The following is a 106,884-nucleotide window of genomic DNA, read 5'->3' as shown; positions in this document are numbered from 1 at the left end:
CGCCCGGGCGCCGCACCACCCCGGGGCTGCGGTACGGGTCAGGCGATCGAGAAGGTCACGACCGACTGGTAGGTGTCGGCGAACATGAACGGCGGCAGCTGGAGCATCGCCGCGCCGCCCACGGCGAACTCGCCGCCGGTCAGCTCGTCACCGCCGGCCGCCTGTGAGGCGACCTTCATCGGGGTCTCCGTGATGGCGCCCGGCGCGCCCGCGGTGCAGGTGCTGGGGCTGTCCGGGTTGGTCACGGTGCAGGACGGCTGGATGCCGATCTGCGCCTTGGCCATGGAGTGGCCCGTCGTCTGGTTCAGGAACGGCGTACGGGTGGCCGTCACGTCCCAGCCGAGGGTGCCGCCGCGGAAGTCCTGGACGGTCGCCGCGTTGAACGCGCCGAACACCGACTGCGCCTTGCCGTTGATGGTCACCGAGCCGAAGCTGACGGCGGGCTGGCCGTCCTTCGGGCCGAGGGCCAGCGGCCCGGGCAGCACCTCGACGTCCACCGGGTTCTTCACGCCCGCCTGCTCCTCGACGAACACGAAGGGCTTGGCCGGCGGGACCGAACCGTCGATCTTGATGGCGTCGGCCTTCTTCGTGACGGTGATGTTGCAGGTGGCGGCGCCGGAGGCGTCCGCCGAGCCGGTGCCGGTGTCACCGGTGGCCGCGCCCGCGAGGAGGGCGGAACAGGTGACCGGTCCGGCCGCGAAGTTGGCGCCGGTGGCGACGACGGCGGTGCCCGCCTTGCCGCTGTTGGGCGTCAGCTTCGTGGTGACCGGGTCCTTCGGGAGGGCCTCGACGGCGATCTGCGCGACGGAGGCGCTGGGGCGCGGGTCCGGGGTGCAGGTCGTGGTGTAGACCGTGCCGCCCAGGTCGGCGTCCGTGACCACCTGGTCGATGGTGATCTGGACGGTGGTGCCCTCGCTGCCGTCCGGGATCTTGACCGTGCCGGAGAAGGCGGGCGGGTCGGACTTCTTGTTGGCTTCCTGGTGGCTGGGGACGGCGGGGCTGGTGACGGTCTGGGCGACCCCTCCGACGAGCAGCTTCGCCTTGATGGTGTTGACCGTGTCGATCGTGAACATCGGGATGACCGGGGTCTCGCCCGGGTCGATGGTGATCGGTACGGTGTCACCCGCCTTGGCGGTGTCCGGGACCGTGATCGTGTAGTCCTGGTTGCCGTTGGCGCCCGGCTGAGGGGCGGGGGCGACGCACTTCACCGGGACGGAAGTGGTCTTGGTCGCGGCCTGCGCCGGCCCCGTCAGGGCCACGAGGCCGCCCGTCAGGGCCAGGGACAGGGCGCCCGCCCCGGCCAGCACTCTTCGTCGATACGTTCTCGTACTCACAGGGTCGCGACTCCTTCGTCATGACGAACACCTCCCCCCACCCGCTGTGCGGGGAGGCCGAGCCGGTGCGGATGGCCGTCATTGACGCGTCGCGGTGCCGAGAAGTCAATGGATTGCCCGGGTGCGAAGCACACAGACATTGATGTCCCATCAGACCCGGTCTGATGGGACATCGGATACCGACCGGTCGGTGACCGGTGGCGGAGCACCCGCCGGTGCTCAGGCTCCCTTCGGCACCTGGAGGAGCAGGTTCGGGGTGCCGGCGGGCAGGTCCGTGATCAGGTCCGGGGCGGCGTCGCGGAGCAGGGCGGCGCGGACCTGGTCGGGGCTGTGCGCCGTGCCGCCCGCCAGGAGCAGCGCGGCGGCGCCCGCGACGTGCGGGGCGGCCATGGAGGTGCCGGTGGCCCGGGCGAGCGCGGTCGTCGAGCCCTTCCAGGCGGAGACGACGGCCACGCCCGGCGCGGAGAGGTCCACGCAGCGGCCGTGGTTGGAGAAGGAGGGGTGGCGGTCGGCGGCGTCGGTGGCGGCGACGGTGAGGGCCTGCGGGACCCCGGAGGGGGAGCCCGTGCAGGCGTCCCGGCCCTCGTTGCCGGCGGCCACGGTGACGGTGATGCCGTAGGCGACGGCGCGGATGACCGCCGCGTCCATGGAGGGGCTGCGGGAGCCGCCCAGGCTCATGTTGGCGACGGCGGGGCGCAGCGGGAGGCCGCCCCGGGTGGCGTCCTTCACCATCCAGTCGAGGCCGCGCAGGATGTGCGAGAGCCGGGCGTCGCCGCGGCAGTCGGCCACCTTCACCCCGACGAGGGAGACCCCCTTCGCGACCCCGTACGAGGCGCCGCCGACGGTCGCCGCGACGTGCGTGCCGTGGCCGTTGCAGTCGGCGGAGCCCTCCATCCAGAGGGCGTTGTAGCCGGCGCGGGCGCGGCCGCCGAACTCCTGGTGAAGGGTGTTGACCCCGGTGTCGACGACGTACACGGTCACCCCCTCGCCGGTGGCGGGGTAGGCGTACGCCCCGTCGAGCGGCAGCGCCCGCTGATCGAGCCGATCCAGATGCCAGGGCGCCTGCGCCTGACTCCCGGGGGCGTCGCCGGGCCGCCAGACGGCCCGGTCGGCGGCGGCCGGCTGGGCGGCCGGGCCGGTGGCCGGTTGGGCCGGGCCGGTCGCGAGGTGGCCGCCGGGGTGGCCCGTGGCCGGGTCCGCGGGGCGGTCTGGGAGGCGGACGTCCTGGCGGTTCGTGGTCGATTCGGCGGGACCGCCCAGGGCCGGGCTGGAGGCGGGTCCGGCGGGCCGGGTCGCGGGGCGCTCGGCCGGGCGGTCGCCGGCCGGGTCGGCTGCCGGGTCGGCGGGGCGGTTCGTGAGGTGGCCGTCCGGGTGGCCGGGGGCCGGGGTGACGGGGTCGGAGATCCGGTAGACGGTGTCCGGTTCGACCGAGGCCACCCGGGGGTCGGCGGCGAGCGCTGCGGCGCGGGCCGCGGTGGTGCGGACCGCGAAGCCGTTGAGGGCGGTGTCGTAGACCGCGTCGACCCGGTCACCGGCCTCCGCCGCCTCCGCGGCCAGCGCACGGGCCGGGGCGCGGGTGGTCGCGTCCTTGAGGACGACGACGTACGGGGCGGTGGCCACGTCGACGCCGTCGGCGTGCGCGGCGGTCGGGGTCGGAAGGACGGTGGCCGCCGCCAGCAGGGCGGCGGCCGGGAGCAAGGCGGTCATCGCGGTCATGGCCCCGATGCTCGGCCCGCCCGGCCGGACCCGCGCGGAGGGTGCGCCGACTGGCCGCACGACACGCCGCCCACCCGGGCGCGCCGCCGCGGCGAGGCCCGGCGGGGGCTGTTCCGCCCAGGCGCGGTGCGGCGAGGCGAGGTCGGGGTCCGCCCGTGCGGCCCTGCCGCCCGGCCGCCGGGCTGTCGGGCCGTCAGGGGGTGTCGGGTGGCGGGTGGGTGGGGGGCGTCAGGGTGTGCGGAGGGCCAGGGCGGCGGCGTGGTCCGGTGGGGCCGGGAGGTCGGTCAGGGACCAGCCCGGGACCCGGGCGGGGACGGCCGCCGAGCCCACGTACGGCTCGGCCAGCCCCTCGGCCAGGCCCGTGCCGATGCCCTTGAGGCAGGCCTCCTTGCGGGACCACACCCGGGCCAGCGCCGCCCGCCGGCCGTCCTCCGGCAGGGCTGCGATCTCGGCCGCCTCCGCAGGGTGCAGACTGCTCAGCACGTCGGCCACGGCCTCCGCGCTCGGCAGCCCCTCCACGTCCACGCCCACCGGCACCCCCGCGAAGGCGAAGTACGCCAGGTCCCCGCTGTGGGACAGGGAGAAGTGCACCCCGCCCCCGGCCACCGCCGGCCGCCCGTGCGGACCGCCGCAGCTCGGGCAGTCCTCCCGGACCAGCCGGACCTCCCCGGGCGCCACCCCCAGGTACCCGCCGAGCAGCACCCGCAGCCCCAGGTGCGAGGCCAGGTAGGTGCGCCGGTCGCCGGGGCGCAGCAGGCGGGACGCCCGCCTGCGCTCGTCGTCGTCCAGCAGCGCCTCGGCCCCGCCGGCCTCGTGCCCGCCGATCACCCCGCGCGTGGTGTCCAGCGCCCACACCGCCGAGCCGGAGCCCGTAGGCAGTACCCCCGTCCGGGGCTCCGCGCCGTCGAGTTGGTTCAGTTCCGCGATCACCTCTCGAGAGTAGTCGGGCCGGTCGCCGCCGCGGTTAACCTCGTGCTCGGCCGACCGTGGACGACTCAGGGGGGAACACACCGTGCGCAGTGCCGCAGTGACACCGGAGGGCGACCGGATCCGCTGGGCCGAACTCCCGGGGGAGGAGCCGGCCCGGCTCTACCTGCACGGGCTCGGATCCACCGCGCCCGCCTACTTCGCGGCGAGCGCGGTACACCCCCGGCTGGCCGGGCGGCGCTCGCTGCTGCTCGACCTCCTCGGGCACGGGCACAGCGACCGCCCCGAGGCCTTCCCGTACACGCTGGAGGCACACGCGGACACCGTCGCCCGGGCGCTCACCGCCGCCGGCTCGGGCGCGGCCGAGGTGATCGCCCACAGCATGGGCGGGGCGGTGGCCATCGTGCTGGCCGCCCGGCACCCGCACCTGGTCTCCCGCCTGGTCCTGGTCGACGCCAACCTCGACCCCCTGCCGCCCGCCCCGGGCACCGCCGGCAGCAGCGGGATCGCCTCCTACACGGAGGAGGAGTTCCTGGCCGGCGGCTGGGCCGAGGTCCGCGACCGGGCCGGCGCCCACTGGTGGTCGACCATGCGGCTGGCCGGCCGCACCGGCCTGTACCGCAGCGCCGTGCACCTCGCCGCGGGCACGACGCCCACCATGCGGGAGCTGCTGCTGGAGCTGAAGGTCCCGCGCGGCTTCCTCCACCCGGAGGCGGACGGGGCCCCCGCCGGGGCCGAGGCCCTGGAGGCCGCCGGGGTCGCCGTCGTCCCCGTGCCGGAGTGCGGGCACAACATCATGCTGGACAACCCCGAGGGCTTCGCCCGGGCCACCGCCGAGCTGCTCGCCCGGGACTGACCCGTCAGCGGCGGACGGCCGGGACGGCCCCCGGCTGGGGGACGGCCGGTACGCCCTCCGGTATTCGCGCCCCCGGGGAGGGCGTCCCGTCGGTCCAGGCGTAGACCTTCTTCCCGCGCACCGACACCTGGTACTGGTAGCGGTCCCGGCACTCGGGACGCTCCTCGGCCCGGATGTCGCGCGGCCACCAGCGGGCGCCCAGCCGGGGGCCGCCCGCCTTCCTCGGGGCCTCCGCCGCGCACTGCGGGCCGTCGAGGGGCGTCTTGCCGAGGGTGAACCTGATGAGCCGGGCCTTGCCGTCGGTGCGGGCCTGGATGCGTATGTCCGTGGCGTCCCTCGGCATCCAGCTGGGCAGCGCGAGGTTGCGGTCCCCGCGCGTGTGCGCCTCGGCGGCGCGGGCGGTGGCGAAGTGCCGGCCCTTCTCCTTGAAGAACCGGTCGTTGAGGGCGTTCGTGACCGGGTTGGGCGGGAGGTTGGGCAGCGCGAAGGCGGCCGTGGTGAGGGCTCCCACGATGGCGGCGGCGATGACGAGCGGACGGCGGTTCATACCGACAAGTGTTCGCGCCGGGGGCCGTTCACGCGTCCCTCCCGGGTACGAACTTCGAATCTGCCGCAAGTCGCATACGGAGTCATACCTGAGAGTGGTCCGCCCCGCCGTCAACCCGTCGTGTGGCGAAACGCCCGGGCCGGGGCCGCGTTATAGGGAAGTCCCCGTCAACTCCCGGCGCGGCGGCGGTCTCCGGCTCCCGGGGCGGCCCTCCGTCCGCCGCCCCGCGCCCCGCAGGAACGCCATGCGCCGCAGCCTCCTCCCCCTCCTCGCGCAGGTCGCCGCCCTGCTCGCCCTCGCCGCGCCGGCGTCGGCGGCCCCGGCGGTACCGGCGGACAAACCGCAGGTGCTGAGCCGTTGGACGCGCACCGACGGGGCCAGCCAGCAAGCCTGGCTCGCCGCGCGGGCGCACCGGGCCGACTGGGCCGCGTACGGCTTCGACTGGTCGACGGACTACTGCACGTCCTCCCCGGACAACCCCTTCGGCTTCCCCTTCAAGGAGGCGTGCGCCCGGCACGACTTCGGATACCGCAACTACCGGGCGGCGGGCGCCTTCCAGGCCAACAAATCGCGGCTCGACGAGGCCTTCCACGCGGACCTGGAGCGGGTCTGCGCGCGGTACGCGGGAGGCAGGAAGGCCTCCTGCGAGGGCACGGCCTGGACGTACTACCAGGCGGTCAGGGCCTTCGGCGCCTCCGCGGAACCCGTCCCGGCGCAGCCGCCCGCGCCGTGAACCGCCCGTCCGGGCGACGGCGCTTTTGCGGCTGCAAGGATCCGGTCGGGTGATTTTCCGCCACCGGTGGACGGCGTCCCGAGGGACGCCCGTGCAGGGCTCCTCGGTCAGGAGGAGGAGAAGTGCCCCCGGCAGGACTCGAACCTGCGGCCAAGCGCTTAGAAGGCGCCTGCTCTATCCACTGAGCTACGGGGGCCGGTGGTGACCGTGGTGGCCTGGAGCCCCTTGGTGGGGGTGGGACTGCGGTCCGTGCCGGGTCAAGGATAGGGCTCCGGTTGCCTTGTCCCGGTTGCTTCGCTCGCGTGCCACCTTGTGGAGGTTCGGTGAAGCGGTCCCGATAATCGCAGGCAGGTGCGATTCTCGCACCGCTTTTGCGCCGCGGCGGCCTGGGTGTTGTGCACTCGTTATGCCTGCGTCCCACTCGTCCTCGGTGTCCATGATGTCCCACCGGAGTCGCGGTCGGCGCGCAGAGGGCGTATAAGCTTCAAAAATGGTCTCAAATTGGGCATTCTTCGCATGTGGTGACCTTGGATGTTCGGCCTCAGCTGCTCGATGCCCTGTCCGCCCTGCGCGACCGGGTCGCGTCCGTGCGTCTGCCGCTGCCCCTGCCCGGCGCGCCGCGCGCCCGCCAGACCAGAGCCGAGCTGCTCGCGCAGCTCGACGACTACCTCGTACCCCGGCTCAAGGCGCCCGAGGCGCCGATGCTCGCCGTCGTCGGCGGGTCCACCGGAGCCGGTAAGTCCACCCTCGTCAACTCCCTCGTCGGCCGCCAGGTCAGCGAAGCCGGAGTGCTCCGCCCCACCACCCGCACCCCGGTGCTCGTCTGCCACCCGGACGACCACCACTGGTTCGCCGGAATGCGGGTCCTCCCCGACCTCATGCGCCTCTGGACGCCCCAGGACGACGACGAGCTGCTCCCCGCCTCCCGCAAGGGCCGCCGGCCCGGAGCGCACCACGGCCCCACGACCCGCGAACTGCGGATCGAGACCGTCTCCACCCTCCCGCGCGGCCTCGCCCTCCTCGACGCCCCGGACATCGACTCCCTCGTCGTCGAGAACCGGACCCTCGCCGCCCAGCTGATCTGCGCCGCCGACGTCTGGGTCATGGTCACCACCGCCTCGCGGTACGCCGACGCCATCCCCTGGCACCTGCTGCGCACCGCCAAGCAGTACAACGCCACCCTGATCACCGTCCTCGACCGGGTCCCGCACCAGGTGCTCGCCGAGGTCTCGCGCCAGTACGGGGCCCTGCTCACCCGGGCCGGGCTGGGCGACGTACCGCGGTTCACGGTGCCGGAACTGCCGGAGTCGGCCGGCGGCGGCGGACTGCTGCCGGCCAGCGCCGTCGCACCGCTGCTCGCCTGGCTCAGCCACCACGTCCAGGACCCGGCCGCCCGCCAGTACGCCGTCGGCCGCACCGCCCTCGGCGCGCTCGACTCCCTCGGACGCCGCATGCCGGAACTCGCCTCCGCCGTCGCCGCCCAGCACGCCGCCGCCGTCCGGCTGACCTCGGCCGTCGAGGACGCGTACAAGAGGGAGGGCAAACGGGTGCAGGGCCGCCTCGACAGCGGCGCCGTCCTCGCCGGCGACGCCCTCACCCGCTGGCGCGGCTACCCCCTCGACACCAGCGCCGACGAACTGCTCGACTCCCTCGCCGAATCCCTCGCCGCGCTGCTCCAGTGCGCCGTCGCCGCCGCCGACGAGCGCATCGCCGCCGCGTGGCGCGGTGAGCCCGCCGCCGGTGCGGTGCCGCTGCCCGGGCCCGACCGGGAGGCGGCGGAACGTATCGGCATGGCCGTACGGCGCTGGCGGCGCGTGCTGGAGGAGCTCGCGGAGGAGGAGGTCGCCAAGCTCGACCGGCAGCCCGCTCCCGACCCCGACGGCATCGCGGCCCTCCTCGTCGCCGCCCTCCTCGGCGGCAAACGGGCCCGCCCGGCGGGGGAGAAGCTCGCCGAACGGATCGGCGTACAGGCCGCCGTACGCCTGCGCGACCGGGGCGGGGAGGTCGTCAGCGACCACCTCGACCAGGTCCTGCGCGCCGAACGGGACCGCCGGCTCGCCCCGCTCCAGGCGCTCGAAGTGACCCCGGAACCACAGGCCGAGCTGATCGCGGCGCTGTCCGTACTGCAGAAGGAGAGGTGAGGGGGTGACCGCCTTGACCGACCGCGACCGTGATCACGCCGGGGACCGCGACCACGTCGGCGACCCGGCCGGGGACGGGACGCGCCCGCGCGCCCGGGCCGGCGAACGCGCCCGGGACCGGTCCGCCGGCCGGAGCGCCGACCCGGGCCCGGAGCGCCCGGACGGCCGTGCGGACGTCCGCGCCGCCGACCGGGCGGCCGACCGCTGGGACGACGGCTTCATCGCACGCTCACGCCACCGGACCGCCCGGAAAGGGGGGTTCGGCAGGTCCCGGCCGCGCGGCGCCGACGAGGGGCCCACGGTCGAGGAGCTCGACGAGCAACCGGGCGCGGACACGGACATCGACGTGGACGTGGACGCGGACGAAGGCGACGAGGCCCTCGTCCGGGCCGTCTCCGGCGCCGGGAGCGACGGCGGCAAGGCCCCCGCGCCACCCCTCAGCCCCGAGGCCCAGGCCCTGCGCACCCGCCTCGACGCCCTCCGCCAGCTGGTCGGACTCTCCCGCACCCGCCTCGACGGCAAGACCCTCGCCGAAGCCGGCCGGGTCCTCGACGAGGCCGCCGCCCGCCGGGGCCTGTCCGCCCAGCACACGGTCGTCGCCGTCGCCGGAGCCACCGGAAGCGGCAAGTCCACGCTCTTCAACTCACTCGCCGGAGTGCAGATCTCCGAAACCGGACTGCGCCGGCCGACCACCGCCGCGCCGATCGCCTGCAGCTGGTCGGACGGGGCCGCCGGACTGCTGGACCGGCTGGAGATCCCGGGCCGGCTGCGCCGCCGCCCCCGCGAGACCACCGAGGCCGAGGCACTGCGCGGGATGGTCCTCGTCGACCTGCCCGACCTGGACTCGGCACTCGGCGTCCACCGCGAACACGTCGACCGGGTCCTGGCGCTGGTCGACGCCGTCATCTGGGTCGTCGACCCGGAGAAGTACGCGGACGCCGTCCTGCACGAGCGGTACCTGCGGCCCCTGGCCGGGCACGCCGAGGTGACCTTCGTCGTGCTGAACCAGGTGGACCGGCTGCCCGGCGAGGCCGCCGACCTGGTCCTGGACGACCTGCGCCGGCTCCTCGACGAGGACGGCATCGCGCTCGGCGAGCACGGCGAACCCGGCGCCACCGTCCTCGGACTGTCCGCCCTGACGGGTGAAGGGGTCGGGGAACTGCGCGAGCTCCTCGGGCAGTTCACCCAGGAGAAGGGCGCCGCGACCCGGCGGATCGCCGCCGACGTCGACCGGGCCGCCGCCCGCCTGCGCCCGCTGTACGTCGCCGACGGGCGGGGCGCGTCCTTCGGTCCCGAGATCGGCGAGACGGCGCGCGCCGAGTTCGAGGACCGCCTCGCCGAGGCCGTCGGGGCGTACGCCGCCGGGCTCGCCGCCGAACGGGCCTGGCGGCGCAACGCCGGCAAGGCCTGCGGGACGCCCTGGCTGCGGCTGTGGCGCTGGTACGAGAGCCGGCGCGCCCCGCGTACGCTCGCCGGGCTGTCCGCCCTCGCCGTGATCGGCCGCTCCACGGCGGCCGCCCCCGCGCCGGTCGAGCAGGAGGTGACCGCCCGGCAGCGGGTGGAGCAGGCCGTGCGGACCGTCGCCGACGAGGCGGTCGTCGGGCTGCCCGAACCCTGGGCGCAGGCCGTACGGGAGACGGCGGTGCGCGGCGCCGCCCGGCTGCCGGAGGCGCTGGACGAGCTGGCGGTGACCCTCGGCCCGGCCGTCCCGGCCCCCGGCACGAAGCCGCCCCGGCCCGCCTGGTGGCCGGCGGCGGTGCTGGCGCAGGCCGCGATGACGCTGGTGCAGGTCTTCGGCGGGCTGTGGCTGGTCGGGCAGATCGCGGGGGTCCTGGAACCGAGGCTGCTGCCGCCCGTGCTGTTCATGGTGGCGGGCATCGTCGGCGGTCCGCTGGTCGAGTGGGCCTGCTCGATCGCGGCCCGGGGGCCCGCCCGCAGGTACGGGCAGGACGCCGAGCGGCGGCTGCGGCAGGCGGCGGCGGGCTGCGGCCGGGCCCGGGTGCTGGAGCCGGTGGCGGCCGAGCTGCTGCGCTACCGGGAGGTCCGGGAGCAGTACGCGACGGTCTCCGCCGGGGGGACGAGGTTGTCCACAACCCGCCAGTAGTCCACAGGCGGGAGCGGCCGGTCGGGGGGCCGGGCCAGCATGGTCCGTACCTCGTGCGGAGGGTCCGCACGAGCCGTACGGAACGCGGGGAGGCGACCGGGATGAACGACACCCTGGTGACGCTGGTGGGGCACGTGGCGACGCGGATCGACTTCAAGGAGACGGCCACCGGACCGTCGGCGAGGTTCCGCTTCGCGGTGACCCCGCGGTACTTCGACCGGCGGGCCGAGGCCTGGACGGACGGCACCACCAGCTTCTACACCGTGTGGGCGCGGCGGGTGCTGGCGGTGAACCTGGCCAGCTCCGTCTCGGTGGGGGAACCGCTGGTGGTGCACGGCCGGTTGAGGGTCAGGGAGGGGCCGCCCGACGGCGAAGGGGGCCGCTGGTTCTCGGCGGACATCGACGCGATCGCCGTCGGACACGACCTGAACCGCGGAACTGCGGCCTTCCGCAGGGTGGTCAAGACGGAGACCCCGCTGATGGGCCCTCAGAAGGCGGCGGTGGTCTGAGTGTTCGATGGGGCTAGGATTCCCCGGTATTCACGGGCACCTGGGTCTTTGGCCCGAAGGGGAAGACTGTGTCGATTGCTGTTCCCGCGTCCTGCGCGTCCTTCGAGTCCCACGCCGCGTCCACGGGCGGACCGGCCCCCGCTCCGGCGGCCGCGGAGGGGGCCCCACCGGTGGTTCCGCTTCCGGGCGCGCCCGCCGTGCCCGCCGGCCCGGCGGTCCCCGATCCCCGTACCGGACCCGATCCCCGTCCAGGTCCCGAACCCCGTTCCGGTGAGGGTGCCGACCTGGGACCTTCCGCCGCCGGGTCCGTTCCCGCCGGGTCCGCTCCCGCCGGCGCGGGGGGCGCGGTGCGGGGCTCCGCGCGGCGGCCGCTGGCGGCGGCCCTGCTGGCCGCGGCCCTCACCGCCGCCCCCGGCGCCCGGGCCTGGGCCGACGCCGACCCGGCGGCCTCGGCCGGTGCGTCGGCCGGCGGCGCGCGCGCCGTGCTCGACGGTCTGAAGACCTACGGCCAGGCGGTCCTGCACGCCCGGGACGGCTCGGTCCGGCAGATCCCGGCCGGACTGTTCGAGATGCGGGTCGACGGCGGCGGCATGCTCCAGACGTACGGGGTCGGCGTCGAGGGCAACGCACAGCCCCAGGCCCGCTACACCGAGAGCGGCTGGGGCGGCAGCCCCCTCGCCGGGAGCAGCGAGGCGGGCGGCCGCATCCGCTGGGTCCTCGAACACTCCTATCCGCAGCACAACGACCTGGCCGGGCTGGCGAAGGCGGCCGGGGCCGGGGCGCTGACCGCGGAGAGCGCCGCCGCCGGAACCCAGGTGGCGATCTGGAGGCTGGCGGACGGGGCGCAGGTGGAGGCGGCGGACCAGGCGGCCGAGAAGCTGGCCGGCTACCTCCAGCGGGAGGCGGGCCGACTGCCGGAACCGCCCGCCTCGCTGGGGCTCGACCCCGGCCGGGTCACCGGCCCGGTGACGGGACCGACCGGAACCCGGCTCGGCCCGGTCACCGTCCGCACGGGGGCGCAGAGCGTCACCGTCACCCCCGACGCGGCGGCCCTGGCCATGGGGGTGCGGGTGGTCGACGAGGACGGGCGGCAGGTGAGCACCGCGGCCAACGGCAGCCGGCTGTTCTTCGAGGTGCCCGCCGGCACCCCCGACGGGACCGCCTCGGTGACGGTGCAGGGCTCGACGAAGGTGCCGGTCGGGCGGGTCTTCAGCAGCGGGATCCCGGCCGAGGCGCAGGTCGTGGCCGGCTCCAGCGAGTCGGCCGCGGCCGCCACCGCCACGGCGGTCTGGCCGCAGCCGCCGGCGGGCCCGGCGGGGAAGGTGGGCACGCTCGCCGGCAGCGCCGAGGTGGCCCCGGCCCCCGACGCCGGGCCGACGGCGCAGTCACCCGAGGAGGAGCGGCTGGCCGTCAGCGGCAGCTCCGCGGCCACCCCGGTGATCGCCTCGCTCGCCGTGGGCCTGGTGGTGCTGGGCGGCATGGTGGTCCTGCTGCTGCGCAAGCGGCCGCTGGAAGGAGAGGAAGGGGAGGGAGAGGGCTGAACGGGGGTGGAAGACGGGCGGGGTGCTTCACGGGCCGACGGCCCGGGTAAGCGCGGGAAATGGCAGACCGGGAGCAGCGACTGACCTGGCGGGGCACCGCCGCGCAATGGGACCGGCGGTTGTTCGACGCCGTGGCCCGACGGCACTGGCCGGCGGCCGAGCGGGCGCTGCCCGCGCTCGGCCGGGCGGCCGACCACGGGGTGCTGTGGGGCGGGATCGCGGCGGGGCTCACCGTCCTCGGCTCGGCGCGCACCCGCAAGGCCGCGCTGCGGGCGGCGGCCTCGCTCGCGCTGGCCTCGGCGACCGTCAACACCGTCGGCAAGTGGTCCGTCCGCCGGCCGCGGCCCCTGCTGGAGGGGGTGCCGCTGGTGCGGCGGCCGGCCGTGCAGCCGTGGACCACCTCCTTCCCGTCCGGGCACTCCGCCTCGGCGTTCGCCTTCGCGGCCGGGCTGGCGCTGGAGTCCCCGGCGTGGGGGGCCGTGGTGGCACCCGTGGCCGCGTCGGTGGCGTTCTCCCGCGTCTACACCGGTGTGCACTACCCGTCCGATGTGGCGGCGGGCGCCCTGCTCGGGGTGGCGGCGGGGCTCACCGTGCGCGAGCTCGCGCGGGGGGCGCGGCGGGCGCGGGCCGTCCCGGGCGACGAGCGGCCGGCCGCCGGGGTGCCCGCCCTGCCGGACGGCGCCGGGCTGACGGTGGTGGTGAACAGCGGCGCGGGCACGGCCGGGGACGCGGTGCTCGGCGTCCTGCGGGACCGGCTGCCGCGGGCGGAGGTGGTCGAGTGCGGGGGCGAGGAGCTGGAGGCGGAGCTGACGGCCGCCGCGGCCCGGGCGGAGGTCCTCGGGGTGTGCGGGGGCGACGGCACGGTCAACGCCGCCGCGACCGCCGCCCTGCGCGCCGGGGTTCCGCTGGCGGTGTTCCCCGGCGGCACCCTGAACCACTTCGCCCTCGACCTCGGCCTCACCGGCGCGGAGGACACCTGCCGGGCGGTCACCGAGGGCCAGGCGGTCCGCGTCGCGGTGGGCCGCTTCACCCCGGCGGGCGCCTCGGGGGCCACCGAGGGGGACGGCGGCGACGGCGGGGAAGGGAGCGGGGGCGGGGGCGGGTACTTCCTCAACACCTTCAGTTTCGGGGTCTACCCCCAGCTGCTGCGCCACCGGCTGCGCTGGGCGCCGCGGATCGGCGGCGGGCCGGCCGCGCTCGCCGCCGCCTGGCGGGTGCTGCGCGCCGAGCGCCCCGTACGGCTGACGCTGGCCGGGCGGCCCCGCAGCGCCTGGCTGCTCTTCGCCGGCAACGGCACCTACCACGGCACCGGCCCCACCCCCCGCCGCCGCGACGGCCTCGGCGAGGGCCTCCTCGACCTGCGGCTGGTCCACGGAGGCGGCCGCCCCGGCCCCCGCCTCCTCGCCGCGGCCCTGGCCGGACCGCTGACCCGGTCCCCGGCGCACACGGCCGTCCGCCTGCGCCGCCTAAGGATCGAGGACATCCCGCCCGGCACCCCCTTCGCCTACGACGGCGAATACGCCAAGGCCCCGCCCGCCCTCGTCCTCGACGCCCTCCCCGACGCCCTGTCCGTCTACCGCCCCAGCTGAGCTCACGGGCCGGCCCGCCCCGGCACGCCCAGGTCGGCCCGCATCACCCCCCGCATCCCTACCCACTGGTCGTTGGCGCGCAGCAGCGACACCCGTATCTCCTCGAAAGCACCCTCCGGCGCGTCATCGCCCTCCTCCAGCCGCATCACCCGGTCGTACGCCCGGGCGAGGGTCTGCGCCATGGCGTCCAGCTCCGCCAGGACCGGGTCGGAGGCGGCCATCTGGGCCTCGGCGAAGGCGGCGTGCATCGTGTGCCGGGCGTCGTCCAGACCCTCCCGGGCCTCGGGGGTGACCTCCCCCTTGTGGACCCGCCACAGGTAGTTCATCAGCTCGACCCGGTACCGCCGGTAGCCGGAGTTCGCCGCCACGTAGCACTCGCGCCGCTTGTCCAGCTCGGCCACCCGCTGCTCACGCGCCCACTGGGCGTCGGCCGCCCGCTCCTGCCGCTCGAACTGGTCCGACTGCGCCCGTGACAGCAGGCGCTGCGACAGGACGGGGGCCAGGAGCGTTCCCACCACGGCGATCGTCGTACCGGCGAGCGCGATCAGGGTGCTTTCCATTGTTGCTGCGTCCTCCGGGGGATGCGGCCCGGACCAGGACCGGGACTGGCGCCGGAACCGGGATCGGCCGCCATCCTGCCGCCCGCCCGCGGTCCCCGCCGGGCTTTTCCCGCACCGCCCGCGCGGGCGCGACGGCCGTGCGCGCCACTCCGGCGGATCGCCGCCGTCCCACGGTGTGGATCCCGCAGATCAGGGCCCTGACCATACGCGTTTCCCCCCGGGGATGGACGTACGGCAGTATGGGGTGTATCTGCCCACCATCGATCTGCCGGACGGTTTCTCTTGGCTGAGTTCATCTACACCATGCGCAAGACGCGCAAGGCGCACGGCGACAAGGTGATCCTCGACGACGTGTTCCTGAACTTCCTGCCGGGGGCGAAGATCGGCGTGGTCGGCCCGAACGGCGCCGGCAAGTCGACCGTCCTGAAGATCATGGCGGGCATCGAGCAGCCGTCCAACGGCGACGCCTACCTGTCGCCCGGCTACTCCGTCGGCATCCTCATGCAGGAGCCCAAGCTCGACGAGTCCAAGACGGTCCTCGAGAACGTCGAGGACGGCGTCGGCGAGATCAAGACCAAGCTCAACCGGTTCAACGCGATCGCCGAGGAAATGGCGACGAACTACACCGACGAGCTCATGGAGGAGATGGGCAAGCTCCAGGACGACCTGGACCACGCCAACGCGTGGGACCTCGACGCCCAGCTGGAGCAGGCCATGGACGCCCTGGGCTGCCCGCCCGGCGACTGGCCCGTCACCAACCTCTCCGGCGGTGAGAAGCGCCGCGTGGCCCTCTGCAAGCTGCTGCTGGAGGCCCCCGACCTGCTGCTCCTCGACGAGCCCACCAACCACCTCGACGCCGAGTCCGTGAACTGGCTGGAGCAGCACCTGGCCCAGTACAAGGGCGCCGTCGTGGCCGTCACCCACGACCGCTACTTCCTCGACAACGTCGCCGAGTGGATCCTCGAACTCGACCGCGGCCGCGCGCACCCCTACGAGGGCAACTACTCCACCTACCTGGAGAAGAAGGCCGAGCGCCTCAAGGTCGAGGGCAAGAAGGACGAGAAGCGCGCCAAGCGCCTCAAGGAAGAGCTGGAGTGGGTCCGCTCCAACGCCAAGGGCCGCCAGGCCAAGTCCAAGGCCCGTCTCGCCCGCTACGAGGAGATGGCGGCCGAGGCCGACAAGATGCGGAAGCTGGACTTCGAGGAGATCCAGATCCCGCCGGGCCCGCGTCTGGGCTCGATCGTGGTCGAGGTCAACAACCTCTCCAAGGCGTTCGGTGACAAGGTCCTCATCGACGACCTGTCCTTCACGCTGCCGCGCAACGGCATCGTCGGCATCATCGGCCCCAACGGCGCCGGCAAGACCACGCTCTTCAAGATGATCCAGGGCCTGGAGACGCCGGACTCCGGCGAGATCAAGGTCGGCGAGACCGTCAAGATCTCGTACGTGGACCAGGGCCGCGCCAACATCGACCCCAAGAAGACCCTCTGGGCGGTCGTGTCGGACGAGCTGGACTACATCAACGTCGGCAACGTCGAGATGCCGTCCCGCGCCTACGTCAGCGCCTTCGGCTTCAAGGGCCCGGACCAGCAGAAGCCGGCCGGCGTGCTCTCCGGCGGTGAGCGCAACCGCCTGAACCTCGCGCTCACCCTCAAGCAGGGCGGCAACCTGCTGCTCCTCGACGAGCCCACCAACGACCTCGACGTCGAGACCCTGGGCTCCCTGGAGAACGCGCTGCTGGAGTTCCCCGGTGCGGCCGTGGTCGTCTCCCACGACCGCTGGTTCCTGGACCGGGTCGCCACGCACATCCTCGCGTACGAGGGTGACTCGAAGTGGTTCTGGTTCGAGGGCAACTTCGAGTCCTACGAGAAGAACAAGATCGAGCGGCTCGGCCCGGACGCGACCCGTCCGCACCGCGCCACCTACAAGAAGCTCACCCGGGGCTAGGTCGAGCACATGGCCAGACACCACTACCGGTGCCCGCTGCGCTGGGCGGACATGGATGCCTTCGGGCACGTCAACAACGTGGTCTTCCTCCGCTACCTGGAGGAGGCGCGCATCGACTTCATGTTCCGCCTGGCACCCGGTGAGGGCAGCGAGTCCTTCACGGGCGGCTCCGTCGTGGCCCGTCACGAGATCGACTACAAGCTGCCCCTCGTGCACCGGCACGAGCCGGTGCTCATCGAGTCCTGGGTCACCCGGATAGGCGCCGCGTCCCTGACCATCCGCTACGAGGTCAAGGACGAGGCGACCGAGGACGCGCCCGAGACGGTCTACGTCCGGGCCGAGACGGTCGTCGTGCCCTACAACCTCGCCGAGGGGCGGCCCCGCCGCATCACCGACGAGGAGCGGGTCTTCCTCCAGGAGTACCTGGAGGAGCCCGCGGGCCGTGTCGCCGACCGCCGCAAGGGCGCGGAAGGGCGCATCGCGGCATGACCGACCAGCTGTACTTCGCCGACTCCGGGGAGGCGGCGGACCTCGCCGCCTTCCTGGGCCGGCTGGTGCACTACGACCGCGCCGCCGCGGTCCGCCTGCAGGCGCGGGCGGGCGGCGGCGCGCTCGCCGTCTTCGGACGGCCGCCCTCCTTCGAGGTGCTCGCCGTCCGCGCGGTGCGGCTCGCCGCACCCCTCGCGACACCGCTGGACGTGACCGTCTCCGCCGGCGAGCTGCTGGAGTCGGTCGACGAGACCGGCGCCGGGGCCCGGGTGCCGGGCGCCGTCACCGGCCCGCCCTGGACCGGTGTCCTGCCGCCCCGGGGAGGCTGGACGCCCGTTCCCGGACTGCCCGCCCCCGAAGCGGTACGGGCGGCCCTGGCCGCGGCCGTCGCCGAGTTCCGGGCCCGGGACGAGGCCCTGCCCCCGCAGCACCGGACCCGCTCCGAACGCGACCGCATCGGCCGCGAGATCTGGTCGCGGACCGTCGGCGACACCGCACTCCCGCTGCGCGCCGCGCACGCCGCGCAGTCCCTGGGCTTCCTGCGGCCCGTACGCGTACCGGCGCCCGCCTCCGGCGGAGCCGCTGCGCCCGGCGCGGCCGCCCCCCTGGCCCTGTTCGCCTCCGGCGGCTGGCTGCGGCTGAGCACCCCGTACGGGTCCGTCGCGACCCGCCCGCCCGGACCGGGCGGCGGGCTCGGCGCCCTCCAGGTACGGCCGGTCTGACCCTGTCCGCAGCCCCGCCCGGGGCCGCGCACAGTCTCGTTTTCTAGCCCGCCGTGTTGATCATCGAGGCGGCCGCATAGGTCAGGTACCGCCACAGCTGCGCCTCGTGCTCCGGTGCCAGGCCCAGCTCGTCCAGCGCCTCCCGCATGTGCTTCAGCCACGCGTCGTGGGCGGCGGAGTCCACCTGGAACGGGGCGTGCCGCATGCGCAGGCGCGGGTGCCCGCGGTTCTCGCTGTACGTGCCCGGACCGCCCCAGTACTGCATCAGGAACAGCGCGAACCGCTCCTCGGCGGGCCCGAGGTCCCCCTCCGGGTACATCGGACGCAGCAGCGGGTCCTCCGCGACACCCTGGTAGAAGCGGTGGACCAGACGGCGGAAGGTCGCCTCGCCGCCCACCTGCTCGAAGAAGGTCGTCTCCTGGACGTTGCTCTGCGGATCGTCATTCACCCGACCATCGTCTCAGACACCCGGACGGAGGACCCGGGTCCTAGGACCACTCTCCGGCCGGGATCCGGGATGGCTCGCACGTGGAGCCCTCCCGCCGCACAGTGGAGACATGGGCACGGGCGGCAGGAACGCACACGCGGCACACACCCCGCGGGGACCGGAGGAACCGGCCCGCGACCTGCGGGAGATCGCGCACGCCGCCCAGGTGCGGGAGCTCAGCGCCGCCGGGGCGCTGGAGGACCCGGCCTGGCGGGCCGCCTTCGCGGCCGTGCCCCGGCACGTCTTCGTGCCGTACTTCTGGACCGGCCGCGGCGCCGGCCACGAGCGGCTGTGGGCCGAGGACCCCGACCCCGAGCGGCGGGCCCGCTGGCTGCGCGGGGTCTACACCGACGCCCCGCTCGCCACGCGGCTCCGTGACGGCGAGCTGCTCTCCTCCAGCAGCCAGCCCTCCCTGATGGCGCGGATGCTGGACGCCCTCGACGTCCGCGACGGGGACTGCGTGCTGGAGATCGGCGCGGGCACCGGCTACAACGCTGCCCTGCTCTGCCACCGGCTCGGCGAGGACCGCGTCACCACGGTCGACCTGGACGAGGAGATCACCGAGTCGGCGCGGGCGCACCTGGCGCTCCTCGGCTACCGACCCGCCGTCGTCACCGGGGACGGGGCGCGCGGCTGCCCCTCCCGCGCCCCCTTCGACCGGATCATGGTGACCTGCACCCTGCCGCTGATCCCGCACGCCTGGCTCGGCCAGTGCCGGCCAGGGGCGCGGATCCTGGCCCCGCTGTCGACCGGGCTGATCGCGCTCACCGTCCGCGACCCCGACTTCGCGGAGGGCCGCTTCCTCCACACCTCCGCCTACTTCGTCCCGCTGCGCGGGGCCACGGCCGGCCCGCCGCCGCCCGGCACCGGCGGACCGCTGCACGGGGTCCCGTACGAACTGGTGGAGAACGAGCGCTTCCAGTTCCTGCTGATCCTCACCGCGGGCGTGCTGCGCCCCCGGGAGGCGCTCGACCTGTGGCGCGGCGAGGGCCGCCCGGCGCGCGAGCGGTTCGGGGTCACGGTCACCGCCGAGGGACAGTGGGCCTGGCTCGACGACCCCCAGGGGCCCTACGTGTGGCCCTTGGGGGAGACCGCCGGCGCGGCCGGGGGCTGAGCGGCTCAGCCGCGCCGGATGGTGATGGTGGTCCAGGCGCCGAGGTGGACCCGGTCGCCGTCGGCGAGGGGCACCGGGACGTAGGGCTGGATCGGCTCCTCGCCCATGTTGACGGTGGTGCCGTTGGTGGAGTTCTGGTCCACCACCGCCCAGGTGAGGTCCGGCTGCTGCACGAGCACCGCGTGGCTGTGCGAGACGCCCGGGTCCTCCGGCGGCACCGACAGGTCGACGTCCGGGGACTCGCCCGTGGAGGCGCGGCGCCGGCCGATGGTGATCTGGCCGCCGGACAGCGGCAGGTGCAGCTCGGGCGAGTACGCGGGCAGGTTCAGCCCGGCCGCCTCGGGGCCGCTGCGCTGCATCATCGCCATGAAGTACGAGCGGTCGGGGCCGATCGTCGCCGTCCAGGTGGCGGCGGGCTGCTGCTCCGGGACGGGCACCGGCGGGTACTCGGGGCGCTGGTACTCCGGCTGCCGGTACTCCGGCTGCTGGTACTCGGACGGTACGGGCGGCAGCGCCGACGGCGGCACCGGCGGAGCCGCGGGCGGCTCAACCGGCGGGGCGACGGGCGCCTGCGCCACCGGCGGAGCGGGCGGCTCCGGGGCGGCCGGCGGGGGCAGCAGCCAGTCGTCGTCGGCCTGGAGCGGCTCGGCCGGGCGGTTGACCCGCGAGGGCCGCGAGCCCTGGTACTCGAAGTGGTCCTGCGAGTACACCGGCTGCGGCGGGAGCGGCGGCGGGGGCGGCGGGGCCGGAGCACCGGCCGGGGCCGCCGGGGGCTGCGCGCCGCCGACGGGAACGGGCGGGGCCGCGTCCGGGAGCGGCGGGGCCGGCGGCTGGGTGTACGGGGCCGGCGGCGGGGTGTGCGGGGTCGCCGTCCGCGTCAGGAAGTTGTACCGGCACTCCTCGCAGAACGGGGCCATGGCCTCGCGCGGGGTCCGGCACTGCGGGCACAGCTCCGCCTGGGCGGTCGGCTCACCGGTGGTGGGCGGGTAGCCGTAGCCGTAGGAGGGGGCCGCAGGGGGGCTCGGCGGGGCGGCCATACGGTGGCCGCAGACCTCGCACCAGTCGTCGGAGGCGGACTGGTGCCCGTTCGGGCAGGTCGGCATCGCGGAGCTTCCCCCTTCATCTCCCTGCGCCATCGCGGCAGGCTTCTTCTCAGGTCTTCTTCACTCGGACGGTCTGTGTCGAACGGGTCTCAAGGGTCATCTCGTCGGCATCGGCGACCTTCGCTTTCAGCCGCACAGTACCCGCCGCCGCGTCGACGACATCCACCACCTTGGCGAGCAGTTTGGCGGTGTCGGCGTTCCCGGAGGCGCTCGCCAACTGCACGGCACGGCCCAGCTTCGCCGTGGCGCCGTCGACATCGCCCATTTTGCGGGCTTCCAGGCCCTGTTGGATAGCCTGCGCGAGCTCCGCCTGCCCCGTGTAGTGGGCCACCTGGGGGCTGATCGCGGTCGAGGCGGCGAGATCGTTCGTCCACACCGCCCTGACCAGCCCCTGAGCGATCGGCGGCCGCGGCTCGCCCGCCGGGCCCGGCAGCACGAGCGAGGCGCGCGCGGCCAGCATCTCCTGGCCCACGGAGGCCTGCGGCACCCGCACGCACACGTGGTAGTCGCGGGACTCGTCCCCCCAGGACCCCGTCGGGTAGTCCCCGGCGCGCGGGCCCGCCTCGGCGCGGCGGCCCGTGAGGTCCCGGACGGACGGCGAGACCTGCTTGACGTACCGGATCTCCGCCCCGACCGGCGTCCACACGCGCAGCGCGACGTCCGCGACCTCCTTGCCCATCACCTTCTCCATCATGAGCGTGAAGTCCTCGGCCAGGCGGGCCGGATCGGCCACGATGTCGGCGGAGCCGAGCAGGGCGTTCGCGATCCCCGTCACCTCCTTGACCTCCCAGTCGGTCCCCACCCCGCGCGCGTCGCAGGTGAAGCGGCCGGCGCAGGCGTCGAGGGTGGCGCGCAGCACGGCCGGGTCCTCGTGCTCGTTGCGGCCGTCGGTGAGCAGGATGCCGTGCCGGATGGCGGCCGGGGAGCGGCGCAGCAGACCGTCGGCCAGCCGCAGCCAGGTGCCGATGGCGGTGCCGCCGCCCGCGCTCAGGCCCCGCAGGGCCTCCTTGGCGCGGGCGCGGGTGTCCGGGCCGGCGGTGGCGAGGAGGCCCTGGCCGGGGTAGACCTCGCGGGCCTCGTGCGTACCGGCGATCACGGCGAAGGCCGTGCCGTCGCGCAGGGTGTCGATCGCGGCGGCGGTGGCCTCGCGGGCGCCGCGCATCTTCTCCGGGGGGTACTCCATCGAGCCCGAGCAGTCGACCATGATCACGACGGCCGCGTCCTGGCCGAGCGCCCGCGTGGTGGTGGCGGTGGCGCCGCCGGTGGAGGTGACCGTCACGATGGCGTGCACGTCCCGCCCGCCCTCGGGGAGGAACTCGTTCTGGTACACCTCCACGCTGAAGCGCGGGGCGCGCGGCTTGGCGAAGTTCGCCATCGGGATGACTCCTCGGGGGCTGTCGGGGCGGGCGGTTCGGGATCAGGCCGCGGGGTGCGGCCGCTCGGCTGCCGGGCCCGCTGCGGCTTCCGCTTCCGCTTCCGGTTCCGCTTCCGTCTCCTCCTGCGGCGGCCCGGCCGCGAACGGCACGACGGCGACGGTGATGTTGTCGTGCCCGCCCCCGTCGAGGGCGTGCCCGACCAGCACCTGGGCGCAGTGCAGGGGCCGTTCGGCGGCGTCCGGCGGCAGGATCCGGGCCATGTCGGCCGCGGACTCGGCGTAGTTCCACAGTCCGTCGGTGCAGACGACGACCACACCGGGGTGGTCCGGTCTGAAGCTCGCGGTGTGCGGGTCGAGGTCGTACGCGTCGGCCCCGAGCCAGCCGGTGATGGCGTGCGCCCGGACGTCGGCGTAGGCCTCGGCCTCGCCCATCAGCCCCGCCGCGACCATCTGCGCGGCCCACGAGTCGTCCTCCGTGAGCCGGCGGGGGAGGACGGCGCGGTCGTCGGGGACCCAGTAGGCGCGGCTGTCGCCGACCCAGCCGATGGTCAGCTGGCCGCCGCTGACCACGGCGCCGACCAGGGTGCAGGCGGGGGCGTTCTGCGCGCCGGGCGGCTGCGGGGCGAGGGCGCTCACGGCCGCGCCGGCCGCGAGGATCGCCTCGTGCATGGCCTCCGCCGGCTGGGCGCCCCGGGGCAGGGCGTCGAGCAGCACCTCGCTGGCGGCACCCGCTGCGGCCGCCGACGCGTCGTCGGGGCGGCTGGCGGAGGAGACGCCGTCGCAGACGATGGCGACCGTGGCGGCGGAGCCGTCGGGCAGGGCGGTGGCCGCCACCGAGAAGGAGTCCTCGTTGCGGTGGTGGCGCAGCCCCCGGTCACTGACGGCGGCGACGCTGCAGAGCTCCTCCTCCTGGTGGTCCCGCTCGCGCGGCTGGGCGTGCCCGCAGTGCTCGCAGTAGCCGTCGGTGTCCACGTACCCGGCCCGGCAGGCGACACAGGTCCGCCCGCCACCGCTCCCCTGCGGGGCGCTGTACGGGTCCTCGTGCGGGGTCCCCTGCGTGGTCCCCTGCGGGGTCGCGGACGGGGCTTCGTGCGGGGTCCCCTGCGGGGTGGCGGTCGGGGAGCCGTGAGGGCTCTCCGGCTGGGCGCCGGACGCGCCGTTGTGCGCGGTCTCGTACGGGCCCGGCCGGGGGTTCCCCTGCGGGGTGCTGCCGTGCGGGTCCGGCTGCGGGGCGCCGCCGGGCGGGTTCTGGTGCGGGGCCATGTGGGGTGCGCCGGACGGGCCTTCGTGTGCGGCCTCGTACGGGCCCGGCTGCGGGGTGCTGCCGTAGGGGGCCTCGTGCGGGGTTCCCTGCGGGGTGGCGTCGTACCGGGCCGCCGGGGTGTCGTAGCCGGCCGTTCGCGTGGGCGGGTAGGGGTCCGTTTGTGGGTCCGGATGCCGGGCGCCGCCGTACGGGGTCTCCTGCGGGGCCGCGGCGTACGGGGCTCCGGGGTGGGTGGTCTCCGGGCTGCCGTACGGGGATTCGCCGTCGGGCGCGGCGGGGTTCCGGGGGGTGGCGGCGGGGGCCGTCGCCGGGCCCGGGGTCGCGGGAGTGCCCTCCCAGCCGGGTGCGGGTACCCCGGCGGAGGGGGTGAAGCCGCGGTCCTCCTGCCGTGCGGGCGCGCCGGAGTACCCGCCCGCCGGGACGCCGTAGCCGGGGCCGCCCGTCGGGGCCGGGACGCGGGCCGGCCGCGCGGGGCTGCCGTAGCCGGGGGTGGGGTCCGGGCCGGCGGTCTCCGCGGGTGCCGGGACCCGGGCCGCGTACGCGGGACCTCCCGCTCCGCCCCCGGACGGGTCGGGCACGGTCGGCGTGCGGTCCGGGGGAGGGGGCGGGGAGGAGAGGGCGTAACCGCACACGCCGCAGAAACGGTCACCCTCCTCCAGGGGCTCCGCGCAGCTGGGGCAGCCCGACGGCCGATGCATCGACATCACTCACACCCACGTCCGGGGACGGAAACGGTTGGCCCGCTCCACCAGTTCGATCCTCTCCTCGCCCCGCTGCGCCAGCCGGGCGAGGACGCGGTAGGAGCGCTCCAGGCCGAAGCGCAGCCCCCGCTCGTCCAGTTGACTGCCGAGCAACGAGCTCCGGCCGGGGTCGGCACCCCGGCTACCCGACAGTACCCAGTCCAGGGCCGAGCCCAGAACCTCCGTCGCCAGCCGCTCCTGCCGTTCCGGGTCCAGCCCGAACCGCCGCAGCGCCTCGACCTGGTCCGACGCCGCCCCCAGGTCGGCCAGCAGCTCCTCCTGCGGGGACCTGTCGCGCAGGCGTGCCCGTACGGCCGCCACCCGGGCGGCGGTGTAGTGGATGGAGGATTCCGGTACGGACTCCAGGGTGCGGACGGCCGCCGCCCGGTCGCCGGACGCCAGTTGGACCCGGGCCAGCCCGAAGGCCGCGCTCACGAATCCGGGGTCGGTGATCCAGACGAGCCCGTAGTACTCGGCGGCGTTGTCCAGCTGGCCCAGGATCTCCGCGCACAGCGCGAGCGCCAGCTTCGGCGCGGGCTCGCCCGGGAAGGCGTCGTAGATGGCGTCGAAGGACAGGGCCGCTATCTCGTCGTCACCGGTGGCCAGCGAGGCGATGCCGCGCGCCCACACCACCCGCCAGTCGTCGGGGTACTTGGCCTCCAGCTCGGCCAGGGCCCGCGCGGCCGGGGCGAGTTCACCCAGTTCGAGCCGGGCGCGCAGCTCCCGCAGCCGCAGCTCCGCCGAGTCGGCGGGGGCCGCGCCCAGGGCGCCGAGCAGGTCGGCGGGGGCGGAGGCGAGGAGCGCCGCGAGGAACCCGGCGTTCGGATCGGCCGCGTCGACCAGCGGTACGGGCAGCGCCAGCGCGGTGTCGCGCACGTCGAGGGGGCCCGGCGCCCCCGCCGCCGTGCGGAGGGGGACGGGGGAGGCGGTGGCCGGCGCCGCCGGGACCACCGGAGCCTGCCGGGGCCCGGGCACGCCGAGGGCCCCCACGTGCGTGGCGGTCGTCCCGAGCACCGAGACCCCGCCGCCGCCCGGTCCGCCCGCACCGCCCCCGGCAGCCGGCACTCCGGGCCCGAACCCCGCGACCCCGCCCCCGGCCGCCCAGGCACCCGAAGCCCCGGCCCCGGCCGACGTCCCGGCCCCGGGTGTGCCCGGCCCCTCCGGCCCGGGCACCGGTGCCACGGCGCCCGCTTCCGCGAGGGCCTGCGCCGCGGCCTTGCGGCGGCCCAGGGCGAAGCCCCGGCGGGGGAGGGGGCGGGGGCCCAGGCGGGAGACCTCCGCGTCCGGGGTGTCCTCGTACAGCCGGGTGTCCGGCACGCGCGTCTCCGGGCCGAACAGGGTCGACAGCTGCGGCCGCGGCCGCCCCGTCTGCAGCGCGACCACCTCCCGCAGCACGCCCGTCAGCTGGTCCGCCATCTCCTGCGCGGACGCGAACCGCTGCCCCGGATCCGGATCGGTGGCCCGGACCAGCAGCCGGTAGAAGGACTCGTACCGGTGGAACACCTCGATGTGCTCCGGATTCGGCAGCGAGTCCACGAACACGTTCGTGTAGCCCTGGAAGTCGAACGTCAGCACCGCCAGCGTCCGCGCCACCGTGTACAGGTCCGAGGCCACCGAGGGCCCCAGCTCCGCCACCTCCGGCGCCTGGTAGCCCACCGTGCCGTAGATGGCCGACTCCTCGTCGTCCATCCGCCGCACCGCGCCCATGTCGATCAGCTTCAGCTGGTCCTGCTGCTGGATCGCGTTGTCCACCTTGAAGTCGCAGTACAGCAGGTTGCGGCTGTGCAGGTGCCCCAGCGCCTCCAGGGCCTCGATGCCGTACGCGCACGCCTGCTCCACCGGCAGCGGATCGCGCCGCCCGTCCGGCCGGCGCCGCTCGTTCGCGATCTCCTTCAGCGACTTGCCGCCCACGTACTCCATGACGATGTACCCGTCCAGCGAACCCGTCCGCTGGTCGAGGTGCTCCACGAAGTTGTAGATGCGCACGATGTTGGAGTGCTCGATCTCCGCCAGGAACCGCCGCTCGGAGATCGCCGCCTCCATCGCGTCCTGGTCCCCGGTGTCCAGCAGGCCCTTGAGCACCACCCACCGGTCCGAGACCGCCCGGTCCACCGCCAGGTACACCCAGCCCAGACCGCCGTGCGCCAGACAGCCCGCCACCTCGTACTGGCCGTGCACCACGTCCCCGGCGCGCAGCTTCGGGACGAAGGAGTACGGATGCCCGCACTTGGTGCAGAACCCCTCCGTCCGCCCGGGCCGGTCCCCCCGCGCGCGCCCCACCGGGGCCCCGCAGTCCGCACGCGAGCAGAACCGCTTGCGCTCCGGCACCTCCGGGTTCTCCAGCACCGCCGCCGAAGGATCCGGACGCGGCACCTCCGGCACGCTGACCAGCCCCGCGCCCAGCCTGCTGCGCCCCGAGGGCCCCGTCCCCGCACCCGAACTGCGCACCGACACCGACCTGCTGGACCGCGCGCCCGCCAGGGCGCGCGACAGCCGGCCCGACACCGAGCGGCGCGAGGACGAGGACCGGGAGGACGCCGAACGCGCCGACGCCGACGACCGGCCGGAGCCGCGCGAGCCCGCCGCCCCCCGGGAGTCCCCGTGCCGCGCCGCGCTCGTCATCCCCGTCGGCGGGGACACCAGCTCCTCGGCACCCGCCGCGACCGCCCCCACCGGGGCCAGCCCGCAGGTGTCGCAGTACACCTCGCCGCCGCCCATGTCCTCGTACGCGCCCGGGCAGCCGGAGCGCAGACAGGCCGTTCCGATCGGGCTCATGCCTCCTCCTCCCCCGGCCCCCCGGGCCGGTGGTCCTCCGGCGGGGCCAGGGCCTCGGCCGCCGCCCGCTGGTAGCGCAGCACCGCCCCCTCCGCCACCCGCAGGTCGCACGGCGCGCTCCACAGCATCCGCCGGGCCGCGTCGTACCGCTCGACCAGCACGGGATCCTCCGCCATCCCGAGCCGGGCGACCTTCGCCTTGTACGCGTCGAGCCGCCCGCGCAGCTCGGCCCGCACCGCCAGGGGAGCCGTCACAGCCGTCAACGATTCGCGGGCCCGCCGAAGTTCCTCGTCCGCCCGGTCCTCCAGGGAGTCCAGCAGCGGCGACAGCCGGTGCCACTGCGACCGCCGCCGGTACTCGGCCGCCGCCGCCAGCTGCTCCTGCAGCGCCGTCGGCGGACCGCTCACCGCCGGGACCTCCGACGCCGCGATCTTCGCCAGCACCTCCCCGCGCGCCGTCCGCGCCTCCGCCAGGGTCCGGTCGGCCCGCGACAGCACGTCCCGCAGGGCGATCAGCCGCGCCTCCGCGTCCTGCCGCACGGTCAGGACCGCCTCCACCTCACGGCGTACGTCGTCCAGCGCGCGGGCCGACCGGTCGTAGCGGGCGGTGTCGGGACGGCCGCCGCCCGGGGCGGAACTCCCCGAAGCGGGCACCCAGAAGGCCAGCGGATCCTCGATCACCTCCGCGCGCAGCAGCGCCAGCTCGGCCGTGATCTCCTCCAGCTCGTCCCCCGACGGGTGCTCACCCGGCCGGACCCCCACCGAACGCGCCAGCGAACGCGTCCGGTGCAGCTCGGCGGCGAGCAGGTCGATCCGCGCCGGCAGCGCCGACCACACGGCGTCGGCGGCGACCACCACGTCCAGCGAGGCGGCGTACAGCTCGTTCATCCGGGCCACCAGCTCGGCCAGCGAGAACCGCTCCGCCAGCGCGGCGCCCTCCGCCCCGGCCCCCGCGATCGTCACGCCCGGCCCGCGCAGCCGCTCCGTCAGCTCGGCCAGGTCCTCACGGCTCGGCCACCGCCGCCGCTCGCGGATCTCCCGCGCGGCGGCCAGCGCCCCGCTGTAGGCGTCGAAGTACGTCCACAGCCGGGTCACGGCCGCGTCGGCGACGGCCCAGCGCTCCTTGGTGACCCCGCCCAGCGCCGCACCCTCCAGCAGCCGGCGCCCGGCGTGGTCCTGGAGGGCGAGCAGGGAGGTCTCGACGGCCTCGTGCTCGGCGCCGAGGCGCGTCAGCGCGCGGTCGACGTCGTCCCGGTCCATCAGCCCCGACTGGCTCACGTACGGCTCCGATCCTGTCCCGCGAGCGGGCGGTACCCCCACCACCGGCCTCAGCCCTCCCGGTACTTGGGCGCGGGCGGCACCGCGGCCTTCGGCAGCACGTCCTCGAAGTGCTTGCGGTAGGACGTCGCCCACGGGCTCTGGTCACCGCCCGCGCGGTAGTTCTCCAGCACCTTGTTGACCCGGCGCACCAGGTCCGAGGCGTCCTTGTTCATCGCCACACCGTAGAACTCGCGGGTGAACGGCGCGCCGACCAGCTGCACCGACGGGTCCTGCGCAGCCTGGCCGGCGGCCAGCGCGTTGTCGGTGATGATCCCGTCGACCTCGCCCAGCTGCAGCCGCACCAGGCAGTCCAGCTGGTTCGGCACCGACACCGGGACCGACCCGTACCCCTGGGCCTTGAGGGCGGCCTCCGCCGTGGACCCGGCGGCCGTGCAGATCCGGCGGCCCTTCAGCGAGGCGTCGTACCCCGTGATCGGGGAGCCCTTGGGCGCCAGCACCTGCTGGCCCGCCTCGAAGTAGGCGGTGGAGAAGGCCACGTCCTCCAGCCGCTTGCAGTTGATCGTCATCGTCCGCACGACGATGTCGACGCGGCCCTCCTGGAGCGCCGGGATGCGCTGGCTGGTCGGGATCGCCCGGTAGATGACCGCCTCCTCGTTGCCCAGGATGTCCTTGGCTATGGCCTTCACCAGATCGATGTCGAAGCCGTCGAGGTGCCCGTCAGGATTGCGGTAGCCCCACTTGAAGCTGTTCTGGTCCACCCCCGCGACCAGCTTCCCCGCCCGGCGGATCCGCTCGATCGTCGGCCCGTCCAGCGCGGACGGCCGCAGGCTGGCCTCCGGGTCCGGGCAGGTGTCGGCGAGGGTGAAGGGCGCCGCCGCCATCGACGCGGGCTCCCGCACCACCCCCGGGTGGTGCCCCGGGCCCGGCGAGGACTGCGCCAGCGGCAGCAGTACGGCCGCGGCCGTCATCGCACAGGCGGCGGCCATCGCGCTCACCCCGCCCCAGCCGCGCAGCCGTCCCGCCGCACGCCGCAGCCGGCCGGGCCGCCGCTCCGCCTGTGTCCGCCGTATCCGCACCGCACTCACCTGTACTCCGAAAGCCTGCGACCGATGCCGAGGAGGGCCGCCCCCGCGCCGACGGCGGCCAGCGCCGCCGACCCCGTCACCAGCCCGCCCAGCGCACCGAGCCCGCCCCGGGCGGCCGCGGTGAACTGCTTCTGCTCATGGGCCACGGCCTGCTCCAGGGAGGCGTCCACCGTGTCGAACGAGGCACCGCTGCTGTCCGTCCGCCCCTGGCCGCCGATCACCTGGGGCAGGGCGAGGTCGTAGTCGCCCCGCATGTCGCTCTCCCGGGCCGCGGCGTGCCGCTGCTTCCACTGGGCCACGCCCGCCACGGCCTTCGACACCGGATCCCGGCCGCTCGCGTCGTCGGCCAGCTCCAGCGCCCGCGCCAGCCCCGCGTCGAGCTGCTTCATGTTCTTCGCGTAGTCCACGTCGTACTTGTCGGACTTCTTGTCCTCGGCCAGGACGGCGCCCCGCGCGATCAGCGTCAGGTTCTCGTTCGCCCGCGCCTGGAGGGAGGCGATCCGGGCGTCGTTGAGCACCTTCAGCGACTCCTGCCCGTTCGCCCGGGCCTCGCCCAGCCCCGACCGGGCCAGCGTCTGCCCCAGCGCCAGCCACAGCAGCACCACGGCCGTCGCCGCCGTCGCCGCCAGCAGACCGTGGTTGAGGACCCGGTTGGTCAGCAGGTAGTTGCGCCGCTGCGCCCACGCCAGGGCGGCGAGCGCCAGCACCCCCGCGCCCGTCGCCGCCAGCGGCCAGCCCCGGGCCTCGTCGTAGTCGGTGTACAGCCGCCCGGTCTCCGCCTCGTACAGCCGCTGGGCGGCCGGCAGCAGGACCGTGCTCATCTGCTCGTTGGCGTAGCGCAGGTACGCGCCGCCCAGCGGCAGCCCCTGCCGGTTGTTGGCGCGGGCCTGCTCGATCAGGCCGGTGTAGCGGGGCAGCTGCTCGCCCAGCAGCGCTATCTCCTTGCGGGACTCCCCGCCGGCCCCCGTGTTGGCCGCGGCGCTCACCAGCAGCCGGGAGGCGTTCGCCATGTCCTTCTCGTAGCGCTGGCGGACCTCGCGGGGCTCCTGCGCCCCCGCGAGGAAGCCGCTGGAGGAGGCGGTGTCGGCATCGGCCAGAGAACGGTAGATGCTCGCCGCGTCCGCGCTCAGCGGCTGGCTGCGGCCCACCACGTCCTGCGCGGCGGTGACCCGGCCCGAGACCTCCCAGACCGCCACCGCGCCGAACAGCAGCACCAGCGCCGCCAGTACCGCGCCGATGATCCGCAGCCGGCCCGGCTCGGTCGTCGCCGCGGCGCGCAGCCGCTCCACGCCCTCGGCCCAGGCCGTACCCCGCCCGGCCGGCCCGTCGGGCACCCCGGCGCCGCCGCCCACGGGCGCGGACGGGCGTGTCGTGATGGCCACCCTGACCTCCCCCTCGGTCCCTCTGCTCCGCAGCAGTATGGCCGTAGTGGCGCCGGACCACAGCACCCGGTGCTCGATCTTGGGCGATCCCCTCCCCGGACCGCCCCGATCACCCTCCCCCCGGCCTCCCCCGCCACCCCTTCACCGTGAATACGCCGGACCCGCCCCCACGGTTCCCCGCGGGGGCGCCGCCGGCGCCCGTTCACTCGAAATGGGCACGCAGCCGGTCGTGCGCCTCCGGCGGGGCGGCCGCCGCGTCCAGGCCGAGCAGGGCCGCGCCCAGCACCGGCGGGGCCGTGACCACCGTGGGGCGGGCGTGCGGGGCGCGGGCGGACAGGAGCTCCCGGATCCGGGTGTCGAGCTGCGGGTGGCGGGCCGCGAGGACGCCGCCGCCCAGCAGCACCGGAACCTCCTCCGCCAGCAGCCCCAGCCGCTCCAGCGCCACCGACGCCAGTGCCACCACCTCCTCGGCCTGCCGCTCCACGATCGCCGACGCCACCGGGTCCCCCGCCGCCGCCACCGCGAACAGCACCGGCACCAGCTCGTGCAGCCGCCCCCGGGAGATCCCGCCCAGGTGCAGCGCCTCGATCAGCCCGGCCATCTCCGTCAGCCCGAAGTGCCCCGGCAGGGCCTTCGCCAGCGCGGTGGGCCCGCCGCGCCCGTCCTCGGCCCGCGCCGCCCACCACACGGCCTCCTCCGCCAGGCCGCCCCCGCCGCCCCAGTCCCCGGAGATCCGCCCCAGGGCGGCGAAGCGGGCGGTGCGCCCGTCGGGCAGCATGCCCGCGCAGTTGATGCCCGCCCCGCACACCACGGCGACCCCGCGCGGCCGGTCCGCCCCGGCCCGCAGCACCGCGAAGGTGTCGTTGCGCACCTCGACGGCCCCCGCCCAGCCGCGCGCGGCGATCGCGTCGGCGAGCCGGCGCTCCTCCACCGGCAGGTCGGCGTTGGCCAGGCAGGCCGAGATCCGCACCGCGTACGGCGGCCCGGCCAGCCCGGCGGCCGCCGCGGCCCGCGCCGCGGCCTCCCCGAGGACGTCCACGGCCGCCGCGACCCCCGTCAGGGGCGGCTGGAACCCGCCGGAGCGGCCGGTGCCGAGGACCGTGCCGTCGGCGCCGACCAGGGCCGCGTCCGTCTTGCTGTTCCCCGCGTCCAGCGCGAGCACCGCGGCGGGGGAGGGGCGGCTCACGCCCATGGCAGGTGCTCCTTGTTGTGGGCGAGCAGCCGGTCCGTCAGCCCCTCCGCCAGGTCGAACTGCCCGACCAGCGGGTGCGCGAGCAGGGCCCGGGCGACCCGCTCCCGTCCGCCGCGCAGCGCGGCGTCCAGCGCGAGGTCCTCGTACGCGGTGACGTGCGCGAGGAGCCCCGTGTACAGGGGGTCGGGCCGGGGGACGGCCAGCGGGGCCGGGCCGGAGGCGTCGACGAGGGCCTGGACCTCGATGACGGCGTCGTCGGGGAGGAAGGGCAGGGTGCCGTCGTTGCGGGTGTTGACCACCTGGACGGCCGGGCCGCCGCCGCCCAGCAGGGCCGCCGCGAGGTCCACGGCCGCCTCCGAGTAGAAGGCCCCGCCCCGCTTGGCCAGCAGCGCGGGCTTCTCGTCGAGCGCGGGGTCCCCGTACAGGGCGAGGAGTTCGCGTTCCATGGCGGCGACCTCGGCGGCCCGCGAGGGCTTCTCGCCGAGCTCGCGGACCACTTCGTCGTGGGCGTAGAAGTAGCGCAGGTAGTACGAGGGCACCACGCCGAGCCGTTCCAGCACCGCGCGCGGCATCCGCAGGTCGGCGGAGATCGCCTCCGCGTGCCCGGCGAGCAGCCGGGGCAGCACGTCCTCGCCCCCGGGCCCGCCGAGCCGTACGCCGAACTCCCAGGTCAGGTGGTTGAGGCCGACGTGGTCGAGGTGGACCTCGGCGGGCGCCACGCCCAGCAGCGCGGCGAACTTCCGCTGGAAGCCGATGGCGACGTTGCACAGCCCGACGGCCTTGTGCCCGGCCCGGAGCAGGGCCCGGGTGACGATCCCGACGGGGTTGGTGAAGTCGATGATCCAGGCGTCGGGGGCGGCCCGCCGGACCCGTTCGGCGATGTCCAGCACCACCGGGACGGTGCGCAGGGCCTTGGCCAGCCCGCCCGCGCCGGTGGTCTCCTGGCCGACGCAGCCGCACTCCAGCGGCCAGGTCTCGTCCTGGAGCCGGGCGGCCTGCCCGCCGACCCGCAGCTGGAGCAGGACGGCGTCGGCGCCGGCGACGCCCGCGTCCAGGTCGGAGGTGGTGGTGATCCGGCCGGGGTGCCCCTGCCGGGCGAAGATCCGCCGGGCCAGTCCGCCGACGAGCTCCAGCCGTTCGGCGGCGGGGTCGATCAGGACGAGTTCGGTGACGGGCAGGGTGTCGCGCAGCCGCGCGAACCCGTCGACGAGTTCGGGGGTGTAGGTGGAACCGCCGCCCACCACTGCGAGTTTCATCGGGTTCAGCCTTTCACGCCGGTCAGGGTGACTCCCTCGACGAACGCCTTCTGGGCGAGGAAGAAGAGGAGGATCACGGGGGCCATGACGAGCACGGTCGCCGCCATGGTGAGGTTCCAGTTGGTGTGGTGCGCGCCCTTGAAGGACTCCAGCCCGTAGCTGAGGGTCCAGGCGGCGGGGTTGTCGGAGGCGTAGATCTGCGGGCCGAAGTAGTCGTTCCAGGCGGCGAAGAACTGGAAGAGGGCGACGGCCGCGATGCCGGGCTTCGCCATCGGCAGGACCACGCGCAGCAGGGTGCGCAGTTCGCCGCAGCCGTCGACGCGGGCCGCGTCGAGGTACTCGTCGGGGATGGTCAGCAGGAACTGGCGCAGCAGGAAGATGGAGAAGGCGTCGCCGAAGGCCATGGGGACGATCAGCGGCCACAGGGTGCCCGACAGGTCGAGTTCCCGGGCCCAGAAGAGGTACATGGGGATGACGACCACCTGCGGCGGCAGCATCATCATGGCGATCACGAGCAGCAGGGCGAGCCGGCTGCCCCGGAAGCGGAACTTGGCGAGGGCGTAGGCGACGGGTACCGAGGACACCACGGTCAGCAGGGTGCCCAGGCCCGCGTAGAGCAGGGTGTTGCGCCACCAGGTGAGGAAGCCGGGGGTGTGCCAGACGGCGGCGTAGTTGCCCCATTCCCAGGTGCGCGGCCACAGCTCGCGGGTGAGGGCCTGCTGGTCGCTCATCAGGGAGGTGAGCAGCAGGAAGACGAAGGGCAGGACGAAGAACAGGGCGGCGGCCACGGCCAGGGCGTGCACGCCGATCCAGTGCAGGAGGGCCCGGGGCCGGCGGCGGGCGCTCATCGCCCGGCTCCCGTCAGTCCGCCGCCGCGCCGCATGAGCAGTGCGGTGAAGGCCATGGACAGGGCGAACAGGACGAGCGCGAGCACGCAGGCGGACCCGTAGTCGAAGCGCTGGAAGCCGAGGTTGTAGACCAGCTGGGGCAGGGTGAGCGTGGACTTGTCGGGGTAGCCGGGCTCGAACTGCTGCCCGGAGCCGCCGATGACCCCGGCGGCGGCCTTCCCGGCGACGAGCGGCTGCGTGTAGTACTGCATGGCCTGGATGACCCCGGTGACCACGGCGAACAGGATGATCGGGGAGACGTTCGGCAGGGTGATGTGCCGGAAGCGGGCCCAGGCGCCGGCCCCGTCCAGCTCGGCGGCCTCGTACTGCTCCTTCGGTACGTCGAGCAGCGCGGCCATGAAGATCACCATCAGGTCGCCGACCCCCCACAGCGCGAGGGCGGTCAGCGCGGGCTTGGACCAGGCGGCGTCGGTGAACCAGCCGGGGCCGGGCAGCCCCACCCCGTCGAGGAGGGTGTTGACGGGGCCGGTGCCGGGGTTGAGGAGGAAGACGAAGGCGAGGGTCGCGGCCACCGGCGGGGCCAGGTAGGGCAGGTAGAAGAGGGTGCGGAAGATCCCGGCACCCGTCTTGACCTTGGTGACGAGCAGGCCGACGCCGAGGCCGAAGACCACCCGGCAGCTCACCATGACGACGACCAGCCACAGGGTGTTGCGCAGGGCAGGCCAGAAGAGCGGGTAGTCGGTGAAGACGTAGCTCCAGTTGGCCGCGCCGTTGAAGGCGGGCGGCCGGAAGCCGTCGTAGCGGGTGAAGGAGAAGTAGGCGGTGGACAGCAGCGGGTAGGCGAAGAAGACGGCGAAGCCGATCAGCCAGGGGGAGAGGAAGGCGAGGGTCCGCAGGGCGGACCGGCGGTGTTTGGCCGTGAGGGCGGTCGGGGCCATGGGGCTACTCGGCCTTGGCGATGTCGGTGTCGATCTGCCGGTCGGTGGCGGCGAGCCCGGCCCGCAGGTCGGGGACCTCGCCCTTCTCGGTGCGGTACGCGAAGTTCTGGAAGGTCAGCTGGTAGGTGCCGCCGTCAGCGCGGGGCGGGGTGGTGTTCGACTTCGGGTGCCGGGCGATGTCGAGGAAGGTCTTGAACTCGGGGGTCACCTTCAGCTGCGGGGATTCGAGGGCGGCCAGCGTCGAGGGCACGTTGTGGATGGCGTTGGCGAAGGAGACCACCGCCTCGGTGTCGGTGGTCATGTACCGGACCAGTTCCCAGGCGGCGTTCTGCTTGCGGCTCGCCGCCGATATCCCCATGACGGTGCCGGAGAGGTAGCCCTTGCCGTAGTCGGCGGCCTGGTCGTCCGGTACGGGCAGGGGCGCGGTGCCGATCTCGAAGCCGACCCCGGCCTCCTTGGCCATCGAGGCCCGCCACTCCCCGTCGATCTGCATGGCGACCAGTCCCTTGTGGAAGGGGTGTTCGGCGCTCCACTCGTCGCCGAAGCCGGCCCGGAAACGTTCCAGCCTCTCGTACCCGCCGAGCTGGTCGACGAGTTCCTTCTGCGCGGTGAGCATCTTGGCGAAGGCGGGGTCCCCGGCCAGGTTGGAGCGGCCGTCGGGGGTGAAGTAGGCGGGGCTCCACTGGGCGGCCAGGCGCATGGGGGCGGTCTCGTAGCCGTGGAACGTGGGCATCACGCCGAGCTGTTCGTAGGAGTCCCCGCTGGGTTTGGTCAGCTTGCGGGCGTCCTCGGCGAACTGGCTCCAGGTGCGGGGCGGTTCGGTGATGCCGGCGGCGGCGAAGGCCGTCTTGTTGTAGACGAGCCCGTAGGCGTCGCTGAGCAGGGGCAGCGTGCACTGGTCGCCCTTGAACTGGGTGTACTCCAGCAGGGTGGCGGGGAAGACCTTGGTCTTGTCGACCCCGGACTTCTTCAGGAAGGGGTTGAGGTCGGCGAAGGCGCCGGAGTTGCAGAACTTGCCGACGCTGTCGGTGCTGAAGGAGGAGACCACGTCGGGGGCCTTGTCGCCGCCCGCGCGAAGCGCCTGGTTGATCTTGTCGTCGGTCATGTTGCCGGTGACCTTGACCTTGATGTTCGGGTGGGCCTTCTCGAAGCGGGCGATGTTCTCCTCGATCGCCTTGACCTCGCCGGGCGCGGACCAGCCGTGCCAGAAGGTGAGGGTGGTGTCCGCCTTCGGGTCGTCGGAGGCGGTGGCGGCGCCCTGGCCGGTACAGGCCGTGGCGAGGAGGGACAGGGCGGCCGCGGCGGCGAGCAGGGCTGCCGCGGTGGTGGGACGTCCGGCTGTGGGCATGGCGGTGCTCGCTCTCTGGGGGAGGAACTTCCGAGGGGGGATGCCAGCGGGTCGTGGGGGTCAGCGGGAGGTGTCGAAGACTTCCTCGCGGGTGGCGGCCAGCGCGCTCTCCAGGGCGCCGCGCAGGACGGGCCGTTCGAGGACCTCGCCGGAGACCAGCCGGGGCCGGGAGGGGGCCAGCTCGGCGAGTTCGGTCTCCAGGAGCGCCCGCAGCGGTTCGCCGCCGGCGGCGATCGCGTCCCCGGCCAGGACGACGATCTCCGGGTCGAGTACGGAGACCAGCGAGGCCAGACCGGTCGCGAGGGCGGTGGCGTACGAGCGGAGGAACTCCAGGTGCGCCCCCTCGGGCCCGGCGGCGGCCCGCCGCAGCAGGGCGACGGCGGCGGGCACCTGGGCGTCGTCCGGGAGCCCGGCGGTGTCGATTCCGGCCCGGGCCGCGAGGGCGGGCAGCGCCTGGACGCCGGCCAGCTCCTGGTAGCCGCCGGTGTTGGCCCGGGCGACCTGGCGGACCAGGGGGTGTCCGGGGACGGGCAGGAAGCCGACCTCGCCGGCGCCGCCGGTCCAGCCCCGGTGCAGCCGGCCGCCGAGCACCAGGGCGGCGCCGAGGCCCTCCTCGTTCCACAGCAGGACGAAGTCCTCGTGGCCTCGGGCCGCGCCGAGCCGCTGTTCGGCGACGGCGGCGAGGTTGACGTCGTTCTCGTACTCCACCGGTACGGGCAGGGCCGCGGCCAGTTCGTCGAGGAGGGTGGGGGAGTGCCAGCCGGGGAGGTGGCTGGCGTAGCGCAGCCGGCCCGAGCGGGGGTCGAAGGCGCCGGGGGTGGCGATCACCACGCGGTGCAGGTCGGCCGGGCCCAGGCCGGCGTCCGCGAGGGCTCCGGCCAGGGCGCCGGTGACCTGGCCGACGGCGTCGGAGCCCTCGGCGTAGGGCAGCTCGAAGCGGCCGGTGACGGTGCCGGTGAGGTCGGCGACGGCGGCGAGCACCCGGTCGGGGGTGACGTCGAGGCCGCCGACGTGGGCGGCGCGTGCGTCGAGGGCGTACAGCTGGGCGTTGGGGCCGGGCCGGCCGCCGTCCGTCCCGGTGGCCACGACCAGTCCGGCGGCCTCCAGGCGGGCCAGCAGCTGGGAGGCGGTGGGCTTGGAGAGGCCGGTGAGCTGCCCGATCCGGGTCCGGGACAGGGGGCCGTGCGTCAGCAGCAGCTCCAGGGCGGCGCGGTCGTTCATGGCGCGCAGCAGGCTGGGCGTTCCGGGTGTGGCGGCGGGCATGACGAGGCTCTCCCTCACCGAAGCGAACTGTTAGGTAAGTTTCCTATTGCTCGCCGAGCCCTGTCAATGAAACCGCCCCGCCGGAAGACCGGCGGGGCGGGGGAGCCGTGGGGCGTCGGGGCTACTTGGGGAACACGGGCCCGGCCGGCGGCGGGATCGGGGTGGTGGCCAGGGACTGCGGCGAGGCCGGGTTGGCCAGCGTCGACGGCGCCGCGACCGAGGCCGTCGGGTCGGCGGCCTCCTCCTCTTCGGTCGCCTGGAGGCCGCCGATGATCCGGATGCCGGCGGCGTCGAAGGCCTCCTTGATCCGCCAGCGCAGCTCGCGCTCCACGGCGAACTGCTGGCCCGGCATCGTCTTCGCCGACACCTTCACGGTCATCGAGGCCAGCAGCACCTCGTCCAGGCCCAGCACCTCCACCGGGCCCCACAGGCGCTCGTCCCACGGGGACTCCTTGGCGAAGGTGTCGGCCACCTGCTGGAGGGTCTCGCGCAGCCGCGGCAGGTTCTCCGTGGGCTTGACCTGCACGGCCACGCCGGCCGTCGCCCAGCCCTGGCTGAGGTTGCCGATCCGCTTGATCTCGCCGTTGCGGACGTACCAGATCTCACCGTTGTCGCCGCGCAGCTTCGTCACGCGCAGACCGACCTCGATCACCTCGCCGGAGGCCACTCCCGCGTCGATCTTGTCGCCGACGCCGTACTGGTCCTCCATGATCATGAACACACCGGACAGGAAGTCCGTCACCAGGTTGCGGGCACCGAAACCGATGGCCACACCGGCCACACCGGCACTCGCCAGCAGCGGGGCCAGATCGATCTTCAGCGCGGCCAGCACCATCAGCGCGGCCGTCCCGAGGATCAGGAACGAGGCCACCGAGCGCAGCACCGAGCCGATCGCCTCGGAACGCTGGCGCCGCCGCTCGGCATTGACCAGCAGCCCGCCGAGCGCGGTGCCCTCGACGGCCTCCGCGCTGGTGTTCATCCGGCTTATCAGCTTGGTCAGCGCCTTGCGGACGACCGAGCGCAGCGCGGCCGCGATCACGATGATCAGCAGGATCCGCAGGCCGATGCTCAGCCAGGTGGCCCAGTTCTCCTCGATGAAGCTCGCGGCGTTGGTCACGCTCTCGGCGGCGTCGTCGGTGGTGGTCGCTGCCAACGGGAGCAGGGTGGCGGGCGAGGGCACGGGGGAACCTCCAGGCATGGCGTCCTGCCCGCGGAAACGGAACGGGGTGTACGGGCAGGCCTTCCACACTAACCGGGCACGGCGCCGACCTCGTTGCCGTGTTCGAGGGAGAGACCGCCCTCACCTGGGGATGAAGGGAGTGTGGTTGAAAACACCTCGGGCCCGTTACCGGCGCGTGGTGGCGTTTCGACCAGCCGTAAGGGGAGACTGGAAAACAGATCGTCCCGGCGCGAGCCACGCGCCGCCGGCGTACAAGGAGGCAGTCCGTGCCGCACGTCCTGGTCCTCAACGCGTCGTACGAGCCCCTCGGCGTCGTACCGCTCCGCCGCGCGCTCGTCCTCGTCCTGGAGAACAAGGCCATCTCCCTCGAGGAATCCGGCGCCTTCCTGCACAGCGCGACACAGGCCGTCCCCGCGCCCAGCGTGGTCCGGCTCAAGCGCTTCGTGCGGGTCCCCTACCGGGGGCCCGTTCCACTCACCCGCCGCGCGCTGTTCGCCCGCGACGGCGGCCGCTGCATGTACTGCGGGGCCGTCGCGACGAGCGTGGACCACGTCATCCCGCGCAGCCGGGGAGGGCAGCACGTCTGGGACAACGTGGTCGCCGCCTGCCGGCGCTGCAACCACGTCAAGGCGGACCGCCACCTGCTGGAACTCGGCTGGCGGCTGCGGCACCAGCCGGCTCCGCCGTCGGGGCTGGCCTGGCGGATCATCGGGACGGGGCACCGGGACCCGCGGTGGATGCCCTACCTCCAGCCCTACGGGGCGGACGACGCGCTGGAGCGCATCGGGGTGGGGGTGGGCGCCGTCGCGTCCTGACGGACCGCCGCGCGGGGCGCCACCCCGCGCGGCGCCCCCGCCGGCAGGCCAAGGCGGCAGGGCAAGGCGGCAAGGCCACCGCGGCAGGGCTACGGCGCCACCGCGAAGGCCGTTGCCGACCAGAGGCTGCAGCCGTACGGGGTCGCGCGGCGGTCGCAGGTGACCCGGAGGAAGCGGGTCTCCACGGCCGGGTCCAGGCGGAGCGTGTCCGTGCCGCCCCGGGACGACACCGAGACGGCCGGCCGCCACACGACCCCGTCCGACGAGGTCTCCACCCGGTACTCCGACGCGTACGCGTCCTGCCAGTGCAGGCTCAGCAGCCCGATCCGGGCCGGGGCCGCCAGCTCCGCCCGCCACCACGCCCCGTCCACCGGCTTCGAGGACCACCGGGTCAGCTCCGAGCCGTCCACCGCCGCCGAAGCGGGGAAACGCGCCGACTCGTCCCCCGACGAGGTCACCCGGGCCGTGCGCAGCAGGTCCGGGCCGCCCGTGCGCGGCACCACCCGGACCGTCAGCGTGCGTACCTGGCCGTCGAAGGCGAGCGGGACCGCGTACGTGCCCACAGGGGTCGACGCGGGCACGCGGACCTCCACCGGGAGGGAGAGCCGGCCCCCGCGCGGGAGCGTGACCGGGCCCGGCAGCCGGACCTCGATGCCCGCGGGCGCGGGCCCCGACGCCGACAGCGCGCCCTTGACCTCCCCCGGCCGCACCGCCGACAGCTGAGCCGACACCGTCCGCGCGGCCCCGCCGGCCTCCACGTCCACCCGGCCCTCGTCGGACAGTTCGAACCCCGCCTGCGGGTCGTCCGCGAACCACGGCACCACCTGGTGGACCACCGGGTCCTCACCCGCCCACGTCAGCCGCACCGCGTCCGCCCGTACGCCGCCCACGTCCGCCTGGGTCCAACCGGAACCCGCCGCCTCCCCGATGCGCCGCCAGCCCTCGCCCGGCACCCGCACCTCCACCGACGCGCCCCGCGACCCCGGCCCCAGCGGGTCCGTCATCACCGTGACCGCCGCCAGCGGACGCGCCTCCTCCAGCCGCACGGTCCACGAGCCGGGCTCCCGCCGCACCGCCCCGGCCGGCCGGTTCGCGCCGGTCCAGGCGTCCGACTCCGCCGCCGCCTTCGCCAGGAACGGGTCCAGCACCGAGGCGTCCACCCGGACCCCCTCCTGCTCCGCCAGCGCGCTCCGCGCCGCCGCCAGGTCCCGCGAGGCCTGCCAGGCGGCCGCCCCGTCACCCCGGGCCTCGGCCCGCAGCAGGTCCACCGCCAGCTCGCCCGCCGCCCCGTACCGCGAGAGCCGCTCCAGCCACGGCCCCGCCTCCTCCGAGAGGGAGGGCAGCCGCGCCGGGGCCTCCCGCAGCACGGTGAACGCCGCCCGGAGCCTGTCGCCCGCGGCCTTGTCCCCGGCCGCACGGGCCCGCCAGAACTCGTCCACCAGCGGCTTCAGGTACGCCGACTCCTCCATCTTCAGCCCCGAGGACGCCGTGTTCCCCGCCAGCGCGGCCAGCGCCGCCCGGGTCCGCTGGTCGGGGCCCGACAGGTCGCGCACCGCCGCCGCCCAGGACTCCCCGGGCCGGTACCCGCTCGGGTTCCAGGCGTAGTCGGCGGCCGTGAACAGCGGGATCCGCGACAGGGTGCCCTGCGCCATCGCGTTCGCCAGCACCGCCGCCGACCCGCTCGCCACCGCCGGCTCGCGGCCGGCGTACGGGCCGAGGAAGATGCGGTCCGGGTCCCAGTCGTTGACCGGGTAGTTGTCCATCGTCACCAGCGGATGCCCCAGCGCCGACCGGGCCCCGGCCAGCTCCTTGCCGGTGATGGTCCGCGGCACCACGCCCACCCCCGTCCAGGCCACCTCGACCCGCGCGTCCAGCGCCCCGGCCAGGGCCGTCCGGTAGGCGGTGGCACCCTCCTGGAAGTACTCCGTCGGCAGCAGCGACAGCGGGGCCGCCCCCGGATGCCGCCGGGCCAGGTGCGCCGCCAGCTCGCCCGCCACCTCCGCGTGCGCCTTCGCCGCCGCGACGGGCCCCGTCCCGTACCGCACCCGGTCGGCCCGGCAGCTCCATTCGGCGTAGCTGACGTCCTGGAACTGGAGCTGGAACGCCCGGAACCCCAGGTCCCACATCGCGTCCACCTTGCGCAGCAGCGCCGCCCGGTCGTCCGCCGACGCCAGGCACATGGACTGGCCCGGGGACACCGCCCAGCCCAGCGTCACGTGATCGGCCCGGGCCCGCTCGGCCAGGTCCCGGAACTCCTCGCGGGAGGCCGCCGGGTACTCCTCGCGCCAGGCCGTCGTCCGGTACGGGTCGTCACCCGGCGCCAGCAGCAGCCGGTTCTGCTTGGTACGGGCCAGGAAGTCCAGCTGCGCCAGCCGCTGCTCCCGGCTCCAGGGCTGCCCGTAGAACCCCTCGGTGACCCCGCGCACCGGAGCGATGGGCCAGTCCCGCACCAGCATCCCGGGCACCTTCCCGCCCCCGGCCGCCAGCAGCTGACGGAGGGTCTGCGCGGCGTGGAACAGCCCGTCCGCCCCCACCCCGGCCAGCGCGACCGTGTCCCGCCCGCCGGTCCTGCCCACCGCCAGCCGGTACCCGCCCGCGGGCAGGTCCCCGGCCGGGGCCGCGCCGAGCGCCAGCAGCGCCGCCTCCGCGTCCGCCCCCTGGAGCCGTACGACGAGGGCCCCTTCGGGCAGCACCGCCCCCGGCGGCCGGTCGTGCAGGGTCCGTACACCGGCCGCGCGCAGGGCGGTGCGCACCACGTCCGCGGCGTACGGGTCCACGTCCTCCGGCACCACCAGCACGGCCTCCGCCGCCACCGGCACCTCGCGGGCCGGATCGGCCGAAGCCGACTGCGGCCGGGGCCACACCGCCGGACCCTCGGAGGGGGCTCGCGGAACGTCCGTGGCCGGGTCGAGGAGCGGTCCCGGGCCGCCGGAGGCCACCGCGGCGGATCCGCCGTCGGGGCGCGGCACGGCCGGGGACTTGGGCGAGGCGGCCAGCATCCCCTCCGGGACCGAGGCCACCGCCCCGCCCAGCAGCGAGCCTATGACCGCGACCGCCGCCGCGGTGCTCCGCTTCCTGCCCCTGAGCTGCACGGAGCCTCCCCGTCCCGAGTCGTCCCCCGCCCGTACGAATGAGCCCGAGCCCACCACCCGTGCGGCTGAAGTGTCAATGCGCGCGGGGCGATCTGACCAAGATCGGCCAGGAATGCGGCGTCCCGGACTGGGTATGGCTGCGGTGTCCGGCGCAGGTGTTGCATGGGCGGAGCCGCCGGACCGGCCGGGTCCGGAGCACCGGTCCGCAGCACGTCCGAGGGAGTCCCCGTGAAAGCCCGCACCGCGCCGCCCGCCGCCCGTACCCGAGCCCCGCTCGCCCACCTCCCCGCCCGGTCGGGCCCCGCGGACGTGCCCCCGACGGGCACCTCCCCGTTGTCCGGGTGCGCGGACGCGCCGCTGACCAGCGAGACCCCGCTGCCCGGTGCGGCGTACGCCCCGCTGACCAGCGAGACCCCGCTCGTGCACGAGGCCCCGCTGACGAGCGAGGCGATCTCGTAACCCTTCCAGCCCCAAGGATGCAGATGGACGACCTCGCCCGGCTCGCGGCCCACCACGGCGTCGCCACCTCCTACCAGCCCGCCGAGGACGTCACCGTCCCCGTGCCCGCGGCCACGGTCCGCGCGGTGCTCGGCCTGACCGGCGTCCCCGTCGACACCCCCGAGGACGTACGGGAGGCGGCCGATTCCGCCGAACGGGAGGCGGCCGGGCGGCTGCTCCCGCCGACCCTCGTCCAGTGGCGCGGCGAGCCCGCCCCCGCGGCCCTGGCCGCGCTGCCGGCCGGGACGCGGCTGCGGGTGACCCTGGAGGACGGGGCCGGGGAGGCCGCCTGGGACCCGCGGCTGCCCCTCGGGGTGCACCGGCTGACCGCCGGGACCCCCGACGGCCGCACCGCCGGGGCCACCCTGATCGTGGCCCCGGACCGGGCCCCGGCGGCGCCCGCGCGGGCCCACGGGCTGCTCGTCCAGCTGTACTCCCTGCTCTCGGAGCGCTCCTGGGGCATGGGCGACCTCGCCGACCTCGCGGAACTCGCCCGCTGGGCCGCCTCCGCCCACGGCGCCGGGTTCATCCAGGTCAACCCGCTGCACGCGGCCGTCCCCGGCGCCCCGACCGACCCCTCCCCCTACCGGCCCGCCTCCCGCCGCTTCCCCGACCCGGTGTACCTGCGCGTCGAGGACCTCCCCGAATGGGAGGCCTGCCCGGACCGCGAGGCCCTCGCCGAACTGGCCGCGCAGGGCGGGGAGCTGCGCCGCGAGGTGCTGGAGAAGGGCGCCCTGATCGACCGGGACGCCGTGTGGGCCCTCAAGCGGGCCGCCCTGGAACTGCTGTACGCCGTCCCGCGCACCCCCGCCCGCGAGGCCGCCTACCGGGCCTACCGCGCCGCCCAGGGCCAGGGGCTCGACCTGCACGCCGCCTGGTGCGCGGCCGCCGCCGGGGAGCCCGGGGAGCGGGCCGGGTTCCACGCCTGGCTGGTCTGGCTGACGGACACCCAGCTGACCGCCGCCCAGCGGGCCGCCCGGGAGGCCGGGATGGAGGTCGGCATCGTCCACGACCTGGCCGTCGGCGTGCACCCGGAGGGCTCCGACGCCCGGTTCGGCCCCTTCCACGCCCGGCACGTCTCCGTCGGCGCCCCGCCGGACGCCTTCAACGCGCGCGGCCAGGACTGGGGGCTGCCGCCCTGGCGCCCCGACGCCCTGGAGGCCCACGCCTACGCCCCCTTCCGGGCCCTGCTGCGCGGGGTGTTCCGGTACGCGGGCGCGGTGCGCGTGGACCACGTGATGGGTCTGTTCCGGCTCTGGTGGATCCCGGAGGGCACCGCGCCCGCCGGGGGCACGTACGTCTCCTACGACGGCGAGGCGATGCTCGCCGTCCTGGTCCTGGAGGCCCACCGGGCGGGCGCCGTGGTGGTCGGCGAGGACCTGGGGACGGTCGAGCCCCGGGTGCGGGAGGCGCTGGCCCGGCGCGGGATCCTCGGCACCTCCGTGCTCTGGTTCGAACGGGACTGGTCCGGCGACGGGCTGCCGCTGGCCCCGGAGGCCTGGCGGGCCGACTGCCTGGCCACCGCCACCACCCACGACCTGCCGCCCACCGCCGCCAAACTGGCCGGCGCCCACGTCGAACTCCGCGACCGGCTGGGCCTGCTGACCCGTCCGGTGGAGGAGGAGCGGGCCGAGGACGCCGCCGACACCGCCGAGTGGCTGCGCGTGCTGGACGGGCTGGGCCTGGAGGCCAAGGACGAGGAGGGCGCCGTACGGGCCCTGTACGCCTTCCTGCTGCGCACGCCGGCCCGGCTGGTCGGCGTATGGCTGCCGGACGCGGTGGGGGACCGGCGGCCGCAGAACCTGCCCGGCACCTGGGACCAGTACCCCAACTGGCGGCTCCCGGTGGCCGACGCGGCCGGCCGGCCGCTGACCCTGGAGGCGCTGACGGCCTCCCCGCGGGCGAACGCCCTGCTGAGCGCGGTGCGGGAGGGCGGGGGGACCCGTACGGCACCCCCGGGCGCGCGCCCGCTTTAGGTGTTCGCTACGTTTGCACCGTGGACAAGAAGAACGCTCTGCGCGCCGGCGCCGTCTCGGCCGGAACCGCGCTGATGATGCTGCTGATGACGTCTCCCGCCCTGGCGCTCACCCGCGACGACGGCGATGACCCGGGCAAGGGGCTGAGCATCGGCGAGACGCTCGGCCTGTACGTGGCCGCGCCGATCGTGATCTTCCTGATCATCGCGGGCCTCGTGATGGTCGGCGACAAGTCGCGCAAGCAGCAGAACCAGGGCTGACCCGCCCCCGGGCGGTCCCACAACTCCAGCACTTCCGGGCGCCGGAGGTCCGCGGAGCCGGCATGAGCCGGCCCCGTGCCGACCTCCGGCGCCTCGGCACACCCGGATCCGGGCCGCGGGGGCGCTGAGCGGCCTGCGGGGCGCCGGGGCATGTGGCGCGGGGGCGCTGGGATCCGGGCCGCGGGGCGCCCGGCCGCGCGGCGCCCGGGCCTTCCGGGCTCAGGGCCTTCCGGGCTCAGGGCCCGCCGGGCTCAGGGCATGTCGGCGAGGAGCTTGCGCAGCAGCCCGCCGAGCGCCTCGACCTCCTCGGGGCTGAAGTCCGCGAGACCGGCCCGGTTCACCTCGATGCCGGCGCTGACCGCCTCGTCCACGAGCGCGAGCCCCCGCTCCGTGAGGGTCACCTGGAGCCCGCGCCGGTCGTGCGGATCGGGGCTGCGGGTGAGCAGCCCGGCCTTCTCCAGCTTGTCCAGGCGCCCGGTCATCCCGCCCGTCGTGAGCATCAGGGTGGCCGACAGCTCGCGGGGCGAGAGCGTGTACGGGCTTCCGGATCGCCGCAGCGTGGCGATCACGTCGAACTCCCCGCGGGACACCCCGTGGCGGTTGTACGCCCGTTCCACCGCGTCCCCCATGGCCTTGGAGATCCGGTAGATCCTGCCGAAGACGGCCATCGGCGTGGTGTCCAGGTCGGGGCGCACCTCGTACCACTGGTCGGTGATCGCGTCGACGGCGTCCGGGGCGGTGTCCCTCTTCAGTGCGGTCATGCCCCAAGTATCCGGCTTCCGCTTACTCAGCCACAAGAAAGTAGCTTGCTAAAAAGTAGCTTACTGCTAAGCTACTTATCAGCGACCTACCCGGGGAGGCCGGGACGGGCCCCCGGGTGGGTCGCGGCCAAGATCTCCGCCCGCCGTACCCATCACCTGCCCGAGGAGTGAGTGACCGTGAACCGAGTCACCACCATCGTCCTGACCGCACTCGCCCCCATCTCCTGGGGCTCGACCTACTTCGTCGCCAGTGAGCTGCTGCCGCCGGACCGGCCGCTCTTCACCGGCGCGATGCGGGCCCTGCCCGCCGGTCTCCTGCTGGTCGCCCTCTCCCGGACCCTCCCCAAGGGCGCCTGGTGGTGGAAGTCGGCGGTCCTCGGCACCCTCAACATCGGCGCCTTCTTCCCGCTCCTCTTCCTCGCCGCCTACCGCCTCCCCGGCGGTGTCGCCGCCGTCCTCGGCTCCGCCGGCCCGCTGTTCGTCGTCGGACTGGCCGCCCTGCTGCTGGGCGAGAAGGCCAAGGCCCGCAACGTCCTCGCCGCGATAGTCGCCGCGCTCGGCGTGAGCATGGTGGTGCTGACCTCCCAGGCCCAGCTCGACCTGGTCGGTGTCATCGCCGGCATCGTCTCCTCGGCCTCCATGGGCGCCGGCACCGTGATGACCAAGCGCTGGGGACGCCCCGAGGGCGTCGGCCCGCTGGCCGTGACCGGCTGGCAGCTCACCGCGGGCGGACTGGTCATCATCCCGATCGCCGCCCTGATCGAGGGCGCGCCGCCGGCCCTCGACGGCAAGGCCTTCCTGGGCTACGGCTACATGATGCTGATCAACACCGGCGCCGCGTACTTCCTCTGGTTCCGCGGCATCGGCAGCCTCTCCGCCACCTCGGTCACCCTGCTCGGCCCGCTCTCCCCGCTCACCGCCGCCGTCATCGGCTGGGCCGCCCTCGGCCAGGCCCTGAGCCCCGTCCAGGTCCTGGGCATGGTGATCGCCTTCGGCGCCACCGTCTTCGGACAGCTCCCGGGCCGCGCGGCGAAGCCGAAGGCCGACGGCCCGCAGGAGACCCCGCGCACCGAGAACCCGAAGGTCAAGGTCGCCTGAACCCCCGGCCGCCCCGCCCCCGCCCTCTCGCACCCTCGCCCGCATCCCCGGAAGGTCGCCCCCGACCTCCCGGGGATCTTTCGTTTTTACTGAACCAACCCATCGAAATCTTTCGATGGACCTGGAAGGTCAAGTGATGCGACGGTAATCCCACCACACCCGCACCACCAGAAGGAGAGACCAGAAGTGGCCGTCACGGACCGCGCCCGGACCGCACCTCAAGAGGACCGGCAGCAGACCACGAGCAGCACGGGCAAGAAGGGGGCCGTGGGACTCGGCGTACTCCTCGCCATGCTGGCCACGGTCGTCTGGTCCGGCAGCTTCGTCGCCACCCGCGGCATGTCCGGGACCGTCCCCCCGGTCCAGGCCGTCTTCTGGCGCTGGATCATCGCCGCCGTCGCGGTCACCCCCTTCGCCGCCCGCCAGGCCTGGCAGCAGCGGGCCCTGATCCGCAAGCACATCGGCTACATCAGCCTCGCCACCCTCTTCGGCGTCACCCTCTACAACACCCTGGTCCACCAGGCGGGACTGACCACCTCCGCCTCCAACATGGGCACGATCATGGCGGCTTCGCCGGTCATCATGGCCCTCTACGCCCGCCTCGGCGGCGAACGGCTCGGCGCCCGCCGCGTCTTCGGCATGCTGCTCGCGGCCTTCGGCGTCCTCCTCCTGGTCGGCGGCGGCACCCTGAGCCTCCACTTCGGCGCGGGCGACCTGTGGATGTTCGCCGCGGCCTTCTCCTTCGCCACCTACAGCGCCCTCCTCAAGCGCAAGCCCGCCGAGATCGGCGGACTCGCCTTCCTGATCACCACCTTCGTCCTCGGCGCCCTGATGCTGGCCCCGGCGTACGCGATATCCCTGCACGTCCAGGGCGGCTTCGAGGCCACCGCCGGCACCGTCGGCCCGCTCCTCTACGTGGGCGTCTTCTCCTCCGCCGTCGCCTTCTTCTCCTGGAACAAGGCCGTCTCCCTGATCGGCGCCGCCCGCGCGGGCGTCGTCTACTACCTCCAGCCGGTGTGCGTCGCCGGCCTCGGCCTCCTGCTCCTCGGCGAGCGGACCGGCCCGGCCCAGCTCCTGTGCATGGGCCTGATCCTGGGCGGTGTGGCCCTGGCCAGTGCGGCCCGCCGGTAACTTCACCCAGGTGACCGACTGGGACATCAAGAAGCTGCGCATCCTGCGGACCCTGGCCGACCGGGGCACCGTGACCGCGACGGCCGAGGCGCTCCACATGACGCCCTCGGCCGTCTCGCAGCAACTGACCAACCTCGCCCGACAGCTGGGCGTCGTCCTGCTGGAGGCCCGGGGCCGCGGCGTCCGCCTCACCGACGCCGCCCAGCTGGTCCTGCGCCACACCGACGCCGTCTTCGCCCAGCTGGAACGCGCCGACGCCGAACTGGCCGGCTACCTCGCGGGGGACGTGGGCGAGGTCCGCGTCGGCGCCTTCGCCACCGCCATCCCGGCCCTGGTCGTCCCGGCCGTCGCGGCCCTCGAACGCCACCACCCGGGCGTGGAGGTCCGCATCCGGGAGACCGAGGCGGCGGAGGCGTACGAGCTCCTCTCCACCGGAGCCGTCGACCTGGCCCTCTCCCTGGCCGCCCACACCCCGGCGGACGACGCCCGCTTCACCCGCCTGCCCCTCCTGGAAGACCCCCTGGACGTGGCCCTCCCCCCGAACCACCCCCTGGCGGACGCCCCCGGCGTCCGGCTGGCCGACCTCGCCTCGGACCGGTGGATCTACGGCGGCAGCGGCCCCTGGTCGGAGATCACCCGCAGCGCCTGCGAGGCGGCCGGCTTCCAGCCCCGGCAGGCCCACTCGGCCTCGGGCTGGACGTCGATCCTGGCGATGGTGGAGGCGGGCATGGGCGTGGCCCTGGTCCCCCGCATGGTCTCGGCCCGCGCGGCCGACGTCGTCCTCCGCGTCCTCACCCACGACCGCCCCACCCGCCACGTGGTGGCGGCCCTCCGCAGCGGCGCGGAGTCGTCCCCGGCGGTGGCGCGGGTCCTGACGGCGCTCCGGACGACGGCGGGGTCGAGGGGGTGAGGGGCCTCGGGCCCGCTATCGCCCCCGCGAGGGGTGTGGGCGGGCCGGTGGTTGCCCACCCGCCTCCCCGGGTGCGGGTGGGTGGGCAGGGGACGGTAGGCCGCCGGGCAGCACGGGGACAGCGGGCGGGGCCGGGGGAGGGGCGGGGGGAGGGGCGGGGTCTTCGCGGGGCGGTCTCGGGGAGGGTTGGGGGTTTCCCGCCAGTCTCATCGTCCTTCCGCGTCGGGCCGGCCTGTCAAGGGCGCTCCCTTCGGTCGCGTCGCTTCGCGATGGCCTTCGGCCACCCTTGACAGGCCGTCCCGCTGCGAAACGCCGAAGACTGCCGGGAACCCCCAAAGGAACGGGACGGACGTTCCTTGGACATGCGGCGGGATCAGCGCTGAGCCGGGCGGTCGGGCCACGGCAGACCACACATTCGGCCCGCGACCGGCGAAGCCGGAGCCGGGGGCGGCCCCACGCATCAGATCGCTACGCGCTTCTCATCGCTCAGCGTCCGGCGGCCGTCTGGGGTTGCTACTTGCATGAAATGCCAACTGGACCGGCATTCGGGGCCGGTGGGCGCATCAGATCGCTACGCGCTCCTGTCGTCCCAGCGTCCGACGCTCGTCTGGGCCTGGTCTGGGAGGAATTGGCGACCATCGTGGCTGCGGACGTGAGGGCCGTTTCCGTTGAGGGCGTCCAGGAGGCGGACGGCGTAGACCTCGGCCATCCGGTCGGTGACCTCTTCCCGTGTGAGCCACCGCACTGCCGTGCTTTCACCGGAGAGACGTTCCGAGCCGCCGGAAGGCTTGCAGCGGAAAACCAAGGCGACCACGCCAGCCGTGATGTTCTTGTACACGCCGGTGAGCTGGTCCACCTCGACGTGGATGCCGGTTTCCTCCAGCACCTCCCGCCGTACCCCGTCTTCCGGGGTTTCCACCAGCTCCAGCACTCCGCCGGGCAGCTCCCATGTGCCGTTGTCGGCACGGCGGATGGCCAGCAGCCGACCGTCATCGCGCACCACGACCCCGGCAACCGAAACCGAGTGACGTGGCGTTGACCCGTTCGGCGAGGCGCTGTTACTCATGTACATGAGCATAGGAGGATAGGAAGGACCATGGGAGCAGCTGTAGGAGAGGGCAAGGCCGTACCCCGGTACTTGCAGATCGCCGAGGACATCGTCCAGCAGGTCCGCACCGGCGTCTTGCAGCCCGGGGACCAAGTGCCGAGCGAAGCCGAGATGGTCGAGCGGTACGGCGTCTCGGGCGGGACCGTCCGCAAAGCCATGCTGGAGATCCGCGCCAGCGGTCTCGTCGACACGCGGCACGGCAAGGGTTCGTTCGTGAAGGCCCGACCGCCGGTGCGCCACCGGTCCTCGGACCGGTTCCGTCGCTCGCTCAGGCAGGGCGGCAAGGCCGCATACCTCGCCGAGTCCGAGCAGTCCGGCGCCACAGCCAAGGTCAGTGTCATCCACATCGGGCCGGTCGACGCTCCCGAGGCAATCGCCCAACGCCTCGGCGTAGAAGTCGGTACCAAGGTGCTCGCACGGCGCCGCCTGTACTTCCGCAACGGCACTCCAGTCGAGACCGCGACGTCCTACCTGCCGTGGGACGTGGTGCGTGACATCCCCGAACTCTTCGCCGAGAACCCCGGAGACGGCGGCATCTACGCCCGTCTGGAGGAACACGGCCATGTCTTCAGCGAGTTCGTGGAAACGTTGCAGGCGCGCCCCGCCGCGAAGGCGGAGGCATCGGAGCTCGCGCTGAGCCCCGGCGCCACAGTCGTGCACCTCCTCAGGAACGCCCTCACGGACACGGGCCGCGTCGTGGAGGTCTGCGACACCCTCATGGCCGCCGACCAGTTCGTCTTCGAGTTCCGTATCCCCGCAACCGACTGAGAGCCAGCCGGCTGCAACCCACCGTGAGGGAGTCTTCACGGTGGGTTGACTCATGTACAGGAGTGAGGCACTCTTCTTCCCATCACTCCTATGCATGAGTGATGGAGTTCAGCCTCTATAGAGGAGTGAGCGGATGAGTCAGCTTCCTGTTCAACCGCTGGCCTCAAAGCCGGCACCCCCGCCCTTAGTCGGCCCCAACTCAGACTTGCTCGACCGTGCGCAGGCCGGTTGGGAGCGTTTCCTCGACACCTTCGAGGAACTGCCCGATGAGTGACCAGTACGAGTACGTCCCCCACCGTCTCCTGCGTCGCCGTGTCCGCGACCTTGCCTCCGGCGCCGAGGGTGAGCTGATGGCCGTCATCAACGAGAACGTCTCGGACTGCCACACCTACGAGTGCTGGAAGGAACTCGCCTACATCCGGGGTGCATCCGGCCGAGAATTCACCACCGCCGTCGACAACGTCGTCCCCGCCTATGACCAGCCCCAGACGGCCCGCCGTCGCCGAGACGGGAGAAGCGCGTAGCGATCTGCCGCGCCCGCCGGTCCCGGATGCCGATCTCGTCGGCCTTGGGTGCGGGTAGCGGCCCGGGACGGCCGTCGGACGCTGAGCGATGAGGAGCGCGTAGCGATCTGATGCGTGGGCTGGCATGGATTGCCGATTGCCTATTGCGGGGGCCGGATGTCTGGTCTGCCGGCCCCCGGCCTGCCCGGCTCGTCGCTGATCCCGCCGTATGTCCAAGGAACGTCCGTCCCGTTCCTTTGGGGGGTTCCCGGCAGTCCTTGTCTTTCCGGTTCGGGTCGGTCTGTCAAGGGTGGCCGAAGGCCATCGCGAAGCGACGCGACCGGAGGGAGCGCCCTTGACAGGGCGGCCCGGGCCGGAAGGACAGTGGGACTGGCGGGAAGCCCCCAGCCCTCCTTGAGACCGCCCGCCGTGACACCGCTCCCCGCACCACCGGCCCGCAGACGGGGAGGCGGGTGGGCAGACACCGGCCCGCCCCCGGCCCCTCGCGGGGGAGGTGGCGGGCCCGCGCCGCGAGCCGGGGTGCGGCAAGCGGGCCCCCGCCGCGAGCCGGCGGGCAGGCGGACGGGCCCGCCCCCCAAGGGGACGGGCCCGTCTCGGATCAGCTCGCCGACGCGTCCGCGGCCTGGGCCTTCAGGGCGCGTTCGATGCCCGAGCGGGACTCCGAGACCAGGCGGCGCAGGGCCGCGTTCGGCTCGGCCGAGGCCAGCCAGGCGTCCGTCGCGTCCAGGGTCTCCTGGGAGACCTGGAGCGACGGGTACAGCCCCACCGCGATCTGCTGCGCGATCTCGTGGCTGCGGTTGTCCCAGATGTCCTTGACCACCGCGAAGTACTTCTCCGTGTACGGCGCGAGCAGCTCCCGCTGGTCGGTCTGGACGAAGCCGCCGATCACGGCGCCCTGCACCGCGTTCGGCAGGTCGGCCGACTCCACCACGGCCGCCCAGGCGGCGGCCTTGGCCTCCGCCGTCGGGCGGGCGGCGCGGGCCGTCTCGGCGTGGCGCTCGCCGGCCGCCGTCGCGTCCCGCTCCAGCTCCGCGGCGATCTCCGCCTCGTCGGCGCGCCCGGTCGCGGCCAGCCGCTCCAGGAACGCCCACCGCAGCTCGGTGTCGACGACCAGGCCCTCGACCGTCTCCGCGCCGGACAGCAGCGCACCCAGCAGGTCGAGCTGCTCCCCGGTGCGGGCCGTCGCCGCGAAGGCGCGGGCCCACGCCAGCTGGTGGTCGCTGCCCGGCTCGGCCGCGCGCAGGTGCTCCAGGGAGGCCTCCGTCCAGGCGGCCAGGCCCTGCTCCCGCCACGCCGGGTCGGCGTAGACGTCGATGGCCAGCTTCACCTGGCGGTGCAGGGACTGCACCACGCCGATGTCCGACTCCTTGCCGATGCCGGACAGGACCAGCGCCAGGTAGTCGCGCGTGGCCAGCTCGCCGTCACGCGTCATGTCCCACGCCGACGCCCAGCACAGCGCGCGCGGCAGCGACTCGGTGAAGTCGCCCAGGTGCGCGGTGACGTTGGCCAGCGAGACCGCGTCCAGCCGGACCTTGGCGTACGACAGGTCGTCGTCGTTGAGCAGCACGACGGCCGGACGGGCGCGCCCCACCAGCTCGGGCACCGCCGTCAGCTCGCCGTCGATGTCCAGCTCGATCCGCTCGGTGCGGACCAGCTTGCCGCCGTCGAGGTCGTACAGGCCGACCGCGATGCGGTGCGGGCGCAGCACCGGCTCGCCCTGGGCGCCCGCCGGCAGGGCCGGGGCCTCCTGGCGCACGGCGAACGAGGAGATGACGCCCTGCGCGTCCGTCTCGACCTCCGGCCGCAGCACGTTGATGCCGGCGGTCTCCAGCCACGCCTTCGACCAGGCGGTCAGGTCGCGGCCCGAGGTCTCCTCCAGGGCGCCCAGCAGGTCGGACAGGCGGGTGTTCCCGAAGGCGTGCGCCTTGAAGTACGCCTGCACGCCCTTGAAGAACGCGTCCTGACCGACGTACGCGACGAGCTGCTTGAGCACCGAGGCGCCCTTGGCGTACGTGATGCCGTCGAAGTTGACGAGGACGTCGTCCAGGTCGCGGATGTCGGCCATGATCGGGTGCGTGGAGGGCAGCTGGTCCTGCCGGTACGCCCAGGTCTTCATGGAGTTCGCGAACGTGGTCCACGCGTGCGGCCACTTCGAGCCCTCGGCGTAGGCCTGGCAGGCGATGGAGGTGTAGGTGGCGAACGACTCGTTCAGCCACAGGTCGTTCCACCACTCCATGGTGACCAGGTCGCCGAACCACATGTGCGCGAGCTCGTGCAGGATGGTCTCGGCGCGCACCTCGTACGCCGCGTCCGTCACCTTCGAGCGGAAGACGTACTGGTCGCGGATGGTGACCGCGCCCGCGTTCTCCATCGCGCCCGCGTTGAACTCCGGCACGAAGAGCTGGTCGTACTTCGCGAACGGGTAGTCGTACGCGAACTTCTCCTGGAACCAGTCGAAGCCCTGCCGGGTCACGTCGAAGATCGCGTCCGCGTCGAGGAACTCGGCGAGCGAGGGGCGGCAGTAGATGCCGAGCGGGACGACCTGCCCGTCCTTGCCCTCGTACGTGCTGTGCACCGCGTGGTACGGGCCCACGATCAGGGCGGTGATGTACGAGGAGATGCGCGGGGTCGGCTCGAAGGCCCACACCCGGTCCTTGGGCTCCGGCGTCGGGGAGTTCGAGATGACCGTCCAGCCCTCGGGGGCCGTCACGGTGAACCGGAACGTCGCCTTCAGGTCGGGCTGCTCGAAGCTGGCGAAGACCCGCCGCGCGTCCGGCACCTCGAACTGGGTGTACAGGTAGGCCTGCTGGTCGACCGGGTCGACGAAGCGGTGCAGGCCCTCGCCGGTGTTGGTGTAGGCGCAGTCCGCGACGACGAGGAGCTCGTTGGCGCCGGCGGCGAGGTGGTCCAGGGCGATCCGCGAGTCGCGGAAGACGGCGGCCACGTCGAGGGCCTTGCCGTTCAGCACGACCTCGTGCACGGCCGGCGCGACCAGGTCGATGAAGGTCCCGGCCCCCGCTTCGGCCGACTGGAAGCGCACGGTGGTCGCGGACCGGAAGGTGCCGCCCTCCTGTGCGCCGCTGAGATCGAGCTCGATCTCGTACGAGTCGACGGTGAGCAGCTTCGCCCGCTGCTGAGCTTCTTCACGGGTGAGATTCGTGCCAGGCACGCGTTCATCTCCTTTGATGGTGACGTTGCCCGGCCATCCTTCCATGGAGGGCCCGTCACCGCGCAGGAGTAATCCAGAGGCGAACAGGAGGCCCCTCCGCCCATTCGAAGGGGCGGCGCCGTCGCCGGCACCGCCCCTTGCGCGCCGCGTGCGTCAGCCGCGCAGCTCCTCGGCCACGAGCTCCGCGATCTGCACCGCGTTCAGCGCCGCGCCCTTGCGGAGGTTGTCGTTGGAGAGGAACAGCGCGAGGCCGTTGTCGACCGTCTCGTCCACCCGGATGCGGCCCACGTACGAGGCGTCCTTGCCGGCGGCCTGGAGGGGGGTCGGGATCTCGGACAGCTCGACGCCGGGGGCGTCCGCCAGCAGCTCGTAGGCGCGCTCGACGCTGATCGGGCGCTCGAAGCGGAGGTTGACCTGGAGGGAGTGGCCCGAGAAGACGGGGACGCGCACGCAGGTGCCGGAGACCTTGAGCTCCGGGAGCTCCAGGATCTTGCGGGACTCGTTGCGGAGCTTCTGCTCCTCGTCGGTCTCGAAGGAGCCGTCGTCGACGATGGAGCCGGCCAGCGGCAGCACGTTGAAGGCGATGGAGCGCTTGTAGACGCCCGGCTCGGGGAACTCGACGGCCTCGCCGTCGTGGACCAGCTTGGTCGCCTCGGAGGCCACGGCCTTGACCTGGCCGTCGAGCTCGGCGACGCCCGCCAGGCCGGAGCCGGAGACGGCCTGGTAGGTGGTGGCGATCAGCGCGGTCAGGCCGGCCTCGTCGTGGAGGGGGCGCAGCACGGGCATCGCGGCCATGGTGGTGCAGTTCGGGTTCGCGATGATGCCCTTGGGGCGGTTCTTGATCGCGTGCGGGTTGACCTCGGAGACCACGAGGGGGACCTCGGGGTCCTTGCGCCAGGCGGAGGAGTTGTCGATCACGACGGCGCCCTGGGCGGCGACCTTCTCGGCGAGGGCCTTGGAGGTCGTGCCGCCCGCGGAGAAGAGGACGATGTCCAGGCCGGAGTAGTCGGCCGTGGAGGCGTCCTCGATGGTGATCTCCCGGCCCTGCCACTCCACGGTGGAGCCGGCGGAGCGGGCCGAGGCGAAGAGCCGCAGCTCGTCGACCGGGAACTTCCGCTCGGCGAGGATGGCGCGCATGACTCCGCCGACCTGTCCGGTGGCTCCGACGATTCCGACCCTCACGGTGACTCCTTCAGCTACGTACGACGCGGGCGCGTGAGGCCATCATGCGTTCGACCCCACGAGGCTTGTCCAATCCATTGTCCGAGGTGCGGACAGTGTCGGGCCCGTGAACCCCTGCGACGAGTCCGTGACGGGAGTGTTTCAACGCCCCCGAACGCCCGTTATGCCTGGTCGGGGCGGGTTAGCTTCCGTTCAGCCGTGATCGCTATCCGGACGCGGCGTCCCAGGAACCGAAACCGTCACCCCGGGGGGGAACACCACCATGCGGACCATCCGCCACCACCGCCGGTCCATACCGGCCCTCGCCGCCCTCGCGGCCACCGCCGTCGCCGCGCCCGTCCTGCTGGCCGCCACCCCGGCGGCCGCCCACCCGCGCGAGGGGAGGCTCGCCAGGGAGCTGGTCGAGGAGGTCACCGCGCGCGGGGCCTACCGCCACCTGGCGAAGTTCCAGCAGATCGCCGACGCCAACGGCGGCAACCGGGCCGCGGGCACGCCGGGCCACGCCGCCTCCGCCGCCTACGTCCACGACACCCTGAAGAAGGCCGGCTACGAGGTCTCGTACCAGGACTTCGACATCTACGAGGCGCACACCAGGACCGAGCGGACCACCGTCCTCGGCGAGCAGCCGCGCGAGCTGGCCACCGCCGCCTTCACCTTCACCAAGTCCACCCCGGCCGGCGGACTCACGGCCCCGCTGGCCCTGGCCCGGGTCGACGAGACCCCGGGCTGCACCGCCGACGACTACCCGGCGGGTGCCTTCACCGGGAAGATCGCCCTGGTCAAGCGGGGTGCCTGCACCTTCGTGGAGAAGCAGCGGGCCGCCGCGGCGGCCGGTGCGGCCGGTGTGATCGTCTACAACCACAGCGGCACCACTCCGGTCCGCGGCGGGTTCTCCTCCCCGTCCGAGGGGATCATCCCCAGCGCGGGGATCACCCTGGCCGACGGCGAGGCGCTGGCCGCGGCCGCGGCGAAGGGCGAGGTGAAGGTGCGCCTGGACCTGGACCAGGAGCACGTGAAGAAGACCACCCGCAACGTGATCGCCGAGACCAGGGGCGGCCGCGCCGACCGCGTCGTCACGGTCGGCTCGCACCTGGACTCCGTCCCCGAGGGCCCCGGCATCAACGACAACGGCTCCGGCTCGGCCGGCCTCCTGGAGGTGGCCCTCAAGCTCGCCGACGAGGGCGCCAACAAGAAGGGCAAGGGCCCCGCCAACAAGGTCCGCTTCGCCTGGTGGTCGGCGGAGGAGCTGGGCCTGCTGGGCTCGGAGCACTACGTGGGGCAGCTGTCGGAGAAGCAGAAGAAGGACATCGCCCTCTACCTGAACTTCGACATGATCGCCTCGCCGAACCCGGTGCAGTTCGTCTACGACGGGGACGACTCCGACAAGACGGGGGCGGGCGCGGGTCCGGCCGGTTCGGCGCAGATCGAGTCGCTGATCAACGGCTTCCTGGACAAGAAGGGCAAGCCGCACGAGGGCAGTGACTTCGACGGCCGCTCCGACTACGGCCCGTTCATCGAGAACGGCATCCCGGCGGGCGGCACCTTCACCGGTGCCGAGGGGATCAAGACCGCCGAGCAGGCCAAGCGCTACGGCGGCACCGCCGGGGCCCCGTACGACCCGAACTACCACGGGGCGGGGGACACCCTGAAGAACCTGGACCTCAAGGCGTTCGACACCAACCTCGACGTGATCGCGCACGCGGTGGGCACGTACGCCCAGGACCTGAGCTCGCTGGGGAAGTGACGTAGGGCCCGAGGGGGGGCATGCGGAAGGGGCGGGTGCTCGTCGAGCGCCCGCCCCTTCGTCATGCGTTCAGTTCACGCCCTTACGGGGTGACCTTGTCGATCTGCACGCTGCCGGTGCCCGCGGCGGTGCCGCGGCCGTTGAGCAGCTGGACCTGGCCGAAGAACTGACGGCCCTCGGGGGCCGCGGCGGAGACCAGGACGTTCGCCGAGACCTGCGCGGAGGCGCCGGTGGCGAGGTTGACCGCGGCGGCCCCGTCGACCTGGACGGTGCCCAGGGCCGAGGAGAAGTAGACGTCGCGGTAGTCGTACGTGGTGGAGCCGGACGGGACCGCGTAGCCGATCACCTTGACGGTGTACGTGCCGGCGGCCGGCTTGTCGAGGCTCACGGACTCGTCCGAGTCGCCGTCGGCGGACGAGGCGACCTTCACGCCGTCCTTGTAGACCTCGAGGTCGAGGTCGGCGGCGGCGTCGGAGGTGTGGTTGATCGCCACGTCCAGACGGGAGACGCCCTCACCGACGGTGACCTCGGTGGTCTTGGTCTCGCCGGCGGCGATGGTCGGCTTGTCGACCTTCGCGGAGCCGAGCGGGCCGCCCTGGAGCTTGCCGCCGGAGATGGCCGCGCCGGTGTTCTTCACGGTCCACTGGACCGGGGCCGGGGTGCCCTGCTTGACCTCGGGCAGGACCTTGACCGCCGGGTCGAAGCCCGCGCCGAGGACGGAGACGTCCAGCTTGAACGGGTTGTCCAGCAGCGGCGACGTACGGCGCGACTCGACCTCGATCTCCCAGACGCCCGGCTGCGGGTTGTCGTAGGAGCGCAGGTCGGGGCGGCACTTGTTGGCCGGGTTGTCGTAGTTCGGGTAGCACATGGTGGTGGCGCTGTCCTCGACGCCCGTGCCGTACGGGTGGATCGAGATGAAGCGCGTCTGGCTGCCCGCGGCGAGACCGCCGAGCGCGACCTCAAGGGTCTTGGCGCCCTGCGGGACCGTCACGAAGTACGACTTGTGGCTGTTGCGCTGCACGGAGGACTTGTCCGAGAGCGAGAACGACGGCTGCGCCAGCGGGGTGGAGGCGACGACCGTGGACAGGATCTGCTTGTCGATGCCCTCGGTGGTCGGGTCGTCGAGCTGCAGGATGCCGCTGTGGACGCCGGCCGACTTGACGTTGGCCTCGACCTTGATGGTGACGGGCTTGTTCAGCGGCAGCGTGACGTAGTCGTAGCCGCCACCGCCGACGACCTTGAAGGTGCCGTCGTTGTTGCGCCAGCTCAGGTTGTGGCGGGTGCCGTACTTCGGGCCGGTGGTGCGGGTGACGACGACGTCGTAGACCTTCTTCTGGCCGACCTTCAGGCCGCCCTCGCGGTCGTAGACGCCGGTGCCGAAGCCCGGGGTCTTCAGGAACTGGTCGAGCGCGGTGTCGACCGGGGCCTTGACCGTGAACTCGTTGGCCTTGGCGCCGCGCTGGATCGACTCCCAGGCCTTGTTGACGTCGATGAGGCCCGAGCCCTGGGCGTGCGCCGGGACGCCGTCGATCTTCTTCGCGGTGCTGGTCAGCGCCACGCGCAGGTTCGCCGGGGGAAGCGCGATCTTGTGCTGCTTGGCGGCCGAGATCAGCAGGGCGCTGGCGCCCGCCGCCTGCGGCGAGGACATCGAGGTGCCCTGGAGCATCGAGTAGCCGGCCGGCAGGTTGTAGCCCGCCTCCTTGACCGGGCTGCCGGGCAGCCAGGTCTGGGTGGTGTTGATGGCCGCGCCGGGGGCGGTGATGGTCGGCGTGAACCCGCCGTCCTCACGCGGACCGCGCGAGGAGAAGGGGAACATGTCGTACTTCTTGGTCACGCCGGAGCCGTAGTTGGCGGCCCAGGTCTCCTTGGAGACCGCGGCGCCGACCGAGACGACCTTGTCGGCGAGACCGGGGTCGCCGATGGTGTTGACGCCGGGGCCCTCGTTGCCCGCCGAGATGACGAGCTGGACGCCGTAGGTGTCGATGAGGTTCTTGTACAGCTCGGAACGGGCGTTGTTGCCGTCGTTCAGCGCCGGGAGACCACCGATCGACATGTTGACGATGTCGACGCCGCGGTTGACGACGAGGTCGATCATGCCCTCGGTCAGCGCGATGTTGGTGCAGCCGCCGGACCAGGAGCAGGCGCGCGAGGAGACGATCTTCGCGCCGGGCGCCTCGCCGTTCATCTTGCCGCCGAAGAGGCTGTTGGCGGCGGTGATGCCGGCGACGTGCGTGCCGTGCTCGGACTCGATGATGCCGATGTTGACGAAGTCGGCCTTCTTGCCGACCCAGTCCCCGCCGAAGGGGTCCATCGGGACGTCCTTGCGGATCTGGATCACGAAGGGGATCCGCTCGGCCACGTCCGTGGCCGGGTTGTCCGTGCCGAAGTAGCCGATCTGGTAGCCGTCCTTGTACGGCTTCATCGGCTCGTTGTTGGTGAAGTCGCCGTCCTGGTCGGTGTCCACGCGGACGGTGCCGGCCACCGGGTCGTACAGCATGCCGAACTTGTCGGTGGTGTCGCCGTCCCGGTTGACGTCGCCCTTCATGTCACCGGTGGCGGTGATCGACTCGCTGAAGCGGCTCCACTGGTAGTTGCCCTCGGGCGCCTTCCAGTTCTGGCCGCCCGCGGCGAAGGTGCCGCCGGTGGCGGTGACCGGGGTGACCTGGGGGCGCCAGGTGGCGTCGTTGTCCAGGATCGGGTCGGTCGCGGTGACCCAGTCGACGATCTTGCGCTCGCCGGTGGTGGTCTTCTGCAGCGCCGGGTGGGCGATGTCGACGCCGGAGTCCAGGATGCCGATGGTGACCCCGCGGCCGTCCGCCTGCGGGTTCTTCTGGACGAAGTCCACCGCGCCGGTCTCGAAGGACGGGTTGTACGGGTTCTTCGCCGGGGTGTTCTTGTCCGGACCGGGGTAGGTCTCGGCGGCGGTCTTCTTGCCCGAACCGTCCTTGCCCGAGTCCGGGCGCGGGTCCGGCAGCTGGATCTCCTGCTTGAGGTCCATGCCGTGCACCGACTCCAGCTTGGCGGCCGCCTTCAGCGCCGCCTCCGCCTTGTCGGTCGGGAGGGTGGCGCGGACGTAGCCGAGCTTGTCGTACGTCTGGCCCACCGAAGCACCCTGGACGGCGTGCAGCTGGTCGGAGACCTGCTTGGTCTGGCCCGGGGCGGTCGCGACCATGACGGTGACGGTCGCGTCACCCTTGGCCTTGGCCTCCTGGAGCAGTTCGGCGTCCGCCGAACCGAGCTTCTGGTCGGCCGACTTGGCCGGAGCCGGGGCCGACGGGTTGTCACCGGTCGCCGCGAAGACGGGTACGGCTCCGGTGGCGCAGAGCGCGGCCACCAGGCCCGCGGCCGCCGCGACGCGGGCCGCGCGCCGGGCGCCGGATATGGCCCCGGTGGAGCTGGGGGATTCGAGGGTCATCAGCATCCCTGGCTAGAGATCGATACGGTCCGGATTTCGGTGCCGGATGACCGGTCAGCTTTGCGCAAGTGACAGCTGTTTGGGGAGGGTTGTCATTGACCGAGACCTGACATGGCGGACACTCGCCAGGGTGGAGTTTCCGCCATCGGGAACAGGCCGGGGCAAGCCGGGGCGAGTCGCCACGGTCGAGGAGTGGATTTATCGACTTACAGGCCGTGTAACCGGGGTGTGTCGGGATCGGTTCTCATCCCGGGTGTGACAGATTCCGACCGTTCAGCGCTCGCGCGTGCGCGCGTAGTGGCGCGAGGCCTTGGCGCGGTTGCCGCACACCGCCATCGAGCACCAGCGCCGCGTGCCGTTGCGCGAGGTGTCGTGGAAGTGCAGGACGCAGGTCTCCGAGGCGCACTTGCGGATCCGCTCCGGCGCCGAGCCCAGCAGGGCGAGGTAGTCGCGGGCCGCGGTCCAGGCCGGCCCCCAGGAGGGGTCGTCGAACTCGGCACGCTCGCCCGGGCCCTCGGCGGTGAGCGTGGCCCGGATCCGGCCGTGCTCCAGCACGGCGTCGATCAGCTCGCGGGCGGAGGCGTCGGCCGGGTCCGCGACGGCGCGCGCCAGTGCCTCGCGCGCGGTGAGCAGGTGGACCAGGGCCGACTTGTCGGCGCGGAAGCGCCCGGCCAGCCCCGTGCTCTCCAGCCAGAGGGCCAGCCCCTCCAGCCGGCTCAGCCCGAAGGCCCCGGCGAAGAGGTCGGTGAGCTCGCCCTCCCGCATCCAGCGCGTGTTCAGCAGGTCGAGGGAGACCGGCTCCCCGGTGAGCGGACGGGGGTCCGTCGTCGGTACCGCCGTCATGTCCGCCTCCTCGTGCCGCTAACCCCTCAAGGGTACGTGACCGGTTGACGCCCGCGCCCCTAACCTCTAATCTCGATTTAGAAGGTTAGAACGACTGAACGCCGGACCACCGGATTCCTCGGGAAGGGAACCCTCATGACCGCCGCCATCGGCACGCTCCGCACCGGGCACGTGGGCCTCAACGTCACCGCCCTGGACCGCTCGCTCGCCTTCTACCGCGAGGCCCTCGGCTTCGAGCAGCTCGGCGAGGGCAAGGAGGACGGCCGCCGCTTCGCCTTCCTGGGCCGTGACGGGGAGCTCGTCCTCACCCTCTGGCAGCAGGCGGACGACCGGTACGCGCCGCGGGCGGCCGGGCTGCACCACCTGGCCCTCTCCGCGGGCTCGATCGAGGAGGTCCGGGCGTACGAGGAGCGGCTGCGCGGCCTGGGCGTCGACTTCGCCTACGAGGGCGTCGTCGCCCACCGCGAGGGTGCCGCCTCCGGCGGGATCTTCTTCCACGACCCGGACGGCACCCGGCTGGAGATCTCCGTGCCGACCGGCGCAGAGGGCGCTCCCGCCCCCGCGGAGTCCGCTCCGACCTGCGGATTCTTCTAGGCCCTCAAGGAAGGGGAGCCGTCATGGACCGGTACCACCGGGGCTCGCTGGCCGTTCAGGAACGGGTCGGCGTCCGCGAGCTCGCCGAACACGTCGGCCGCTCCATCGGCCCGGGCATCCGGGACGTGGCGGCCGCCTTCCTCGCCCTCCAGCCCCACCTCGTCGTCGGCGCCGCCGACGGCACGGGCCGGCTGTGGGCCTCGCTGCTCACCGGGGCGCCCGGCTTCGTACGGGCCACCGGGCCGGACCGGATCGCGGTCCGCGGCGGCCTCCCGGACGGGGACCCCCTCGCCGGGGCGCTGGCCGCCGACGGGACCCGGGTCGGCACGATCGCCCTCGACCCGCGCACCCGGCGCCGGATGCGGCTCAACGGCACCCTCGCGGTGACGGCCGGGGGCTTCGCGGTGACGGCCGAGGAGGTCTTCTCCAACTGCCCGAAGTACCTGCAGAAGCGGCAGCCCCTGGAACGCGTGGCCGAGGGGCCCGGGACCGTACGGCGCTCCGGGGCGCTCACCCCGGGCCAGGAGCGGGCCGTCCGCGCCGCCGACACCTTCTTCGTGGCCACCGCCGGCGCGGGCGGGGCCGACGCGAGCCACCGGGGCGGGATGCCGGGCTTCGTGGAGGTGCTCTCGCCCACCGAGCTGCGCTGGCCGGACTATCCGGGCAACGCGATGTTCCTGACCCTGGGCAACCTGGCCCTCGACGAGCGCGCCGGACTGCTCTTCCCCGACTGGGAGGGCGGCGGGGTGCTCCAGCTGAGCGGGCGGGCCCGGACCGAGTTCGCGGCCGACGGGAGCCGGGGTGTCCGGTTCCGGGTGGAGGCGGTGGTGGAGAGCCTGCATCCGGGGCGGCTGCGCTGGAGCGCCCCGGAGTACTCCCCGGCGAACCCGGCCCTCCCGGACGGCCCTCACGCGGGCAGTACGACCAGGTAGGCGGCGGGCTCGCGGTCGAAGGACGCCGTCAGGGCGGTCCGGACGACGGCGGCCTGCTGCTCGGGCCAGTCGCGCAGCTTGCGCGGGGTCAGGTAGAGGACGGTGACGCCGAGCCGCTCCAGGGTCTCCCGCTTGCGGACGGCCTCGGCCCAGTCCTCGTCCTCGCCCTGGCGCGGGGCCCGGGTGTCGATCTCGACGGCGACGGCCTGCTCGGGCCAGTACGCGTCCACCCCGCCCAGGTGCGGGCCGCCGGGCAGCCGCAGGTCCACGTTCCAGACCGGCTCGGGGAGCTCGTAGCCCCGTACGAGCTGGTACAGCCGGTCCTCCGCGATGGCCCGGCCCTCGGCGAGCAGGGACTCGACGGCGTCGACCACGTGCGGCCGGTTCAGCAGCCGCGCCACCGTCAGCTCCCGTACGACGGCGGCCGGTTCGCAGTGCCCGGCGCGGACGGCCTCGCTGAGGATGCCGCGCACCGTCTCGGCGTCGTCGAGCTGTGCGACGGCGTCCGCGACGGCCCGCGCCACCGGGGCCACGGGCACCCCGGTCAGCTCCATCGGGCGGGGCGGGGTGTGGCTGCGGACGATGCGCACGTCGCCGGTGGAGCGCAGCCGGCGGGTGTTCGGGACGAGGACGTCGATGTGGGGGAGGCCCAGCAGGGCGGGGGCGGAGGAGAAGCGGTAGAGCGCGAGCGCGGCCAGGCCGGTGATCATGGCCTCGCCGTTGCCCCGCCGGCCGGCGTACAGGAGCGCGGCGTGGAGGCGCTCCTCGCTGGTCGCGGGGCCGGTGTGGAGCAGGAACACCCCGGGGAGCACCTGCTGCCACGGCCGGCCGGCGGCCTCGGCGGCGCTGACGCCGTGCTCGCGCAGCTGTGCGAGGGTCAGCACGCGGGGGCGGCTGGCGGTGAGGTGGGCGAGGGGGAGGGGTGCGTTCTGGTTCATGACGCGGTGATTCCCTCAGGCCATGGCCTTGCTAACGCCTGTTACACGCTCGTCGACAAATCCGGACAAGCCGGGGCTAAAGTACGGGCGTTCGACTGCCGATGGCTCCGCCCCGGACCCCGTGGGGGATCCGGGGCGGAGCCCCCCGGGATTACGCGTCGTGCGACTGGGCGCGCAGGGCGCGGGCCAGGTCGTCGCGGGACTCCAGGACCAGGCGCCGCAGCGCCGGCGCCGCGTCCGGACGGGCCTCCAGCCACGCGTCCGTCGCGTCCAGCGTGGCCCGCGAGTCCTGGAGCATCGGGTACAGCCCCTTCACCACGTCCATGCCGATCTGGATCGACCGCTCCGCCCAGAGCCGCTCGATCACCTCGAAGTACCGCCCGGCGTACGGCGCGAGCAGCTCCCGCTGCGACGACTGCTGCATCCCGTCGATGGTCGCCTCGACCAGCGCGTTCGACAGCGCGTCCGACTCGACGACCACCGCCCACGCCTGGTCCTTGACCGCCGCGGAGGGCCGCGCGGCCAGGCAGCGCACCTGGTGCCGCTTGCCCGAGGCGGTGTCGTCGCGGACCAGCTCGGCCGCCAGCACGGCCTCGTCGGCCACGCCGTGCGCGGCCAGCGGCAGCAGGAAGTCCCAGCGCAGCTCCTGGTCCACCTCCAGCCCGTCGATCCGCGCCGAACCCTCCAGCAGCCCCAGCAGCAGCTGGAAGTCACCCTCGCTGGTCGCGCTCGCCGCGAAGAACCGGGCCCAGGTCAGCTGGTGCTCGGAGCCCGGCTCGGCCAGCCGCAGTTCGTGCAGGGCGCCCGCCGCCAGCTCCCGGCCGCCCTGCTCGCGCCGGCCGGGCGCCGCGTAGTGGGTGACGGCGCTCAGCGCCTGCGCGTGCAGCTGCTGGAGCACGCCGACGTCGCTCTCGCGGCCCGCGTGGGCCAGCACCAGCGACAGGAAGTCCCGGGCGGGCATCAGCGCGTCGCGCGTCAGGTTCCACAGCGCCGACCAGCACAGGGCGCGGGCCAGCGGGTCCGTGAGGTCGCCCAGGTGGGCGCGGAGCGTGCCCAGCGAGTTCTCGTCGAAGCGGATCTTGCAGTAGGTGAGGTCGTCGTCGTTGACCAGGACCAGGTCGGGCCGCTCCAGCCCGGCCAGCTCCGAGACCACCGTGCGGACGCCCGCCACGTCGGCCTCGGCCCGCGCGTAGCGCACCAGCGAACCGTCGGCCTCCAGCCGGTACAGGCCCACCGCGACCCGGTGCGGGCGCAGCTCCTCGCCCTCCTGGACCACGGCCAGCTCGGTCAGCCGGCCGGCCGCGTCGGTGGTGACCTGCGGGGTCAGCGAGTTGACGCCCGCCGTCTGGAGCCAGGCCCGCGACCACTCGGCCATGTCCCGCCCGGAGACCTCGCCGAGCACCGACAGCAGGTCGTCCAGGGTGGTGTTCCCGTACGCGTGCGCCTTGAAGTAGCGCCGCGCGCCGTCCAGGAACGCCTCCCGGCCCACGTACGCGACGAGCTGCTTGAGCACGGACGCGCCCTTGGCGTACGTGATCCCGTCGAAGTTCAGCTTGGCGTCCTCCAGGTCACGGATGTCGGCCGTGATCGGGTGGGTGGACGGCAGCTGGTCGGCCCGGTAGGCCCACGCCTTGCGGTTGTTGGCGAAGGTGACCCAGGCCTGGTCGAAGCGGGTGGCCTCGACGAGCCCGAAGGAGCCCATGAAGTCCGCGAAGGACTCCTTCAGCCACAGGTCGTCCCACCACTTCATGGTGACCAGGTCGCCGAACCACATGTGCGCCATCTCGTGCAGGATGACGTTCGCGCGCCGCTCGTACGAGGCCTGCGTGACCTTGCCGCGGAAGATGTACTCCTCGCGGAAGGTCACCATGCCCGGGTTCTCCATGGCGCCCAGGTTGTACTCGGGCACGAAGGCCTGGTCGTACTTCCCGAAGGGGTAGGGGTAGTCGAAGATCTCGTGGAAGAGGTCGAAGCCCTGCTTGGTGACGAGGAAGACGTCGTCCGCGTCGAAGTGCCGCGCCAGCCCCTTGCGGCACATCGCGCCCAGCGGGATCGTCAGGTCCCCGCGCGTGTAGGTGTCCGTGACGTAGTGGTACGGGCCCGCCACCACGCAGGTGATGTACGTGGAGATGGGCGCGGTCTCGGCGAACCGCCACACCCCTGCCTCGCGGGACTCCTCGGCCCCGTTGCTCCAGACGGTCCAGCCCTCGGGGGCGGTCACCTCGAAGCGGTAGGGGGCCTTCAGGTCGGGCTGCTCGAAGTTGGCGTACACCCGCCGGGCGTCGGCCGGCTCGTACTGGGTGTAGAGGTAGACCTCGCCGTCCTCCGGGTCGACGAAGCGGTGCATGCCCTCGCCGGTCCGGCTGTACGCGCAGTTCGCGTCGACGACCAGGACGTTCTCGGCGTCCAGCCCGTCCAGGGCGATCCGCGCCCCGTCGAAGACGGCGGCCGGGTCCAGGGCGCGCCCGTTCAGGGTGACCGCGTTCACCGAGGGGGCGATGAGGTCGGCGAACGAGGAGGCGCCGGGCGCCGCGGCACGGAAGCGCACGGTCGTCACCGAGCGGAACGTACGGGGCCCCTCGGCCGGTTCGGCCTCGTCCACCGCGGACCTCAGGTCGAGGACCACCTCGTACCCGTCGACGGACAGCAGCTCGGCCCGTGTGCGGGCCTCGTCGCGGGACAGATTCTCACCGGGCACGTAGCACTCCTTCGTGCGTGATCGCTTCTTCGGCCGAATCCTCCCATGGGGGAATGGACGCGGTTCCGGCCCGGTTGGCCAGAAGGAACCTGACCGCAGACGCCGCACGTGACCCGAGGAGAGACATGACCGACACCCAGGTGCGCGAGAAGACCCCGGTCGACTTCTGGTTCGACCCGCTCTGCCCCTGGGCCTGGATGACCTCCCGCTGGATGCTGGAGGTCGAGAAGGTCCGCGACGTCGAGGTCCGCTGGCACGTGATGAGCCTGGCGGTGCTCAACGAGGACAAGCTGGACGACCTGCCCGAGCGCTACCGCGAGCTCCTCGGCCCCAAGGGCTGGGCCCCGGTGCGCGTGGTGGTCGCCGCGCAGCAGAAGTTCGGCGAGGAGATCACCGGCAAGCTGTACACCGCCCTCGGTACGAAGATCCACAACGAGGACCGGGGCGCGACCCGCGAGGTCATCGCCGACGCCCTGGCGGAGGTCGGCCTGCCGGCCGAGCTGCTCGCCTACGCCGACTCCGACGAGTACGACCAGGTGCTGCGCGACTCCCACAACGACGGCATCGAGCGCGTCGGCCAGGAGGTCGGCACCCCGGTGATCTCCGTGCCCGGCGCCGACGGCGAGGAGGTGGCCTTCTTCGGCCCCGTCGTCACCCCGGCCCCGCGCGGCGAGGCCGCCGCCCGCCTGTGGGACGGCACCCTGCTGGTCGCCTCCACCCCGGGCTTCTACGAGATCAAGCGCACCCGCACCAAGGGCCCGTCCTTCGAGTAGCCGGCGCCCGCCCCGCATACGGAAGACCCCCGTGAGTCACGTCCTCACGGGGGTCTTCCGCTCACCACGCCCGCACGCGAAGGCTGAGAAGACGATCACGAGGCGGGCGGTTCAGGGGGTGCCGGTCAGCCCTTGACGGGGATCAGCAGCGGGGTGTTCGCCTTGGCGTCGGCGTAGCGCCGGGCCACGTCCTGCCAGTTGACGACGTTCCACATCGCCTCGATGAAGTCCACCTTCTGGTTCTTGTACTGCAGGTAGAAGGCGTGCTCCCAGGCGTCGAAGACCAGGATCGGCGTGCTGGCCACGCCCACGTTGCCCTGGTGGTCGTAGACCTGCTCGACGACCAGGCGGCCGCTCACGGGCTCGTACGCCAGGACGCCCCAGCCGGAGCCCTGCGTCGCGGAGGACGCGAAGGTCAGCTGCTTCTTGAACTTGGCGAAGGAGCCGAAGGACTCGGTGATCGCGTCGGCGAGCTCGCCCACGCCGTCGGCCGCGGTCGGCTCGCCGCCGCCCTCGCCGGTCTTCGGGCTGGCCATGTTGTGCCAGTAGATGCTGTGCAGGATGTGGCCGGAGAGGTGGAACGCGAGGTTCTTCTCCAGCCCGTTGAGCGCGCCCCAGTTCTCCTTCTCGCGCGCCTCCTCCAGCTGCTCCAGCGTGGTGTTGGCGCCCGTGACGTAGGCCGCGTGGTGCTTGTCGTGGTGCAGCTCGATGATCTGCGGGTTGATCACCGGTTCCAGCGCCGCGTAGTCGTAAGGAAGCTCAGGAAGCGTGTAAATGGCCATGCGTGTATCCGGTCCCCTCAGCGTGCCAATCGCTTATTGCAATCAATGCGCAACTGCACGCTAGCAGTATCTATTCCGAGTCACACGTAAGGGTTACCTGGGTACGAAGAGAGGCGGATCCCGTGTCGCACACGGGATCCGCCTCACAGGGGGGGGCCGGGGGAGCCGCCGGGCCGTCAGCTCCGGCGCGCCGCCCGGCGCTGCATCAGGTAACCGGTCGCCGCCAGGGCCACCGCCAGGCCGCCGGTGAACAGCACCTGCGAGCGGGTGTCCTCGCCCACGGCCATCAGCACCAGCACCCCGGCCACCCCGGCCAGCGCGACCCACGTCAGATAGGGGAAGCCCCACATCCGCACGGTCAGCGTCCCGGGGGCCTCGCGCTCCAGCCGCCGGCGCAGCACGAACTGCGAGACCGCGATGAAGCCCCAGACGATGAGGATGACCCCGCCGACCATGTTCAGCAGCCAGGCGAACAGGGTGTCCGGGTACCAGTACGACAGCAGGACGGTGACGAACCCGAAGCCCGAGGAGGCCAGCACCGCCCGACGCGGCACCCCGCCCGAGACCTTGGCCAGCGCCTTCGGGCCCTGGCCCCGGGAGACCAGCGAGTGGGCCATGCGCGAGGAGCCGTAGATGTTGGCGTTCATCGCGGACAGCAGGGCGATCAGGATGACCGCGTTCATGACCTGTCCGGCGGCCGGGATGCCCAGGTGGTCCAGGGCCGCGGCGTAGGGGCCCTGGCCGGTGACCGACGGGTCGTTCCAGGGCAGCAGGGTGACGATCACCAGCATCGAGCCGACGTAGACGATCGCGATCCGCCACATGGTGGTCCGCACGGCCCTGGCCACGCCCCGCACCGGGTCGTCGGACTCGGCCGCCGCGATGGTCACCGTCTCCAGGCCGCCGTAGGCGACGACCGAGGCCAGCACGCCGACGAGCAGGCCGTCGACCCCGTTGGGCAGGAGTCCGCCGTCGTGCAGCAGGTTGGCGGCGCCGGGGGAGGAGGTCCCGGGCAGCAGGCCCAGGACGGCGAGCACGCCGAGGACCAGGAAGATCCCGATCGCGCCGATCTTCAGGGCGGCGAACCAGAACTCGAACTCGCCGAAGTTGCGCACCGCGCCCAGGTTGCTGCCGCAGAACAGCGCCATGAACACCAGCACCCACATCCACGACGGGGTGCCCGGGAACCAGCCCGTCATGATGTGCGCCGCGCCGATGGCCTCGATGGCCACGCCCACGCACAGCAGGGTCCAGAACATCCAGCCCGCGGTGAACCCGGCCCAGGGGCCGATCGCCCGCTCGGCGTGCACCGAGAACGAGCCCGACGCCGGATTGGCCGCCGACATCTCGCCGAGCATCCGCATCACGAACATCACCAGCACACCGGACACGGCGTACGCGAGCACGATCGAGGGCCCCGCGGCCGCGATGCCGGCGCCCGAGCCGACGAAGAGGCCGGCGCCGATGACCCCGCCGAGGGCGATCATCGAGAGGTGGCGCTGCTTGAGGCCCCCGCCGAGCGGGGATCCGGGCGCGGACGGGCGCAGTTCGGGAGGCGTGATGGTGCTCTGACTCATGGGCCCAGTCTGCCGACCGTCCGTTTATCGGACGTTCACTGTTCAGCATCCGGACACTCGGCTCACGCGCCGTGACCGCCGCCCGCACGCAACGAGAACGGCCCGGGACCGAGGTCCCGGGCCGTTCCCCCCGCTCTCGCGCGGAATGACGGAGGCTCAGCCCCGCCGCGCCCGCAGCTCCCGGTACCCGGCCACCAGCAGCACCACCGCCGCCGCGCCCGAGGACCACAGCAGCTGCGGCCGCGCCGAGTCGTCGAACAGCATCAGCACCAGCACCGCCGCCATCCCCAGCAGCGCCGCCCACGTCAGGTACGGGAACGCCCACATCGGCAGGGTCAGCCGCTCCGGCATCTCCCGCTCCAGCCGGGGCCGCAGCCGCAGCTGCGAGACCGCGATCAGCGCCCACACGAACAGCAGCACCGCGCCCACCGCGTTGAGCATGTAGAGGAACACCGTGTCCGGCCACAGCAGGTTCAGCACCACCGAGGCGAACCCGAAGACCACCGACGCCAGCACCGCCCGCCGCGGCACCCCGCCGCCCGAGACCTTCAGCAGCGCCTTCGGCGCCTCACCCCGCTCGGCCAGCGAGAAGATGATGCGCGAGGAGCCGTACAGGTTCGCGTTCAGCGCCGACAGCAGCGCCACGAACACCACGATGTTCATGATCTGCCCGGCCGCCGGGATCCCGATCGAGTCGAGCACGGCCACGTACGGGCTCTCGCCGGGCTTGAGCGAGTCCCAGGGCAGCAGGGTCACGATGACCAGCATCGAGCCCACGTAGAAGAAGAGGATGCGCCACACCGCGCTGCGCACCGCGCGGGCCACCGACCGGGCCGGGTCGTCCGACTCGGCCGCCGCGATGGTGACGACCTCCAGGCCGCCGAAGGCGAAGACGACCGCCAGCATGCCGGCGATCACGCCGCCCACGCCCTTGGGGAAGAACCCGCCCTGGCCGGTCAGATTGGCCAGACCCACCGGGTCCGTGTCCGGCAGCAGGCCGAAGACGGCCAGCGTGCCCAGGATCAGGAACAGCACGATCGCGCCGACCTTGAGCGCGGCGAACCAGAACTCGAACTCGCCGAAGTTCCGCACGGCCGCCAGGTTGGAGAGGGTGAAGACCACCATGAACAGCAGCACCCACACCCACTGGTCCACCGACGGCAGCCAGCCGTGGGCGATCTTCGCGGCGCCGGTCGCCTCCACGGCGAGCACCACGACCAGCAGGAACCAGTACAGCCAGCCCGCCGAGAAGCCGGCCCAGCGCCCCAGGGCCTTCTCCGCGTAGACGGAGAAGGAGCCCGAGGCCGGCATCGCGGCGGACATCTCGCCGAGGGCCCGCATCACCAGCATCGCGAGCGCGCCCGCGAGCAGGTACGAGCAGATGATCGCGGGGCCGGCGATGCCGATCCCGGCGCCGGAGCCGACGAAGAGGCCGGCGCCGATGACGCCGCCGAGGCCCAGCATGGTCAGGTGGCGCTGCTTGAGGCTGTGGCTCAGGGGTTCCGGGGGCAGACCGCCCTCGGTGACGGACGGTTCGGGCAATGAGTCGCGCATGAGGAGATGCTCGTACTCTCTCGGTCGGCCAAGCGGCGATGGGGGCTGCGCAAGGGATTGGCGGGACCCTACAGTCTGGCTGGAGGGATCCCATAGGAGCAAAAAGGATGTGTGGCCGGATCTTCCCCGTGATGGGGATCACTTCAACTCGGGTGTGAGGCGTGGCCTTTGTGTGGTCCCCACGAAACCGGACAGTATGCCTTTGTCCCGGTCGACGGTGGGGCGGCGCGTCGGCGCGCACTAGCGTCACGGTGTCCCGTCGATCACCACCCCGCGGAGCCCCCTCATGAGCACTGCTTCCGTCTCCTTCCGGCCCGGCGCCGTCCTCGCCGACCTGCTGCCCGCGAGCCGCGTCCGCGACGTCGCGCTCGTCGTCGGCGGAGCCGCGCTCACCGGCCTGGCCGCGCAGATCTCCGTACCGGTACCCGGCTCGCCCGTCCCGGTCACCGGCCAGACCTTCGCCGCCCTGCTCGTGGGCACCGCCTTCGGCGCCCGCCGCGGCTTCCTCGCGCTCGGCCTGTACGCCGCCCTGGGCGCGGCCGGCCTGCCGTGGTTCGCGGGCGGCACCTCCGGCGCGGGTGGCGCCTCCTTCGGCTACGTCCTCGGCATGCTGCTGGCCGCCACCGTCGTCGGCGCCCTCGCGCGGCGCGGCGCCGACCGCTCGGTGCTGTTCACGGCGGGCACGATGGTGCTCGGCTCGGCCGTGATCTACGCGGTGGGCGTGCCGTACCTGATGGCCGCCACCGGGATGTCCCTCTCCGCGGCCGTCGCGGCGGGCCTGACCCCGTTCCTGATCGGCGACGCCCTCAAGGCCGTGCTGGCCATGGGCGCGCTGCCGGCCGCCTGGAAGCTGGCCGGCCGCCGCGGCTGAACCCGTACCTGCGCAGCAGCCCCGGACCGCGAGCGGGCGGTCCGGGGCTGCTGCCGTGTGCGGGGCCGGTCAGGCGGCGTCGACCGCGGCCTCGACCGCGGCTTCGGCCAGGGCCTCGTTCTTGCGGCGGGCGTTGCGCACCACGCCGACCGCGATCACGACGGCCGCGACGAGCAGCGAGTACAGCACCGTCTCGCGGTTGTCCTTGTCGTAGACCATGTAGCCGAGGACGAAGGTGATCATCGCGGCGGTGGCCCACGTCAGGTACGGGAAGAGCCACATCTTGACGGTGACCTTCTCCGGGGCCTCGCGCATCAGGATCCCGCGCATCCGCAGCTGGGTCAGGCAGATGACCAGCCACACGAAGAGCGCGATGGCGCCCGACGAGTTCAGCAGGAAGTTGAAGACGGTGTCCGGGGAGGTGTAGTTGAAGTAGACGGCGATGAAGCCGAAGACCACCGAGCCCAGGATGGCGACCGTGGGGACGCCCCGCTTGCTGGTCCTGGCGAAGGCCTTGGGCGCGTCACCGCGCTCGCCCAGCGAGAACGCCATGCGGGAGGCGGTGTACATGCCCGAGTTCAGGCAGGACAGGACGGCCGTCAGGACGATCACGTTCATGATCTGGCCGGCGTGCGCGATGCCGATCGAGTCCAGGGCGGCGACGTACGAGCCCTTCTTGACGATCGACTCGTCGTTCCAGGGCAGCAGGGTCAGGACGATGAAGATCGAGCCCAGGTAGAAGACGCCGATGCGCCAGATCACCGAGTTGGTGGCCTTGGTGACCGCGCGGCGCGGGTCCTCGGACTCGCCGGCCGCCAGGGTGACGATCTCGCTGCCCATGAAGGAGAAGACGACCATCAGCACACCGGTGAGGACCGAGCCCCAGCCGTTCGGCATGAATCCGCCGGTGTCGGTGAGGTGGGCGAAGCCCGCGCCCGGGTTGTCCGAGCCCGGCAGCACGCCGAAGACGGCGAGCATGCCCACGATCACGAAGGCGCCGATGGCGACGACCTTGATGCCCGCGAACCAGAACTCGAACTCGCCGTAGGAGGCGACGGAGCCCAGGTTGGTGGCCGTCAGGACGACCATCACGATCAGTGCCCAGGCCCACTGCGGGACGGCCGGGACCCAGCCTTCGAGGATCTTCGCGCCGGCGGTCGCCTCGACGGCGAGCACGACGACCCAGAAGAACCAGTACAGCCAGCCGATGGAGAAACCGGCCCAGCGGCCGAGCGCGCGGTCGGCGTAAGCGGAGAAGGAGCCCGAGTTCGGGCTGGCGGCGGCCATCTCGCCCAGCATCCGCATCACGAAGACGACCATCGCGCCCACGAGCAGGTACGAGATCAGGATGGCGGGGCCGGCCTTGGCGATACCGCCGCCGGAGCCGACGAACAGGCCGGCGCCGATGACGCCGCCGATGGCGATCATGGAAAGGTGGCGGTTCTTGAGACCGGCCTTGAGACCGTCGGAGGGCTGGGCGGAACCGGGTTCGCCGGTGGGGCCGCCTGCCTTCTGAAGGGTCGTCGTCGTGCTCATGGACGAATCCTTTGGTTCTCGGGTGGAGAGTTCCGGCATTCAAACCCGATTTCCGGCCAGGACGGAAGACCTTCTTCCGATGGTTACCCAAGGCCCCCATCTCGGGACCAAGGTCCCGACCCCTCCCGTCTGCGTTCTTTGGGTTTACTTGAGGTTTAGAAGTGATTTATGCGACACCCCTCCGACCTCCCTCGAGGTCTCGCATGCCACACTCGACCCATGCGCGTGTATCTCGGATCCGACCATGCAGGCTTTGAGCTCAAGAACCACCTGGTGGACTGGCTCAAGAACAACGGCCACGAGCCCGTCGACTGCGGGCCCCACATCTACGACGCGGTGGACGACTACCCGCCGTTCTGCCTCCGCGCCGCGGAGAAGACCGCCGCTGACGCCGACGCCCTCGGCATCGTGATCGGCGGCTCCGGCAACGGCGAGCAGATCGCCGCCAACAAGGTCAAGGGCGTCCGCGCCATCCTCGCCTGGAGCGTGGAGACCGCGAAGCTCGGCCGCGAGCACAACAACGCCAACGTCATCTCCGTCGGCGGCCGCATGCACACCCAGGACGAGGCCACCGCCTTCATCGAGGCCTTCCTCGCGACCCCGTACTCCGGCGAGGAGCGCCACACCCGCCGCATCGACATGCTCTCGGCCTACGAGCAGACCGGCGAGCTCCCCCCGATCCCGGCCCACCACCCGCAGGACCAGTAACCCCCCGTGCCGCCGGACGCGGTCCGTCCGGCGGCACGCACCCGACCGAAGGAAAGCAGGAGCACGGCGTGCCCGAGGGCCATACGATCCACCGCCTCGCCCAGGACCACACCGAGCGCTTCGCCGCCCGCCCGGTCCGGGTCAGCAGCCCCCAGGGACGCTTCGCCGAGAGCGCCGCCCTGCTCGACGGACGCGAGCTGGAGAGCGCCGAGGCCCACGGCAAGCACCTCTTCCTGGAACTCGGCGACGCCTGGATCCACATCCACCTCGGACTCTTCGGCAAGCTCGGCTTCGGCCCCGCCCCGGCCCCGCCGGCCACCGACACGGTGCGCCTGCGCCTGCTGAACGAGGACCACTACGCCGACCTGCGCGGCCCGACCGCCTGCGCGCTGCTCACCGGCGCCGAGAAGAAGGCGATACACGACCGCCTGGGCCCCGACCCGCTGCGCCCCGCCGACGACCCCGGCCGTGCCTGGGCCCGCGTCTCCCGCAGCCGCACCACCGTCGCCGCCCTCCTGATGGACCAGAAGGTCATCGCCGGGGTCGGCAACGTCTACCGCGCCGAGGTCCTCTTCCGGCACGGCATCGACCCCTACCGCCAGGGCAAGGACCTCACCCGCGCCGAGTGGGACGCGATGTGGAGCGACCTGGCGGAACTGATGCGCGAGGGCGTCCGCCGCAACCGCATCGACACGGTCCGCGACGAACACCTCCCGGAGGCCATGGGCCGCCCGCCGCGCGTGGACGACCACGGCGGAGAGGTGTACGTCTACCGGCGCGCGAACCTCCCCTGCCACATCTGCGGCGGCGAGATCCGCACGGCCGACCTCGCCAACCGCAACCTCTTCTGGTGCCCCGCCTGCCAGCAGCGCTAGAGCCGGACCGCCGACGGGAGGGCGCCGGTCAGAAGCCGTGCGGGAGCCAGGGGGCGACGTCCCCCGCGAAGGCCCGCGAGGCCTCCCGCAGGGCCCCCGGCCGCAGCTCCCGCACCCGGCCGGCCGCCGCGAGCGAGGTCAGCGTCACCCCGCCCAGGTAGGCCGAGCCCAGCTCCCGCACGGACAGCTCCAGCTCCGCCGGGTCGTCGCTGCGCACGCACCGGGCCCCGGAGCCGTCGGCCGTCAGCCGCCACCGCCCCGCGTTCCACGGACAGAACGCGTCCTCCACCTCCAGCACCACGTCCACCGGAGCCCCGTACCCCCGCGCCTCCAGCGCCCCCGGCAGGTCCACCACCCGCAGGTGCAGCGCGTCCCGCTGGCGCGCCCGGATCCGCCGGACGTCGTTGACCAGGTGCAGCAGCGGATCGTCCGCCGGGCGCCCGAACACCCGGACGTGCCAGGTCAGGTCGATCTCGAAGAGGTACCGCCACAGCGCCGCGTACGCCGCCGGATCCAGCGCGTCCACCTCGCCGACCAGCACCTTGCCGTCCGACCCGGTCGGCTCCCAGTCCGGCCGCACCCGGTAGCGCGCGTAGCCGACGACCGTGCCGTCCGCGTCCTCCGCCACCACGCACTTCAGCGGCGACGCCCCCTCCCGCCGCGTCTCCGGGTCCAGCAGCGCCTGCCGCTCCCACCCCGGCTGCCGGGCCGGCATCCCCGGCCGGCCCGCGACCAGGGCGGCGTACACCCGCTCGCAGTCGGCCAGCGACTTCAGCGGGTCCACGAGCCGCAGCCGCACCCCGTCCGTCCCCGGCGGCACGTTCAGCCGGACCCGGGTGGTGTCGATGTCGAACGACAGGGCGTACGCGGCCGTGCCGTAGCCGAAGCGCCCGTAGATCTCCGGCTCCGACGCCGTCAGCACGGCGATCGGCTCGCCACCCGCACGGACGTCGTCCAGCTGGCGCCGCATCATCGAGGTCAGCACGCCCCGCCTGCGGTGGGTCGGCGCCACGCCCACCATCGTCACGCCCGCCGCCGGGACCACCGCCCCGCCCGGCACCGACAGCCGGAAGCCGAAGGCCCCGGCCGAGCCGACACAGGTCCCGCCGTCCCAGACGCCCAGCGAACGGCCGGGTTCCGTCAGGGACCGGTAGAGCGCCCGCTCCTCCGGGGTCTCCGGCACGCCGCCGAACGCCAGTTCCAGATGGTCGTACCAGACATCCCACTCATCAGCCTGCAATACGCGCGTATCAAGAGCCATGGGGTCATCCCTACCAGGGCGGGACGGTCCGGTCGAACTGTTTTCGAGCCTTCCCGGGCCCGTGGAACGGGGGTACCCCTGCGCGCACCCAGGCATGATGGATAGGGTCCCGAACGATGGCCGGAGCACGTGTGGAGACGTTCATGGCCCGGGCGCGCATGCTGTCGCACCGGGCGCGCACCGCCCTGCGCAAGTCCGCCGTCGACTATTTCCGCGGCGACGCCTCCGACTGGCTGGCCTTCGGGGGCCTGCTGCTGACCGTCCCCGCGATCGCCTGCGGCACGATGATGATGCCCGTCTGGTTCTCGCCGTCGGCGCTCGTCCTGCCCATCGTGGCCGGCGGCCTGCTGCTGCGTCCGGCCAGCCTGCTCGGCCTCTACGCCGCCTCCGCCACCGCCCTGATCATCGAGGCCCTGGTCCTCGGCCCGTACACCGAGGGGCCGGCCAGGGTCACCCCGGGAACCGTCCTCACCGTCGCCGCCTGCGGATTCTTCGGGCTGATCATCGCCCAGTTCCGCAGCCGCGTCGGCGTGCCCTGGCGGCGCGGCGGCACCATGCTCTTCGACCTGCGCGAACGCATCCGGGTCCAGAGCAAACTGCCCGCCCTCCCGCCCGGGTGGCACCGCGAGATGGCCCTGCGGCCGGCCGGCGGACAGTCCTTCTCCGGGGACTTCGTCGTCGCCGCCCGCACCAACGGGGGGCGCACCCTGGAGGTGGTCCTCACCGACGTCTCCGGCAAGGGCATGGAGGCCGGATCGCGGGCCCTCCTCCTCTCCGGCGCCTTCGGCGGCCTCCTCGGCGCCCTCCCGCCCCAGGACTTCCTCCCCGCCGCCAACGGCTACCTGCTCCGCCAGGACTGGGACGAGGGCTTCGCCACCTCCATCCACCTCGTCCTGGACCTGGAGACCGGCGACTACGAACTCCTCTCCGCCGGCCACCTGCCCGCCCTCCAGCTGTCCGCCGGCACCGGCCGCTGGCAGGAGAAGTCCGGCGAGGGGCCGCTGCTCGGCGTCTACGACGGCGCCGACTTCGAACCGGCCCGCGGGAACCTGCGGCCCGGCGACGTCCTGATGCTCTTCACCGACGGCCTCGTCGAGACCGCCGACCGGGAGATCAGCGAGGGCATCGACCGGCTCACCGGGGAGGCCGACCGGTACGTCGCCGCCGGGTGGGAGGGGGCGGCCTGGCACCTGATCGAGAAGGTGGCGAAGGACGTCAACGACGACCGGGCCCTCCTCCTGATCCGCCGAGCGCCCTTTTAGCCGCGCCCCTCGCGCGGCCCCGCGCAGCGGCACGCCGGACCGGGCCACCGGGTGGTGATTGGCCCGTTCCCGGGGCCCCCGCCGGGGATACCTTCCGCCCATGGACGCCACCCTCGCCGCCGACCTCGCCCGCCTCCCCGCACTCCTCGACGCCACCCGCGACGCCGCCGCCGAGGCCCTCGCCGGGCTGGACCGGCGGCCCGTCGTGCCCCCGCAGGACGGGCCTCCGGCCCCCCGCCCCCTCCCCGCGCACGGGGCCGGCGCCGAGGAGGCGCTCGCCGAGTTCCGCGACCGCTGGGAGCCCCGCCTCTCCGCCTCCGCCGGCCCCCGCTACCTCGGCTTCGTCACCGGCGGCGCCACCCCCGCCGCCCTCGCCGGGGACTGGCTGACCGCCGTCCACGACCAGAACTCCAACTCCGCCATGGACGGCGCGGGCCAGCACCTCGAACGCGAGACCGTCGCCTGGCTCCGCGAGCTCTTCGGGCTGGGCCCCGCCCACACCGGCACCTTCGTCAGCGGCGCCACCATGTCCAACACCGTCGGCCTCGCCGTCGCCCGCGAATGGCTCGGCGAGCGCCTCGGCGTCTCCCCGGCCCAGGACGGCGTCGCCGCGCTCGGCCCCGTCCGCGTCCTCTCCGGCGCCCCCCACTCCTCGATCGCCAAGGCCCTCTCCGTCCTCGGCCTCGGCCGCGCCGCCCTCGTCCCGGTCCCCACCCTGCCCGGCCGCGAGGCCGTCGACCCCGCCGCCCTGGACCGCGCCCTCGCCGACACCCCCGGCCCGGCCGTCGTCGTCGCCAACGCCGGCACCGTCAACACCGTCGACTTCGACGACCTCCGGGCCGTCGCCGCCCTCAAGGACCGCCACGACTTCTGGCTCCACACCGACGCCGCCTTCGGCGCCTTCGCGGCCCTCTCCCCGGAGCACGCCCGCCTCACCGAGGGCCTCGACGCCTCCGACTCCGTCTGCGTCGACCTCCACAAGTGGCTCAACGTCCCCTACGACAGCGCCGTCCAGTTCACCCGCCGCCGCGACCTCCAGGCCCGCGTCTTCGCGAACGCCGCCGCCTACCTCGGCCCCCTCGGCGCCGACCCCGACCTGGTCCACCTCACCCCGGAGAACTCCCACCGGCTGCGCGCCCTGGCCGCCTGGTTCACCCTGCGCGCCTACGGCCGCGAGGGCCACCGGGAGGTCGTCGAACGCGACACCGCCTGCGCCCGCGCCCTCGGCGAGCTCCTGGAGGCGGACCCGGCCCTGCGGCTGCTGGCCCCCGTACGCCTCAACGTCGTCTGCTTCACCCTCGCCCAGGACCCCACCCCCGAACGGCTGGCCGCCCTCCGCGAGGCCGTCGCCGCCGAGGTCTTCGTGACCCCCACCGTCCTCGGGGGAACCCCCGGCCTGCGCGCGGCGTTCTCCAACTGGCGTACGACACCCGCCGACGTGCGCCGGGCCGCGGAGGCACTCCGCACGGCAGCACTCCGTACGGCGGCCGAGCACGGCAGCGAAGGAGACCGCATGACCGACCGCTCCCTCACCCTCACCGAGGTCGAGGCCCTGGCCCGCTCCGCGCACGAGGGCCAGACCGACAAGGCCGGCCGCCCCTACGCCGAGCACCTCGCGGCCGTGGCCGAGGGCGTGCGCCTGCGCGGCGGCAGCCCCGCCCAGCAGGCCGCCGCCTGGCTGCACGACTCCGTCGAGGACGAGGCCCTCAGCGCCGGGCAGCTCGCGGCGGCCGCCCTCCCGCAGGAGGTCAAGGACATGGTCCTGGCGCTCACGAAGCGCCCTGGAGAACCGGTCGAGGAGTACACGGCCCGGATCCTCGCCACGCCCGGGGCCGTCCTCGTCAAGGAGGCCGACCTCGCGCACAACGCGGACCCCGTACGCCTCTCCGTGCTGGACGCGCCCACCCGCGACAGGCTGACCGCGAAGTACGCCCGCGTCCGCTCCCTCCTCGGCATCACCGCCCCGTGACCGTCAAATACGCCCGGTTCGTGTCTGATTGGCGGGAAAGACGTGTTGTCGTTTCGTCACAGGGCGGATAGGAGGGGCCGGTTGGTGGGAGGATGGTCCATGTGGGGGTGTGCGCGGGAGTGACCCCCGGGCCGGCCAGGGGACGACCGAAGGTGTGATCAGAAGTGGCCATTTCGCTGTCAGTGGTGGTTCTGTTGGCGGTCATCCTGGTGATCCTGATCCGCGGCAAGCACATGAAGGCGGGTCCGGCGATCGTCGCCGTCCTCTTCGGCTTCTTCCTCGCGTCCAGCTCCATCGCCCCGGACGTCAACCGCTTCCTGAACTCCCTCGCCGACACCATCGCCGGCATCAAGCTCTGAAACGCGTCAGGGCCGGGTCGAGGAGAAGTCCTCGACCCGGCCCTGAGCCGTTCAGAGCGGGTGACGGGAATCGAACCCGCGTAGCTAGTTTGGAAGACTAGGGCTCTACCATTGAGCTACACCCGCAATACGCGCGCCGCAGGTCCGTCGGACCGCGGCACGGACAGCATCCTAGCGGGTCGCGCCGGGGGAGTGCACACCGCTTTCGAGCGCCGTGTCCCGACCCCGCCCCGCGCGTGCGTGCGCCCGGCGGGAAAACCGGGGGCGTCGGAGGGTTTCCGGGCGTGTACCCTACGTGTCGCACCGACGGGGTGTGGCGCAGCTTGGTAGCGCGTCCGCTTTGGGAGCGGAAGGTCGTCGGTTCGAATCCGGCCACCCCGACCACCAGCAGTGTCCCCACGAAGATCGCGTTGTGGGCTGATTGCCGCTTGCGGTTACTATGCAAGCTGCGTGCCCGTGTGTCTGATGTACCGGGCCGAATCCGCCGAGGCCGCTGAATCGCAGCGATCCGGCAGAACCCCCAGCAGTCAGCCACAAGGAGACCGAACCGTGAAGAGCGCCGTGGAGACCCTGAACCCGACTCGGGTTCGGCTCACTGTCGAGGTGCCCTTCGAGGAGCTCAAGGACAGCCTCGACGCGGCGTACAAGAAGATCAACCAGCAGGTCACGGTGAAGGGCTTCCGCAAGGGCAAGATCCCGAACCGGGTCATCGACCAGCGCTTCGGCCGCGGTGCGGTGCTGGAGGAGGCCGTCAACGACGCCCTCCCGAAGTTCTACACCGAGGCCGTCAACGAGGCCGACCTGAACCCGCTGGGCCAGCCCGAGGTCGACATCACGGAGCTGAAGGACGGCGAGCTGCTGGCCTTCACCGCCGAGGTCGACGTGCGTCCCGAGATCGAGATCCCGGACTACTCCGGCATCGAGGTCGAGGTCGACGCGGTCGAGGTCTCGGACGAGGACGTCGAGAAGTCGGTCGAGCAGCTGCGCGGCCGCTTCGCGTCCACCAAGGACGTCGAGCGCGCCGCCGTCGAGGGTGACGTCGTCACCATCGACCTCGAGGCCAAGGTCGACGGCGAGGTCCTCGAGGACGGCGTCGCCACCGACGTCTCCTACACCATCGGCTCGGGCGAGCTCCTTGACGGCATCGACGAGGCCGTCAAGGGCCTCGAGGCCGGCGGCGAGGCCACCTTCACCTCGCAGCTGAAGGGCGGCTCCGCCGAGGGCAAGGACGCCGAGGTCACCGTCAAGGTCACCAAGGTCTCCGCCCGCGAGCTGCCGGAGCTGGACGACGAGTTCGCCCAGATGGCGAGCGAGTTCGACACCCTCGACGAGCTGAAGGCGGACAGCCGCAAGCGCCTCGAGAACATGAAGCAGTACGACCAGGCCACGCAGGCCCAGGAGCGCGTCCTGGAGAAGCTGCTGGAGCTCGTCGAGGTCCCGATCCCCGAGAAGCTCCTCGCGGACGAGGTCCAGACCCGCAAGCACAACCTGGAGCACCACCAGCTCGGCCAGATGGGCCTGAACCTCGAGAAGTTCCTCGAGATCCAGGGCAAGACGGTCGAGGAGTTCGACGCCGAGACCTCCGAGCAGGCCGTCAAGGGCATCAAGACCCAGTTCGTCCTCGACGCGCTGGTCAACAAGGAGAAGCTGGGCGTCAACCAGGAGGAGCTCACCGAGCACCTCATGCGCCGCGCGCAGTCCTCCGGCATGTCCCCCGACCAGTTCGCCCAGGCCGTCGTCGAGGGTGGCCAGGTCCCGATGCTGGTCGGCGAGGTCGCCCGCGGCAAGGCCCTCGCGGTCGTCGTCGAGGCCGCCAAGGTCGTCGACACCAAGGGTGAGGTCATCGACCTGTCCGACGACGAGGACGAGGTCGAGACGGCCGCCGAGGTCGTCGAGGCCGCGGTCGAGGGCGACGACGAGGTGAAGGCCGAAGAGGCCAAGTAACACCCCGGGCTGAGCCCGCAGAGCAGTGCCGCGAAGGGCCCGGACGCAGCCGCGTACGGGCCCTTCCGCGTACTCCCGCGGGGCCCCCGGGACCTTGCGCTCCGAGCGAACAGTTCGGGAAGCGGGATGGCGTTGTCCGACCTGCGCGTTAGGGTCCATGAATACGAGGGCACGGGACTACCCGTAGCCGGCGGGGCATCGCACCACCGGCCGGTCCGCGCCCCAGAACGAGACGCTGAGACGGCATGTGGCCGTCGGAGACGAGCAGGTGGATACGTGACGAATCTGAAGCCTTACGCCGCGGGTGAGCCGTCCATCGGTGGCGGCCTCGGCGACCATGTCTACAACCGGCTGCTCGGCGAGCGCATCATCTTCCTCGGCCAGCAGGTCGACGACGAGATCGCCAACAAGATCACGGCGCAGCTCCTCCTCCTGGCCGCGGACCCGGAGAAGGACATCTACCTGTACATCAACAGCCCCGGTGGCTCCGTGACGGCCGGCATGGCGATCTACGACACCATGCAGTTCATCCCGAACGACGTCGTCACCATCGGCATGGGCATGGCCGCCTCCATGGGCCAGTTCCTGCTCACCGGCGGCACCCCGGGCAAGCGCTTCGCGCTCCCGAACACCGACATCCTGATGCACCAGGGCTCCGCCGGCATCGGCGGCACCGCGTCGGACATCAAGATCCAGGCCCAGTACCTGCTGCGCACCAAGCAGCGCATGGCCGAGATCACCGCCCACCACTCGGGCCAGACCGTCGAGGCGATCATCCGCGACGGCGACCGCGACCGCTGGTTCACCGCCGAGGAGGCCAAGGAGTACGGCCTGATCGACGACATCATCGCGGCCGCGTCCCTCGCTCCGGGCGGCGGCGGCACCGGGGCCTGACCCGCCCCGGGCCCGGCGCACGGTCCCCGTGCGCCCGCAGGCCCGCTCCAGGCAACCCCAGCCCGCAGAACGCCACCAGGATGGTGAACACCCAGATGCAGAACAACTTCTCCGCGAGCGGCCTCTACTCCGGCCCGCAGGTGGACAACCGCTACGTCGTCCCGCGCTTCGTGGAGCGCACCTCGCAGGGCGTGCGCGAGTACGACCCGTACGCGAAGCTCTTCGAGGAGCGCGTGATCTTCCTCGGCGTGCAGATCGACGACGCCTCCGCCAACGACGTCATGGCGCAGCTGCTGTGCCTGGAGTCGATGGACCCGGACCGCGACATCTCGATCTACATCAACAGCCCCGGCGGCTCCTTCACGGCGCTGACGGCCATCTACGACACGATGCAGTTCGTGAAGCCCGACATCCAGACGGTCTGCATGGGCCAGGCGGCCTCCGCCGCCGCCGTCCTGCTGGCCGCCGGTACCCCGGGCAAGCGCATGGCCCTCCCGAACGCCCGCGTGCTGATCCACCAGCCGTCCGGCGGCACGGGCCGCGAGCAGCTCTCCGACCTGGAGATCGCGGCCAACGAGATCCTGCGCATGCGCGACCAGCTGGAGAGCATGCTGGCCAAGCACTCGACGACGCCGATCGAGAAGATCCGCGACGACATCGAGCGCGACAAGATCCTCACGGCCGAGGACGCGCTGGCCTACGGGCTGATCGACCAGATCGTCTCGACCCGCAAGATGAACGCGGCCTGATCCTTGCCGCCAGTTGGCGCGGACACGGCGCGGATTTCCGCGATGTGAACCGTGCCAAGGGGGCCCCGTACGGGGCCCCCGGCAAGGTACCGTCGGATATGAGGCACCAGGAGCGCTGAACCAAGCGTCTCCCAGGCGAAGGGGAAGCACCTCGTGGCACGCATCGGTGACGGCGGCGACCTGCTCAAGTGCTCGTTCTGCGGGAAGAGCCAGAAGCAGGTGAAGAAGCTCATCGCAGGACCCGGTGTGTACATCTGCGACGAGTGCATCGACCTCTGCAACGAGATCATCGAAGAGGAACTCGCGGAGACCTCCGAGGTCCGGTGGGAGGAACTCCCCAAGCCCCGTGAGATCTACGAGTTCCTGGAGAGCTACGTCGTCGGCCAGGAGCCGGCGAAGAAGGCGCTCTCGGTAGCGGTCTACAACCACTACAAGCGCGTCCAGGCCGGCGAGAACGGCGGCGCGCAGGGCCGTGACGACGCGATCGAGCTCGCGAAGTCCAACATCCTGCTGCTGGGCCCCACGGGTTCGGGCAAGACCCTGCTCGCCCAGACGCTGGCCCGCATGCTGAACGTCCCGTTCGCCATCGCCGACGCGACGGCGCTGACGGAGGCCGGGTACGTCGGCGAGGACGTGGAGAACATCCTCCTCAAGCTGATCCAGGCGGCCGACTACGACGTCAAGAAGGCCGAGACCGGGATCATCTACATCGACGAGATCGACAAGGTCGCCCGCAAGAGCGAGAACCCGTCGATCACGCGCGACGTCTCCGGCGAGGGCGTGCAGCAGGCCCTCCTGAAGATCCTGGAGGGGACGACGGCGTCGGTCCCGCCGCAGGGCGGCCGCAAGCACCCGCACCAGGAGTTCATCCAGATCGACACGACGAACGTGCTCTTCATCGTGGGCGGCGCCTTCGCCGGCCTGGAGAAGATCATCGAGTCGCGCGCGGGCGCCAAGGGCATCGGCTTCGGGGCGACGATCCGCTCGAAGCGGGAGATCGAGGCGAGCGACCAGTTCCAGGAGGTCATGCCGGAGGACCTGGTGAAGTTCGGGATGATCCCGGAGTTCATCGGCCGTCTCCCCGTCATCACCTCGGTCCACAACCTGGACCGCGAGGCCCTGCTCCAGATCCTGGTCGAGCCGCGCAACGCCCTCGTCAAGCAGTACCAGCGCCTGTTCGAACTGGACGGCGTGGAACTGGACTTCGAGCGCGAGGCCCTGGAGGCCATCGCCGACCAGGCCATCCTCCGCCAGACGGGCGCGCGCGGTCTGCGCGCCATCATGGAAGAGGTCCTGATGTCGGTGATGTACGAGGTCCCGTCCCGCAAGGACGTGGCCCGCGTGGTCATCACGGCGGACGTGGTCCGCTCGAACGTGAACCCGACTTTGGTCCCCCGCATCGTCCCGAAGGACCAGGGCCCGCAGGAGAAGTCGGCGTAGCCGATCGCTCGTCGTACGCGGAAGGGGCGCCCCGGAGGATCCGGGGCGCCCCTTCTCGTATGTGGTCCTCGGGGTTACTTCTTCACGCGGGCGGTGTTGTAGAGCTTCGCGGTGAGGTCCGCGGTCTGCTCCAGGGTGTAGCCGGGCTTCCCGGCGAGCAGGGCACCCGCGTCAGCGGCGTTGATCATGCTCACGGTGCTGTAGTCGCCCCAGATGCAGATGGGCAGCGTGAACTCCTTCGGCCCCTTGTAGGACGGGTCTGTGGAGGTCGAGGTGAACTTGACCTCCTGGCACTTCATCACGGCGCCCTTGAAGCCGGCCGGGCTCATCTCCTTCGGGCTGCCGAGGAGCTCGCTCTTCGTCTTGCCGTCGTTCTTGCCGACGTTCTGCTTGGCCATGGCGAAGAGGCCGTCCACGGCCTTCTCAGGGTCGGCGACATCGCCGTAGTAGCCCTTGAACTGGAGGGCCTTGGTCGTCAGCGGGTTCTTCGGATCGCCGGTCTGGTAGTTCATGCCCACCTGGGTGGCGTTGTTGATGCCGGCAGCCGCAGCCTCCTGCTTGTCCTTGTCGCTCATGGGCTGCTCTTTGTACTTCGGGTCCTGCTGGAACTCGGCCACCGAGGGGGGCGCGACCAGCTTGTAGCCCTTCGTCGCGTCCGAGACCGAGCCGCCCGAGCCGCCGCCCAGGAACCACCAGCCCGCGCCGCCGATGACGGCGACGGCCGCGACCACCGCGACGATCGGGAGGGCCTTGGACTTCTTCGGGGGCGCCGGCGGGGGCGTGTAGGCCTGCTGCGGGGGCTGCTGGTAGCCGTACGCGGGCTGCGGGGGCTGCTGCGGGTAGCCGCCCTGCTGGGGGTAGGCCGGCGGCGGGGGCGGGGGAGGGCCCGGCTGGGCGTAGGCCGGCGGCGGGGGCGGGGCCTGCTGGGGGTAGCCGTAGCCCGGCTGCTGCGGGGCGGGCTGGCCGTACGGGTTCGGCTGCTGCGGGGGCTGCTGCCCGTAGGGGCCCGGCTGCTGCGGCTGCTGGCCGTACGGCCCTGGCTGGTTGAAACTCATCCCGAGTCCCCCTGTGAGGTCTGCTTATCCGTTTCACACATCCTGGCGGAAGGCCGGGAGGGTGGCGGCATCGGGGTCCGGGCCGTTACCGAATCACGACCCCGCCGGGACCTCCACCGCCGCCCGCACGGGGAAGGCCCGCGGGAGCGCCCCCGGTGGAATGGATTCGTGACGCGGCCCGGGCCCGCCGTATCCTGTGCCCCGTGACCGAGAACACGCAGACACCCAGTGCCCCCAACTCCGAACTGCCGACCCAGTACGCGCCGGCCGAGGTAGAGGGGAAGCTCTACGAGCGCTGGGTAGAGCGCGGTTACTTCGAGGCCGACGCGAACAGCGACAAGCCCGCGTACACCATCGTCATCCCGCCGCCGAACGTCACGGGCAGCCTGCACCTGGGCCACGCCTTCGAGCACACGCTGATCGACGCCCTCACCCGCCGCAAGCGCATGCAGGGCTTCGAGACCCTGTGGCAGCCGGGCATGGACCACGCCGGCATCGCCACCCAGAACGTGGTCGAGCGCGAGCTCGCCAAGGAGGGCAAGTCCCGCCACGACCTGGGCCGCGAGGCCTTCGTCGAGCGGGTCTGGCAGTGGAAGGGCGAGTCCGGAGGCCAGATCTCCGGCCAGATGCGCCGTCTCGGCGACGGCGTCGACTGGTCCCGCGAGCGCTTCACGATGGACGAGGGCCTGTCCGAGGCCGTCCAGACCATCTTCAAGCGGCTTTACGACGACGAGCTGATCTACCGCGCCGAACGCATCATCAACTGGTGCCCGCGCTGTCTGACGGCGATCTCGGACATCGAGGTCGAGTACCAGGACGACGACGGCGAGCTCGTCTCCATCCGCTACGGCGAGGGCGAGGACTCCCTGGTCGTCGCGACCACCCGCGCCGAGACGATGCTCGGCGACACGGCCATCGCCGTCCACCCGGAAGACGAGCGGTACAAGCACCTCGTCGGCCGCCAGATCAAGCTGCCGCTGACCGACCGCTCCATCCCGGTCGTCGCCGACACGCACGTGGACCCGGAGTTCGGCACCGGCTGCGTCAAGGTGACCCCGGCGCACGACCCGAACGACTTCGAGATCGGCCAGCGCCACAACCTGCCGAACCTCGCCGTCATGGACGAGCGCGCCATCATCACCGCGCCCGGCCCCTTCCAGGGCCTGGACCGGCTGGAGGCCCGTTCCGCCATCGTCGCCGCGCTGCGCGCCGAGGGCCGGATCGTCGCCGAGAAGCGCCCGTACGTCCACTCCGTCGGCCACTGCTCGCGCTGCAAGACCACCATCGAGCCGCGCCTGTCGATGCAGTGGTGGGTCAAGGTCGGCCCGCTCGCGAAGGCCGCCGGTGACGCGGTCCGCGACGGCAAGGTCAAGATCCACCCGCAGGAGATGGAGAAGCGGTACTTCGACTGGGTCGACAACCTCCACGACTGGTGCATCTCGCGCCAGTTGTGGTGGGGCCACCGCATCCCCGTCTGGTACGGCCCGAACGGCGAGATCGTCTGCGTCGGCCCGGACGAGCAGCCGCCCACGGGCGAGGGCTGGCACCAGGACACGGACGTCCTCGACACCTGGTTCTCCTCCGGCCTGTGGCCCTTCTCCACCCTCGGCTGGCCGCGGCAGACCGAGAGCCTCGCGAAGTTCTACCCGAACTCCGTCCTGGTCACCGGCTACGACATCCTCTTCTTCTGGGTCGCCCGGATGATGATGTTCGGCCTGTACGCGATGGACGGCGTCCCGCCGTTCCACACCATCGCCCTGCACGGCATGGTCCGCGACCAGTTCGGCAAGAAGATGTCGAAGTCCTTCGGCAACGCGGTCAACCCGCTGGACTGGATGGACACCTACGGCTCCGACGCGGTCCGCTTCACCCTGGCCCGCGGCGCGAACCCGGGCGTCGACGTCCCGATCGGCGAGGACTGGGTCCAGGCCTCCCGCAACTTCGCCAACAAGATCTGGAACGCGACCCGCTTCGCGCTCATGAACGGCGCCACCGTCGAGGGCGAGCTGCCGGCCCCCGAGCAGATGTCGGCGACCGACCGGTGGATCCTGTCGCAGCTGAACAAGACCGTGGCCGAGGTCGACGCCTTCTACGAGGACTACCAGTTCTCGAAGCTGTCGGACTCCCTCTACCACTTCGCGTGGGACGAGGTCTTCAGCTGGTACGTCGAGCTGTCGAAGACGACGTTCTTCGCGGGCGGCGAGCAGGCGCAGGTCTCGGGCCGCGTCCTCGGCGAGGTCCTCGACGTCATGCTGCGGCTGCTGCACCCGGTGGTCCCGTTCGTCACCGAGACCCTGTGGACCACGCTGACCGGGGGCGAGTCCCTGGTGATCGCCGACTGGCCCGCCGACAGCGGCTTCCGCGACGAGGCCGCCGAGGCCGAGATCGAGCTGGTCAAGGCGGTCGTCACCGAGGTCCGCCGGTTCCGCAAGGAGCAGGGGCTGCAGGACGGCCAGAAGGTCCCGGCCCGCCTCGACCTGGCCGGTACGGAGCTCGCCGCGCACGAGGGCGCCATCCGCCAGCTGCTGCGCCTCCAGCCGGAGGGCGAGGGCTTCAGCGCCACCGCCACCCTGCCGGTCGCCGGCGCCACGGTCGCCCTCGACCTGTCCGGCACCATCGACGTGGCCGCCGAGCGCAAGCGCCTCTCCAAGGACCTCGGCGCCGCCGAGAAGGAGAAGCAGCAGGCCGAGGCGAAGCTCGGGAACGAGGCCTTCCTGGCCAAGGCCCCCGACAACGTCGTGGACAAGATCAAGGGCCGCCTGGCCAAGGCCGAGGCGGACATCGCCCGGATCCAGGCCCAGCTGGACGCCCTGCCCGCCGCCTGACCGGCAGCGCATCGCGAGAGAGGCCCCCGCCCCCGGCGGGGGCCTTTCGCGTGCCCGGACGGGACGTACGCCCTCCCCGGGAGTGCCTTTTATCACTTGATATGTCCGTATGGCTGAGGCGATCCCGGGCACGGACCACGCATCATGGGGGACATGCACCTGTTGCCCTCCGTCCCGGGATGGAACCGGGCCGTGGCCTGCGGGCGCCGGCTCGCCGAGGGCTGGGGCGCCTCGCCCCGGGCGCAGGACGCCGTCGCCGCACTGAGCTGTCTGGGCCTGATGGCGCTCGACCTGCCGGGCCTGGCCGCCGCCGACAACTCCCTCAACGGCTGGCAGGCCGCCCTGGTGCTCACGGCCGGCTGTACGACCCTGCTGGTGCGGCGCCGGATGCCCTGGGCCGCGTACCTCACCGCCCTGCTGTTCATCGGCTGGCTGCACGAGCTGACGCTGATCCAGTTCGCCCTGTACTCCGTCGGCCGCAACCGGGGCCGGAGGGCCGCCGTCCTCGCCACCACCGGCTACGTCGCCTTCGCGCTCGCCGTGTTCTGCCTGCCGGGCTGGCCCGAGCCCAAGGCGGCGACCCTCAGCGCCTTCCTCAGCCTGATCGTGCCCATCGGGGTGCTCGCCTCGGCCGTCGGCATCGCCGCCCACCGGCACGACCTGGTGCGGGAGCTGGAGGCCCGGCGGGCCGAGACGGCCGTGCTGAACGCCGTCCAGCAGGAGCGGACCTCCGTCGCCCGCGACGTCCACGACTTCGTCGGGCGGGAGCTGACCCTGCTGACCGTGCGCTCCGAGGTGCTGTCGATGCGGGCGCGCGAGACCCCGTACGCCAAGGACTTCGAGGAGCTCTCCGACACCGCCCGCCGGGCCCACCTGGTGCTGAACGAGATCATCGTGCAGCGCGGGGAGCGGGCCTCGACCCCGGGCGTGGAGGGGCTGGCGGCGCTGGCGGAGGAGAGCGGGCGGGCCGGATCGCCGGTCCGGCTCACGATGGACCCGCAGGCCCACGCCCTGTCCCCGCTGCGGCAGGCGGCGGTCTACCGGGTGGTGCAGGAGTGCCTGACGAACGCGGCCAAGCACGCCCGGGGCGAGACCATCGAGGTGTCGATCCGCACCGACGGCCCCCACCTGAGGATCGCCGTCAGCAACGGCCTCCCGGCCCGCACCCCGGGCCGGGCGCCGGTCTCGGCGGGCTCGGGCACGGCGAGCATGGCCGAACGCGTCCGCAGCCTGGGCGGGACCCTGACGGCGTGCCGGGGCGAGGACGCCTACGAGGTCGTCGCCACCCTGCCGCGCGGCTGACCCCGCCCAGGGACCCGTCAGGCCTTCGCCGGGGACAGCAGGGAGCCCAGGGCGTCGAGGTCCTCCACGCAGCGCCCCGACCCGAGGGCCACGCAGTCCAGGGGCGCGTCGGCGACGAAGACCGGGATGCCCGTCGCGGAGGCCATGCGCAGGTTCAGGCCGGGCAGCAGGGCGCCGCCGCCGGTGAGGACGATGCCGTGCTCCATCACGTCCCCGGACAGCTCGGGCGGGCACTCCTCCAGGGTGGCGCGGACGGCGGCGATGATCGCCTCGACCGGCTCGTCCAGCGCGGCCCGTACGTCCGCCGCGCCCAGCTCCAGGGTCTTGGGCATGCCGCCGACCCGCTCGCGGCCGCGCACCGTGAAGGTGGCGGTCTCCAGCTCCGGCCGCTCGGGCACCGGCCAGGCGGAGCCGATGGCGACCTTGACGTCCTCGGCGGTGCGCTCGCCGATGAGCAGGGAGTGCTCCTTGCGCACGTGGTCCATGATCGCGGTGTCGAGCCGGTCCCCGCCGATCCGCAGGGACTGCGAGGTGACGATCCCGCCGAGGGAGATGACGGCCACCTCGGAGGTGCCGCCGCCGATGTCGACCACCATCGAGCCGCGCGCCTCGGCCACCGGCAGCCCGGCCCCGATCGCGGCCGCCATGGGCTCCTCGATCAGGTGGACGCTGCGGGCGCCGGCCCGGGTGGAGGCGTGGACGATGGCCCGCCGTTCGACCGGGGTGACCCCGGACGGCACGCAGATCACCATCCGGGTGCGGGGCCGCCGGCCGGGGACCGCCTTGCGGACGAAGTGCCGGATCATCTCCTCGGCCGCCTCGTAGTCGCAGATCACCCCGTCCTTCAGGGGGCGGATCGCGGTGATGGAGCCCGGGGTGCGGCCGATGGTCTCCTTGGCCTCCGTGCCGACGGCGAGGGCGGTTGTCGTGCCCGCCTTGACCGCGACCACGGACGGCTCATTGAGGACGATCCCGTGTCCGCGGGCGTAGACGAGGGTGTTCGCGGTCCCCAGGTCTATGCCTATGTCCCGGCTGGAGGCGGTCTTGTCGGTGCTGGCCTGCGGCATTTGTTCCCCAATCTCCCGTCCGCAAGGCTTGCATAACGATCCGGTCGCTTTCGCCGCCGAAGGTCCCGAAACGGCCGGGCCGAAAGTCCTTGGGGTCCGCGTCCGTAGACTGGGGGCTGTGAGTGAGCAGCAGCCCGAGGGCCAGGACCGCGACCGCGACGGCACGTTCGACGAGTTCGACCAGATAGTGGCGGAAGAAGCCGACCGAGACCCCGACCTGGCGGTGATCGAGGCCGGCAGCCGCACCCTGCGCGCCCAGGCCGGCCCGCCCACGGGCGACCCGGTGCCCTCCCGCCCGGAGGACCCCGAGGTGGCCAAGGCGCTCCAGGAAGTGGAGCAGGAGCTCGCCACCCGCTGGGGCGAGACCAAGTTGGACCCGTCCGTCAGCCGCATCGAGGCGCTGATGGACGTCCTCGGCCAGCCCCAGCGCGCCTACCCGACCATCCACGTCACCGGTACGAACGGCAAGACCAGCACGGCCCGCATGATCGAGGCCCTGCTGAACGCCTTCGAGCTGCGCACCGGCCGCTACACCAGCCCGCACGTGCAGTCCGTCACCGAGCGGATCAGCCTGGACGGGGCGCCGATCAGCGCCGAGCGCTTCATCGAGACCTACCACGACATCAAGCCGTACGTGGAGATGGTCGACGCCGCCGAGGACTTCCGGCTGTCCTTCTTCGAGGTCCTCACCGGCATGGCGTACGCGGCCTTCGCGGACGCGCCCGTGGACGCGGCCGTGATCGAGGTCGGCATGGGCGGTACCTGGGACGCCACCAACGTGATCGACGCCGCGGTCGCGGTGATCACCCCGATCAGCCTGGACCACACGGACCGCCTGGGCAACACGCCCGGCGAGATCGCGCAGGAGAAGGGCGGCGTCATCAAGCAGGACGCCACCGTGATCCTGGCGCAGCAGCCGGTGGACGCGGCGCAGGCGCTGCTGAAGCGGGCCGTCGAGGTCGACGCGACCGTGGCCCGCGAGGGCATGGAGTTCGGCGTGGTCTCCCGCGAGGTGGCGGTCGGCGGCCAGATGCTGACGCTGCGCGGGATGGGCGGCGAGTACGAGGGCGTCTTCCTGCCGCTGTACGGCGCCCACATGGCGCACAACGCGGCCGTCGCGCTGGCCGCCGTCGAGGCCTTCTTCGGCGTCGGCGGGCAGCAGGCGCGCGAGCTGGACGCGGACACGGTGCGCCGCGCCTTCGCCTCGGTGACCTCGCCGGGCCGGATGGAGGTCGTGCGCCGCAGCCCGACGGTGATCCTGGACGCCGCGCACAACCCGGCGGGCGCGCAGGTCACCGCGGAGGCCGTGACCGAGGCCTTCGGCTTCAGCCGGCTGATCGGCGTGGTGGCGGCGAGCGAGGGCAAGGACGTCAAGGGTGTCTTCGAGGCCTTCGAGCCGATCTTCGCCGAGGTCGTCGTCACCGAGAACACCAGCCACCGGGCGATGGGCGCGGACGAGCTGGCCGCGATCGCGGTCGAGGTCTTCGGCCCCGACCGGGTGCAGGTGGAGCCGCGGCTGGACGACGCCCTGGAGGCGGCCGTCACCCTGGCGGAGGAAGAGGCCGAATACGGAGGGGCCGGGGTTCTCGTGACCGGTTCCGTGATCACGGTGGGCGAGGCCCGCCTGCTGTTCAAGAGGGGCTGAGGGATCGATGCGCACGCTCTGCGCGAGCACGCTGATCGGCGAGTTCTTCGTCGTCGGCTTCGCGGGCCTGGTGGCCATGAAGAACCCGGACCTGACCCAGGCCGAGGTGTGGACGGTCTGCGGCGTGACGATGCTGCTGTCGGTGCTGCTGTGCGGGATGCTCTCGCGCCGGGGCGCGGTGGAGCTCGGCTGGGCGCTGCAGATCGGCCTGATCGCGAGCGGTTTCGTGGTCCCGACGATGTTCTTCCTGGGCGCGGTCTTCGCGGGCCTGTGGTGGTGCTCGGTGCACTACGGGCGCCGGATCGACACGATCAAGGCGAGCTGGGCGGCTCGTCAGGCGGAGGCTGACGCTGCGTGATGGGTCCCCGTAACGGCCCTGTAGATTCGCCCTACCGCACCCGTATGCCGCAAGGAGTTGGAACATGACCCAGCGCACGCTCGTCATCCTCAAGCCGGACGCCGTCCGCCGTGGCCTGATCGGCGAGATCATCGGCCGGATCGAGCGGAAGGCCGGCTGGACCGTTCCGGCGCTGGAGCTGCGCACGCTGGACCAGGAGACCCTGGAGACCCACTACGGGGAGCACAAGGGCAAGCCCTTCTACGAGCCCCTCATGGGCTTCATGGCGAGCGGCCCGGTCGTCGTCCTCGTGGTGGAAGGGGAACGCGTGATCGAGGGTGTCCGCCAGCTGGCCGGACCCACCGACCCGATCGCCGCCGCGCCCGGCTCCATCCGTGGCGACTTCGGGTCCATCACCCGGGAGAACCTGATCCACGCCTCGGATTCCGAGGAGTCCGCGGAGCGCGAGCTGAAGCTGTTCTTCCCCGCTCTCTGAGCGGCCGCGAACATTCCTTCCTGACGCGACATCAGCCAAATAGCGCTCATGACCTGGGGCGACCGAAGTAATTTCGGTCGCCCTTCGGTATTGCGGGCCGCGTCCGGGAACGCATGGACAGGACACGACGTCACCACTAAGGGGGCGGGTATCCGTTCCGGCGGGATTGCCGGAGTCCCGTCGCGCGATGTCCGTACCTGCGGCACTACGATGGGGCCTCCACCCACACACCCACCTCGCCGACCTGACAGCAGCCGCTATCAACTGGAAGGCCAGACGCTCCTCATGGGGAACAAGGGGAACAACATGTCGTTCATCGGCCGTGACATGGCGATCGACCTCGGGACCGCCAACACGCTGGTGTACGTGAGGGGCCGGGGAATCGTCCTGAACGAGCCGTCCGTGGTCGCCATCAACACGAACACCGGCGGCATCCTGGCGGTCGGCTCCGAGGCGAAGAAGATGATCGGGCGCACGCCCGGCAACATCGTCGCCGTACGCCCTCTGAAGGACGGCGTGATCGCCGACTTCGAGATCACCGAGCGGATGCTCCGGTACTTCATCCTCAAGATCCACAAGCGCCGCTACCTGGCGCGCCCGCGCGTGGTGGTCTGCGTGCCCTCCGGCATCACGGGAGTGGAGCGGCGCGCCGTCATCGAGGCGTCCACGCAGGCCGGCGCCCGTCAGGTGCACATCATCGAGGAGCCCATGGCCGCCGCCATCGGCTCGGGCCTGCCCGTCCACGAGGCCACTGGCAACATGGTCGTGGACATCGGCGGCGGCACCACCGAGGTCGCCGTCATCTCCCTCGGCGGAATCGTCACGGCGCAGTCCATCCGGGTGGCCGGCGACGAGCTGGACAACGCGATCATTCAGCACATCAAGAAGGAGTACTCGCTCCTCCTCGGCGAGCGCACCGCCGAACAGATCAAGATCACCATCGGCTCGGCGTACGACCTCGACAAGGACGAGCACACCGAGATCCGCGGCCGCGACCTGGTCTCGGGCCTGCCCAAGACCGTGGTCATCTCCGCCGCGGAGGTCCGCAAGGCCATCGAGGAGCCGGTCAACGCGATCGTCGACGCGGTCAAGACGACCCTCGACAAGTGCCCGCCGGAGCTCTCCGGCGACATCATGGACCGCGGCATCGTCCTCACCGGCGGCGGCGCCCTGCTGCGCGGGCTCGACGAGCGGCTGCGCCGCGAGACGGGCATGCCGATCCACATCGCCGAGGACCCCCTCGACTCCGTGGCCCTCGGCTCCGGCAAGTGCGTCGAGGAGTTCGAGGCCCTCCAGCAGGTCCTGGACGCCCAGCCCCGGCGGTGATCAAACCCCCGTAACGGGGCATGCGGAACACAAGGATCCGCCGTACGGGTGCTGCCGCGCCCGTGCGGCGGATCGTTGATATACAGGCACAGTCCGGTCCCGCCCCGGCCCCGCCGGAACGGTTCCGCCGCACGAGTTTCTACGAGGAAGGCACGGCCGCCGCACGTGAGGGACACACGAGAGAGCCGGCTGCTCCTGGTACTGCTGATCGCCATCGCGTTCGCGCTGATCACGGTGGACATCAGAGCGGGAGAGGCTTCGCCGGTCGACGGCGCCCGGCGGGCCGCCGCCGCCGTCTTCGGCCCCGTCGAGAAGGGTGTGGCGACCGCCGTGGACCCGGTCGCCAACGCCATAGGGGCCGTCCGCGACTCCGACGAGCGCCACAACCGGATCACGGCCCTGGAGCGCGAGAACACCGCCCTGAAGACCCGGCTGGGCAGCGACGACCGCACCCGCAGCCGCATCCGCGAGCTCGACGAGATGCTCAAGCGGGCCGGCGCCGGGCAGTACGGCATCAAGGGCGCCGAGGTCATCGGGATAGGAGCGGCCCAGGGCTTCTCCTGGACCGTCACCATCGACGCCGGCAGCAAGGACGGCATCGAGCGCGACATGACCGTCCTCAACGGGGACGGACTCGTCGGCCGCGTCGCCACCGTTGGCCCCGACACCGCCACCGTCGTCCTCGCCAACGACCCCGGCTTCACCGTCGGCACCCGCCTGGAGAAGACCGGCGAGCTCGGCTTCGCCACCGGTCAGGGCGACCGCGCCCTCTCCGTCCAGATGCTCAACGGCCGCGCCAAGATCAACCCCGGCGACCGGCTCGTCACCTTCGGCTCCCGCGCCAACAAGCCCTTCGTGCCGGGCGTCCCGATCGGCGAGGTCGTCAAGGTCGACCCCTCGCACGGCGACCTGACCCGCACCGTGTGGGTCCGCCCCTTCGTCGGCTTCTCCCGTCTCGACATCGTCGGCGTCGTCGTCATGCCCCCGCGCGAGGACCCCCGCGACGCCGTCCTGCCGCCCAAGCCCGAGGCGCCCAAGCCCATCCCGACGGTCACCGTCACGGTCACCCCGTCGCCCTCCGCCAGCGTCTCCGGCAAGCCGGCCGACGAGTAGGAGCTGACCGACATGCGCATCAACCGGATCCTGCTCGCGGGCTCGCTCGTCTCCGTCGCCCTCGTCCTGCAGGTCACCGTCCTCGGCCGGCTCCAGCTGCCCGGAGCCGTCCCCGACCTCGTCCTGCTGACCGTCGTCGCCCTCGCCCTGGTCTACGGGCACGTCAGCGGAGCCCTCATCGGCTTCGCCGCCGGACTGCTCACCGACCTCGCCCCGCCCGCCGACCACGCCGCCGGACGGTACGCCCTCGTCCTGTGCCTGATCGGCTACCTCGTCGGCCTCGTCCGCCCCGACACCGGGCGCTTCCGCTCCGCCTGGGGGCCGATGCTCACCGTCGTCGCCGCCGCCATCGGCTCCACGCTCCTGTACGCGGGCGTCGGCGCCCTCGTCGGCGACACGGCCGCCCGCCACGTCGGCCTGGTCGGGCTGCTGTTCACGGCGACCCTCTACGACCTGCTGCTCGCGCCGTTCACCGTGCCGTTCATCATGGCCCTCGCCCGCAAGGCCGAGAACGACCCGATGGCCGTCGAGGCCAACGGCGGCCCCCCGCAGGGCAAGGACGTCGCCTCCGGCTGGCTGGCCGGCGGCACCGGGCTGCGCATCGGCAGCCAGCGCGGCGGACTGCGGATGATGACCGCGCGCGGCCGCGCCAACCGGGCCGGCCGCATAAAGGGCGTCAAAGGTGTCAAGGGCGTGAAGAGCGTCAGGAAGCTGTGACGGGGGAGCAGTAGTGACCAACATTCCGGAGACCGGCCGCACCCCCCGGGTGCAGATCCGGCTCGTCATCCTCCAGGTACTCGTCTTCTCGCTGCTGCTCACCCTCTTCGGGCGGCTGTGGTACCTCCAGATCCGCAACGGCGCGGAGTACTCCGACGAGGCCAAGAACAACCACGTCCAGCAGGTCGTCCAGCCCGCCGTGCGCGGCTCCATCCTGGACGCCCGGGGCATCCCCCTCGCCGACAACGAGACCCGCCTCGTCGTCTCCGCCAGCCGCACCGAGCTGATGAAGATAAAGGACAAGGGCAAGGACGTCCTGACCCGCCTCGCCGGGGTGCTGGACATGAAGCCGCAGGACGTCATGGACAAGGTCCGGCTCTGCGACTCCAAGACCCCCCAGCCCTGCTGGAACGGTTCCCCCTACCAGCCGATCCCGGTCACCCTGGAGGCCACCACCCAGCAGGCCCTCCAGATCCGCGAACGCCCCGAGGACTTCCCCGGCATCACCGCCGAGCCCACCGCCGTCCGCCGCTACCCGGCCCCCGGCGGGGCCAACACCGGCCAGGTCCTCGGCTACCTCTCCCCGGTCACCGACGACGAGATCGTCAAGGCCAAGAAGACCAACTCGCCGTTCCTGCGCTCCGACCAGGTCGGCCGCTTCGGCCTGGAACGCACGTACGACAAGCAGCTGCGCGGCAAGTCCGGCGTCACCCGCTACGAGGTCGACAACCTCGGGCGCGTCATCGGCCAGGCCGAGAACGACCCCGCGGTCCCCGGCGCCCACCTCGTCACCAGCATCGACGCCCGCGTCCAGGGCGTCGCCGAGTACGAGCTGAACGCCGCCATGGTCGAGGCCCGCAAGCAGATCGACCGCAACACCGGCGTCCCCTACAAGGCCGACGCCGGAGCCGTGGTCGTCCTGGAGTCCAAGACCGGCCGCGTCGTCGCCATGGCCTCCAACCCCACCTACGACCCCAACGTCTGGGTCGGCGGGATCTCCGGCAAGGACTACGCCAAGCTCACCGCCAAGGAGTCCAACGTCCCGCTGATGAACCGGGCGATCCAGGGGCAGGCGGCCCCCGGCTCCATCTTCAAGGTCATCCCCACCACCGCCGCCGTCAACGCCGGGTACCCCTTCGACGGCAGCTACCCCTGCCCCAGCTCGTACTCCATCGGCGGCCAGGTCTTCAAGAACTTCGAGTCCCAGGGCCACGGCAACATCACCCTCGGCCAGGCCCTCGAGGTCTCCTGCGACACCGTCTTCTACGCCCTCGGCCACCAGCAGTGGCTCAAGGACGGCGGCCTCCACCCGGTCAAGAACCCGGCGGAGGTCTTCTACAAGACCGCCCACCAGTTCGGCCTCGGCGCCGAGACCCACGTCGACCTCCCCGGCGAGGAGAAGGGCCGCGTCCCCGACCGCGCCTGGAAGCAGCGGTTCTGGGAGGCCAACAAGGACCAGTGGTGCAAGACCGGCAAGAAGGGCGGCACCTACGTCGAGCTGCTCTCCTACGAGAACTGCCTCGAAGGCAACCTCATGCGCGCCGGTGACGCCGTCAACTACTCGATCGGCCAGGGCGACACCCTCGTCACCCCGATCCAGATGGCCACCATCTACGCGGCCATCTCCAACGGCGGCACCATGTGGAACCCGACCATCGGCAAGGCCGTCGTCAGCGCCGACGGCAAGAAGGTCGAGGAGATCAAGCCGCAGGCCCACGGCAAGCTGCCCATGGACGAGAAGACCCGGCAGCAGATAAGCGAAGCGCTGGAGGGCGTCGCCACCCGCGGCACCGCCGCCTGGCGCTTCGGCGGCTGGCCGCAGAAGCAGATCCCCATGCACGCCAAGACCGGCACCGCCGAGGTCTACGGCAAGCAGACGACCTCCTGGTTCGCCACCTACACCGACGACTACACCATCGTCATGACCATCTCCCAGGGCGGCACCGGCTCCGGGGCCTCCGGCCCCGCCGTCCGCAACATCTACAACGCCATCTACGGCCTCGACATGGCCGGCAAGCAGGACCTCTCCAAGGCCCTCCTGCCCAAGCCCGAGGCCAGCCTGCCCGCCATCCAGCCGGACGGGTCCATCGACGCCCCCGAGATCCGCCCCTACGTGCCGCCGTCCCCCGAGGACGCCCCGCCCGCGCTCGCCGGACCTCCGGCCCCGCCCGCGCACAAGCAGGACTGAGGACCCGATGCAGACCGCCAACAAGTTCTCCGTCTCGCGGTACGCACCCGCGCGCGGGCCCGTCGCGAGGCTGACCGCCCGCGACTCCGTCCTGCGCCGGCTCGACTGGCCGATCCTGCTGTCCGCGCTCGCGCTGTCCTGCATCGGCGCCCTGCTCGTCTGGTCGGCCACCCGCAACCGCACCACCCTCAACCAGGGCGACCCGTACTACTTCCTGACCCGGCACGCCATGAACACCGGCATCGGCCTGGTCCTGATGATCGGCACGATCTGGCTGGGCCACCGCACCCTGCGCGGGGCCGTGCCGATCCTCTACGGGCTCTCCCTGGTGCTCGTCCTGGCCGTGCTCACCCCGCTCGGCTCGACCATCAACGGCGCCCACGCCTGGATCGTCATCGGGGGCGGCTTCTCGCTCCAGCCCGGCGAGTTCGTCAAGATCACCATCATCCTGGGCATGGCCATGCTGCTCGCGGCCCGGGTCGACGCCGGAGACCTCGAACACCCCGACCACCGCACCGTCGTCAAGGCCCTGTGCCTGGCCGCCGCCCCCATGGGCATCGTCATGCTGATGCCCGACCTCGGCTCCGTCATGGTCATGGTCATCATCGTGCTCGGCGTGCTGCTCGCCTCCGGCGCCTCCAACCGCTGGGTCGTCGGCCTGCTCGCCTCCGGCGCCGCCGGAGCCGTCCTGATCTGGCAGCTCGGCGTCCTCGACGAGTACCAGATCAACCGCTTCGCCGCCTTCGCCAACCCCGACCTCGACCCCGCCGGCGTCGGCTACAACACCAACCAGGCGCGCATCGCCATCGGCTCCGGCGGCCTGCTCGGCTCCGGGCTCTTCAAGGGCTCCCAGACCACCGGCCAGTTCGTCCCCGAACAGCAGACCGACTTCGTCTTCACCGTCGCCGGCGAGGAGCTCGGCTTCGTCGGGGCCGGACTGATCCTGGTCCTGCTCGGCGTCATCCTCTGGCGGGCCTGCGTGATCGCCCGCGAGACCACCGAGCTCTACGGGACCATCGTCTGCGCCGGGATCATCGCCTGGTTCGCCTTCCAGGCCTTCGAGAACATCGGCATGACCCTCGGCATCATGCCCGTGGCCGGTCTGCCGCTGCCCTTCGTCTCCTACGGAGGCTCCTCCATGTTCGCCGTATGGGTCGCCGTCGGACTGCTCCAGTCGATAAGGGTGCAACGCCCGATGTCGGCCTGACGCCGGCCTGAACCGGGCGCCGCGCCGGCCGCTTCGCGCCGCCGTGCGCAGCGCCCCTGCCGCCGGCCCGGATCGGGACTAGATTCGATCCATGGCGGACACCCAGCGCGAGATCGAGCGGAAATTCGAGTTCACCGGGGGCCAGGGCAAGCGGGCGAAGCGGGCCGGGAAGCAGACCGGGAAGCGGGCCGGCGAGCAGGGCGGGAAGAAGGCACGGGCGGCGGCCCGGCCGCGGGTGCCCGACCTGACCGGCACCGCCGCGATCACCGCCGTCCGCGACCGCGGCACCGCCCGCCTCGACGCCGTCTACTACGACACCCCCGGCCTGGCCCTCACCGCCGACGGCCTCACCCTGCGCCGCCGCACCGGCGGCGAGGACGCCGGCTGGCACCTCAAACTCCCCGTCGCAGCCGGGGTCCGCGACGAGATCCGCGCCCCCCTCTCCGACACCCTCCCGCCCGAGCTCGCCGCCCTCGTCCGCTCCCGGACCCGCCGCGCCGCACCGGAACCCCGGATCCGGCTGCGCTCCGAACGCCGCACCGAGGACCTCCTCGACGCGGACGGCGGCCTCCTCGCACAGCTGTGCACCGACTCCGTCCGCGCCGAACGCGGCTCCGCCGCCACCGCCTGGACCGAGATCGAGGTCGAACTCGCCGACGGCGCCGACCCCGCCCTCCTCGACGCCGTCACGGACCGCTTCGCCGAAGCCGGCCTGCGCGTCAGCGACGCCCCCTCCAAACTCGCCCGCGCCCTCGCCGCCACCGGCGCCCCGCCCCCCGCCCGCCCCGGCCACGCCCCCGCCGACCGGACGGCCGGCGCGCACGTCCTGGCGTACCTGCGCCGACAGCGCGACGCCCTCGTCGCCCAGGACCCCGCCGTCCGCCGCGACCTGCCCGACTCCGTCCACCAGATGCGCGTCGCCACCCGCCGGCTGCGCAGCGCCCTCGCCACCCACCGCAAGATCCTCGACCGCGCCACCACCGACCCCGTGCGCGACGAACTGCGCTGGCTCGGCGCCGAACTCGGTGCCGACCGCGACCGCGAGGTCCTCCTGGAACTGCTCCGCACCCGGCTCGGGGAACTCCCGCCCGACCTGCGCCCGGGCCCCGTCCGCGACCGGCTGCGCGCCTGGAACGCCCTGCGCCGCAAGCGGACCCGCCGCCGCGCCGTCGCCGCCCTCGACAGCGACCGCTACCTGGACCTCCTCGACTCCGTCGACGCCCTCCTCGCCCACCCGCCGCTGCGCCCCGCCGCCTCCCGCCCTGCGGCCCGGCAGCTGCCCGAGGCGGCCCTGCGCGACTGGGACCGGCTCGCCGACCGGGTCGACGCGGCCCTCGGCCAGGACCCGGGCGAGGAACGCGACCGGGCCCTCCACGAGGCCCGCAAGGCCGCCAAACGGGCCCGCTACGCCGCCGAGGCGGCCGCCCCCGCCCTCGGCAAGCCCGCCCGCAGGCTGGCCAGGGCCGCCACATCGGTACAGGACCTGCTCGGCGAACACCGCGACGGGGTCGTGGCCCGCGAGGCCCTGCTCGGCCTCGGCGCCCAGGCCTCCGACGCGGGGGAGTCCGCCTTCGCCTGGGGCCTGCTCCACGGCCGCGAGGAAGGCCGCTCCGCCCGCCTCGAAGAGCGGCTCCCGGCCGTCTGGGCCGAGGCGGAGGCCCGCCGGTCGAAGGCCGCCCTGAAATGATCACGTGGAGAAGGGGGCCCGGGCCTCAAGGTACGCTTGAGAGCTGCCCCCTGCCCGCTTCACGAAAGTCGCGTGATGTCCGAGTCGGTCTTCCCACAGCTCGAAGCTCTGCTCCCGCATGTGCAGAAGCCCATCCAGTACGTCGGCGGTGAGCTCAACTCCACCGTCAAGGACTGGGACGCGTGTGACGTCCGCTGGGCGCTCATGTACCCGGACGCGTACGAGGTGGGCCTGCCCAACCAGGGCGTCATGATCCTCTACGAGGTGCTCAACGAGCGCGAGGGGGTCCTGGCCGAGCGCACCTACTCGGTGTGGCCGGACCTGGAGGCCCTGATGCGCGAGCACCGGGTGCCCCAGTTCACCGTGGACAGCCACCGCCCCGTCAGCGCCTTCGACGTGTTCGGCCTGTCCTTCTCCACGGAGCTGGGCTACACCAACATGCTCACGGCGCTCGACCTCGCGGGCATCCCGCTGGAGGCGAAGAACCGTACGGTCGACCACCCGATCGTCCTCGCGGGCGGCCACGCGGCCTTCAACCCCGAGCCGATCGCGGAGTTCATCGACGCGGCCATCATCGGCGACGGCGAGCAGGCCGTCCTCGACATGACCGAGATCATCCGCACCTGGAAGGCCGAGGGCCGCCCCGGCGGCCGCGAGGAGGTGCTGCTGCGCCTCGCGAAGACCGGCAGCGTCTACATCCCGGGCTTCTACGACGTGGAGTACCTGGAGGACGGGCGCATCGGCCGCATCGTGCCGAACCGCTCCGGCGTGCCGTGGCGCGTCTCCAAGCACACCGTCATGGACCTCGACGAGTGGCCCTACCCCAAGCAGCCGCTGGTCCCGCTCGCCGAGACCGTCCACGAGCGGATGTCCGTCGAGATCTTCCGCGGCTGCACCCGCGGCTGCCGTTTCTGCCAGGCCGGCATGATCACGCGCCCCGTGCGGGAGCGAAGCATCACCGGCATCGGCGAGATGGTGGAGAAGGGCCTGAAGGCCACCGGCTTCGAAGAGGTCGGCCTGCTCTCCCTCTCCTCCGCGGACCACACCGAGATCGCGGACATCGCCAAGGGCCTCGCGGACCGCTACACGGACGACAAGATCGGCCTCTCGCTGCCCTCGACCCGCGTCGACGCCTTCAACGTGGACCTGGCCAACGAGCTGACCCGCAACGGCCGCCGCTCCGGCCTGACCTTCGCCCCCGAGGGCGGCTCCGAGCGCATGCGCAAGGTCATCAACAAGATGGTCTCGGAAGAGGACCTGATCCGCACCGTCGCCACCGCCTACGGCAACGGCTGGCGCCAGGTGAAGCTGTACTTCATGTGCGGCCTGCCGACGGAGACCGACGAGGACGTCCTCCAGATCGCCGACATGGCCATCAACGTCATCGCCAAGGGCCGCGAGGTCTCGGGCCAGAACGACATCCGCTGCACGGTGTCGATCGGCGGTTTCGTCCCGAAGCCGCACACCCCGTTCCAGTGGGCCCCGCAGCTCTCCGCCGAGGAGACGGACGCCCGCCTGACCAAGCTCCGCGACAAGATCCGCGGGGACAAGAAGTACGGCCGCTCCATCGGCTTCCGCTACCACGACGGCAAGCCCGGCATCGTCGAGGGCCTGCTCTCGCGCGGCGACCGCCGCATCGGCGACGTCATCCGCGCCGTCTACGAGGACGGCGGCCGCTTCGACGGCTGGCGCGAGCACTTCTCCTACGACCGCTGGATGCGGGCGGCGGAGAAGGCCCTGCCGGCGTACGGCGTGGACGTGGCCTGGTACACCACCCGCGAACGCACGTACGAGGAGGTCCTCCCCTGGGACCACCTCGACTCCGGCCTGGACAAGGACTGGCTGTGGGAGGACTGGCAGGACGCCCTCGACGAGACCGAGGTCGAGGACTGCCGCTGGACCCCGTGCTTCGACTGCGGCGTGTGCCCGCAGATGCAGACGGAGATCCAGATCGGCCCCACGGGCAAGAAGCTGCTGCCGCTGTCCGTGGTGAAGTGAGCTGAACCCGCTTGACGCGCCCCCCGCCGGATTCCGGCGGGGGGCGCTCGCGTCCGCCCCGCCCCATCCGGGCCCCTGCGCAACGGCGGCGCGGGTTCTGGTGTCCTTAGCGGCATGGAACACGAGAAGGCGCCCGCCCTGCCGGGCGGGGACGGGTGTCTGGCCGGGGTCGTCAGGGTGCCGGTGAAGGTCGTCGCCGTGCTGGTGGTGCTGCCCGTGCGGGTGGTGTGGGACCTGGCCGCGGCCTGTGCCCGGGGGCTCGGGCGGCATGTGCTCGCGCCGCTCGGGAACGGCCTCGGATGGGGGCTCGTCCGGCTGTGGCGGTACCTCCTGAGGCCACTCGCACTGGTGGTTTTCTACTGGCCCTGGGTGGGAACGTGGCGGTACCTCGTCGCCCCGGTCGGGGGCGCCCTGTACCGGTACGCGCTGCGGCCGCTGGGCCTGGGCGTCGCCTGGGCGGTGCTGGCCGTCGGACGGTACGTGCTGGCGCCCGTCGGCGCCGGCCTCGGGTGGGTGCTGCGGGACCTGGTCGCACCGCCGCTGGCCTGGCTCCACCGGCGGGTGCTGACCCCGCTCTGGCACGGGGCGCGGTGGCTGGTGCGCGGGGCCTGCCTGCTGGTCTTCTACTGGCCCTGGGTGGGGCTGTGGCGGTACGCGGTCCTGCCGCTCGGTCGCGGAGCGGCCTGGGTGGCCGTCCACGTCCTCGCGCCGCCCGTCGTCCTGCTCGTCCGGCACGTCCTCGTGCCCGCCTGGCACCTCGCCGGCCGGATCACCCGGGCCCTCGGGCGCGGACTGCGCTGGCTGTGGCGCGGCTGCGTCGCCCGGCCCCTCGCCTGGGTCCACCGACAGGTCGCCACCCCCGTCGGGCACGCGCTGCGGCAGGTGTGGCGGACCTCCCGCGCCGCCGTGCGCGAGGCACGGGCCGAGGTGCGGCGGGTGCTGTTCGCAGGCCCCGCCCGGGAACCGGCGAGGTCACGGGCGCGTACTCTGGGTAGTACGACGGCCGCCGACGCGGCACCCGCTCCCGAGATCTCCCTGCCGCACCGGCGGGGGTGAACCGGACGGGTCGACGGAACTCAGGGCGGCGCGCGAGCCGCGACGCCCCGCACAAGGAGAAGAACCACTGGGCAAGCGACAGCCCGAAGGCCCGCCTCCCGCACCGGTGGTGCAGCGCATCCGACTGCGCTACACCAAGCGTGGCCGCCTCCGGTTCACCAGCCACCGAGACTTCCAGCGCGCCTTCGAACGCGCCCTGCGCCGCGCCGAGGTGCCCATGGCGTACTCGGCCGGCTTCACCCCGCACCCCCGGGTCTCGTACGCGAACGCCGCGCCCACCGGCACCGGCAGCGAGGCCGAGTACCTGGAGATCGCCCTCGCGGCGCCCCGCGACCCGGAGACGCTGCGCGAACTGCTCGACGAGTCGATGCCGCTCGGCCTCGACATCGTCGACGCCGTCGAGGCCCGCACCTCCGGTCTCGCCGACCGGCTGACGGCCTCCGTCTGGGAGCTGCGGCTGGAGGGCGTGGAGCCCGCCGACGCCCAGCGCGCGGTGGAGGCGTTCCTCGCCGCCGAGACGGTGGAGGTGCAGCGCCGCACCAAGAACGGGATGCGGACCTTCGACACCCGGGGCGCGGTCGTCAGCCTCGAAGCCGTTCCCGCCCAGGTTGATAGGCCGCTGGACAATGCCTGTGCGATACTGCGGCTGGTTGTTCGGCATTTGACACCTGCCGTGCGACCCGACGACGTCCTGTCCGGTCTCCAGGTTGTGGCCGACCTGGCGCCGCCGGTCCCCGCTGCGGTGACCAGGCTGGCGCAGGGGCTCTTCGACGAGGAGTCCGGCACGGTGACCGACCCGCTCGCGCCCGACCGCGAGGCCGACACGGCCGCCCCACCCACGGCCGCCGTGAACGCCGACGCGAAGGCGCCGGAAGGTCCCGCCGCGTAGGGATCGTCGTCGTCGCGCCGCCCTGGCACTCGGGAGCCACCTGGGTCGGGCAGCGCACAGACCTGAAGACTTCCGCCAGGCCGTACGGACAAAGACGTACGGAACCGGCGGCCATGGACTACAGCTCCCGTGTGGCGAACGCGCCCCGGAGGCCGGCTCCGCGTATTTCGCGCGGAGCCGTGCCGGACCGGATGTCAGCCGCGGCGCCCGGGAGCGTGACGGGAGAACCGCCCGCATGCTCGACAACGAAAACGAGAACACCCCCGCCGCCGACGCCGGCAGCCCCAGCGACAACCTGCCCCCGCGCAGGCGTCGCCGCGCGGCTGCCCGGCCGGCCGGTCCGCCCGGCGGCGCCGCCGAGGCGCCCGCCGAGACCGCGGCCCCCGCGCCCGCCGTGGCCGAGGAGGCTCCGGCCGCCCCCGCCCCGCGCACCCGCCGCCGGGCGGTCCGTGCCGTGGCCGCTCCGGTCGCCGCTGCCGCCGAGTCGGCCGAGGCCGTCGTGGAGACCGCTGCCGCTCCGGCCGCCCCTGCTCGCCAAGCACTTCGTCTCCTCCCAGGCCCCGATCCGCGAGGCGCAGATCCGGATCGAGGAGTTCGCCTGGGAGCGGATCCCCGTCCCGA

Annotated in this window: 85 protein-coding genes, 3 tRNA genes and 1 pseudogene; 51 read left to right on the top strand and 38 right to left on the bottom strand. The window is 73.0% G+C overall.

The genetic code is table 11. The features are described from left to right. Positions 1-38 precede the first annotated feature (38 nt). The 3 genes from AB0O29_RS03285 to AB0O29_RS03275 form a co-directional block, all read right to left on the bottom strand. On the bottom strand, positions 39-1,334 hold the full coding sequence (locus AB0O29_RS03285) for a hypothetical protein (protein ID WP_365145248.1): 1,296 nt from the start codon (positions 1,332-1,334) through the stop codon (positions 39-41). Positions 1,335-1,553: 219 nt separating this feature from the next. Further along, complete coding sequence (locus AB0O29_RS03280; RefSeq protein WP_365145245.1) at positions 1,554-3,050, bottom strand: S8 family peptidase; 1,497 nt, start codon at positions 3,048-3,050, stop codon at positions 1,554-1,556. 228 nt (positions 3,051-3,278) lie between these two features. After that, positions 3,279-3,980 (bottom strand): 4'-phosphopantetheinyl transferase superfamily protein, encoded by a 702-nt coding sequence (locus AB0O29_RS03275; RefSeq protein ID WP_365145242.1) that lies wholly within the window; start codon positions 3,978-3,980, stop codon positions 3,279-3,281. Between the two features lie 82 nt (positions 3,981-4,062). On the opposite strand from AB0O29_RS03275, the gene AB0O29_RS03270 reads away from it, so the two are divergent. Then, entirely contained in the window at positions 4,063-4,833 is a 771-nt protein-coding gene (locus AB0O29_RS03270) for an alpha/beta hydrolase (protein ID WP_365145239.1), read from the top strand. A gap of 4 nt (positions 4,834-4,837) precedes the next feature. On the opposite strand, the gene AB0O29_RS03265 is transcribed toward AB0O29_RS03270, so the two are convergent. Continuing rightward, complete coding sequence (locus tag AB0O29_RS03265; protein ID WP_365145236.1) at positions 4,838-5,380, bottom strand: hypothetical protein; 543 nt, start codon at positions 5,378-5,380, stop codon at positions 4,838-4,840. 244 nt (positions 5,381-5,624) lie between these two features. Here AB0O29_RS03265 and AB0O29_RS03260 point away from each other — a divergent pair, with 244 nt between their 5' ends. Continuing rightward, on the top strand, positions 5,625-6,113 hold the full coding sequence (locus tag AB0O29_RS03260) for a phospholipase (RefSeq protein ID WP_365145234.1): 489 nt from the start codon (positions 5,625-5,627) through the stop codon (positions 6,111-6,113). A 123-nt stretch (positions 6,114-6,236) separates the two neighbouring features. On the opposite strand, the gene AB0O29_RS03255 is transcribed toward AB0O29_RS03260, so the two are convergent. After that, positions 6,237-6,309, bottom strand: a tRNA-Arg gene (locus tag AB0O29_RS03255). 322 nt (positions 6,310-6,631) lie between these two features. Here AB0O29_RS03255 and AB0O29_RS03250 point away from each other — a divergent pair. The 5 genes from AB0O29_RS03250 (at position 6,632) to AB0O29_RS03230 (ending at position 13,997) form a co-directional block, all read left to right on the top strand. Further along, positions 6,632-8,254: a dynamin family protein gene (locus tag AB0O29_RS03250; protein WP_365145232.1), complete on the top strand. Its 1,623-nt coding sequence runs from the start codon at positions 6,632-6,634 to the stop codon at positions 8,252-8,254. Positions 8,255-8,258: 4 nt separating this feature from the next. Then, positions 8,259-10,358, top strand: a complete 2,100-nt coding sequence (locus AB0O29_RS03245; protein ID WP_365145229.1) for a GTPase — start codon at positions 8,259-8,261, stop codon at positions 10,356-10,358. A 101-nt stretch (positions 10,359-10,459) separates the two neighbouring features. Next, positions 10,460-10,867 carry a single-stranded DNA-binding protein gene (locus tag AB0O29_RS03240; protein ID WP_365145226.1) on the top strand — a complete coding sequence of 136 codons (408 nt, stop codon included), beginning with the start codon at positions 10,460-10,462 and terminating at the stop codon, positions 10,865-10,867. Positions 10,868-11,214: 347 nt separating this feature from the next. Next, positions 11,215-12,408, top strand: a complete 1,194-nt coding sequence (locus tag AB0O29_RS03235) for a TQXA domain-containing protein (RefSeq protein WP_365145223.1) — start codon at positions 11,215-11,217, stop codon at positions 12,406-12,408. A 59-nt stretch (positions 12,409-12,467) separates the two neighbouring features. Continuing rightward, positions 12,468-13,997, top strand: a complete 1,530-nt coding sequence (locus AB0O29_RS03230) for a phosphatase PAP2 family protein (RefSeq protein ID WP_365145221.1) — start codon at positions 12,468-12,470, stop codon at positions 13,995-13,997. A gap of 2 nt (positions 13,998-13,999) precedes the next feature. On the opposite strand, the gene AB0O29_RS03225 is transcribed toward AB0O29_RS03230, so the two are convergent. Further along, on the bottom strand, positions 14,000-14,557 hold the full coding sequence (locus AB0O29_RS03225; RefSeq protein WP_365145218.1) for a hypothetical protein: 558 nt from the start codon (positions 14,555-14,557) through the stop codon (positions 14,000-14,002). Between the two features lie 282 nt (positions 14,558-14,839). Between AB0O29_RS03225 and ettA the strand changes: the two genes are divergently transcribed. From ettA to AB0O29_RS03210, 3 genes are read left to right on the top strand one after another with little or no spacing between them, the layout of a single operon-like run. Then, positions 14,840-16,504: an energy-dependent translational throttle protein EttA gene (ettA, locus tag AB0O29_RS03220; RefSeq protein ID WP_365145216.1), complete on the top strand. Its 1,665-nt coding sequence runs from the start codon at positions 14,840-14,842 to the stop codon at positions 16,502-16,504. 9 nt (positions 16,505-16,513) lie between these two features. Next, positions 16,514-16,993 carry a thioesterase family protein gene (locus tag AB0O29_RS03215; protein ID WP_365145213.1) on the top strand — a complete coding sequence of 160 codons (480 nt, stop codon included), beginning with the start codon at positions 16,514-16,516 and terminating at the stop codon, positions 16,991-16,993. After that, complete coding sequence (locus tag AB0O29_RS03210) at positions 16,990-17,715, top strand: hypothetical protein (protein ID WP_365145210.1); 726 nt, start codon at positions 16,990-16,992, stop codon at positions 17,713-17,715. Before AB0O29_RS03215 ends, AB0O29_RS03210 begins: the two co-directional genes overlap by 4 nt. Positions 17,716-17,758: 43 nt before the next feature. Here the strand turns inward: AB0O29_RS03210 and AB0O29_RS03205 are convergent, their stop codons facing one another. Then, entirely contained in the window at positions 17,759-18,163 is a 405-nt protein-coding gene (locus AB0O29_RS03205; protein ID WP_042818584.1) for a globin, read from the bottom strand. Positions 18,164-18,272: 109 nt separating this feature from the next. Between AB0O29_RS03205 and AB0O29_RS03200 the strand changes: the two genes are divergently transcribed. Then, the gene (locus AB0O29_RS03200) at positions 18,273-19,316 is read left to right on the top strand and encodes a methyltransferase domain-containing protein (RefSeq protein WP_365145207.1); all 1,044 of its coding nucleotides are present in this window, start codon (positions 18,273-18,275) and stop codon (positions 19,314-19,316) included. Positions 19,317-19,321: 5 nt separating this feature from the next. On the opposite strand, the gene AB0O29_RS03195 is transcribed toward AB0O29_RS03200, so the two are convergent. The 14 genes from AB0O29_RS03195 to AB0O29_RS03130 all read right to left on the bottom strand — a co-directional run bounded on the left by AB0O29_RS03195 (position 19,322) and on the right by AB0O29_RS03130 (position 38,363). Continuing rightward, positions 19,322-20,419 carry an FHA domain-containing protein gene (locus tag AB0O29_RS03195; RefSeq protein ID WP_365145204.1) on the bottom strand — a complete coding sequence of 366 codons (1,098 nt, stop codon included), beginning with the start codon at positions 20,417-20,419 and terminating at the stop codon, positions 19,322-19,324. A 49-nt stretch (positions 20,420-20,468) separates the two neighbouring features. Beyond that, positions 20,469-21,794, bottom strand: coding sequence for a VWA domain-containing protein (locus tag AB0O29_RS03190; RefSeq protein WP_365145201.1), 1,326 nt, complete (start codon positions 21,792-21,794; stop codon positions 20,469-20,471). 42 nt (positions 21,795-21,836) lie between these two features. Continuing rightward, positions 21,837-23,762 carry a protein phosphatase 2C domain-containing protein gene (locus tag AB0O29_RS03185; protein ID WP_365145198.1) on the bottom strand — a complete coding sequence of 642 codons (1,926 nt, stop codon included), beginning with the start codon at positions 23,760-23,762 and terminating at the stop codon, positions 21,837-21,839. Positions 23,763-23,765: 3 nt separating this feature from the next. Then, the gene (locus AB0O29_RS03180; protein WP_365145195.1) at positions 23,766-26,573 is read right to left on the bottom strand and encodes a tetratricopeptide repeat protein; all 2,808 of its coding nucleotides are present in this window, start codon (positions 26,571-26,573) and stop codon (positions 23,766-23,768) included. Beyond that, positions 26,570-27,832, bottom strand: a complete 1,263-nt coding sequence (locus AB0O29_RS03175; RefSeq protein ID WP_365145264.1) for a hypothetical protein — start codon at positions 27,830-27,832, stop codon at positions 26,570-26,572. Before AB0O29_RS03175 ends, AB0O29_RS03180 begins: the two co-directional genes overlap by 4 nt. 68 nt (positions 27,833-27,900) lie before the next feature. Further along, a complete protein-coding gene (locus AB0O29_RS03170) occupies positions 27,901-28,839 on the bottom strand; it encodes a glutamate ABC transporter substrate-binding protein (RefSeq protein ID WP_365145261.1) in 939 nt (312 codons plus the stop codon). A gap of 95 nt (positions 28,840-28,934) precedes the next feature. Next, complete coding sequence (locus tag AB0O29_RS03165) at positions 28,935-30,272, bottom strand: hypothetical protein (protein ID WP_365145258.1); 1,338 nt, start codon at positions 30,270-30,272, stop codon at positions 28,935-28,937. A 250-nt stretch (positions 30,273-30,522) separates the two neighbouring features. Next, positions 30,523-31,512, bottom strand: coding sequence for a BadF/BadG/BcrA/BcrD ATPase family protein (locus tag AB0O29_RS03160; RefSeq protein ID WP_365145192.1), 990 nt, complete (start codon positions 31,510-31,512; stop codon positions 30,523-30,525). Further along, positions 31,503-32,768 carry a 6-phospho-beta-glucosidase gene (locus AB0O29_RS03155; protein WP_365145189.1) on the bottom strand — a complete coding sequence of 422 codons (1,266 nt, stop codon included), beginning with the start codon at positions 32,766-32,768 and terminating at the stop codon, positions 31,503-31,505. Before AB0O29_RS03155 ends, AB0O29_RS03160 begins: the two co-directional genes overlap by 10 nt. A 5-nt stretch (positions 32,769-32,773) precedes the next feature. Next, on the bottom strand, positions 32,774-33,616 hold the full coding sequence (locus tag AB0O29_RS03150; protein ID WP_365145186.1) for a carbohydrate ABC transporter permease: 843 nt from the start codon (positions 33,614-33,616) through the stop codon (positions 32,774-32,776). Beyond that, positions 33,613-34,554 (bottom strand): sugar ABC transporter permease, encoded by a 942-nt coding sequence (locus tag AB0O29_RS03145; RefSeq protein WP_365145183.1) that lies wholly within the window; start codon positions 34,552-34,554, stop codon positions 33,613-33,615. Before AB0O29_RS03145 ends, AB0O29_RS03150 begins: the two co-directional genes overlap by 4 nt. Positions 34,555-34,558: 4 nt before the next feature. Then, entirely contained in the window at positions 34,559-35,902 is a 1,344-nt protein-coding gene (locus tag AB0O29_RS03140; protein ID WP_365145180.1) for an ABC transporter substrate-binding protein, read from the bottom strand. Between the two features lie 60 nt (positions 35,903-35,962). Continuing rightward, positions 35,963-37,165, bottom strand: coding sequence for an ROK family transcriptional regulator (locus AB0O29_RS03135; protein WP_365145177.1), 1,203 nt, complete (start codon positions 37,163-37,165; stop codon positions 35,963-35,965). Between the two features lie 121 nt (positions 37,166-37,286). Then, positions 37,287-38,363 (bottom strand): mechanosensitive ion channel family protein, encoded by a 1,077-nt coding sequence (locus AB0O29_RS03130; RefSeq protein ID WP_365145174.1) that lies wholly within the window; start codon positions 38,361-38,363, stop codon positions 37,287-37,289. 248 nt (positions 38,364-38,611) lie between these two features. Here AB0O29_RS03130 and AB0O29_RS03125 point away from each other — a divergent pair, with 248 nt between their 5' ends. Continuing rightward, complete coding sequence (locus AB0O29_RS03125; protein ID WP_365145171.1) at positions 38,612-39,160, top strand: HNH endonuclease; 549 nt, start codon at positions 38,612-38,614, stop codon at positions 39,158-39,160. Positions 39,161-39,249: 89 nt separating this feature from the next. Here AB0O29_RS03125 and AB0O29_RS03120 read toward each other — a convergent pair whose 3' ends face one another. Then, entirely contained in the window at positions 39,250-42,252 is a 3,003-nt protein-coding gene (locus tag AB0O29_RS03120) for a beta-N-acetylglucosaminidase domain-containing protein (protein ID WP_365145169.1), read from the bottom strand. A 228-nt stretch (positions 42,253-42,480) separates the two neighbouring features. Between AB0O29_RS03120 and AB0O29_RS03115 the strand changes: the two genes are divergently transcribed. The 3 genes from AB0O29_RS03115 to AB0O29_RS03105 are packed head-to-tail and all read left to right on the top strand — an operon-like array spanning position 42,481 to position 44,986. Further along, positions 42,481-42,711 (top strand): hypothetical protein, encoded by a 231-nt coding sequence (locus tag AB0O29_RS03115; protein ID WP_365145267.1) that lies wholly within the window; start codon positions 42,481-42,483, stop codon positions 42,709-42,711. Between the two features lie 17 nt (positions 42,712-42,728). After that, entirely contained in the window at positions 42,729-44,726 is a 1,998-nt protein-coding gene (locus tag AB0O29_RS03110; RefSeq protein ID WP_365145166.1) for a 4-alpha-glucanotransferase, read from the top strand. 20 nt (positions 44,727-44,746) lie between these two features. Next, positions 44,747-44,986: a hypothetical protein gene (locus tag AB0O29_RS03105; RefSeq protein ID WP_365145164.1), complete on the top strand. Its 240-nt coding sequence runs from the start codon at positions 44,747-44,749 to the stop codon at positions 44,984-44,986. A gap of 251 nt (positions 44,987-45,237) precedes the next feature. Here the strand turns inward: AB0O29_RS03105 and AB0O29_RS03100 are convergent, their stop codons facing one another. After that, positions 45,238-45,747, bottom strand: coding sequence for a MarR family transcriptional regulator (locus AB0O29_RS03100; RefSeq protein ID WP_365145161.1), 510 nt, complete (start codon positions 45,745-45,747; stop codon positions 45,238-45,240). Positions 45,748-45,924: 177 nt separating this feature from the next. Here AB0O29_RS03100 and AB0O29_RS03095 point away from each other — a divergent pair, with 177 nt between their 5' ends. The 3 genes from AB0O29_RS03095 to AB0O29_RS03085 all read left to right on the top strand — a co-directional run bounded on the left by AB0O29_RS03095 (position 45,925) and on the right by AB0O29_RS03085 (position 48,886). Beyond that, positions 45,925-46,845, top strand: a complete 921-nt coding sequence (locus tag AB0O29_RS03095) for an EamA family transporter (protein WP_365145158.1) — start codon at positions 45,925-45,927, stop codon at positions 46,843-46,845. Between the two features lie 267 nt (positions 46,846-47,112). Beyond that, positions 47,113-47,976, top strand: coding sequence for a DMT family transporter (locus tag AB0O29_RS03090; protein ID WP_365145255.1), 864 nt, complete (start codon positions 47,113-47,115; stop codon positions 47,974-47,976). A gap of 10 nt (positions 47,977-47,986) precedes the next feature. Further along, a complete protein-coding gene (locus tag AB0O29_RS03085; RefSeq protein WP_365145155.1) occupies positions 47,987-48,886 on the top strand; it encodes a LysR family transcriptional regulator in 900 nt (299 codons plus the stop codon). A gap of 571 nt (positions 48,887-49,457) precedes the next feature. Here the strand turns inward: AB0O29_RS03085 and AB0O29_RS03080 are convergent. Beyond that, a complete protein-coding gene (locus AB0O29_RS03080) occupies positions 49,458-49,964 on the bottom strand; it encodes an NUDIX domain-containing protein (RefSeq protein WP_365145152.1) in 507 nt (168 codons plus the stop codon). 18 nt (positions 49,965-49,982) lie between these two features. Between AB0O29_RS03080 and AB0O29_RS03075 the strand changes: the two genes are divergently transcribed. The 3 genes from AB0O29_RS03075 (at position 49,983) to AB0O29_RS03065 (ending at position 51,286) form a co-directional block, all read left to right on the top strand. Continuing rightward, positions 49,983-50,762, top strand: a complete 780-nt coding sequence (locus tag AB0O29_RS03075; protein ID WP_365145149.1) for a GntR family transcriptional regulator — start codon at positions 49,983-49,985, stop codon at positions 50,760-50,762. Between the two features lie 133 nt (positions 50,763-50,895). Further along, a complete protein-coding gene (locus AB0O29_RS03070; RefSeq protein ID WP_365145146.1) occupies positions 50,896-51,036 on the top strand; it encodes a hypothetical protein in 141 nt (46 codons plus the stop codon). Further along, positions 51,029-51,286 carry a hypothetical protein gene (locus AB0O29_RS03065; RefSeq protein WP_365145143.1) on the top strand — a complete coding sequence of 86 codons (258 nt, stop codon included), beginning with the start codon at positions 51,029-51,031 and terminating at the stop codon, positions 51,284-51,286. Before AB0O29_RS03070 ends, AB0O29_RS03065 begins: the two co-directional genes overlap by 8 nt. 598 nt (positions 51,287-51,884) lie before the next feature. Here the strand turns inward: AB0O29_RS03065 and pepN (AB0O29_RS03060) are convergent. Both pepN (AB0O29_RS03060) and AB0O29_RS03055 read right to left on the bottom strand, forming a co-directional pair. After that, positions 51,885-54,455, bottom strand: a complete 2,571-nt coding sequence (pepN, locus tag AB0O29_RS03060; protein ID WP_365145140.1) for an aminopeptidase N — start codon at positions 54,453-54,455, stop codon at positions 51,885-51,887. A gap of 153 nt (positions 54,456-54,608) precedes the next feature. Next, positions 54,609-55,637: an aspartate-semialdehyde dehydrogenase gene (locus AB0O29_RS03055; RefSeq protein ID WP_365145137.1), complete on the bottom strand. Its 1,029-nt coding sequence runs from the start codon at positions 55,635-55,637 to the stop codon at positions 54,609-54,611. Between the two features lie 262 nt (positions 55,638-55,899). On the opposite strand from AB0O29_RS03055, the gene AB0O29_RS03050 reads away from it, so the two are divergent. After that, positions 55,900-57,381 (top strand): M28 family metallopeptidase, encoded by a 1,482-nt coding sequence (locus AB0O29_RS03050; RefSeq protein WP_365145134.1) that lies wholly within the window; start codon positions 55,900-55,902, stop codon positions 57,379-57,381. Positions 57,382-57,463: 82 nt separating this feature from the next. Here the strand turns inward: AB0O29_RS03050 and AB0O29_RS03045 are convergent, their stop codons facing one another. Beyond that, a complete protein-coding gene (locus AB0O29_RS03045) occupies positions 57,464-60,796 on the bottom strand; it encodes a S8 family serine peptidase (protein ID WP_365145131.1) in 3,333 nt (1,110 codons plus the stop codon). A gap of 273 nt (positions 60,797-61,069) precedes the next feature. Then, positions 61,070-61,639, bottom strand: coding sequence for a CGNR zinc finger domain-containing protein (locus AB0O29_RS03040; protein ID WP_365145128.1), 570 nt, complete (start codon positions 61,637-61,639; stop codon positions 61,070-61,072). Between the two features lie 135 nt (positions 61,640-61,774). Between AB0O29_RS03040 and AB0O29_RS03035 the strand changes: the two genes are divergently transcribed. After that, entirely contained in the window at positions 61,775-62,233 is a 459-nt protein-coding gene (locus tag AB0O29_RS03035; protein ID WP_365145125.1) for a VOC family protein, read from the top strand. A 23-nt stretch (positions 62,234-62,256) separates the two neighbouring features. Then, positions 62,257-63,165 (top strand): pyridoxamine 5'-phosphate oxidase family protein, encoded by a 909-nt coding sequence (locus AB0O29_RS03030; RefSeq protein WP_365145122.1) that lies wholly within the window; start codon positions 62,257-62,259, stop codon positions 63,163-63,165. Here the strand turns inward: AB0O29_RS03030 and AB0O29_RS03025 are convergent. Next, positions 63,141-64,103 carry a hypothetical protein gene (locus AB0O29_RS03025; protein WP_365145120.1) on the bottom strand — a complete coding sequence of 321 codons (963 nt, stop codon included), beginning with the start codon at positions 64,101-64,103 and terminating at the stop codon, positions 63,141-63,143. The two genes, AB0O29_RS03030 and AB0O29_RS03025, sit on opposite strands and share 25 nt — an antisense overlap. Positions 64,104-64,254: 151 nt before the next feature. Further along, on the bottom strand, positions 64,255-66,801 hold the full coding sequence (gene pepN / locus AB0O29_RS03020; protein WP_365145117.1) for an aminopeptidase N: 2,547 nt from the start codon (positions 66,799-66,801) through the stop codon (positions 64,255-64,257). A 125-nt stretch (positions 66,802-66,926) separates the two neighbouring features. On the opposite strand from pepN (AB0O29_RS03020), the gene AB0O29_RS03015 reads away from it, so the two are divergent. Further along, positions 66,927-67,574, top strand: a complete 648-nt coding sequence (locus AB0O29_RS03015; RefSeq protein WP_365145114.1) for a DsbA family protein — start codon at positions 66,927-66,929, stop codon at positions 67,572-67,574. 125 nt (positions 67,575-67,699) lie between these two features. Here the strand turns inward: AB0O29_RS03015 and AB0O29_RS03010 are convergent, their stop codons facing one another. From AB0O29_RS03010 to AB0O29_RS03000, 3 genes are all read right to left on the bottom strand, one after another. Further along, positions 67,700-68,356, bottom strand: a complete 657-nt coding sequence (locus AB0O29_RS03010) for a superoxide dismutase (protein ID WP_365145111.1) — start codon at positions 68,354-68,356, stop codon at positions 67,700-67,702. 176 nt (positions 68,357-68,532) lie between these two features. Continuing rightward, positions 68,533-69,933, bottom strand: a complete 1,401-nt coding sequence (locus tag AB0O29_RS03005) for an amino acid permease (protein WP_365145108.1) — start codon at positions 69,931-69,933, stop codon at positions 68,533-68,535. Between the two features lie 156 nt (positions 69,934-70,089). Continuing rightward, entirely contained in the window at positions 70,090-71,487 is a 1,398-nt protein-coding gene (locus AB0O29_RS03000) for an amino acid permease (RefSeq protein WP_365145105.1), read from the bottom strand. 286 nt (positions 71,488-71,773) lie between these two features. Here AB0O29_RS03000 and AB0O29_RS02995 point away from each other — a divergent pair, with 286 nt between their 5' ends. Further along, positions 71,774-72,358 (top strand): biotin transporter BioY, encoded by a 585-nt coding sequence (locus tag AB0O29_RS02995; protein WP_365145102.1) that lies wholly within the window; start codon positions 71,774-71,776, stop codon positions 72,356-72,358. Between the two features lie 69 nt (positions 72,359-72,427). Here the strand turns inward: AB0O29_RS02995 and AB0O29_RS02990 are convergent, their stop codons facing one another. Further along, the gene (locus AB0O29_RS02990; protein ID WP_365145099.1) at positions 72,428-73,894 is read right to left on the bottom strand and encodes an amino acid permease; all 1,467 of its coding nucleotides are present in this window, start codon (positions 73,892-73,894) and stop codon (positions 72,428-72,430) included. A gap of 219 nt (positions 73,895-74,113) precedes the next feature. Here AB0O29_RS02990 and AB0O29_RS02985 point away from each other — a divergent pair, with 219 nt between their 5' ends. Together AB0O29_RS02985 and AB0O29_RS02980 are read left to right on the top strand one after the other, a co-directional pair. Beyond that, on the top strand, positions 74,114-74,602 hold the full coding sequence (locus tag AB0O29_RS02985; protein ID WP_365145096.1) for a ribose-5-phosphate isomerase: 489 nt from the start codon (positions 74,114-74,116) through the stop codon (positions 74,600-74,602). A gap of 68 nt (positions 74,603-74,670) precedes the next feature. Next, a complete protein-coding gene (locus AB0O29_RS02980; RefSeq protein ID WP_365145093.1) occupies positions 74,671-75,477 on the top strand; it encodes a DNA-formamidopyrimidine glycosylase family protein in 807 nt (268 codons plus the stop codon). Between the two features lie 28 nt (positions 75,478-75,505). Here AB0O29_RS02980 and AB0O29_RS02975 read toward each other — a convergent pair whose 3' ends face one another. After that, positions 75,506-76,738: a GNAT family N-acetyltransferase gene (locus tag AB0O29_RS02975; RefSeq protein WP_365145090.1), complete on the bottom strand. Its 1,233-nt coding sequence runs from the start codon at positions 76,736-76,738 to the stop codon at positions 75,506-75,508. 116 nt (positions 76,739-76,854) lie between these two features. Here AB0O29_RS02975 and AB0O29_RS02970 point away from each other — a divergent pair, with 116 nt between their 5' ends. The 4 genes and pseudogenes from AB0O29_RS02970 (at position 76,855) to AB0O29_RS02955 (ending at position 80,328) form a co-directional block, all read left to right on the top strand. Beyond that, positions 76,855-78,000: a PP2C family protein-serine/threonine phosphatase gene (locus tag AB0O29_RS02970; protein WP_365145087.1), complete on the top strand. Its 1,146-nt coding sequence runs from the start codon at positions 76,855-76,857 to the stop codon at positions 77,998-78,000. A gap of 100 nt (positions 78,001-78,100) precedes the next feature. Next, positions 78,101-79,474 (top strand): annotated as a pseudogene (locus tag AB0O29_RS02965) (pyridoxal-dependent decarboxylase); the annotation flags it as partial. Between the two features lie 39 nt (positions 79,475-79,513). Next, complete coding sequence (locus tag AB0O29_RS02960; protein WP_365145252.1) at positions 79,514-79,969, top strand: HD domain-containing protein; 456 nt, start codon at positions 79,514-79,516, stop codon at positions 79,967-79,969. Between the two features lie 164 nt (positions 79,970-80,133). Beyond that, on the top strand, positions 80,134-80,328 hold the full coding sequence (locus AB0O29_RS02955) for a hypothetical protein (RefSeq protein ID WP_030229627.1): 195 nt from the start codon (positions 80,134-80,136) through the stop codon (positions 80,326-80,328). Positions 80,329-80,383: 55 nt separating this feature from the next. Here AB0O29_RS02955 and AB0O29_RS02950 read toward each other — a convergent pair. Beyond that, positions 80,384-80,454: transfer RNA gene (locus tag AB0O29_RS02950), tRNA-Gly, on the bottom strand. Positions 80,455-80,635: 181 nt separating this feature from the next. Between AB0O29_RS02950 and AB0O29_RS02945 the strand changes: the two genes are divergently transcribed. The 5 genes from AB0O29_RS02945 (at position 80,636) to clpX (ending at position 85,355) form a co-directional block, all read left to right on the top strand. After that, positions 80,636-80,712: transfer RNA gene (locus AB0O29_RS02945), tRNA-Pro, on the top strand. A gap of 165 nt (positions 80,713-80,877) precedes the next feature. Then, positions 80,878-82,272, top strand: a complete 1,395-nt coding sequence (tig, locus tag AB0O29_RS02940) for a trigger factor (RefSeq protein ID WP_365145084.1) — start codon at positions 80,878-80,880, stop codon at positions 82,270-82,272. Between the two features lie 276 nt (positions 82,273-82,548). After that, positions 82,549-83,166, top strand: coding sequence for an ATP-dependent Clp protease proteolytic subunit (locus tag AB0O29_RS02935; protein WP_365145081.1), 618 nt, complete (start codon positions 82,549-82,551; stop codon positions 83,164-83,166). 80 nt (positions 83,167-83,246) lie between these two features. After that, the gene (locus AB0O29_RS02930; protein ID WP_079426940.1) at positions 83,247-83,915 is read left to right on the top strand and encodes an ATP-dependent Clp protease proteolytic subunit; all 669 of its coding nucleotides are present in this window, start codon (positions 83,247-83,249) and stop codon (positions 83,913-83,915) included. 153 nt (positions 83,916-84,068) lie between these two features. Next, entirely contained in the window at positions 84,069-85,355 is a 1,287-nt protein-coding gene (gene clpX / locus AB0O29_RS02925) for an ATP-dependent Clp protease ATP-binding subunit ClpX (RefSeq protein WP_030297265.1), read from the top strand. Between the two features lie 74 nt (positions 85,356-85,429). Here clpX and AB0O29_RS02920 read toward each other — a convergent pair whose 3' ends face one another. Then, positions 85,430-86,410, bottom strand: coding sequence for a hypothetical protein (locus AB0O29_RS02920; RefSeq protein WP_365145077.1), 981 nt, complete (start codon positions 86,408-86,410; stop codon positions 85,430-85,432). A gap of 203 nt (positions 86,411-86,613) precedes the next feature. On the opposite strand from AB0O29_RS02920, the gene AB0O29_RS02915 reads away from it, so the two are divergent. Together AB0O29_RS02915 and AB0O29_RS02910 are read left to right on the top strand one after the other, a co-directional pair. Further along, positions 86,614-89,235, top strand: coding sequence for a valine--tRNA ligase (locus tag AB0O29_RS02915; protein WP_365145075.1), 2,622 nt, complete (start codon positions 86,614-86,616; stop codon positions 89,233-89,235). 153 nt (positions 89,236-89,388) lie between these two features. Continuing rightward, positions 89,389-90,537 carry a histidine kinase gene (locus AB0O29_RS02910; protein WP_365145072.1) on the top strand — a complete coding sequence of 383 codons (1,149 nt, stop codon included), beginning with the start codon at positions 89,389-89,391 and terminating at the stop codon, positions 90,535-90,537. 17 nt (positions 90,538-90,554) lie between these two features. Here AB0O29_RS02910 and AB0O29_RS02905 read toward each other — a convergent pair whose 3' ends face one another. Then, positions 90,555-91,604: a rod shape-determining protein gene (locus AB0O29_RS02905; protein ID WP_365145069.1), complete on the bottom strand. Its 1,050-nt coding sequence runs from the start codon at positions 91,602-91,604 to the stop codon at positions 90,555-90,557. Between the two features lie 118 nt (positions 91,605-91,722). On the opposite strand from AB0O29_RS02905, the gene AB0O29_RS02900 reads away from it, so the two are divergent. The 12 genes from AB0O29_RS02900 (at position 91,723) to AB0O29_RS02845 (ending at position 106,263) form a co-directional block, all read left to right on the top strand. Beyond that, the gene (locus AB0O29_RS02900) at positions 91,723-93,249 is read left to right on the top strand and encodes a folylpolyglutamate synthase/dihydrofolate synthase family protein (RefSeq protein WP_365145066.1); all 1,527 of its coding nucleotides are present in this window, start codon (positions 91,723-91,725) and stop codon (positions 93,247-93,249) included. A gap of 7 nt (positions 93,250-93,256) precedes the next feature. Next, positions 93,257-93,607 carry a DUF4233 domain-containing protein gene (locus AB0O29_RS02895; RefSeq protein WP_365145063.1) on the top strand — a complete coding sequence of 117 codons (351 nt, stop codon included), beginning with the start codon at positions 93,257-93,259 and terminating at the stop codon, positions 93,605-93,607. Between the two features lie 64 nt (positions 93,608-93,671). After that, complete coding sequence (gene ndk, locus AB0O29_RS02890) at positions 93,672-94,082, top strand: nucleoside-diphosphate kinase (RefSeq protein ID WP_365145060.1); 411 nt, start codon at positions 93,672-93,674, stop codon at positions 94,080-94,082. Positions 94,083-94,388: 306 nt separating this feature from the next. Then, positions 94,389-95,408, top strand: a complete 1,020-nt coding sequence (locus tag AB0O29_RS02885) for a rod shape-determining protein (RefSeq protein ID WP_008738981.1) — start codon at positions 94,389-94,391, stop codon at positions 95,406-95,408. Positions 95,409-95,573: 165 nt separating this feature from the next. Continuing rightward, positions 95,574-96,521 (top strand): rod shape-determining protein MreC, encoded by a 948-nt coding sequence (mreC, locus tag AB0O29_RS02880; RefSeq protein WP_365145057.1) that lies wholly within the window; start codon positions 95,574-95,576, stop codon positions 96,519-96,521. Positions 96,522-96,533: 12 nt separating this feature from the next. Next, positions 96,534-97,238: a rod shape-determining protein MreD gene (gene mreD, locus AB0O29_RS02875; RefSeq protein ID WP_365145054.1), complete on the top strand. Its 705-nt coding sequence runs from the start codon at positions 96,534-96,536 to the stop codon at positions 97,236-97,238. Positions 97,239-97,251: 13 nt separating this feature from the next. Beyond that, positions 97,252-99,426, top strand: a complete 2,175-nt coding sequence (gene mrdA, locus AB0O29_RS02870; RefSeq protein WP_365145051.1) for a penicillin-binding protein 2 — start codon at positions 97,252-97,254, stop codon at positions 99,424-99,426. Between the two features lie 7 nt (positions 99,427-99,433). Continuing rightward, positions 99,434-100,633 (top strand): rod shape-determining protein RodA, encoded by a 1,200-nt coding sequence (rodA, locus tag AB0O29_RS02865; RefSeq protein WP_365145048.1) that lies wholly within the window; start codon positions 99,434-99,436, stop codon positions 100,631-100,633. A 91-nt stretch (positions 100,634-100,724) separates the two neighbouring features. Further along, positions 100,725-102,320, top strand: coding sequence for a CYTH and CHAD domain-containing protein (locus tag AB0O29_RS02860; protein WP_365145045.1), 1,596 nt, complete (start codon positions 100,725-100,727; stop codon positions 102,318-102,320). Positions 102,321-102,392: 72 nt separating this feature from the next. Beyond that, positions 102,393-104,318, top strand: coding sequence for a TIGR03960 family B12-binding radical SAM protein (locus tag AB0O29_RS02855; protein WP_365145042.1), 1,926 nt, complete (start codon positions 102,393-102,395; stop codon positions 104,316-104,318). Between the two features lie 114 nt (positions 104,319-104,432). Next, positions 104,433-105,374: a hypothetical protein gene (locus AB0O29_RS02850; protein ID WP_365145039.1), complete on the top strand. Its 942-nt coding sequence runs from the start codon at positions 104,433-104,435 to the stop codon at positions 105,372-105,374. 109 nt (positions 105,375-105,483) lie between these two features. After that, complete coding sequence (locus AB0O29_RS02845) at positions 105,484-106,263, top strand: TIGR03936 family radical SAM-associated protein (protein WP_365145036.1); 780 nt, start codon at positions 105,484-105,486, stop codon at positions 106,261-106,263. Positions 106,264-106,884: the final 621 nt, after the last annotated feature.

The sequence above is a fragment of the Streptomyces sp. NPDC089915 genome (assembly GCF_040684675.1).
Taxonomy (GTDB): Bacteria; Actinomycetota; Actinomycetes; order Streptomycetales; family Streptomycetaceae; genus Streptomyces.
The sequence above is the reverse complement of the archived record's forward strand: the minus strand, read 5'-3'. Positions and strand labels throughout refer to the sequence as shown.

Coding starts and splice junctions, on each gene's coding strand:
- AB0O29_RS03280 (WP_365145245.1), bottom strand. CDS start 3,050: ATGACCGCGATGACCGCCTTGCTCCCGGCCGCCGCCCTGCTGGCGGCG.
- AB0O29_RS02930 (WP_079426940.1), top strand. CDS start 83,247: ATGGTGAACACCCAGATGCAGAACAACTTCTCCGCGAGCGGCCTCTAC.
- AB0O29_RS03065 (WP_365145143.1), top strand. CDS start 51,029: ATGAGTGACCAGTACGAGTACGTCCCCCACCGTCTCCTGCGTCGCCGT.
- AB0O29_RS03050 (WP_365145134.1), top strand. CDS start 55,900: ATGCGGACCATCCGCCACCACCGCCGGTCCATACCGGCCCTCGCCGCC.
- AB0O29_RS03240 (WP_365145226.1), top strand. CDS start 10,460: ATGAACGACACCCTGGTGACGCTGGTGGGGCACGTGGCGACGCGGATC.
- AB0O29_RS02885 (WP_008738981.1), top strand. CDS start 94,389: ATGTCGTTCATCGGCCGTGACATGGCGATCGACCTCGGGACCGCCAAC.
- AB0O29_RS03145 (WP_365145183.1), bottom strand. CDS start 34,554: ATGGCCCCGACCGCCCTCACGGCCAAACACCGCCGGTCCGCCCTGCGG.
- AB0O29_RS02850 (WP_365145039.1), top strand. CDS start 104,433: ATGGAACACGAGAAGGCGCCCGCCCTGCCGGGCGGGGACGGGTGTCTG.
- AB0O29_RS03175 (WP_365145264.1), bottom strand. CDS start 27,832: ATGGACCGGGACGACGTCGACCGCGCGCTGACGCGCCTCGGCGCCGAG.
- AB0O29_RS03045 (WP_365145131.1), bottom strand. CDS start 60,796: ATGACCCTCGAATCCCCCAGCTCCACCGGGGCCATATCCGGCGCCCGG.
- AB0O29_RS02895 (WP_365145063.1), top strand. CDS start 93,257: ATGCGCACGCTCTGCGCGAGCACGCTGATCGGCGAGTTCTTCGTCGTC.
- AB0O29_RS03030 (WP_365145122.1), top strand. CDS start 62,257: ATGGACCGGTACCACCGGGGCTCGCTGGCCGTTCAGGAACGGGTCGGC.
- AB0O29_RS03070 (WP_365145146.1), top strand. CDS start 50,896: ATGAGTCAGCTTCCTGTTCAACCGCTGGCCTCAAAGCCGGCACCCCCG.
- AB0O29_RS03180 (WP_365145195.1), bottom strand. CDS start 26,573: ATGAGCCCGATCGGAACGGCCTGTCTGCGCTCCGGCTGCCCGGGCGCG.
- AB0O29_RS02990 (WP_365145099.1), bottom strand. CDS start 73,894: ATGAGCACGACGACGACCCTTCAGAAGGCAGGCGGCCCCACCGGCGAA.
- AB0O29_RS03035 (WP_365145125.1), top strand. CDS start 61,775: ATGACCGCCGCCATCGGCACGCTCCGCACCGGGCACGTGGGCCTCAAC.
- AB0O29_RS03225 (WP_365145218.1), bottom strand. CDS start 14,557: ATGGAAAGCACCCTGATCGCGCTCGCCGGTACGACGATCGCCGTGGTG.
- AB0O29_RS02985 (WP_365145096.1), top strand. CDS start 74,114: ATGCGCGTGTATCTCGGATCCGACCATGCAGGCTTTGAGCTCAAGAAC.
- rodA (WP_365145048.1), top strand. CDS start 99,434: ATGCAGACCGCCAACAAGTTCTCCGTCTCGCGGTACGCACCCGCGCGC.
- AB0O29_RS03000 (WP_365145105.1), bottom strand. CDS start 71,487: ATGCGCGACTCATTGCCCGAACCGTCCGTCACCGAGGGCGGTCTGCCC.
- AB0O29_RS02970 (WP_365145087.1), top strand. CDS start 76,855: ATGGCCGGAGCACGTGTGGAGACGTTCATGGCCCGGGCGCGCATGCTG.
- AB0O29_RS03200 (WP_365145207.1), top strand. CDS start 18,273: ATGGGCACGGGCGGCAGGAACGCACACGCGGCACACACCCCGCGGGGA.
- AB0O29_RS03135 (WP_365145177.1), bottom strand. CDS start 37,165: ATGCCCGCCGCCACACCCGGAACGCCCAGCCTGCTGCGCGCCATGAAC.
- AB0O29_RS02920 (WP_365145077.1), bottom strand. CDS start 86,410: ATGAGTTTCAACCAGCCAGGGCCGTACGGCCAGCAGCCGCAGCAGCCG.
- AB0O29_RS03010 (WP_365145111.1), bottom strand. CDS start 68,356: ATGGCCATTTACACGCTTCCTGAGCTTCCTTACGACTACGCGGCGCTG.
- AB0O29_RS03195 (WP_365145204.1), bottom strand. CDS start 20,419: ATGCCGACCTGCCCGAACGGGCACCAGTCCGCCTCCGACGACTGGTGC.
- AB0O29_RS02860 (WP_365145045.1), top strand. CDS start 100,725: ATGGCGGACACCCAGCGCGAGATCGAGCGGAAATTCGAGTTCACCGGG.
- AB0O29_RS03025 (WP_365145120.1), bottom strand. CDS start 64,103: ATGAACCAGAACGCACCCCTCCCCCTCGCCCACCTCACCGCCAGCCGC.
- AB0O29_RS03185 (WP_365145198.1), bottom strand. CDS start 23,762: ATGTCGATGCATCGGCCGTCGGGCTGCCCCAGCTGCGCGGAGCCCCTG.
- AB0O29_RS03110 (WP_365145166.1), top strand. CDS start 42,729: ATGCAGATGGACGACCTCGCCCGGCTCGCGGCCCACCACGGCGTCGCC.
- ndk (WP_365145060.1), top strand. CDS start 93,672: ATGACCCAGCGCACGCTCGTCATCCTCAAGCCGGACGCCGTCCGCCGT.
- AB0O29_RS03130 (WP_365145174.1), bottom strand. CDS start 38,363: ATGCCTGGAGGTTCCCCCGTGCCCTCGCCCGCCACCCTGCTCCCGTTG.
- AB0O29_RS03005 (WP_365145108.1), bottom strand. CDS start 69,933: ATGAGTCAGAGCACCATCACGCCTCCCGAACTGCGCCCGTCCGCGCCC.
- AB0O29_RS02995 (WP_365145102.1), top strand. CDS start 71,774: ATGAGCACTGCTTCCGTCTCCTTCCGGCCCGGCGCCGTCCTCGCCGAC.
- AB0O29_RS03150 (WP_365145186.1), bottom strand. CDS start 33,616: ATGAGCGCCCGCCGCCGGCCCCGGGCCCTCCTGCACTGGATCGGCGTG.
- AB0O29_RS03210 (WP_365145210.1), top strand. CDS start 16,990: ATGACCGACCAGCTGTACTTCGCCGACTCCGGGGAGGCGGCGGACCTC.
- AB0O29_RS03015 (WP_365145114.1), top strand. CDS start 66,927: ATGACCGACACCCAGGTGCGCGAGAAGACCCCGGTCGACTTCTGGTTC.
- AB0O29_RS03155 (WP_365145189.1), bottom strand. CDS start 32,768: ATGAAACTCGCAGTGGTGGGCGGCGGTTCCACCTACACCCCCGAACTC.
- AB0O29_RS03160 (WP_365145192.1), bottom strand. CDS start 31,512: ATGGGCGTGAGCCGCCCCTCCCCCGCCGCGGTGCTCGCGCTGGACGCG.
- AB0O29_RS02905 (WP_365145069.1), bottom strand. CDS start 91,604: ATGCCGCAGGCCAGCACCGACAAGACCGCCTCCAGCCGGGACATAGGC.
- AB0O29_RS03230 (WP_365145221.1), top strand. CDS start 12,468: ATGGCAGACCGGGAGCAGCGACTGACCTGGCGGGGCACCGCCGCGCAA.
- AB0O29_RS03215 (WP_365145213.1), top strand. CDS start 16,514: ATGGCCAGACACCACTACCGGTGCCCGCTGCGCTGGGCGGACATGGAT.
- AB0O29_RS03260 (WP_365145234.1), top strand. CDS start 5,625: ATGCGCCGCAGCCTCCTCCCCCTCCTCGCGCAGGTCGCCGCCCTGCTC.
- AB0O29_RS03080 (WP_365145152.1), bottom strand. CDS start 49,964: ATGCTCATGTACATGAGTAACAGCGCCTCGCCGAACGGGTCAACGCCA.
- AB0O29_RS03140 (WP_365145180.1), bottom strand. CDS start 35,902: ATGCCCACAGCCGGACGTCCCACCACCGCGGCAGCCCTGCTCGCCGCC.
- AB0O29_RS03100 (WP_365145161.1), bottom strand. CDS start 45,747: ATGACCGCACTGAAGAGGGACACCGCCCCGGACGCCGTCGACGCGATC.
- AB0O29_RS03190 (WP_365145201.1), bottom strand. CDS start 21,794: ATGGCGAACTTCGCCAAGCCGCGCGCCCCGCGCTTCAGCGTGGAGGTG.
- AB0O29_RS02975 (WP_365145090.1), bottom strand. CDS start 76,738: ATGGCTCTTGATACGCGCGTATTGCAGGCTGATGAGTGGGATGTCTGG.
- AB0O29_RS03075 (WP_365145149.1), top strand. CDS start 49,983: ATGGGAGCAGCTGTAGGAGAGGGCAAGGCCGTACCCCGGTACTTGCAG.
- mreD (WP_365145054.1), top strand. CDS start 96,534: ATGCGCATCAACCGGATCCTGCTCGCGGGCTCGCTCGTCTCCGTCGCC.
- AB0O29_RS02910 (WP_365145072.1), top strand. CDS start 89,389: ATGCACCTGTTGCCCTCCGTCCCGGGATGGAACCGGGCCGTGGCCTGC.
- AB0O29_RS02960 (WP_365145252.1), top strand. CDS start 79,514: ATGACCGACCGCTCCCTCACCCTCACCGAGGTCGAGGCCCTGGCCCGC.
- AB0O29_RS03040 (WP_365145128.1), bottom strand. CDS start 61,639: ATGACGGCGGTACCGACGACGGACCCCCGTCCGCTCACCGGGGAGCCG.
- AB0O29_RS03170 (WP_365145261.1), bottom strand. CDS start 28,839: ATGGCCGCCGCCTGTGCGATGACGGCCGCGGCCGTACTGCTGCCGCTG.
- AB0O29_RS03265 (WP_365145236.1), bottom strand. CDS start 5,380: ATGAACCGCCGTCCGCTCGTCATCGCCGCCGCCATCGTGGGAGCCCTC.